At 67.2% G+C, this 113,123-nt stretch carries 100 protein-coding genes, 1 tRNA gene and 1 riboswitch (2 of these 102 running past the window's edge); of the genes, 36 read left to right on the top strand and 65 right to left on the bottom strand.

All coding sequences use genetic code 11. The annotated features are described in order from the left end of the window. Positions 1-291 carry the final stretch of a multidrug transporter subunit MdtD gene (gene mdtD, locus EGM71_RS15575; protein ID WP_188485603.1) on the top strand. Its footprint begins 1,119 nt before the window's first position, so the window shows 291 of its 1,410 coding nt (coding positions 1,120-1,410); the start codon falls outside the window, past its left edge; it ends in the stop codon at positions 289-291. A gap of 481 nt (positions 292-772) precedes the next feature. On the opposite strand, the gene EGM71_RS15580 is transcribed toward mdtD, so the two are convergent. Together EGM71_RS15580 and EGM71_RS15585 are read right to left on the bottom strand one after the other, a co-directional pair. Next, complete coding sequence (locus EGM71_RS15580; RefSeq protein WP_188485604.1) at positions 773-4,300, bottom strand: hybrid sensor histidine kinase/response regulator; 3,528 nt, start codon at positions 4,298-4,300, stop codon at positions 773-775. Positions 4,301-4,396: 96 nt separating this feature from the next. Then, the gene (locus EGM71_RS15585; protein ID WP_188485605.1) at positions 4,397-7,939 is read right to left on the bottom strand and encodes a sensor histidine kinase; all 3,543 of its coding nucleotides are present in this window, start codon (positions 7,937-7,939) and stop codon (positions 4,397-4,399) included. Between the two features lie 164 nt (positions 7,940-8,103). Here EGM71_RS15585 and EGM71_RS15590 point away from each other — a divergent pair, with 164 nt between their 5' ends. Genes EGM71_RS15590 through EGM71_RS15600 form a run of 3 tightly spaced genes read left to right on the top strand, consistent with a single transcriptional unit; the run spans position 8,104 to position 9,893 of the window. Then, positions 8,104-8,748 (top strand): YceI family protein, encoded by a 645-nt coding sequence (locus EGM71_RS15590; RefSeq protein ID WP_188485606.1) that lies wholly within the window; start codon positions 8,104-8,106, stop codon positions 8,746-8,748. Continuing rightward, positions 8,745-9,317, top strand: coding sequence for a cytochrome b (locus tag EGM71_RS15595; RefSeq protein WP_005418388.1), 573 nt, complete (start codon positions 8,745-8,747; stop codon positions 9,315-9,317). Before EGM71_RS15590 ends, EGM71_RS15595 begins: the two co-directional genes overlap by 4 nt. A 3-nt stretch (positions 9,318-9,320) precedes the next feature. Next, the gene (locus tag EGM71_RS15600) at positions 9,321-9,893 is read left to right on the top strand and encodes a YceI family protein (RefSeq protein ID WP_014038147.1); all 573 of its coding nucleotides are present in this window, start codon (positions 9,321-9,323) and stop codon (positions 9,891-9,893) included. A gap of 71 nt (positions 9,894-9,964) precedes the next feature. On the opposite strand, the gene EGM71_RS15605 is transcribed toward EGM71_RS15600, so the two are convergent. Continuing rightward, a complete protein-coding gene (locus EGM71_RS15605) occupies positions 9,965-10,195 on the bottom strand; it encodes a glutaredoxin family protein (RefSeq protein WP_188485607.1) in 231 nt (76 codons plus the stop codon). 100 nt (positions 10,196-10,295) lie between these two features. Here EGM71_RS15605 and EGM71_RS15610 point away from each other — a divergent pair, with 100 nt between their 5' ends. Further along, the gene (locus EGM71_RS15610) at positions 10,296-11,678 is read left to right on the top strand and encodes an L-serine ammonia-lyase (RefSeq protein WP_188485608.1); all 1,383 of its coding nucleotides are present in this window, start codon (positions 10,296-10,298) and stop codon (positions 11,676-11,678) included. A 122-nt stretch (positions 11,679-11,800) separates the two neighbouring features. Further along, complete coding sequence (locus EGM71_RS15615) at positions 11,801-12,796, top strand: alpha/beta fold hydrolase (protein ID WP_188485609.1); 996 nt, start codon at positions 11,801-11,803, stop codon at positions 12,794-12,796. Between the two features lie 58 nt (positions 12,797-12,854). On the opposite strand, the gene EGM71_RS15620 is transcribed toward EGM71_RS15615, so the two are convergent. Genes EGM71_RS15620 through metX form a run of 3 tightly spaced genes read right to left on the bottom strand, consistent with a single transcriptional unit; the run spans position 12,855 to position 16,182 of the window. Next, entirely contained in the window at positions 12,855-13,922 is a 1,068-nt protein-coding gene (locus tag EGM71_RS15620) for a homoserine dehydrogenase (RefSeq protein WP_188485610.1), read from the bottom strand. After that, the gene (locus EGM71_RS15625) at positions 13,919-15,154 is read right to left on the bottom strand and encodes an O-succinylhomoserine (thiol)-lyase (protein WP_188485611.1); all 1,236 of its coding nucleotides are present in this window, start codon (positions 15,152-15,154) and stop codon (positions 13,919-13,921) included. The genes EGM71_RS15620 and EGM71_RS15625 overlap by 4 nt, the downstream gene beginning before the upstream one ends. Beyond that, positions 15,151-16,182 (bottom strand): homoserine O-succinyltransferase MetX, encoded by a 1,032-nt coding sequence (metX, locus tag EGM71_RS15630; protein WP_014038153.1) that lies wholly within the window; start codon positions 16,180-16,182, stop codon positions 15,151-15,153. The genes EGM71_RS15625 and metX overlap by 4 nt, the downstream gene beginning before the upstream one ends. Before the next feature lie 77 nt (positions 16,183-16,259). Continuing rightward, positions 16,260-16,378: riboswitch (SAM riboswitch) on the bottom strand. Positions 16,379-16,526: 148 nt separating this feature from the next. Between metX and EGM71_RS15635 the strand changes: the two genes are divergently transcribed. From EGM71_RS15635 to EGM71_RS15650, 4 genes are all read left to right on the top strand, one after another. Further along, positions 16,527-17,411: a M23 family metallopeptidase gene (locus EGM71_RS15635; RefSeq protein WP_188485612.1), complete on the top strand. Its 885-nt coding sequence runs from the start codon at positions 16,527-16,529 to the stop codon at positions 17,409-17,411. A 66-nt stretch (positions 17,412-17,477) separates the two neighbouring features. Then, a complete protein-coding gene (locus EGM71_RS15640; protein ID WP_188485613.1) occupies positions 17,478-19,082 on the top strand; it encodes a peptide chain release factor 3 in 1,605 nt (534 codons plus the stop codon). A 214-nt stretch (positions 19,083-19,296) separates the two neighbouring features. Further along, positions 19,297-19,935, top strand: coding sequence for a PAQR family membrane homeostasis protein TrhA (trhA, locus tag EGM71_RS15645; RefSeq protein ID WP_005410682.1), 639 nt, complete (start codon positions 19,297-19,299; stop codon positions 19,933-19,935). A gap of 83 nt (positions 19,936-20,018) precedes the next feature. Next, entirely contained in the window at positions 20,019-21,992 is a 1,974-nt protein-coding gene (locus EGM71_RS15650) for an AsmA family protein (RefSeq protein ID WP_188485614.1), read from the top strand. 487 nt (positions 21,993-22,479) lie between these two features. On the opposite strand, the gene EGM71_RS15655 is transcribed toward EGM71_RS15650, so the two are convergent. From EGM71_RS15655 to mtgA, 3 genes are all read right to left on the bottom strand, one after another. Next, positions 22,480-22,911 carry a CBS domain-containing protein gene (locus EGM71_RS15655; protein ID WP_012511858.1) on the bottom strand — a complete coding sequence of 144 codons (432 nt, stop codon included), beginning with the start codon at positions 22,909-22,911 and terminating at the stop codon, positions 22,480-22,482. Beyond that, positions 22,871-23,890 carry a glycosyltransferase family 2 protein gene (locus EGM71_RS15660; protein WP_188485615.1) on the bottom strand — a complete coding sequence of 340 codons (1,020 nt, stop codon included), beginning with the start codon at positions 23,888-23,890 and terminating at the stop codon, positions 22,871-22,873. Before EGM71_RS15660 ends, EGM71_RS15655 begins: the two co-directional genes overlap by 41 nt. Positions 23,891-23,953: 63 nt before the next feature. Continuing rightward, a complete protein-coding gene (gene mtgA / locus EGM71_RS15665) occupies positions 23,954-24,703 on the bottom strand; it encodes a monofunctional biosynthetic peptidoglycan transglycosylase (RefSeq protein WP_188485616.1) in 750 nt (249 codons plus the stop codon). A 77-nt stretch (positions 24,704-24,780) separates the two neighbouring features. Here mtgA and EGM71_RS15670 point away from each other — a divergent pair, with 77 nt between their 5' ends. The 3 genes from EGM71_RS15670 to EGM71_RS15680 all read left to right on the top strand — a co-directional run bounded on the left by EGM71_RS15670 (position 24,781) and on the right by EGM71_RS15680 (position 29,899). Further along, positions 24,781-25,674: an Hsp33 family molecular chaperone HslO gene (locus tag EGM71_RS15670; protein ID WP_100440374.1), complete on the top strand. Its 894-nt coding sequence runs from the start codon at positions 24,781-24,783 to the stop codon at positions 25,672-25,674. A gap of 116 nt (positions 25,675-25,790) precedes the next feature. Then, complete coding sequence (locus tag EGM71_RS15675; RefSeq protein ID WP_014038162.1) at positions 25,791-26,639, top strand: hypothetical protein; 849 nt, start codon at positions 25,791-25,793, stop codon at positions 26,637-26,639. A 383-nt stretch (positions 26,640-27,022) separates the two neighbouring features. Then, positions 27,023-29,899, top strand: coding sequence for a TonB-dependent receptor plug domain-containing protein (locus tag EGM71_RS15680; protein ID WP_188485617.1), 2,877 nt, complete (start codon positions 27,023-27,025; stop codon positions 29,897-29,899). 142 nt (positions 29,900-30,041) lie between these two features. Here the strand turns inward: EGM71_RS15680 and EGM71_RS15685 are convergent, their stop codons facing one another. Beyond that, positions 30,042-30,644 carry a TetR/AcrR family transcriptional regulator gene (locus EGM71_RS15685; protein ID WP_005418411.1) on the bottom strand — a complete coding sequence of 201 codons (603 nt, stop codon included), beginning with the start codon at positions 30,642-30,644 and terminating at the stop codon, positions 30,042-30,044. Positions 30,645-30,797: 153 nt separating this feature from the next. On the opposite strand from EGM71_RS15685, the gene EGM71_RS15690 reads away from it, so the two are divergent. The 3 genes from EGM71_RS15690 to EGM71_RS15700 all read left to right on the top strand — a co-directional run bounded on the left by EGM71_RS15690 (position 30,798) and on the right by EGM71_RS15700 (position 34,732). Next, positions 30,798-31,715: an alpha/beta fold hydrolase gene (locus tag EGM71_RS15690; protein ID WP_133935352.1), complete on the top strand. Its 918-nt coding sequence runs from the start codon at positions 30,798-30,800 to the stop codon at positions 31,713-31,715. After that, the gene (locus tag EGM71_RS15695) at positions 31,712-34,189 is read left to right on the top strand and encodes an acyl-CoA dehydrogenase (protein WP_188485618.1); all 2,478 of its coding nucleotides are present in this window, start codon (positions 31,712-31,714) and stop codon (positions 34,187-34,189) included. The genes EGM71_RS15690 and EGM71_RS15695 overlap by 4 nt, the downstream gene beginning before the upstream one ends. A gap of 75 nt (positions 34,190-34,264) precedes the next feature. Further along, the gene (locus tag EGM71_RS15700; protein WP_188485619.1) at positions 34,265-34,732 is read left to right on the top strand and encodes a hotdog fold domain-containing protein; all 468 of its coding nucleotides are present in this window, start codon (positions 34,265-34,267) and stop codon (positions 34,730-34,732) included. A gap of 502 nt (positions 34,733-35,234) precedes the next feature. Here EGM71_RS15700 and EGM71_RS15705 read toward each other — a convergent pair. Beyond that, the gene (locus EGM71_RS15705; RefSeq protein WP_188485620.1) at positions 35,235-35,585 is read right to left on the bottom strand and encodes a DUF1304 domain-containing protein; all 351 of its coding nucleotides are present in this window, start codon (positions 35,583-35,585) and stop codon (positions 35,235-35,237) included. Positions 35,586-35,662: 77 nt separating this feature from the next. After that, positions 35,663-36,991, bottom strand: a complete 1,329-nt coding sequence (locus tag EGM71_RS15710) for an NTP/NDP exchange transporter (protein ID WP_188485621.1) — start codon at positions 36,989-36,991, stop codon at positions 35,663-35,665. 285 nt (positions 36,992-37,276) lie between these two features. On the opposite strand from EGM71_RS15710, the gene EGM71_RS15715 reads away from it, so the two are divergent. Then, the gene (locus tag EGM71_RS15715; RefSeq protein WP_188485622.1) at positions 37,277-38,674 is read left to right on the top strand and encodes a serine hydrolase domain-containing protein; all 1,398 of its coding nucleotides are present in this window, start codon (positions 37,277-37,279) and stop codon (positions 38,672-38,674) included. A 146-nt stretch (positions 38,675-38,820) separates the two neighbouring features. Here EGM71_RS15715 and EGM71_RS15720 read toward each other — a convergent pair whose 3' ends face one another. Next, positions 38,821-39,579, bottom strand: a complete 759-nt coding sequence (locus EGM71_RS15720) for an SDR family NAD(P)-dependent oxidoreductase (RefSeq protein WP_188485623.1) — start codon at positions 39,577-39,579, stop codon at positions 38,821-38,823. A 114-nt stretch (positions 39,580-39,693) separates the two neighbouring features. On the opposite strand from EGM71_RS15720, the gene EGM71_RS15725 reads away from it, so the two are divergent. Beyond that, positions 39,694-40,587 (top strand): LysR family transcriptional regulator, encoded by an 894-nt coding sequence (locus tag EGM71_RS15725; protein WP_188485624.1) that lies wholly within the window; start codon positions 39,694-39,696, stop codon positions 40,585-40,587. Positions 40,588-40,712: 125 nt separating this feature from the next. Here EGM71_RS15725 and EGM71_RS15730 read toward each other — a convergent pair whose 3' ends face one another. Continuing rightward, positions 40,713-41,243 carry a histone gene (locus EGM71_RS15730; protein WP_100440366.1) on the bottom strand — a complete coding sequence of 177 codons (531 nt, stop codon included), beginning with the start codon at positions 41,241-41,243 and terminating at the stop codon, positions 40,713-40,715. 111 nt (positions 41,244-41,354) lie between these two features. Here EGM71_RS15730 and EGM71_RS15735 point away from each other — a divergent pair, with 111 nt between their 5' ends. Next, the gene (locus EGM71_RS15735; RefSeq protein ID WP_188485625.1) at positions 41,355-41,726 is read left to right on the top strand and encodes a hypothetical protein; all 372 of its coding nucleotides are present in this window, start codon (positions 41,355-41,357) and stop codon (positions 41,724-41,726) included. Positions 41,727-42,018: 292 nt separating this feature from the next. Here the strand turns inward: EGM71_RS15735 and gcvH are convergent, their stop codons facing one another. The 7 genes from gcvH to nudE form a co-directional block, all read right to left on the bottom strand. Continuing rightward, entirely contained in the window at positions 42,019-42,414 is a 396-nt protein-coding gene (gene gcvH / locus EGM71_RS15740; RefSeq protein WP_188485626.1) for a glycine cleavage system protein GcvH, read from the bottom strand. 93 nt (positions 42,415-42,507) lie between these two features. Continuing rightward, the gene (gene gcvT, locus EGM71_RS15745; RefSeq protein ID WP_188485627.1) at positions 42,508-43,620 is read right to left on the bottom strand and encodes a glycine cleavage system aminomethyltransferase GcvT; all 1,113 of its coding nucleotides are present in this window, start codon (positions 43,618-43,620) and stop codon (positions 42,508-42,510) included. Between the two features lie 163 nt (positions 43,621-43,783). Next, entirely contained in the window at positions 43,784-44,086 is a 303-nt protein-coding gene (locus EGM71_RS15750; protein WP_135967638.1) for a DUF962 domain-containing protein, read from the bottom strand. 108 nt (positions 44,087-44,194) lie between these two features. Then, positions 44,195-44,524 carry a YnfA family protein gene (locus EGM71_RS15755; protein ID WP_135967639.1) on the bottom strand — a complete coding sequence of 110 codons (330 nt, stop codon included), beginning with the start codon at positions 44,522-44,524 and terminating at the stop codon, positions 44,195-44,197. Then, positions 44,521-45,360: a nucleoside triphosphate pyrophosphohydrolase gene (mazG, locus tag EGM71_RS15760; protein ID WP_188485628.1), complete on the bottom strand. Its 840-nt coding sequence runs from the start codon at positions 45,358-45,360 to the stop codon at positions 44,521-44,523. Before mazG ends, EGM71_RS15755 begins: the two co-directional genes overlap by 4 nt. A 13-nt stretch (positions 45,361-45,373) precedes the next feature. After that, positions 45,374-46,177 (bottom strand): 3'(2'),5'-bisphosphate nucleotidase CysQ, encoded by an 804-nt coding sequence (gene cysQ, locus EGM71_RS15765; RefSeq protein ID WP_100440360.1) that lies wholly within the window; start codon positions 46,175-46,177, stop codon positions 45,374-45,376. Continuing rightward, positions 46,174-46,737 carry an ADP compounds hydrolase NudE gene (nudE, locus tag EGM71_RS15770; protein WP_053506078.1) on the bottom strand — a complete coding sequence of 188 codons (564 nt, stop codon included), beginning with the start codon at positions 46,735-46,737 and terminating at the stop codon, positions 46,174-46,176. The genes cysQ and nudE overlap by 4 nt, the downstream gene beginning before the upstream one ends. Positions 46,738-46,814: 77 nt before the next feature. On the opposite strand from nudE, the gene bioA reads away from it, so the two are divergent. Together bioA and EGM71_RS15780 are read left to right on the top strand one after the other, a co-directional pair. Further along, complete coding sequence (gene bioA / locus EGM71_RS15775; protein ID WP_223224484.1) at positions 46,815-48,206, top strand: adenosylmethionine--8-amino-7-oxononanoate transaminase; 1,392 nt, start codon at positions 46,815-46,817, stop codon at positions 48,204-48,206. Continuing rightward, positions 48,197-48,934: a 16S rRNA (uracil(1498)-N(3))-methyltransferase gene (locus EGM71_RS15780; RefSeq protein ID WP_188485630.1), complete on the top strand. Its 738-nt coding sequence runs from the start codon at positions 48,197-48,199 to the stop codon at positions 48,932-48,934. The genes bioA and EGM71_RS15780 overlap by 10 nt, the downstream gene beginning before the upstream one ends. Before the next feature lie 102 nt (positions 48,935-49,036). Here EGM71_RS15780 and EGM71_RS15785 read toward each other — a convergent pair whose 3' ends face one another. From EGM71_RS15785 to pilG, 7 genes are all read right to left on the bottom strand, one after another. Beyond that, positions 49,037-49,501 (bottom strand): chemotaxis protein CheW, encoded by a 465-nt coding sequence (locus EGM71_RS15785; protein ID WP_014648089.1) that lies wholly within the window; start codon positions 49,499-49,501, stop codon positions 49,037-49,039. Next, positions 49,498-50,835, bottom strand: a complete 1,338-nt coding sequence (locus tag EGM71_RS15790) for a chemotaxis protein CheB (RefSeq protein ID WP_188485631.1) — start codon at positions 50,833-50,835, stop codon at positions 49,498-49,500. The genes EGM71_RS15785 and EGM71_RS15790 overlap by 4 nt, the downstream gene beginning before the upstream one ends. Next, a complete protein-coding gene (locus tag EGM71_RS15795; protein WP_188485632.1) occupies positions 50,822-57,547 on the bottom strand; it encodes an Hpt domain-containing protein in 6,726 nt (2,241 codons plus the stop codon). The genes EGM71_RS15790 and EGM71_RS15795 overlap by 14 nt, the downstream gene beginning before the upstream one ends. 100 nt (positions 57,548-57,647) lie before the next feature. Further along, on the bottom strand, positions 57,648-59,684 hold the full coding sequence (locus EGM71_RS15800; RefSeq protein WP_014038185.1) for a methyl-accepting chemotaxis protein: 2,037 nt from the start codon (positions 59,682-59,684) through the stop codon (positions 57,648-57,650). 41 nt (positions 59,685-59,725) lie between these two features. After that, on the bottom strand, positions 59,726-60,256 hold the full coding sequence (locus EGM71_RS15805) for a chemotaxis protein CheW (protein ID WP_188485633.1): 531 nt from the start codon (positions 60,254-60,256) through the stop codon (positions 59,726-59,728). Then, the gene (locus tag EGM71_RS15810; RefSeq protein ID WP_005410717.1) at positions 60,256-60,618 is read right to left on the bottom strand and encodes a response regulator; all 363 of its coding nucleotides are present in this window, start codon (positions 60,616-60,618) and stop codon (positions 60,256-60,258) included. Before EGM71_RS15810 ends, EGM71_RS15805 begins: the two co-directional genes overlap by 1 nt. 18 nt (positions 60,619-60,636) lie before the next feature. Next, on the bottom strand, positions 60,637-61,038 hold the full coding sequence (pilG, locus tag EGM71_RS15815) for a twitching motility response regulator PilG (protein ID WP_005418455.1): 402 nt from the start codon (positions 61,036-61,038) through the stop codon (positions 60,637-60,639). Positions 61,039-61,278: 240 nt separating this feature from the next. Between pilG and gshB the strand changes: the two genes are divergently transcribed. Together gshB and EGM71_RS15825 are read left to right on the top strand one after the other, a co-directional pair. Further along, positions 61,279-62,226: a glutathione synthase gene (gene gshB, locus EGM71_RS15820; RefSeq protein ID WP_188485634.1), complete on the top strand. Its 948-nt coding sequence runs from the start codon at positions 61,279-61,281 to the stop codon at positions 62,224-62,226. Then, positions 62,226-63,110, top strand: coding sequence for an energy transducer TonB (locus tag EGM71_RS15825; protein WP_188485635.1), 885 nt, complete (start codon positions 62,226-62,228; stop codon positions 63,108-63,110). Before gshB ends, EGM71_RS15825 begins: the two co-directional genes overlap by 1 nt. Before the next feature lie 516 nt (positions 63,111-63,626). On the opposite strand, the gene tsaB is transcribed toward EGM71_RS15825, so the two are convergent. The 7 genes from tsaB to EGM71_RS15860 all read right to left on the bottom strand — a co-directional run bounded on the left by tsaB (position 63,627) and on the right by EGM71_RS15860 (position 74,894). Beyond that, the gene (gene tsaB / locus EGM71_RS15830) at positions 63,627-64,340 is read right to left on the bottom strand and encodes a tRNA (adenosine(37)-N6)-threonylcarbamoyltransferase complex dimerization subunit type 1 TsaB (protein ID WP_188485636.1); all 714 of its coding nucleotides are present in this window, start codon (positions 64,338-64,340) and stop codon (positions 63,627-63,629) included. 9 nt (positions 64,341-64,349) lie between these two features. Next, on the bottom strand, positions 64,350-66,398 hold the full coding sequence (locus EGM71_RS15835) for an ATP-dependent DNA helicase (protein WP_188485637.1): 2,049 nt from the start codon (positions 66,396-66,398) through the stop codon (positions 64,350-64,352). Positions 66,399-66,956: 558 nt separating this feature from the next. Next, complete coding sequence (locus tag EGM71_RS15840) at positions 66,957-67,493, bottom strand: hypothetical protein (RefSeq protein WP_188485638.1); 537 nt, start codon at positions 67,491-67,493, stop codon at positions 66,957-66,959. Continuing rightward, positions 67,490-69,919 (bottom strand): penicillin-binding protein 1B, encoded by a 2,430-nt coding sequence (gene mrcB / locus EGM71_RS15845; protein WP_188485639.1) that lies wholly within the window; start codon positions 69,917-69,919, stop codon positions 67,490-67,492. The genes EGM71_RS15840 and mrcB overlap by 4 nt, the downstream gene beginning before the upstream one ends. 76 nt (positions 69,920-69,995) lie before the next feature. Next, positions 69,996-70,949: a glycosyltransferase family 2 protein gene (locus tag EGM71_RS15850; RefSeq protein WP_049442969.1), complete on the bottom strand. Its 954-nt coding sequence runs from the start codon at positions 70,947-70,949 to the stop codon at positions 69,996-69,998. Between the two features lie 186 nt (positions 70,950-71,135). After that, positions 71,136-72,707 (bottom strand): hypothetical protein, encoded by a 1,572-nt coding sequence (locus tag EGM71_RS15855; RefSeq protein WP_188485640.1) that lies wholly within the window; start codon positions 72,705-72,707, stop codon positions 71,136-71,138. Positions 72,708-72,737: 30 nt separating this feature from the next. Further along, positions 72,738-74,894 (bottom strand): bifunctional (p)ppGpp synthetase/guanosine-3',5'-bis(diphosphate) 3'-pyrophosphohydrolase, encoded by a 2,157-nt coding sequence (locus EGM71_RS15860; RefSeq protein ID WP_188485641.1) that lies wholly within the window; start codon positions 74,892-74,894, stop codon positions 72,738-72,740. A gap of 130 nt (positions 74,895-75,024) precedes the next feature. On the opposite strand from EGM71_RS15860, the gene EGM71_RS15865 reads away from it, so the two are divergent. After that, on the top strand, positions 75,025-75,549 hold the full coding sequence (locus tag EGM71_RS15865) for a hypothetical protein (RefSeq protein WP_188485642.1): 525 nt from the start codon (positions 75,025-75,027) through the stop codon (positions 75,547-75,549). A 75-nt stretch (positions 75,550-75,624) separates the two neighbouring features. Here the strand turns inward: EGM71_RS15865 and hrpA are convergent, their stop codons facing one another. Continuing rightward, positions 75,625-79,707, bottom strand: coding sequence for an ATP-dependent RNA helicase HrpA (gene hrpA / locus EGM71_RS15870; protein WP_188485643.1), 4,083 nt, complete (start codon positions 79,705-79,707; stop codon positions 75,625-75,627). An 86-nt stretch (positions 79,708-79,793) separates the two neighbouring features. Between hrpA and EGM71_RS15875 the strand changes: the two genes are divergently transcribed. The 6 genes from EGM71_RS15875 to EGM71_RS15900 all read left to right on the top strand — a co-directional run bounded on the left by EGM71_RS15875 (position 79,794) and on the right by EGM71_RS15900 (position 86,657). Next, on the top strand, positions 79,794-80,342 hold the full coding sequence (locus tag EGM71_RS15875; RefSeq protein ID WP_006439098.1) for a Dps family protein: 549 nt from the start codon (positions 79,794-79,796) through the stop codon (positions 80,340-80,342). 513 nt (positions 80,343-80,855) lie between these two features. After that, positions 80,856-82,661, top strand: a complete 1,806-nt coding sequence (gene recQ / locus EGM71_RS15880; protein ID WP_188485644.1) for a DNA helicase RecQ — start codon at positions 80,856-80,858, stop codon at positions 82,659-82,661. Between the two features lie 94 nt (positions 82,662-82,755). After that, a complete protein-coding gene (locus EGM71_RS15885; RefSeq protein ID WP_188485645.1) occupies positions 82,756-83,139 on the top strand; it encodes a CopL family metal-binding regulatory protein in 384 nt (127 codons plus the stop codon). Positions 83,140-83,214: 75 nt separating this feature from the next. After that, positions 83,215-85,041, top strand: coding sequence for a copper resistance system multicopper oxidase (locus EGM71_RS15890; protein WP_188485646.1), 1,827 nt, complete (start codon positions 83,215-83,217; stop codon positions 85,039-85,041). Beyond that, the gene (locus EGM71_RS15895) at positions 85,038-86,063 is read left to right on the top strand and encodes a copper resistance protein B (RefSeq protein ID WP_188485647.1); all 1,026 of its coding nucleotides are present in this window, start codon (positions 85,038-85,040) and stop codon (positions 86,061-86,063) included. The genes EGM71_RS15890 and EGM71_RS15895 overlap by 4 nt, the downstream gene beginning before the upstream one ends. A gap of 81 nt (positions 86,064-86,144) precedes the next feature. After that, positions 86,145-86,657: a GNAT family N-acetyltransferase gene (locus EGM71_RS15900; RefSeq protein WP_188485648.1), complete on the top strand. Its 513-nt coding sequence runs from the start codon at positions 86,145-86,147 to the stop codon at positions 86,655-86,657. A 37-nt stretch (positions 86,658-86,694) separates the two neighbouring features. Here the strand turns inward: EGM71_RS15900 and EGM71_RS15905 are convergent, their stop codons facing one another. After that, entirely contained in the window at positions 86,695-87,003 is a 309-nt protein-coding gene (locus EGM71_RS15905) for a zf-TFIIB domain-containing protein (protein ID WP_014038203.1), read from the bottom strand. Positions 87,004-87,152: 149 nt separating this feature from the next. Between EGM71_RS15905 and EGM71_RS15910 the strand changes: the two genes are divergently transcribed. Both EGM71_RS15910 and EGM71_RS15915 read left to right on the top strand, forming a co-directional pair. Beyond that, positions 87,153-87,920 carry a CPBP family intramembrane glutamic endopeptidase gene (locus tag EGM71_RS15910; RefSeq protein ID WP_188485649.1) on the top strand — a complete coding sequence of 256 codons (768 nt, stop codon included), beginning with the start codon at positions 87,153-87,155 and terminating at the stop codon, positions 87,918-87,920. 94 nt (positions 87,921-88,014) lie between these two features. Beyond that, the gene (locus tag EGM71_RS15915) at positions 88,015-88,440 is read left to right on the top strand and encodes a response regulator (RefSeq protein WP_188485650.1); all 426 of its coding nucleotides are present in this window, start codon (positions 88,015-88,017) and stop codon (positions 88,438-88,440) included. Between the two features lie 37 nt (positions 88,441-88,477). Here the strand turns inward: EGM71_RS15915 and EGM71_RS15920 are convergent, their stop codons facing one another. From EGM71_RS15920 to EGM71_RS15950, 7 genes are all read right to left on the bottom strand, one after another. Further along, a complete protein-coding gene (locus EGM71_RS15920; RefSeq protein WP_188485651.1) occupies positions 88,478-89,416 on the bottom strand; it encodes an alpha/beta hydrolase in 939 nt (312 codons plus the stop codon). A gap of 84 nt (positions 89,417-89,500) precedes the next feature. Then, positions 89,501-90,364: an alpha/beta hydrolase gene (locus EGM71_RS15925; protein WP_188485652.1), complete on the bottom strand. Its 864-nt coding sequence runs from the start codon at positions 90,362-90,364 to the stop codon at positions 89,501-89,503. A gap of 49 nt (positions 90,365-90,413) precedes the next feature. Further along, positions 90,414-90,878: a lysis system i-spanin subunit Rz gene (locus EGM71_RS15930; protein WP_188485653.1), complete on the bottom strand. Its 465-nt coding sequence runs from the start codon at positions 90,876-90,878 to the stop codon at positions 90,414-90,416. A 3-nt stretch (positions 90,879-90,881) separates the two neighbouring features. Continuing rightward, positions 90,882-91,418 (bottom strand): glycoside hydrolase family protein, encoded by a 537-nt coding sequence (locus EGM71_RS15935; RefSeq protein WP_188485654.1) that lies wholly within the window; start codon positions 91,416-91,418, stop codon positions 90,882-90,884. Next, positions 91,415-91,612, bottom strand: a complete 198-nt coding sequence (locus tag EGM71_RS15940) for a hypothetical protein (protein WP_057494733.1) — start codon at positions 91,610-91,612, stop codon at positions 91,415-91,417. Before EGM71_RS15940 ends, EGM71_RS15935 begins: the two co-directional genes overlap by 4 nt. A gap of 125 nt (positions 91,613-91,737) precedes the next feature. Then, the gene (locus tag EGM71_RS15945) at positions 91,738-92,166 is read right to left on the bottom strand and encodes a hypothetical protein (RefSeq protein WP_014038211.1); all 429 of its coding nucleotides are present in this window, start codon (positions 92,164-92,166) and stop codon (positions 91,738-91,740) included. Beyond that, positions 92,156-92,416, bottom strand: a complete 261-nt coding sequence (locus EGM71_RS15950; RefSeq protein WP_049443441.1) for a YdaS family helix-turn-helix protein — start codon at positions 92,414-92,416, stop codon at positions 92,156-92,158. The genes EGM71_RS15945 and EGM71_RS15950 overlap by 11 nt, the downstream gene beginning before the upstream one ends. 85 nt (positions 92,417-92,501) lie before the next feature. Here EGM71_RS15950 and EGM71_RS15955 point away from each other — a divergent pair, with 85 nt between their 5' ends. Next, positions 92,502-93,008 (top strand): hypothetical protein, encoded by a 507-nt coding sequence (locus EGM71_RS15955; RefSeq protein ID WP_014038213.1) that lies wholly within the window; start codon positions 92,502-92,504, stop codon positions 93,006-93,008. An 88-nt stretch (positions 93,009-93,096) separates the two neighbouring features. Next, entirely contained in the window at positions 93,097-93,330 is a 234-nt protein-coding gene (locus EGM71_RS15960; protein WP_032958956.1) for a hypothetical protein, read from the top strand. Positions 93,331-93,640: 310 nt separating this feature from the next. Here EGM71_RS15960 and EGM71_RS15965 read toward each other — a convergent pair. Further along, positions 93,641-93,716 (bottom strand) — tRNA-Lys (locus EGM71_RS15965). 165 nt (positions 93,717-93,881) lie between these two features. Between EGM71_RS15965 and EGM71_RS15970 the strand changes: the two genes are divergently transcribed. Next, positions 93,882-94,838 (top strand): DUF2268 domain-containing putative Zn-dependent protease, encoded by a 957-nt coding sequence (locus EGM71_RS15970; RefSeq protein WP_188485655.1) that lies wholly within the window; start codon positions 93,882-93,884, stop codon positions 94,836-94,838. Between the two features lie 92 nt (positions 94,839-94,930). Here EGM71_RS15970 and queC read toward each other — a convergent pair whose 3' ends face one another. The 18 genes from queC to aspS form a co-directional block, all read right to left on the bottom strand. Then, complete coding sequence (gene queC / locus EGM71_RS15975; RefSeq protein ID WP_014038216.1) at positions 94,931-95,596, bottom strand: 7-cyano-7-deazaguanine synthase QueC; 666 nt, start codon at positions 95,594-95,596, stop codon at positions 94,931-94,933. A 78-nt stretch (positions 95,597-95,674) separates the two neighbouring features. Beyond that, the gene (gene queE / locus EGM71_RS15980; RefSeq protein ID WP_188485656.1) at positions 95,675-96,376 is read right to left on the bottom strand and encodes a 7-carboxy-7-deazaguanine synthase QueE; all 702 of its coding nucleotides are present in this window, start codon (positions 96,374-96,376) and stop codon (positions 95,675-95,677) included. A 206-nt stretch (positions 96,377-96,582) separates the two neighbouring features. Next, a complete protein-coding gene (ybgF, locus tag EGM71_RS15985) occupies positions 96,583-97,401 on the bottom strand; it encodes a tol-pal system protein YbgF (protein WP_188485657.1) in 819 nt (272 codons plus the stop codon). A gap of 3 nt (positions 97,402-97,404) precedes the next feature. After that, the gene (gene pal / locus EGM71_RS15990) at positions 97,405-97,923 is read right to left on the bottom strand and encodes a peptidoglycan-associated lipoprotein Pal (protein ID WP_014038219.1); all 519 of its coding nucleotides are present in this window, start codon (positions 97,921-97,923) and stop codon (positions 97,405-97,407) included. A 64-nt stretch (positions 97,924-97,987) separates the two neighbouring features. Further along, positions 97,988-99,307: a Tol-Pal system beta propeller repeat protein TolB gene (gene tolB, locus EGM71_RS15995; RefSeq protein ID WP_032128528.1), complete on the bottom strand. Its 1,320-nt coding sequence runs from the start codon at positions 99,305-99,307 to the stop codon at positions 97,988-97,990. Between the two features lie 278 nt (positions 99,308-99,585). After that, entirely contained in the window at positions 99,586-100,638 is a 1,053-nt protein-coding gene (gene tolA, locus EGM71_RS16000; protein ID WP_188485658.1) for a cell envelope integrity protein TolA, read from the bottom strand. After that, a complete protein-coding gene (tolR, locus tag EGM71_RS16005; RefSeq protein WP_188485659.1) occupies positions 100,628-101,056 on the bottom strand; it encodes a protein TolR in 429 nt (142 codons plus the stop codon). Before tolR ends, tolA begins: the two co-directional genes overlap by 11 nt. Positions 101,057-101,080: 24 nt before the next feature. Continuing rightward, positions 101,081-101,860, bottom strand: a complete 780-nt coding sequence (gene tolQ / locus EGM71_RS16010) for a protein TolQ (RefSeq protein WP_006438802.1) — start codon at positions 101,858-101,860, stop codon at positions 101,081-101,083. Positions 101,861-101,870: 10 nt separating this feature from the next. Further along, positions 101,871-102,302 carry a tol-pal system-associated acyl-CoA thioesterase gene (gene ybgC / locus EGM71_RS16015; RefSeq protein WP_188485660.1) on the bottom strand — a complete coding sequence of 144 codons (432 nt, stop codon included), beginning with the start codon at positions 102,300-102,302 and terminating at the stop codon, positions 101,871-101,873. Continuing rightward, on the bottom strand, positions 102,292-103,332 hold the full coding sequence (gene ruvB, locus EGM71_RS16020) for a Holliday junction branch migration DNA helicase RuvB (protein WP_075676470.1): 1,041 nt from the start codon (positions 103,330-103,332) through the stop codon (positions 102,292-102,294). Before ruvB ends, ybgC begins: the two co-directional genes overlap by 11 nt. Before the next feature lie 370 nt (positions 103,333-103,702). Then, the gene (locus EGM71_RS16025) at positions 103,703-105,622 is read right to left on the bottom strand and encodes a potassium transporter Kup (RefSeq protein WP_223224485.1); all 1,920 of its coding nucleotides are present in this window, start codon (positions 105,620-105,622) and stop codon (positions 103,703-103,705) included. A 49-nt stretch (positions 105,623-105,671) separates the two neighbouring features. Beyond that, positions 105,672-106,265, bottom strand: coding sequence for a Holliday junction branch migration protein RuvA (gene ruvA, locus EGM71_RS16030; protein WP_006386266.1), 594 nt, complete (start codon positions 106,263-106,265; stop codon positions 105,672-105,674). A 13-nt stretch (positions 106,266-106,278) separates the two neighbouring features. Then, positions 106,279-106,800, bottom strand: coding sequence for a crossover junction endodeoxyribonuclease RuvC (gene ruvC / locus EGM71_RS16035; RefSeq protein ID WP_119006693.1), 522 nt, complete (start codon positions 106,798-106,800; stop codon positions 106,279-106,281). A gap of 105 nt (positions 106,801-106,905) precedes the next feature. Then, on the bottom strand, positions 106,906-107,637 hold the full coding sequence (locus tag EGM71_RS16040; RefSeq protein ID WP_188485661.1) for a YebC/PmpR family DNA-binding transcriptional regulator: 732 nt from the start codon (positions 107,635-107,637) through the stop codon (positions 106,906-106,908). Positions 107,638-107,798: 161 nt separating this feature from the next. Then, positions 107,799-108,431: an esterase/lipase family protein gene (locus tag EGM71_RS16045; RefSeq protein WP_188485662.1), complete on the bottom strand. Its 633-nt coding sequence runs from the start codon at positions 108,429-108,431 to the stop codon at positions 107,799-107,801. Positions 108,432-108,506: 75 nt separating this feature from the next. Next, positions 108,507-109,028: a GNAT family N-acetyltransferase gene (locus EGM71_RS16050; protein ID WP_188485663.1), complete on the bottom strand. Its 522-nt coding sequence runs from the start codon at positions 109,026-109,028 to the stop codon at positions 108,507-108,509. A gap of 31 nt (positions 109,029-109,059) precedes the next feature. Continuing rightward, on the bottom strand, positions 109,060-109,389 hold the full coding sequence (locus EGM71_RS16055) for a DNA primase (RefSeq protein WP_188485664.1): 330 nt from the start codon (positions 109,387-109,389) through the stop codon (positions 109,060-109,062). 16 nt (positions 109,390-109,405) lie between these two features. Further along, positions 109,406-111,157, bottom strand: a complete 1,752-nt coding sequence (gene aspS / locus EGM71_RS16060) for an aspartate--tRNA ligase (RefSeq protein WP_188485665.1) — start codon at positions 111,155-111,157, stop codon at positions 109,406-109,408. 158 nt (positions 111,158-111,315) lie between these two features. Between aspS and EGM71_RS16065 the strand changes: the two genes are divergently transcribed. Beyond that, on the top strand, positions 111,316-112,062 hold the full coding sequence (locus tag EGM71_RS16065; RefSeq protein WP_119006696.1) for a DUF3011 domain-containing protein: 747 nt from the start codon (positions 111,316-111,318) through the stop codon (positions 112,060-112,062). A gap of 145 nt (positions 112,063-112,207) precedes the next feature. Here EGM71_RS16065 and EGM71_RS16070 read toward each other — a convergent pair whose 3' ends face one another. Together EGM71_RS16070 and EGM71_RS16075 are read right to left on the bottom strand one after the other, a co-directional pair. After that, positions 112,208-112,849: a hypothetical protein gene (locus tag EGM71_RS16070; protein ID WP_135967251.1), complete on the bottom strand. Its 642-nt coding sequence runs from the start codon at positions 112,847-112,849 to the stop codon at positions 112,208-112,210. 59 nt (positions 112,850-112,908) lie between these two features. Beyond that, positions 112,909-113,123: the 3' end of an ArnT family glycosyltransferase gene (locus EGM71_RS16075; RefSeq protein ID WP_188485666.1), read on the bottom strand. It continues 1,342 nt past the right edge of the window; 215 of the gene's 1,557 nt are visible here — the last part of the coding sequence; the start codon falls outside the window, past its right edge — the gene reads right to left on this strand; its stop codon occupies positions 112,909-112,911.

Consider the following 113,123-nt stretch of genomic DNA (forward strand, 5'->3'; position numbering starts at 1 on the left):
CAGTTCACCGTGATGAACACCGTGACCCTGCGCGATCTGGACCGCGAATTCGCCAGTTCCGGCAACAGCCTGCTGTCGATGGTGATGATGCTGGCCGCCGGTTTCGGCGCCGCGGCCGCCGGCAGCCTGCTGGCCGCGTTCGGCACCCACCTGGACAGCACCGACGCCACCGCGGCGTTGCATGCCACGTTCCTGTGCGTGGGTGCGATCACGCTGACCTCGACGATGATCTTCTGGCAGCTGCCCGACACCAAGCCCGAACCGCGGCAGGTCGAGCACGTTGCGGAATGAGGGGTTCGGCAGGGCCTGCGGCCCTGCACCCGCAGAGGCCGAAGCCGAAGCAACAGCAACAGCAACAGCGAGCATTCCGTGGGTTGGCGAGGCGGTGTCGCAGCGCGGGGACGCCGCAAGTACGTCCCTGTAGGCTTGGCAGCCGCATCCATGCGGCTGACACCCCGCACTGCGACACCACCCCACCTCTGACAGATGGTCGCTGCTGTTGGTGGGTGTCGACCTTGGTCGACACATCTGTCAGATATCGAAATACATCTGGGGTCAGATCCGACAGATCGCGGAAAACTGTCGAAGGCGGGGTGGGTCCGGTTGCGGGAGTGTCCGCGGCATGGATGCCGCGGCCAAGCCCCCATGGATGGGTTTACGGCGTCTCCCGCAACCGGATCCACCCCGCCATCCCACAGGAAGCCAGCTTTTGCTTCGGCTGTTGCTGTTGCTCCGGCTTGCAGCAGGTGCAGGGCCGCAGGCCCTGCCGAACCTACCTTCCCATCACCCTGGCAATCGCTTCCACCAGCAGCTCGCCGGTCACCGGCTTGCGCAGGAAACCGCCGATGCCGGCCGCTTCCACCTGCTGCTGCAGGTCCGGATCGGTGCGTGCGGTCACCGCCAGCAACGGCAGCATGTAGCCCTGGTTGCGCAGGTGCTGGGCCAGTTCGAAGCCGCTCAGGCCCGGCAGGTCCAGATCCAGCAGGCCAACGTCGAAATCGCCGGCACTGATCTCGCGCAGCGCCGCCAGCGCGTGGCCCGCATGCACCACCTCGTGGCCGCGTGCGCTCAACAGCCCCCGCACCACATCGGCCACGGTGGCATCGTCCTCGACCAGAAGCACCCGCAGCGGTGGCATGTTCGCGGCTTCATCGCGATGCCCCTCGGCGGACGCCTCGGCATCGCTGTCCACAACCAGCGGCAACGGCAGGGTCACGCCGAAACAGGTACCCCGGCCCAGCTGGCTCTCCACCTGGATCCGCCCCTGCATCGCATGCGCCAACTCGCGGCAGATCGCCAGGCCGAGGCCACTGCCACCGTACTGCGCTGCCGTACGTGCACCATCGGCCTGCTCGAAGCGGCGGAACAGGCGCTGCTGTTGTTCCTGGCTGATGCCCGGGCCGGTATCGCGCACTTCGAAGTGCAGCGCGCGCAGTTCGCCATCGCAGCGCGCGTGCAGCGTGATGGTGCCGCGGCTGGTGAACTTCACTGCGTTCGACAGCAGGTTGAGCAGGATCTGCCGCACGCGCATGGCATCACCGGTCGCCTGCAGACCCGCTGGCAGCTGGTTGTCGAGGGTGAAGCGCAGGCCCTTCTGTGCGGCCAGCGGGCCCATCAGCGCCGCCAGATCCTGCAACAGGCCATTCAACGCAAACGCCTGCGACTGCAGTTCCAGGCGCCCGGACTCGATCCGCGCCAGGTCCAGCGCATCGTTGACCAGGTGCAGCAGATGCTCGCCTGCATGCCGGATCGACTGCGTGTAGCCGCGTTGCTGCGGGTCCAGCGGCGAGGCCAGCAGCAGCTCGCTCATGCCCAGAACGCCGGTCATCGGCGTGCGGATCTCATGGCCAAGGTTGGCCAGGAAGCGGGTCTTGGCCGCCGACGCCTGCTCGGCCAGTTCCTGCTTGTGCAGCGCCAGCTGGTAGGCGTGGCGCCGCTGCAGGCGGCGCCGGTACAGCCAGGCGAACCAGCTGGTCAGCAGCAATCCGACCGATGCCAGCACCAGCAGGCCGGACAGGCTGCGCCACCACGGCGGCTGCACGCGGAACTCCAGGCTCTGCACACGCGACCAGACATGGTCGGCCGAACGTGCCTGCACCTCCAGCCGGTAGCTGCCCGGCGCCAGGCGCGAGAACAGGCGCTCACCGGCTGGGCCGACTTCGACCCAATCCGGGTCGTAGCCGGCCAGGCGGTAACGGTACGTATTGGATGCCGAGTCGGCGAAGGACAGCAATCGCGCCACGATGCGCAGGTCGCGGTCGCCATCGGCGATCTGCAGCGGCGCATCGTGGGTCATGTCCAGCACCTGCTCGTTGCGGCGCACTTCCACCCGCTCGATCACCAGCGGGGCGCGACGTACCGAAGGACGCACCAGCTCCGGGTCGAACACCACCGCGCCCGCCGCCGTTCCGGCCACCAGGTGGCCGTCGGCCGCCGCAATCAAGGTGTGCTCGCGGAATTCCTGGCTCGGCAGGCCATCGTGCACGCCATACAGGCGCACGCTCTGCCCATCGGCACTGACACGTACCAGGCCGCGTGCGCTGGTCGCCCAGGCCACACCCTGTGCATCCACCACCAGGCCGGAGGCGGAGATCGCCGGATAGCCCTGCTCGGCACCAACCACCGCCTGCCGTTCCAGGCGCCCCTGGCTCCAGCGGTAACGCGACAGGCGACCGTCCTCGGACAACCAGACCTGGCCGTCGCGGCCCACATGCAACGCATGGATCGCGGTTGCCGGCGCACCCGGCACCGGCTGGAAGCGCTCGCTTTCCGGCAGCCACTGCAGCAGGCCACGACTACTGGCCAGCCAGATGTGGTCCTGCGGACCGCATTCCACATCGAGGTTGAGCTGGCCCTGCTGCAGTCCGCGCTGGCCATTGTCCAGCTGGCGCCGCAGGTGTCCGTCGAGGTCGCGTTGCTGCAGGCCTGCGGGCAGCATCAACCAGAGGCTGTCGCCGTCGCAGGTCATCATCGCTTCGACGACCCCTTCCATCGCCGCATCGGCACCGGCATCACGGCCCCAACGACGCAGTTCGCGCCGTTGCGGGTCGTAGCGCACCAGCGCATCGGTCGATCCAATCCAGACCTGGCCACGCCGGTCCTCACGCACCGAGGTCAGCCAGTGCATGCCGTTGACCCAGGTGCGGTGCTGCTCGATCCTGCCTGTCTTCGGATCGAAGCGGTCCAGCGCGCCGTGGCTGCCCACGGTCCAGACGCCGCCATTGCTGGAGGGGCTGGTACCCAGCACGAGCGCATTGCGCAGCGAGCTGGGGTCGTCCTCAAGCCGCGACAGCACCGAGAACTGCCACCAGCGTGGCAGCAGGTGCCACAGCCCGGCATTGGTGCTGGCCAGCCAGATGCCGCCTTCGCGGTCCTCATAGGCACCGGTCCAGTTCGGCCGCACCGGACCGCGCGCGATCGCGCTGTACAGCGGCACGGTCTGGAACTGGCCGTCGACCGCGCGCCCCAGCCCGGTCCGCGTATCCAGCCAATGCCCGCCCTGCTCGTCGCGCAGCATCATGCCCAGCACCTGTTCACCTGGCGGCAGCTTCCACGGCGGCGCCTCGAAGCGGCCATCCGGGCGGCGCACGGTGGCCCCGGCCATCGTGCTGATCCACAGGCTGCCATCCGGTTCGGCGGTCAACCCGTTGATCAGCAGGCTGGGGATGATGTCCGTACCGACACGTTCGAAGTCGGTCCCGGTCCAGCGCGCCACGCCATGCTTGGTGCCAATCCACAGGCTGCCATCGGCCAGCGTGGCCAGGTAGGGCACCGACGACGAAGGCAGGCTGCGCGGATTGTTCGGCTCGGGCAGGAAGCGCTGCAGGCGGTCCTGGCTGTCCAGGCGGTACAGGCCGCCTTCGTGGGTACCGAACCAGATCGAGCCATCCGGCGTGCTGGCCAGGCTCCAGACCGTGTTGGTGCCCATCAACGGCTGGCTGCTGCGGTCGTAGAAGTGCAGCTGGCGGCGGTCGGCCGACATGCGCACCAGGCCGGCGTTCTCGGTGCCTATCCACAACTGGTTGCGGGCATCGACCAGCACCGTCCATATGCGGTTGTCACGCAGCCCATCCTCGGAACGCCACACGCGGTAGGTGCGCCCGTCATAGCGGGCCAGGCCATCGTTGGTGGCGATCCACAGGTAACCGTACCGATCCTCGGCCATGCGGTTGACGGTATTGGATGGCAAGCCATCGAACACCGTCACCTGCCGCGGACTCGGGGGTACTGGCTGTGCCGCAGCGGGCAACGCGCAGCACAGGAGGACCAGCAGCAGCATCGCCGCCCGCAGATACACCACCGATTGCCTCCTCACGCTGGTCCTGATGATTCCCGCGCTGCGGGCGTCGGCATGGTAAACCGAAAGTCGCGCCGTTCACGCCCGGCGCCGGCGCAGTCACGCAGGCGCCTGTCGTTTCGCACGTGCCAGAGCGATGGCGGCCACCAGCAGGTCACCGGTCACCGGCTTGCGCAGGAAGCCATCGAAGCCCGCGGCCAGCACCTGGGTTTCGGCATAGGCATCGGAACGGGCGGTCACCGCCACCAGTGGCAGTTCATAGCCCATGGTGCGCAGCTGGCGGGCGATGGCTGTACCGTCCAGCGCGGGCAGATCGAGATCGAGCAGGCCCACGTCGAAACCGTCGGTGGCGATCTCCGACAACGCACCCAGTCCATGCAGCACGTGTACCACCTCATGCCCGCGCACGCGCAGCAGGCCGGCGATGACTTCGGCCACCGTGGCATCGTCCTCGACCAGCAGGATGCGCAGCGGCGGCAGTGCGGGCTGGGCCACCGGCTCGCCTGCCGCGCTGGCGGCCTGGCGCGTCCAGGGCAGCGGCAGGCGCACGCGGAACCGCGCGCCCTTGCCCGGCTGGCTGTCCACTTCGATGCATCCGCCCATCGCCATCGCCAGCTCCTGGCAGATCGCCAGCCCCAGCCCGCTGCCACCGTAGCGCGACGCGGTGCGCGGGCCGTCGGCCTGTTCAAAACGATGGAACAGGCGCTGCTGCTGCTCGGCATTGATGCCCGGGCCACTGTCATGCACTTCGAAACACAGCCCACCCTTTTCTTCCAGGCGCACGGCCAGGCCGACGTGGCCACGCTCGGTGAACTTGATGGCGTTGCCGAGCAGGTTCAGCAGGATCTGGCGTACACGCATCTCGTCGCCGCTGACGCTGACCGGCCCGGGCGGATCTTCGCCGCGCTGGAACTCCAGCTGGCGCTGCTGCGCCATCGGCTGCATCAGGCCCTGCACCTGGTCGAGCAGCTCCCCCAGATCGAACGGACGCAGGTCCAGCTCAAGCCGCCCGGCTTCGATGCGGGCCAGGTCCAGCGCATCGTTGACCAGCCGCAGCAGGTGGCTACCGGCCTGCTGGATCGACCCCGCGTAGCCGCGCTGCACCGGATCCAGCGGGGTCGCCAGCAGCAGCTCGCTCATGCCCAGCACGCCAGTCATCGGCGTGCGCACTTCGTGGCCAAGCGTGGCCAGGAAGCGGCTCTTGGCCTGCGAGGCCTGCTCGGCCAGCTGCTGCTTGTGCACCGTCAGCTGCCATTGCTGGCGACGGCGCAGCCGCGCGCGGATCGACCAGACCAGGATCACCAGCAGCAGCGATCCCAGCAGGATGTAGCCGAAGATCGCCATGCCGCTCCGCCACCACGGTGGCAGCACCTTCACCTGCAGCTGCTGCGAGGGTGTCCACGCACCCCGCGCGGTCGCCGCCTGCACCTCGATGACATAGCTGCCGGTCGGCAGCCGCGACAGGGTGCGCTGGCCATCGCCGCCCTGCTCCACCCAGTCCTGGTCGTAGCCCTGCACGCGGAAGCGGTAACGGTTGCCCTGCGGGCTGGCATAGGACAGCAGCCGCGCATCGATCTGCAGATCGCGGTCATCCGGTCCCAGCAACAGGGTGCCGGTGAGCGGCAAGGGCTGCCAACCGCGTGCATCGTCGCGGCGCACCCGCACTTCAGCGATCACCAGCGATGAAGTCGGCAGCACGGTGTCGTCTGCATTCACGTCAAAGGCGACCAACCCGGTCTGGGTGACGGCCAGCACACGGCCATCGGCGTTGACCGCCGGTGGCCGGCCGGTGAACTCCGCATCGGACAGGCCATCGCGCTCGTTGAACTGCTGCAGGCGCCGCGTCTTCGGGTCCCACCGCAGCAGGCCGCGCGGCGTCGTGGCCCACAGCTGGCCGTTGTCGGCCAGCGCCAACCCGCCCATGGTGACCGGCGGCACACCCGCGCTGCCGTCGATGCGCTGGATCAGGCGCAGGCTCATGCCATCCCACTGGTAGCGCTCGAAGGCGCCTTGGCGCGCCAGCCACAACTGCTGCGGATCGATCCACACCAGGTCGTAGATCGGGCCGCGCGAAACGCCCGGTACTGCCTCGAAGCGTCCAGCCTGCTCGCGCCAGATGCCCATGTCGCCCATCACCCAGGGCCGGCCATGGGCGTCGAAGCGGATCTGCTCGATCGGCGCATCGGCGGTCCCGCGGAAATGCTCCAGCGGATAGCTGTGCAGCAGCCGACCCTCTGCATTGCGCTGCTGCAGGTCCAGGCCCATCACCGACACCCACACCGTGCCGTCGGGCGCCTGCCGCATCAGGTCGATGCGCTGGCGCAGGTCGGCACTGCCATCGATCCGAAGATCGCGCAATGCGCCGGTGACCGGATCGTAGATGGTGATGCGGCCGCCGCGTCCCAGCCACAGGCGTCCATCCGGGCGCGGCAGCACCGACCACACCACGCCGTTGCCGAGTTGCCGGTCGCTGGCCAGCAGACGCAAGGTGCCCTGCGCATCGAGCTGGTACACCCCTCGGGCCGAGCCGACGTAGTAGTTCTTCCCGTCGCTGGCCGCACTCAACAGGTACTGGCTGTCCAGTGGCTTGCCGTCGAGCTGGTTCCAGATCGAGAAGCGCCGCCAGTCCGGTGGTAGATAGGCCAGGCCCTGGGTCAGCAGCGCCACCCACAATCCGCCCTCGTGGTCCTGCAGCAGATCAAGCACACCACTGTGCGCGGTCAGGAAGCCGCTGCCGCGGTCGCCCTCCAGCCGGCGCAGTGTCGCCGCATCCCCTCGCAGCAGGCCGTCAGAGGTGCCCGCCCAGTAGCCCCCCTGGCGATCGGCCAGGACCAGGGCCGAGCGCAGCTGGGCACTGTCGGCCCATCGAGGGCGACTGACCCGGTCCTGCCCATCGATGCGGTACAGGCCATCGTTCTGGCTGCCTACCCAGATCGAACCCTCCGCATCACGGCTCAACCGGAGCACGCTCAGCGTGCCCAGTTCCCGCGCGGCCACCGGCTCGAACCCGCTGCCGTTCCAACGTGCCACACCGGCTTCGGTACCCACCCACAGGCGGCCCCGCGCATCAACCAGGCTGGTGAAGATGCTGTTGCTGGGCAGGCCATCCGGGTGCGCCGGGTCATGGGTGTAGAGGCGCACGCTGCCGTCTTCGCCAAGACGGCAGACGCCGTGGTTGTTGGTACCGATCCACAGGGCGTCGTCGACATAGGCCAGTGCCCAGAACTGCCCCTGACAGGTGGAATTGACCGTATCGAAGGTCTGGAAGCGCTCGCGGTCGGCATCCAGGCGGGCAACGCCCTTGCCGTTGATGCCCACCCAGACCCGGTCCAGCGGATCGATCAGCAGGGTCTCGATCTCGTTGCCAGGCAGCGAGCCCGGCTGTTCCGGATCGTGCTCCCAGACCCGCAGGCTGTTGCCGTCATAGCGGGCGAGCCCACCATCGGTAGCGGCCCAGATGTGGCCCTGGCGATCCTCTGCCAGCGCCACCACCATGCGTGACGGCAAGCCTTCGGCGGCACCGAAGCGGCGCAGGCGCGGTGTTTCTGCCATGTCCAGGGTCGCAGCCGCCGTGGCCATCGCCATCAGCAGCAGTCCCATACCTGCGATGCCACGGCACCACAGGCGCCAGCCGCTCGTCATCCTGAACCCCCTGTCCTGGGCCGATTGTCACACAGGGCCGGGTTCATGGCTGCAACAGCCTGTTTCCAGCGATGGCGCCACCACGAACTGTTGCAGCCATGCACGCAACGTTGGCAGGGGGCTGTGCGTATGATCGCAGCGTCCCCTTCCGGAGCCCGCCATCGATGCGTCCCTGCCTGGCCCTGCTGCCGATGCTGCTCGCCACCGCCCCCGTCTGGGCGGACGCTGACACCTATCGCCTCGACCCGGTACACACGCGGGTGCTGTTCTCGATCGACCACGCAGGTTACTCGCAGGCCATGGGCACGGTGTCCGGCAGCGAGGGCCGCGTTCGGTTCGATCCCGACAACTGGCGCGACGCCACCCTGGAGGTGGATATCCCGGTGTCGCGACTGGACCTGGGCGACGCCAAGTGGAACCAGGCCACGCTGGCCCGCAGCCTGCTCGACGGCGAGCGTTACCCGACCGCGCGCTTCGTCTCCAGCCGGGTGGAGGCGATCGATGCCAGGCACGCGCATGTGATCGGCACGCTGACCCTGCGCGGGGTCAGCCAGGAAGTCACCCTGGATGTGACCTTCAACGCGCTCAAGCGTTACCCGCTTCCTCCATTCCGACGTACCGCCGGGTTTTCCGCCAGCACCACGCTGAGCCGGCGCGCGTTCGGCATCACCGCCTGGCCGGGCGTCATCGGTGATGCGGTACAGGTGCGGATCGAGGCTGAAGCCACGCTCGACCGCAGCGACGCCCCGGGAACTCCCGCTCCCGTTCCACACTCCGACCACACGACGGCCCCCAAGGACCCTTCATGACCGCCAAGAACACCCCCGCCGCCTGGGGGAGTGTCAGCCAGATCCTGCACTGGTTGATCGCACTGCTGATCCTCGCCCTGGGCGTGGTCGGCCTGACCATGGGCGAACTGCCCAAGACGCCCAAGTATTTCTGGGTCTACACCGCGCACAAGTCGATCGGCATCACCGTGCTGGCGCTGGTGCTGTTCCGCCTGGGTTGGCGCCTGTATGCCGGTGCGCCGAAACCGGTGCCGGGCGTGCCCAGCTGGCAGGAACGGATCGCCAGCGCCACCCACGTGCTGCTGTACGTGCTGATGTTCGCCATCCCGCTGTCGGGCTGGCTGTACGATTCGGCCAGTGGCCTGCGCCCGTTCCGCTGGTTCGGCCTGGTCGACGTGCCCAAACTGAGCGGCCCCGACCCGCAGGTCGTCGCGGTGTCCCATGCCCTCCACGAATACGGCTTCTGGCTGTTGATCGCGGTGGTGCTGGCCCATGCCGGCGCTGCCTTCTACCACCACCTGTTCCAGCGCGATGCAACGCTGTCCCGCATGTTGCCGCGCGGCTGGCTCGCCTCCCCTCAGAAGGACTGACCGATGAACCTGAAACTGACCACTCCGGCCGCCGTGGCCGCCGCCCTGGCCGGCATGCTGGCCACCGCCCCGGCGCTCGCCGCGGACTATGCGCAGGCCCCGGGTGCCGGCTCGATCCTGGTGTTCGCCACCAAGTACGACGGCGAAGTGTTCACCGGCAGCTTCCCGGGCTTCGCCACCAAGCTCAGTTTCGACCCGGCCAACCCGGCCGCCGGTTCGCTGGATGTGGTGATTCCGCTGGCAGGCGCCAAGAGCGGCAACAGCGACCGTGACTCGACCCTGCAGGGCGCCGACTTCTTCAATGTCGGCAAGTTCGCTACTGCGCGTTACACCGCCAAGGGCTTCCGCGCCGTGGGCAACGACCAGTTCGCCGCCGATGGCACCCTGGAACTGCGCGGCGTCAGCAAGCCGGTTACCCTGACCTTCACCTGGAAGCCGGGCACCCAGCCGGTGCTGACCGGCAAGGCGACGGTCAAGCGCCTGGACTTCGGCGTCGGTGGCGGTGACTGGGCCGATACCAAGACCATTCCGGACGACACCGCGATCAGCACGATCGTGAAGTTCGACGCGAAGTAAGACGCTTCCGGTAGTGCCGGCCGCTGGCCGGCATCACCGGGCATGGCGGGGTTGCCGGCCAACGGCCGGCACTACCGATCGACGGCCAGCCAGGCCTGAACCGTGGCCGCATCAAACGGCCAATCCAGCTCACGGCCGTCGGCTTCGTCACGCAGCACCGGCACCCGCGCGCCATAGCGGGCTTCCAGCGCCGGCTGGTCATCCAGGAACACCGATTCGAACTCCGGCGCCCGCGCCCTGGCCAGCTCGGCCAGGGCCATGTCGCACAGGTGGCAATCGTCGCGCTGGAACAGAGTCAACACCGGATGGGTCCCCTTGGCGGAAATGCTGCGCCGCAGCCATGGAAGTGCAGCGTGAACCGCTAGAATAGCGGTCTCTTCCGGTACCCGCAGTACGGCAACCATGGCTGTCAGCACGTTCGACGTTTTCAAGATCGGCATTGGCCCGAGCTCCTCGCACACCGTCGGGCCGATGAAGGCCGCCGAGCGATTCATCCATCGCTGGCTGCTCGATCCGGGCCGCCTGCACGAGGTCGCGCGCATCCGCGCCGATGTCTACGGCTCGCTGGCGCTGACCGGCCGCGGCCATGGCACCGACAAGGCGATCCTGCTGGGCCTGGAAGGCCAGCGGCCGAACCTGATCGACCCGGACATCATCCCGGCCACCCTGGAGCGCATCCGCAGCAGCAAGCGCATCCAGCTGATGGGCCAGCACGAGATCGCCTTCGACGAGAAGCGCGACCTCGGCATGAACAAGCGCCAGAAGCTGCCCTACCACACCAACGGCATGCGCTTCACCGCGTACAACGCCGACGACGAAGTGATCGCCACCCGCGATTACTACTCGGTCGGTGGCGGCTTCGTGGTCAACCAGGACGACGCGGCCGATGACCGCATCGTGCCCGATGAAACCCCGCTGCCCTACCCGTTCAAGAGCGGCGACGAGCTGCTGGCACAGACCGCACGCAGCGGCATGAGCATTGCCCAGCTGATGTTCGAGAACGAAAAGTGCTGGCGCAGCGAAGACGAGATCCGCGCCCAGCTGCGCGAGATCTGGAGCGCGATGCAGTCGTGCGTCACCCGCGGCATCCGCGAGGAGGGCGTGCTGCCGGGTGGCCTGAAGGTGGGCCGCCGTGCACCGGCGCTGTACCGCGAGCTGTCGTCGAAGCCGGAAGCAGCGATGCGCGATCCGCTGACCACGCTGGACTGGGTCAACCTGTACGCGCTGGCAGTGAACGAAGAGAACGCCGCCGGTGGTCGTGTGGTGACCGCGCCGACCAACGGTGCAGCCGGCGTGCTGCCGGCGGTGCTGCACTACTTCGACCGTTTCTGCCCCGGCGCCAACGAACAGCGCGTATTCGACTTCCTGCTGACCTCGGCAGCAATCGGCATCCTGTACAAGGAAAACGCCTCGATCTCCGGCGCCGAAGTGGGTTGCCAGGGCGAAGTGGGCGTGGCCTGCTCGATGGCGGCCGGTGGCCTGGTCGCGGCGCTGGGCGGCAACCCCAGCCAGATCGAGAACGCCGCGGAAATCGGCATGGAACACAACCTCGGCCTGACCTGTGACCCGATCGGTGGCCTGGTGCAGATCCCCTGCATCGAACGCAATGCAATGGGCGCAGTGAAGGCGATCAATGCCTCGCGCATGGCGATGCGTGGCGACGGCAAGCACAAGGTGTCGCTGGACAAGGTGATCAAGACCATGCGCGATACCGGTCGCGACATGCAGGACAAGTACAAGGAAACCAGCCGCGGTGGCCTGGCGGTGAACGTCATCGAGTGCTGATGGCCGCAGCCAGGCATGGCCTGGCTCTACCCTGCAGCCGGGCATGAGCCCGGCTCAACATCGGACGACACCGTCACTGCGTTCCGGTTAGGCTCGAGGCTCCCCTGCCCCGGATTGGCCCCATGCGCGTGATCGCTGCTGCCCTGCTTGCCTGCCTGCCGCTGCCTGCCCTGGCCGCCCCCACCTACGGGCCGCGACTGGAGGGTTTCGACTACGGCTATCCGGTGAAGACCTTCGCGCTGGAGTCGCAGCGGCAGCCACTGGAAATGGCCTATCTGGATGTCCTGCCCAAACGCCGCGCCATCGGCGTGGTAGTGCTGCTGCACGGCAAGAATTTCTGCGCAGCCACCTGGCAGCAGACCATCGCGCCGCTGCTGAACGCCGGTTACCGGGTGATCGCCCCGGACCAGGTGGGCTTCTGCAAATCCAGCAAGCCCGAACGTTACCAGTATTCGTTCGCGCAGCTGGCCGCCAACACCCATGACCTGCTGCAACAGCTGCAACTGGGCGATGTACCGGTGCACCTGGTCGGTCATTCGATGGGCGGCATGCTGGCGGTGCGCTACGCGCTGATGTACCCGCAGGACCTGCGCAGCCTGTCGCTGGTCAACCCGATCGGGCTGGAAGACTGGAAGGCGTTGGGCGTGCCGTGGCGCAGCGTGGACGCGTGGTACGCCGGCGAAATGAACATCAGCTATGACAGCATCCGCCGCTACCAGCTGGAGGTGTACTACGACGGCAAATGGAAGCCGGCGTACGAACCCTGGGCGCGGATGCAGTCGGGCATGTACGAAGGGTCCGGCAAGCAGGCCGTTGCATGGAGCCAGGCGCTGGCCTCGGACATGGTGTTCAACCAGCCGGTGGTCTACGAACTGAAGAACCTGCAGGTGCCGACTACGTTGTTCATCGGCCAGAAGGACCGCACCGCGATCGGCCGCGACCTGGCGCCGCCAGCGGTGAAGGCAACGCTGGGCAACTATCCGGTGCTCGGCAAGTCGGCGGCCGCGACGATTCCCGGCGCGACGCTGGTCGAGTTCGCCGAACTGGGCCATTCGCCACAGGTGCAGGACCCGAAGCAGTTCAACAACGCGTTGTTGAAGGCGTTGAAGTCCCGCTGACCAGCAGGCGTGCTCCTGTCGAGCCGAGCATGGGCTTGGCTCGACAGGAACGCTGCGATCAGCCGACGATCCGCAGCACGTCATCCAGCAACGCGGCGGCGGTGACTTCCGCGCCCGCGCCCGGGCCCTGGATCAACAAGGGCTGGCGGTGATAGCGATCACTGTGAATGGCCACGCGGTTGTCGGTACCCGCACCCTGCGCCAACGGGTGATCGGCCGGCAGCTCGCGCAGGCCGACCTGCGCACCCTCGCCGTCAACACGGCCAACGAAACGCAGCACACGGCCATTGTCATGCGCCTGCCGCCAGCGCGCCTGCAGCGGCGCGTCCAGCTGCTCGAGTGCAGCCACTGCATCCTCCAGCGGCAACGCTGCCAGCGCCTCAGGCACCAGTGAATCCACCTGCACCTGCGAAGCATCCAGCGCCAGCCCGCTGCTGCGGGCCAGGATCAGCAGCTTGCGACGCACGTCCTCGCCGGACAGGTCCAGTCGCGGATCCGGCTCGGTGTAACCGGCCGCCAACGCTTCGCGCACTGCGGCCGAGAACGGCGACCGCCCGTCATAGCGATGGAACAGCCATGCCAGCGAACCGGACAGCACGCCCTCGATGGCGTGGATGTGATCCCCCCCTGCCACCAGCGCGCGCAGGCTGCTCAACAGCGGCAGGCCGGCACCGACGGTGGCGCTGTCGCCATAGCGCGCACCACTGTCGGCGCAGCTCTCGGCAATGGCCGTGGCGCGCGCCAGCTGCGCACCACGGCCCAGCTTGTTGGCAGTCACCACGTGCACGCCGCGCGCCAGCCACTGCACGTGACGCGCAGCCACATCCTCGCTGGCGGTGGCATCGACCACCACATCGCCGCGCTCAAGGCCTTCGGTGCTGGCCCACGGCGGCGAATGCTGGCCATCACGCGGTGCACGCCGCGCCAGCTCCAGCGGCAACGCCAGATCACGATCGATCGCCAGTGCAGTGCGCGAGTTGGCCAGCCATTGCACGCTGGGCAGTTCCAGCCCACGTGCCTGCAACGCCTGGTAGCGCTGCACGAAGGCCGTACCCACCGTACCTGTACCGAGCAACGCCAGGCGCCCCGCGCCCAGCACGGGAATCTCAGCGGCGAGCGCGCTCATGCATCCACCACCTGTTTGCGACGCGCGGCCGCATCGATCACAGCTTCGGCGCGCTGCAGCGCGGCGCCGAGATCGGCCAGCAGGTCACGCTCGGCCTCGATGCCGACCGACAGGCGCAGCAGCCCTTCGCTGATGCCCGCGGCGGCACGTGCTTCGGCGGTCATCGCCGCATGGGTCATGGTGGCCGGATGCGCGATCAGGCTCTCGACGCCGCCCAGCGATTCGGCCAGGGTGAAACAGCGCAGGCCGTCCACGAAGGCGCGCACCGCCGCATGCGGATCATCACCGGCGCAGTGCGCCAGTTCGAACGACAGCATCGCACCGAAGCCGTTCTGCTGGCGTGCGGCGATGGCATGCCCGGGGTGATCGGCCAGGCCCGGGTAGTAGACCGTACCGACCGCCGGATGCTGGTCCAGCAGGGCAACGATCGACGCGGTGTTTTCCTGGTGCACGCGCAGGCGCGCGTCCAGCGTGCGCAGGCCGCGCAGGGTCAGGAACGCATCGAACGGCGAACCGGTCAGGCCCAGCGCATTGCCCCACCACACCAGCTGCTCGTGCAGTGCCGGATCACGCGCGACCACCGCGCCACCCACCACATCACTGTGGCCATTGATGTACTTGGTCGTGGAATGCAGCACCAGGTCCGCACCAAACGACAGCGGCTGCTGCAGCGCCGGCGACAGGAACGTGTTGTCGACCACCACGAGTGCACCGGCCTTGTGCGCGGCCTCGATGACGAAACGCAGGTCGGTGATGCGCAGCAGCGGGTTGGACGGGGTTTCCACCAGCACCAGCTTCGGCTGGGTGGCCAGCGCCTGTGCCAGCGCGCGCGGATCGGTCAGGTCGGCGGTCACCAGTTCGAAGTGGCCCTTCTTCGCCAGCGCATTGAACAGGCGCCAGCTGCCACCGTACGCGTCGTGCGGTACCACCAGGGTATCGCCCGGCTGCAGCAGCGCGTTCAGCACCAGGTTGATCGCGCCCATGCCGGTCGCAGTGATGACGCCACCGGCGCCGCCCTCCAGTTCCGCCAGCGCCTCGCCAAGCAGGTCGCGGGTCGGGTTGCCACTACGCGTGTAGTCGTACTGGCGCTTGTTGCCGAAGCCTTCAAAGCTGAAGTTCGACGACAGCACGATCGGTGGCGTGACCGCACCATGCGCGGTGTCCCGATCGATGCCCGCACGGACGGCGGCAGTGGTGCGACTACAGGACGGCTCGTTTGCGTGCAGGCTCATGCGGACTCTCCAGAAGTGCGGAAGGCGGTGGCGAGGATCGCGTCGATGCGATCGGTTTCTTTGAGGAAGGCGTCGTGGCCGTAGGGCGAGCGCAGAACGCGCAGGCTGCCGCGCGGGCCCAGCCCTTCGACCAGGCCGACCAGGTCGGCCAGCGGCACCAGGCGGTCGCCCTCCACGGCCACCACCACGGTCGGTGGCAGGATCGCGGTGGGGTCGACGCGGTGCAGGTCGATCGATTCGGACAGGCGCAGGTACGCGGTCACCGGCGTGCGCGCGACGTACTGCGCACCGGCCGCATCGAGATAGTCTTCGGCCGCCACGCGTACGCGGCCATTGATGACTTCCGGCGCAGCATCGAAGCGCTCGCCGAATTCTTCCGGGGTACGGTAGCTGAGCATGGCGAACTGCCGGGCCAGGGCCAGGCCGTGGTCTTCGCCACACTGCAGCTGGCCCAGCGCGACCGCGCGGCGCTGCAATGCGCGCCAGGCGGCGGCATACGGATGTGGGCGATGCGCACCGCTGGCCAGCACCAGCTGGCGCACGCGGGCACGATGCCGGATCGCGAACTGCTGGCCGACCAGCGCACCATACGAATAGCCGACGAAGGCCTTCAGCGCGCGGATACCGAGATGGTCCAGCAGCAGCGCCAAGGCATCGGCCTGGTCGGCGGTATCGATCGGCACATCCAGTGCACCGTCGGCACCGATGAAATCGAAGGCCAGCACGCGCAGCTGCTGCGGATCCAGCGCGCGGCCGCTGCCCACCAGGTCTTCGGCCCAGCCCTTCTCGCTGAACTGCGCGTTGGACGCCACGTGGCGATGGGCGGAAATGCCGCCGGCCAGCACCACCACCGGTGCGTTGGCCGGGCCGACCCACTCATAGCGCAGGCGCACCGGGCTGGGGCCGGCGTGGCGCATCGACAGCACCGCGGCGAACTCACCGCGCTCGGCATGCACGCGGTCTTCAACCGGCACGCTGACGGGGACAAAGGGTTCGGGGCGAAGCGCGGTACTGGCGGCGAAGCTCATGGCGGGATCCGGTTGGGGAATCGGCCATCGAGCCTTCGCGGGGCCCGCGTTCGAGATGCACGTGTGGTGCATGGTTCGAACCATCTTTCGGTGGACGCCACGGTCCCCGCAGGATTTGGCACCTACGCAGGCACTTGCGCGCCTGCGGGCTGCCCCGGCTTCAAAGGGCCTGTCCCTCTGCCGGTCTCGATGGTGGAGCCACGATGCCAGCCCTTTCCGGCACTGTCAATCCCTTCATGCGGATAAAGCGATGAATATTTTCAGATCCACTCTGCGAGGGCGGTCCCGGTCGCCCCGTTCAGGATCGGGTACAGTCCCGGCGGTCCTTTTCGCTGGAAACGCCGATGCCGCGCCTGCCCCTGTCCTGCCTGCTGTTGCCTCTGCTGGCGAGCGCAACCGCACACGCGGACGACTGGCGCCAAGGCTGGGGGCTGGTCCCCCCGCCTCCCCCGGCGACCCACGCAGGCAGCGCCGGGGGCGCTGCCCCCATGGCCCAACTGCGCCTGCAGCCGGTCGGCACGCAATGGCAGGCCCGGATCGACAATGGGCTGGCAGGACCGCTGCAGATCCAGCTGCGCGCCGCGCCTGGACACCCGGTCGAAGGCCTCCCGGTCGAATCGCTGATCCAGGGCGACAGCAGCCTGGTGGTCGGCCACCTGCCCGCCCCGACCGATGGCCGCACGCTGGATCTTCGCCTGCAGTCGGTGCCGGGCAACCCGGCCGCACAGGCCGAGGATGTCGCCTATCGCCTGCCGTTCGATGCGGCCCGCCTGCGTGTGGACCAGGCGCCGCAGGGACGATTCAGCCATGACGACGAGGAGAACCGCGACGCGGTCGACTTCGCACTGCCGGAGGGCACCCTGGTGCTGGCCGCGCGCGAGGGTACGGTGATGCAGATCCAGGATGGCTTCCGTGGCAACGGCCAGGACCGCGAACGCGATGGTGGCCGCGCCAATTTCATCCGCGTGCTGCACAGCGACGGCAGCATGGCCCTGTACGGTCACCTGCAGGCCGGCGGCATGCGCGTGCGCCGTGGCCAGGCAGTGGGCGCCGGGCAGCCGATCGGCCTGTCCGGCAACAGCGGCTACAGCAGTGCACCGCACCTGCACTTCGTGGTGCAGGTCAACCGCGGCATGGGCCTGCGCTCGGTGCCGGTGCGCATCTTTGCCGAGCAGGGCCAGCTGCAGTTCGCCCGCCAGGGCGAGGCCGACGGCGGTACCGGGCGCTGACCGGCCCCGGCCGGTATAATCGGGCGCTTATCTCTTTGAAAAGCGCCCCGGGCGGGCGCCACTGCCATGTCCGAAGTCGCCAACGAAGCGTCGCGTCGCCGCACCTTCGCCATCATTTCCCACCCTGACGCCGGCAAGACCACGCTGACCGAAAAGCTGCTGCTGTTCGGAGGCGCGATCCAGATGGCCGGTTCGGTCAAGGGCCGCAAGGCTGCCCGCCACGCCACCTCCGACTGGATGGCGCTGGAAAAGGAGCGCGGCATCTCCGTCACCTCCTCGGTGATGCAGTTCCCATATGAAGGCAAGATCGTCAACCTGCTCGACACCCCCGGCCACGCCGACTTCGGCGAGGACACCTACCGCGTGCTGACCGCGGTGGACTCGGCGCTGATGGTGATCGACGTGGCCAAGGGCGTGGAAGAGCGCACCATCAAGCTGATGGAAGTGTGCCGCCTGCGCGACACCCCGATCATGACCTTCATCAACAAGCTCGACCGCGAGGGCAAGGACCCGATCGAGCTGCTGGATGAAGTGGAAACCGTGCTCGGCATCCAGTGCGCGCCGGTAACCTGGCCGATCGGCATGGGCCAGCGCCTGAAGGGCGTGGTCCACCTGCTGACCGGCGAAGTGCACCTGTACGAGCCGGGCCGCAACTTCACCCGCCAGGACTCGACCATCTTCCCGTCCATCGATGCGCCCGGCCTGGCCGAGAAGATCGGTGCACAGATGCTGGCCGACCTGCGCGACGAACTGGAACTGGTGCAGGGCGCCAGCCATCCGTTCGACCTGGACGCCTACCGCGCCGGCAAGCAGACCCCGGTGTTCTTCGGCTCGGGTGTGAACAACTTCGGCGTGCAGCCGCTGCTGGACTTCTTCGTCGAGCACGCGCCGTCGCCGCAGGCGCGCACTACCACTGGCCGCGTGATCGCTCCGGAAGAAAACAAGCTGACCGGCTTCGTGTTCAAGATCCAGGCCAACATGGACCCGCAGCACCGCGACCGCGTGGCGTTCATGCGGGTCTGCTCGGGCCGCTTCAGCGCCGGCATGAAGACCTTCCACGTGCGTACCGGCAAGGACATGAAGCTGGCCAACGCGCTGACCTTCATGGCCAGCGACCGTGAGATCGCCGCCGAGGCCTGGCCGGGCGATGTGATCGGCATCCACAACCACGGCACCATCTCCATCGGCGACACCTTCACCGAAGGCGAAGCGGTGACCTTCACCGGCATCCCCAACTTCGCCCCGGAACTGTTCCGCCGCGCGCGCCTGCGCGATCCGCTCAAGCTCAAGCAGTTGCAGAAGGGCCTGGCCCAGCTGTCCGAGGAAGGTGCCACCCAGTTCTTCCGCCCGCTGACCAGCAACGACCTGATCCTGGGTGCGGTCGGTGTGCTGCAGTTCGACGTGGCCGCCTACCGCCTGAAGGACGAGTACGGCGTGGAAGCCACCTTCGAGCCGGTCAGCGTGACCACTGCGCGCTGGGTCCACTGCAGCAATGAGAAGAAGCTGGAAGAGTTCCGCGAGAAGAACGCGCTGAATCTGGCCCTGGATGCGGCTGGACACCTGGTCTACCTCGCACCGACCCGGGTCAACCTGCAGTTGGCGCAGGAACGCTCGCCGGACGTGCGCTTCTCGGCCACCCGCGAAGCGGCGCACACCGTTTCGGTGGGCTGATGCCACGGGGTCGGATCCCTTTCCACACGGAAAGGGCTCTGACCCCAGCCGTCGCGGGCGGTTCATCCACGCATGGCGTCGATCGACAGATCACGGGATCAGCGGCGCAACGCAGGGATTCACCCACCATACGGTGACAGGCGTGCATGCATCGCCCATCGCGGCGATGATAGGGGGGGTGCGGGTCCCCCTCCCCGCGAACAATGCCTACGCCATGTCCACGACGTCCATTGCTTCGATCCGTGAAGAAATCGCCAGCGCCTTGACCCATGGATTGGGCGCGGTATTCGCCCTGGCCGCCAGCGCGGTGTTGATCACCCTGGCGGCGATCTACGGCGACGGCTGGCAGCTGGCCAGCGCGATCGTATTCGGTATCGCGCTGCTGCTGCTGTACACCGCCTCCACCCTTTACCACGCCATCCAGCATCCGGTCGCCAAGGGCCGGTTGAAGGTGTTCGACCACTGCGCGATCTATGTGCTGATCGCGGGCACCTATACCCCGTTCACCCTGATCGGCCTGCGCGGTCCGTGGGGCTGGGGCCTGTTCACCGCGATCTGGGCGCTTGCGCTGGGCGGCGTGGTGTTCAAGCTGTTCTACACCGGCCGCTTCAAGGTGCTCTCAACGGTGATCTACATCGCCATGGGCTGGCTGGTGGTCGTGGCGATCAAGCCGATGTGGGCCTCGATCGATGGCGGCACCCTCACCTGGCTGTTCGCCGGCGGCCTGTCGTACACGCTGGGCACCTACTTCTACCACCGTGAATCGATCCCGTACTCGCACGCGATCTGGCACCTGTTCGTGATCGGCGGCAGCGTCTGCCACTTCGTCGCGGTCACCATGCAGGTGCTGTAAACGCCCGCTCGCAGGCGGCGTGTGCACACCATGCACATGGACGCTTCGCGCCCTGTCCACGAAGAGGGGGCAACCATGGCAGCGTGAATGCTGCCGCCTCCCCTGCTGCAACGCGCACGCCCCGCTGGCGCCTCCGCCGCCCCGGCCCTCGAGGCCGGCGCTGGCTGACGCTGCTGGTCTTCGTGCTGGCGGCGGTCCTGGTCCTGATCGCACTGTGGGACTGGAACTGGTTCAAGGGCCCGGTCGAACGCGCCGTGCAGGCCCGCACCGGCCGTGCACTGCACATCGGCCACCTGGATGTCGACCTCGGCCGCACCAGTACGATCCGCGCCGATGCGATCACCTTCGCCAATGCCGGCTGGGCGAAGCAGCCGGACATGGCCAGCGCCGACCGCGTCGAGATCGACGTGCGGGTCTGGCCCCTCCTGCGCGGCAGCGTGCAGCTGCCCGAAGTGCGCCTGACCCGGCCGGACGTGTTGCTGGAAACCGCTCCGCGCCAGGGCGACCCGGGCAACTGGGATTTCCTCGGTGACAGCGCCGGTGGGACCCGCCTGCAGCTCAAACGGCTGCGCATCGACGACGGTCGCCTGCAGTTCCTGGATACGCTCGGCCGCACCGACATCCGCGTGGACGTGCGCAGCGGCCAGCCGAAGCAGGCCGACGCTGCGCCACCGTTGCTGGTACAGGGCAAGGGACACTGGCAGGGCAATCCGTTCACCCTGCGCGGCGGCACTGAATCGCCGCTGGAGCTGACCGACAGCGACCACCCGTTCCGCATCCACCTCGACGGCCGCGCCGGCGCCACCCACGCCGAAGCCAGCGGCACACTGACCAACCCCTTCCAGCTGCGCGTGTTCGACCTGCAGTTCGCGCTCAGCGGCCAGGATCTGGCCGATCTCTACCCATTGCTCGGCATCGCCATTCCGCCGTCGCCGCCCTATGCGCTGAACGGCCGCCTCAAGCGTGACCACAACCTCTGGCGCTACGAACAGTTCACCGGCAAGGTCGGCGACAGCGACCTTGGTGGCAACCTGCAGTTCGAAGTGGGCGGCGCGCGCCCGCGACTGACCGCCACGCTGGAATCCAAGCGCCTGGACTTCGATGACCTGGCCGGCTTCGTCGGTGCGCCACCGAAGACCGGCGGCGGCGAAACTGCCAATCCGCAGCAGAAGGCCGAGGCCGCACGGGTGGCAGTCCGTGCGCGCGTGCTGCCCGACACGCCCTACAACCTCGGCAAGCTGCGTGCGATGGATGCCGACGTGCGCTGGAAGGCCCATCGCATCAACGCCCCGTCATTGCCATTGGACGACATGGATGCACACCTGCTGCTGGATGACGGCGTGTTGCGGCTGGACCCGCTGAACTTCGGCGTCGCTGGCGGCGATATCCGCAGCACCATCCGCATGGACGCACGCCAGCCGCAGATCAGCACCGCGCTGAAGGCCAGCGTGCGCGGCGTGCAGCTCGGCCAGTTGTTCCCCGACGCCAGGCTGGCCGAACAGGCCAAGGGTGGCATCGGCGGCGAGGTGGACCTGAGTGGCCGCGGCAATTCGATCGCCGCGATGCTCGGCAGCAGCAGCGGCAAGGTCGGCCTGGCAATGGGTCGTGGCCATGTCGGCAATCTGGTGATGGAGCTGGCCGGCCTGGACATCACCGAGTCGCTGAAATTCCTGGTGACAGGCGACAAGCAGATTCCCCTGCGCTGCGCCTTCGCCGACTTCGGCGTGCGCGATGGCCTGATGACCAGCCAGGCATTGGCGGTGGATACCACCGACACGATCATCATCGGCGAAGGCACGGTCAGCCTGCGCGACGAGACCCTGGACCTGCTGCTGAAACCGCGCCCGAAGGACAAGAGCATCCTGGTACTGCGCTCGCCATTGCACATCGCCGGCACCTTCAAGGACCCGTCATTCCGCCCGGACTTCAAGGCGCTGGGCATCCGCGGCGCGGTGGCCCTGGCACTGGGCAGCATCGCCCCGCCGGCGGCATTGCTGGCGACCATCGAACTGGGGCCGGGCAAGGATGCCGACTGCGGCGGGCAGTATGCGAAGTAGGAGCGGGTGTTCGCGGCGCCTCGTTTTTCCGCGCGTAGAGCCGGAGCAAGGCGACAGGCAGGACACGCCGTAAATACGTCCCTGTAGGCTCGGTCGGCGCATCCATGCGCCTCACGGTCCTGCCTGCCGCCTTGCTCCGGCTCCGGACAGTTTCCAGCGCGCGGAACGAGAGCGGAAATTCAAAGTTAAAAGAAAAAGCAAAGTCAAAAGCGGTTGCCAACCAAGGTTGGCAGCTACCAAAAGCAGATCGCCTGCGACAAAGCTCACCGCGCTCGCGGCAATGTATCCAGAGGCTGAGGGCATGGGCGTGCAGGACTGTTGGCGCCATGGATGGCGCCATCGAGCCTACAGGGATGTACTTGCGGCGTGTCCTGCACGCCCATGCCCTCAGCCTACCGACGTATCAGGAAGGCGCTGCTTTGCCTTTGGCTTTGGCTTTGAGCTTCAAAAAGTGGGCCGGCGGGCCGCAGGCCCGCCAGCGACAGACTCATCCCGCGACGATATACTGCTGCAGCTGGTCCAGCTCGCGCCGCTGCGCATCGATCACCGACTTCACCAGGTCGCCGATGGAGATCACCCCCAGCACCTGCGCCCCCTCCACCACCGGCAGATGGCGGATGCGGTAATCGGTCACCAGCTGCAGGCAATGCTCCACCTGCTCGCCGGGCGACACCGTCACCACCTGCGCTGTCATGATCTCCGCCACCGCGGTATCGCGCGACGAACGATCCCGCAGCACGATCTTGCGCGCGTAATCACGCTCGGACAGGATGCCGACCAGCCGCGGCCCGTCCATCACCAGTACCGCACCAATGCCCTTTTCCGCCATCAACCGGATCGCATCGATCACCGCCGCATCCGGCGCGACCGCATGTACTTCAGGAGACTTGCCGTCCAACAGTTGCCGTACCGTCGTCATCTGCCTGCCCTCCGAGGGTGGGTTGCAGGGCCGAGTCTGCCACGGCGGATGCTAGCCAGGCGTCAACCAGATACAACGGCCGCTGCTTGGACTCCTCGTACAGCCGCCCCAGATACTCGCCGATCAGGCCAAGTGCGATCAGCTGCACGCCGCCCAGGAACAGGATCACCGCCATCATCGTTGGCCAGCCCGCCACCCGGTCGCCATACAGCGCAGCCTTTACGATTACCCACAGGCCGAACACGAAGGCGACCGCCGCAGTTGCCAGCCCCAGGTAAGTCGCCGCCCGCAGCGGTACGGTGGAGAAGCCGGTGATGCCCTCCAGCGCGAAATTCCACAGCCGCCACAGGCTGAATTTGCTGGCGCCGGCCACGCGCGCATGGCGGTGATAGGGCACGGCGACCCGCTTGAATCCCACCCAGCTGAAAAGCCCCTTCATGAAGCGGTGGCGCTCGCGCATCCCGCGCAGGGCGCTCAGCGCGCGCGGTGACAGCAGGCGGAAATCTCCGGTATCAGCCGGAATCGGTGTCCGCGACAGGCGGCCCATCACCCGATAGAACACCGCTGCCGTGGCGCGCTTGATCCAGGCCTCGCCATCGCGGGCCATGCGCGTGCCGTAGACGTTGTCATGGCCCTCGCGCCAGCGCGCGACGAACTGCGGCACCAGCTCCGGCGGGTCCTGGCCGTCGGCATCGAGGATCATCGCCGCGCCTTCGTGCACCAGATCCAGGCCTGCGGTCAGCGCCGCTTCCTTGCCGAAGTTGCGCGACAGCTTCAGCGCCGATACGCGTGCATCGGCCTGGGCCAGCCCGGCGATCACTTCCCAGGTGCGGTCATGGCTGCCGTCGTCCACATAGAGGATGTGACCGTCGATGTCGGGCATGCCATCGAGCACCGCGCACAGCCGCGGGTGCAGCAGCGGCAGTGCCAGGGCCTCGTTATAGGCGGCGATGACAAAAGTGAGCCGTTCGCGGGTCATGCCCGGATTGTACGTTGCCGGCGCACGCACGGCCTGTCGCCTGCCGATCAGACCGCGCCGGCCTCAGTCCTCCGACAGATAGGACGCGCCGCCCAGCTGGCGCGCCTGGCGCTGGATCCACGCGGCCCGTCGCTGCACATAGGGGCCCGGTGCCGCCGCGTTGTAGCGTCGCGGTGCCGGCAGCACCGCGGCCAGGCGCGCGCTCTCGGCCGGGCTCAGCCGGGCCGCGTCCTTGCCCCAGTATTTCTGCGCTGCCGCCTGCGCGCCGTACACACCATCACCGAACTCGGCGATGTTGGCGTACATCTCCAGGATCCGCTCCTTGGGCCACAGCGCCTCGATCAGCACCGTGTACCAGACCTCCAGGCCCTTGCGGATCCAGCTGCGGCCCTGCCACAGGAACAGGTTCTTGGCCACCTGCTGGCTGATCGTGCTGGCGCCGCGCAGGCGCCCGCCCCTGGCGTTGTGGTCGCGGGCCTTTTCGATGGCCTGCAGGTCAAAGCCGTTGTGGTCAGGGAAGCGCTGGTCCTCGGCCGCCACCAGCGAGATCGGCAGGCTCGGGGCCATCTGGTCGAGGTCACGCCACTGGTAATGCAGCCGATAGGACCAGTCGGCCTCGCCCAGCGCCTCGCCATAGCGCCACAGCATCACCGTGGACACCGGCGGGTCGATGAACCGCAGCACCAGCACCTGCAGACAGCTGAAGGCAGCCAGCAGCACCGGCAGCCACAGCAGCCGCTTCCAGCGCCAGCGTCGCCGGCGCGGCGCGTCCACCGCCGCCTCTACCTTGTGCTGCTCTCCCGCTGCCCCCATTACTGGTGCATCCTTCTTCTGTCTGGTTGTCGGCGCATTATCCGGCAACCGCCCCCGTTTACGCGCGATGTGAGCCGATGACCGCCAACTCCGATTCCCTGATCCGTTTCCTGCTCCCCGACGCCGGCGTGCGTGGCGTGCATGTGCACCTGCAGGCCACCTGGCAGGAAATCCTGTCCCACGCCGCGTATCCGGACGCCGCCGCCGAGCTGCTCGGCGAGGCCTGTGTCGCCTCGGCACTGTTCACCGGCCACACCAAGATCGACGGCCGCCTGTCAGTGCAGCTGCGCAGCAGCACTGCCCTGCGTACCCTGTTCGCCGAATGCACTGCCGGCGGCACCCTGCGCGGCATCGCCCAGCTCAGCGAAGGCGCCGATGCGCCGCGTGACCTGTCCAGCCTCGGCGACGATGCCATCCTCGCCATCACCATCGAGAACCCCGGCCTGGACCCGCGCGAGCCGCAGCGTTACCAGAGCCTGGTCGCGCTGACTGCGCCGGAACTGGACGAGGCCTTCGAGGACTACTTCCGCCAGTCGGAGCAGCTGCCGACCCGCCTGCTGCTGGCGGCCGACCGCAACGGTGCCGCCGGCCTGCTGCTGCAGAAGCTGCCCGGCGACGAAGGCGACGAGGACGGCTGGGCCCGCGCCAGCGCCCTGTTCGAGACCCTGGGCAAGGCCGAACTGCTGGCGACCCCGGCCGAGCAGCTGCTGCACCGCCTGTTCCACGAGGAGCGACCGGAACTGCTGGGTGGCAAGCCGCTGTCCTTCGCCTGCTCCTGTTCGCGCGAGCGGGTGGCCGGCATGCTGCAGTCGCTGGGGGAAGAGGAGGCCCGTGCAGCCGCGGAGGACACCGGCGCCGTCGAGGTACGTTGCGAATTCTGCGGGCGCGAGTATCACTTTCCATTGACGGAGTTCGGCATACTGTTCCACGGCGCCCAGGGGGCTGTACCGGCGCCTGAACGACTTCAGTAAACGGCAGTCTTGTACCTGGGGAGGATCAAGGCTTGTTAAGAATTCATAAACACCCTAGGATCAAGTTCCCGTCCCCACGGGAACTTCCGTTGTCCGTCCCTGTCTGAACTGGTCCGATGCGTACCTACCTGCGTCTACCGCTGGCCCTGCTGATTGCCCTTGGCGCGATCACGGGCGTGCATGCGCAGAGCAAGGACACCCGCACCGTGCTGCCGGTGTGGAACAAGGGCAGCGGCAAGGTCGAGGCGCTGCTGTACCTGGAGCCGACCGGCGAACAGGCGGCCGGCGCCCGCTGGCATTTCGGACGCAATTCGCTGGATGCGGCCTTTGGCCTGTCCTCCGGCGATTCGCTGGGCCTGCTCTGCAACAGCAGCAGCGGTACCAGCATCAGCGGCCTGGCCAGCCATTGCATGCTGGCCAGCCTGGGCGACGAGGATGATCTGAACAGCCGTCGTTTCAGCGGTACCGCTGCGCTGAACCGCGGCAACAGCCGCCTGGGCATCACCGCCGGCACCGGCCGTGAAACCCTGCCCGCCTGGTTGTCGGGCCCGAACAAGACGCCCTCGCTGCGCGCCGAGCAGAACGATCTGACCGTGTTCGCGCAGAAGAATATCGGTCGTGAAGGCTTCGTCTCCATTGCCGGTACCTACGCCAAGGCGCGCCTGGTTCCGCTGGCCGACGCCTCGCCGGCCATCGTCGACCGCTGGGACAGCAAGAGCCTGAGCATCGGCGCCGGTTACGGCAACTTCACCGGCAGCATCATCGGCCGCGTGGTCGACGTCCCGGGCAAGCCCGGCAAGTGGGAAGGCCTGGGCATCGGCCTGACCTGGCGTACCCCGTGGTCCGGCCAGCTCACCGTCGGCGCCGAGAATGTGATCAGCCGCGGCAAGAATCCGTTCTCCCCGCGCAATGAAAGCAACGACGACGGCACCGTGCCGTATGTGCGTTACGAACAGGATCTCTGATCCCGGTAAACAGGCTCAGCAACGATATTCCCAAAGGCGCCGAAAGGCGCCTTTTGCATATGCATGCCTGCCGCGCACGTGCGTAATCGGTATCGCCGAAGCGTGATGAAACAGGGCGCCTCGACATAGTGAGATACATATCAATCGAAACTTTTTTCATCATTCTGCGTTAACAAACGAGGCAGAACGACATGACCATGCCAGCAACCTGTTGATTGGCATGAAAAAAGCATGTTTTTACTAAAATCACAGACTTCATTAACACAGCTTTAATTCTTGGCGAACGCCCGTTACTATCGGGTCAGCCTCGCGATTTGGGAGCGCTTTTTCGCTCCCCCGCCGGGCATTAACCCCAGCCAAGATTTCTTGGAGAGAGAGAGCCAATGAAACTCAAGTCCAGCCAGCTGCGTGACGCAGTTGTGATCGCGCTTGTCGCCGGTGCCACCACCGCGACGGCCCACGCCCAGGAAGCCACCAACCTCGACCGTATCGAGGTCACCGGTTCGCGCATCCGTCAGGTCGATACCGAAACCGCCCAGCCCGTTCTGAGCATCAGCCGCGCTGCGATCGAGAAGAGCGGCTTCAAGACGGTTGCCGACGTCCTGCAGAACATCGCAGCCGCGGGCAGCCCGGCCATCAGCCGTTCCGAGCCGCTGTCCTCCGGTGAAGCCGTCGGTGGCTTCTACATCGACCTGCGCAACCTCGGTGCCGAGCGCACCCTGGTGCTGGTTGACGGCAAGCGCCTCGGCGCCAGCGTCAGCGGCCTGCAGGACGTGTCGCAGATTCCGTCGGCCATCGTCGAGCGCATCGACGTGCTGAAGGACGGCGCCTCGTCGATCTACGGCTCCGACGCGATCGCCGGCGTGATCAACATCATCACCCGCAAGAACTTCCAGGGCCTGGAAGCCAACGCCTACATCGGCCAGTACGGCGAAGGCGACGGCCAGAAGACCAGCTACGACTTCGTGGCCGGCTTCACCGGTGACCGTGGTTCGATCACCATCGGCGCCGAATACGCCGAAGAAAAGGAAGTGTGGGCCAAGGACCGCTGGTTCAGCCGTTATCCGCGCACCACCTTCCACCCGGCCCAGAACTGGAGCCCGGTCAGCCAGTGGGGCACCATCATCGATCCGGATACCGATGACTGGCTGGTGCTGAACCGCGGTGGCGACTACCGCGACGTCAACCAGTACCACGATCAGGACTTCGACGGCATCACCGGTGACACCAGCAACTCCAACACGCAGATGCACCTGCTGACGCCGACCAAGCGTCGCTCGGTGTTCGCCAACGTCCAGTACGACCTGACCGACAACATCCGCTTCGTCTCCGACCTGCTGTACACCCGTCGTGAGTCGCAGGCCCAGGTCGCAGGCTATCCGTTGCAGTCCGCGTCGTATGAGCGCCTGGGTGCCAAGTGGGATGCCGACAGCTACTACAACCCCTTCGGCAAGGACATGGGCTTCATGCGCCGTGGCTGGGAAGTGCCGCGCCTGTCGACCAACAAGCTGACCACCTTCCGCTTCACCGGCGCCCTGCAGGGCAGCTTCCAGTTCAATGACAAGTACTTCGACTGGGAAGCCGGCTACATCTACCAGAACTCTGAGAACCAGCAGAGCCAGACCGGCAACTACAACGTGCTGGCGGTCAATGCGGCCACCGGTCCGTCGTTCTTCAACCCGGCCACCGGCCGCGTCGAGTGCGGCACGGCAGCAGGCCTGGTCGATGGCTCCAACCCGATCTATGGCCCGGGCGCCGGCGGCTGCCTGCCGTGGAACCCGGCCATTCCGTACGGCCGTACCGGTGACGGTGGCCTGACCGGCAACCCGGATCTGCAGCAGTTCCTGTTCCCGACCACCAAGAACACCGGTGAAGTCACCACCAAGACCTACTACGCGAACATCGCCGGCAGCCTGTTCACCCTGCCCGCCGGCGACCTGGGCTTCGCGCTGGGTTACGAGTACCGCGAAGACAAGGGTTCGTACAATCCGGACGCCCTGTCGCAGACCGGCTACTCGACCGACCTGGCCGCCGGCCCGACCGGTGGCGGCTACAACGTCAACGAAGTCTATCTGGAGCTGAATGTTCCGATCCTGGCCGACCTGCCGGGTGCCAAGGAACTGAGCTTCAACGCCGCCACGCGTTACTCGAAGTACAACACCTTCGGCAACACCACCAACAACAAGTTCGGCCTGAAGTGGAAGCCGATCGACCAGCTGCTGGTGCGTGCGACCTACGCCGAAGGCTTCCGTGCGCCGACCATCGACAATCTGTACGGTGGCAGCTCGCAGACCTTCGCGTACTTCACCGATCCGTGCGATACCTCGTTCGGCTCAACTGATCAGCCGGGCGTCGCCGCCCGTTGTGCCGCGGCCATCGGCCCGACCTCCGGCACCTTCCGCCAGCTGCGCCAGGGCTACGTGCCGGCCAGCGGTCCGGATGAGCAGACGCCGGATCCGTTCAACGCCGTCTCCAACCCCGACCTGACCCCGGAAAAGTCCAAGTCCAAGACCGTTGGCCTGGTGTGGAGCCCGACCTTCGCCCAGGGCCTGAACATGAGCCTGGACTGGTGGAACATCAAGATCACCAACACCATCGTTGTTGACAGCCCGGATGACCAGCTGAACGACTGCTACGTGCTCGGCATCGCCGAGCGCTGCAACTCGTTCACCCGTGATCCGAACCGTCACAACGTGACCAACCTGACCTACGCTCCGCGTAATGCCGGTTACCAGGAAACCGAAGGCTTCGACTTCGACGTGGCGTACCGCTTCGAGACCGACAGCTGGGGTACCTTCAACGCCAACCTGCAGAACAGCTACGTCACCAAGAACGTGCTGAAGACCACCAATGCGCAGCAGGTGCCGGTGTCGATCCTCAACGGCTTCGGCAGCAACTTCCGCCTGCGTTCGAACCTGGTGCTTGGCTGGGAGCGTGGCGACTGGGGCGTGACCTGGGGCACCCGTTACTTCTCCAGCGTCAAGGAGCGTTGCTACTACAGTGACGAGTGCAGCCTGCCGGACTTCGGTTCGCCGGATCCGGTGCGCGACCAGCCGATGAACAAGCGTGGTTCGACCATGTTCCACGACGTCCAGGTCTCCTGGAACGCACCGTGGAATGCGACCATCGCCGTCGGTGCGCGTAACGTGTTCGACCACTACGGTCCGCAGATGTACTCGGCACCGAACTCGCAGTTCTCCTACTACGGTGGCTACGACATCGGTCGCTTCATGTACATGCAGTACAAGCAGAAGTTCTGATCGGCAATCTGATCAGCTGATGCAGCAACGGCCCCGCAAGGGGCCGTTGTTCTTTGTACGCCCTGGAAGGAGACTGGCCGGCGCGCAACAAAAAAAAGCCGCGGTGTCGCCGCGGCCTTCCTTCGACATCATTCCCGGGCGCTCATCCGTTCGGAATCAGCGTCTCGATCAGATGCTCGACGTACGCTTCGAAATCCTCGCGTGCCTGCTTGGGCTGCTGCAGCTGCAGCGACAACTGCAGGAAGCCGACGTAGGCGGCATAGGCCAGGCGCGCACGATGGCGTGCATCGGTCGAGCTGAGGCCGGCCTGGCGGAACGAGGCGACCAGATAATCGAGGCGGCGCTGCGAGACGCGGTCGATCACCGGCCGCACCATCGGATGATCCAGTGCCTTCAGCAGCTCGCTGTAGATGATGTGCGGCTGCACTTCATGCGCCACCATCTGGAACAGCTGGCGCAGGCGCACGCGCGGATCCGGTACGTCTTCCAGGCTGCCGAACACCTGCTCCTGTTCGAACAGTTCCCAGCGTTCCAGCGCCGCCTGCAGCAATGCATCGCGCGAAGGGAAATGCCAGTAGAAACTGCCCTTGGTAACGCCGAGTCGCCGTGCCAGCGGCTCCACCGCGACGGCGCCGACACCTTGTTCAGCAATCAGATCGAGGGCCGCCTGGGCCCAGTCTTCGGCACTCAGGCGGCTGTTGCGGCCGGCGCGCGGTTCGCCGGCGGAAGCGTCAGGTTGATTCATGGGCTGATTTAACCATACGCCGGGGTTCGTTGCAGTACGCGGTTGCGGTCGAAACCGTCGCAGGCCCCACGGAAGGGTCCATTCAGGCGACTTCCGCAGCGCACCATACCGTACAGTATTGACTTCCCCCCGAAGCAATCCATACTAGCAAGTATGGTTACGTCCCCAACTCCCGCTGCGTTCCATGACCTGCGCCTGGACGCCGCCCATGGCGCCCGCCTGGCGGCGACCGCCAGCGACCATGGCCGGCGCGGCCGGGTGCTGTTCGCACATGGCTTCGGCCAGACCCGCCACGCCTGGAATGCCACCGCCCGCGCACTGAATGCGGCTGGCCTGCAGACGCTGGCCTATGACGCCCGCGGCCATGGCGATTCCGACTGGAATGCCGCCGACCTGCCCTATCACGGCGAGCAGTTCGCCGACGACCTGATCGTGCTGGCCGGTGAACAGCCGCGCCCGCCGGTTCTGGTTGCCGCTTCGATGGGCGGCCTGTTCGGCCTGCTGGCCGAGTCGCGCTGGCCGGGCCTGTTCTCGGCGATGGTGCTGGTGGACATCACCCCGCGCTGGGATACCGCTGGTGTCGAGCGCATCCTCGCCTTCATGACCGCCCATCCCGACGGCTTCGCCTCGCTGACCCAGGCCGCCGACGTGATCTCGGCGTACATGCCGCACCGTCCACGCAAATCCGAGCAGTCGCTGCGTGCGCTGCTGCGCGAGGACGGCCACGGCCGCTGGCGCTGGCACTGGGATCCGCGCCTGGTGGCCGAACTGGCCCGCGACAGCGAACAGCACCAGGACGCACTGGCCGAAGCCGCGCGCCAGGTGAAGTGCCCGCTGCTGCTGGTCAGCGGCGGCCGCAGCGACCTGGTCACGCCGCAGACCGTGGCCGAATTCCTGGCGTTGGCGCCGCATGCGCGCCATGTACAGCTGCCGCAGGCCACCCATATGGTCGCCGGCGATGACAACGACGCCTTTACCGCTACTGTGTTGGACTATCTGGACGTGTTGCCCGCAGCGGACGCTGCGGCTTCGTCCGCCACAAACGAGCACGTCACCGGAGCACGCTCATGAGCATCGTTCTTCCCTTCCTCGCCCTGCTGCTGGCAGGCGCCTTCGTCGCCTACCACCGCATGCGGCTGGTTACCTGGACGCTGATCAGCGTGGCCCTGCTGGCCGCCTGCTGGTTCATTCCCTACGTCAACCAGACCGCCACGATCGTCGCGGCCGCCGTGCTTGCCGTCATCGCCGTGCCGCTGCTGCTGCCGTTCATCCGCAAGCCGCTGCTGACCGGCCCGATGATGAAGGTGTTCCGCAAGGTGCTGCCGCCGCTGTCGCAGACCGAGCGCATCGCGCTGGAAACCGGTTCGGTCGGTTTCGAGGGCGAACTGTTCACCGGTGATCCGGACTGGAACATCCTGCTCAACTACCCCAAGCCGCAGCTGACCGCTGAAGAACAGGCCTTCCTCGATGGCCCGGTGGAAGAGCTGTGCACCATGGTCAACGACTGGGAAATCACCCATGTCCACGCTGACCTGCCGCCGGAACTGTGGGCCTTCATCAAGAAGAACAAGTTCTTCGGCATGATCATCCCGAAGGAATATGGCGGCCTGGGCTTCTCCGCGCTGGCCCACCACAAGGTGATCCAGAAGCTGGCCTCGGTGTCCTCGGTGGTCAGCTCCACCGTCGGCGTGCCCAACTCGCTGGGCCCGGGTGAACTGCTGGTGCATTACGGCACCCAGGAACAGAAGGACCAGTACCTGCCGCGCCTGGCCGATGGCCGCGAAGTGCCCTGCTTCGGCCTGACCGGTCCGTTCGCCGGCTCCGACGCCACCTCGATTCCCGACTACGGCATCGTCTGCAAGGGCGAGTGGAACGGCGAGCAGGTGCTCGGCGTCAAGCTGACCTTCGACAAGCGCTACATCACCCTGGCCCCGGTCGCTTCGCTGATCGGCCTGGCCTTCCGCATGTACGACCCGGATGGCCTGATCGGCGATACCCGCGACATCGGCATCACCCTGGGCCTGCTCCCGCGCGACACCGCCGGCGTTGAAATCGGCCGTCGCCACTTCCCGCTGAACTCGACCTTCCAGAACGGTCCGATCCGCGGCAAGGACGTGTTCATCCCGCTGACCCAGCTGATCGGTGGCGCAGCCATGGCCGGCAAGGGCTGGAACATGCTCAACGAGTGCCTGGCCGTGGGTCGCTCGATCACCCTGCCGTCCACCGCCAGCGGCGGTGCCAAGGCCGGTGCCGCGGTGACCGGCGCCTATGCGCGCATCCGCAAGCAGTTCGGCCTGTCGGTCGGCCGCTTCGAGGGCGTGGAAGAAGCGCTGGCCCGCATCGGCGGCAAGGCCTACAAGATCAGCGCACTGTCGCAGGCCACCGCCGCCGCGGTCGATCGTGGTGACGTGCCGTCGGTGCCGTCGGCGATTGCCAAGTACCACTGCACCAACATGAGCCGCGAAGTGATCTCGGACATGATGGACGTGATCGGCGGCAAGGGCATCATCCTGGGGCCGCGCAACTTCGCCGGCCGCAGCTGGCAGGCCGCGCCGATCGCGATCACCGTGGAAGGCGCCAACATCATGACCCGCAGCCTACTGATCTTCGGCCAGGGTGCGATCCTCTGCCACCCGTGGGTGCTGAAGGAAATGAAGGCTGCGCAGGATCCGGACACCCGTGCCGGCCTGCAGGACTTCGACCGCAGCCTGTTCGGCCACATCCGCTATGGCATCTCCAATGCCGTGCGTTCGTTCTGGTTCGGCCTGACCGGCGCACGCTTCGGTGCCGCCCCGGGCGACGCCTATACCCGCCGCTACTTCCGCAAGCTGGACCGTTATTCGGCCAACCTGGCGCTGATGGCCGACATCTCGATGATGACCCTCGGCGGCAAGCTGAAGTTCAAGGAATCGCTGTCCGGCCGCCTGGGCGATGTGCTGAGCCACGTCTACATGACCAGCGCCATGCTCAAGCGTTACCACGACGAAGGCGCACCGCAGGCCGACCAGCCGCTGCTGGCCTGGGCCTTCCATGACAGCGTGCACAAGATCGAAGAGTCGCTGTCGGCGGCCCTGCGCAACTTCCCGATCCGTCCGATCGGCTGGCTGATGTGGGCGCTGATCTTCCCGCTGGGCCGTCGTGCCGAGGCTCCGGGCGACCGCCTGAGCCGCCGCGTCGCCGCCCTGCTGATGGCGCCGAACGAAGCCCGCGACCGCCTGGCCAGTGGCGTGTTCCTGACCCCGTGCGAGAACAACCCGGGTGGCCGCATCAACAGCTACCTGAGCAAGGCGATCATGGCCGAGCCGGTGGAGCGCAAGTTCCTGAAGGCGCTGAAGAGCAAGGGCATCGAGGCGCTGGACTTCAAGGCCCAGCTGGACGAGGCCGTGGCCGAAGGCGTGATCACCCAGGACGAGCGCAGCCTGCTGGAAGAACTGCGCACGCTGACCCTGGACACCATCACCGTGGACGACTTCGACACCCACGAGCTGCGTGCGGCCAGCTACTACGACCGCCAGCACAAGGATCCGCATTCGCAGGCGGCCTGATCGCCCGCGACACGCGTTGCCTCGACGGCGGGCCTTGGCCCGCCGTCGCTTTATCCGCCGACCGGAATACCTCTCATGTCCACGCCCCTGCTCTCGCTCTACCACCGCCTGCAGCGCTGGCCCGCCGGCAACTGGCTGTTCTCGCGCGCGGTGTGCTTCAAGGCCCCCTACTTCGCCAGCATCGCGCCACGCATCACCCGCCTGGAACACGGTCGCTGCGAAGGCACGCTGGCCGACCGCCGCAGGGTGCGCAACCACATCGGCACGGTGCACGCGATCGCGATGTGCAACCTGGCCGAACTGACCGCTGGGTTGATGGTCGACGCGTCGCTGCCAAAGGGCATGCGTTGGATCCCGAAGGGGATGCAGGTGCAGTACCTGGCCAAGGCACGCGGCACGCTGCAGGCGGTGGCGCTGCCGGCACAGCCGATTGTCGTCGCGGCCGAGGGCTATGCGCTGCCAGTGATGGTGAGCGTGCGCGACCGCGCGGGGACGGAAGTGTTCAGCGCGGTCATCGACATGTGGATGTCGCCGGCGAAGTGAGGTTCCCGCGAACGGCGCAGCCCCTCGTGGGTGGACGGCGAAAGCGGTTTGTCGGTTGGGCCGGAGGGGTGGGTCCATGCGGGGACGCCGCAAGTACGTCCCTGTAGGCTTAGCCGCGCCATCCATGGCGCGGATACCCCGCCCGGCCCCACCCCTCCGGCCTCGGACGGATCTCTGCGGCGTCCCCCACGGAAGAGAAAAAGAAGAGCAAAAGCAGAAGCAAAAGCGGCCCATCGGCCGCTTTTTTCATGCGCGCAGAACCCACGAGCGCAGCGACCCGCTGTTGCTGTTGATCTTCTTTTTCTTCTCCGTGGGCTGGCCGCCCACGGAAACTGTCAGGGGCCGGGCGGGTTGGGTTCGCGGGGGTGTCCGCGGCATGGATGCCGCGGCCAAGCCTACAGGGACGTACTTGCGGCGTCCCCCGCGAACCCAACCCGCCCGGCCAACCCCATGACAAGCTCTACGCGGCCACCCCACGAGGGGCTGCGCCGTTGGCTGGAAACTACGTCAGCGCGCGAAACACCAACGCCAGGATCGCAGGCACCGCCTGGATCATGAAAATGCGGCGGCTCACGCTGTAGGCGCCATAGCACCCGGCCACCACTACGCAGGCCAGCGAGAACGTCACCAGCACCGGCTGATCGATCACCAGCCCCACCACGATGCCCGCCGCCAGGAAGCCGTTGTAGAGGCCCTGGTTGGCCGCCAGCACGCGGGTGACCTCCGCCTTCTGCGGCGTGTTACGGAAGGTCTTCAGGCCCAGTGGGCGAGTCCACAGGAACATCTCCAGCACCAGGAAATAAACGTGCAGCAGTGAGACCAGCAAGGTCAGGGCGAGTGAGATCCAGTACATGCGCGGTTCCTTGGACAGGGAAGAAGAATCGGGTCAGATGCCTTTCCCCCGTGGGAAAGGCATCTGACCCCGGAAAATCAGCGGTCGCGCGGCAGCTTCTTTTCTTCGCGCAGCACGCCGAACGCAGCCAGGGTCATGAAGCCGGCCACCAGCACGCCACCGATGAACACCACGTGCGAACCGAACAGGGTCAGCGCCTTGTGGATCCAGGTGAAACCCAGGTCCGCGCCGCGGTACACGACGGTGTCGATCGCTGCACCGGCCTTGTAGCGCCACTGCCGGTCCACGCGGGTGTAGATCGTCTCGCGCGCCGGCTTGGCCAGTGCGAACTCGCTGGCGCGGGTCATCACCTGCACCACTGCGACCATCAACGGCATCGGCGAGGCCGCCAGCACCGAGAAGCCGATCAGGATCGCGAAACCGGGAATCAGCAGTGCCGGCGCGATGCCATGGCGCGACAGCAGCCAGCGGGTCAGGCCCACCTGCATCAGCAGCGCCAGCGCGTTCACCGCCAGGTCGATGCGCGAGAAGAACGCGGTACTGGCCGCCGGGTCGGTGAAGGCCGCGCGCACGATGCTGGCCTGCTGGTTGTACAGCAGCGTGCCGACGCCCACGCCGAACACCACCATCACCGCCAGCCAGCGCAGCAGCGGCTCGCGCACGATCAATTTCAGGCCGTCCAGCACGCTGCCGCCCATCGGCTGCTCGCCGGACACCAGTTGCTGCTCGCGTTCACGCAGCACCGCCCAGTGCCGCAGCCGCCAGATGCACAACAGGCACACGATCAGGAATCCCGCCGAGACCAGCATGAGGTTGGCGATGCCCACGCGCTGCACCAGCGCACTGGTGATCAACGGGCCGAGGAACGCGCCAACGGTACCGGCCGCACCGATGTAGCCGTAGTAGGCACGCGCCTGCGCGTTGGAGAACACATCGGCCATGAAGCTCCAGAACACCGCCACCGCAAACAGGTTGAACACCATGACCCAGAGGAAGAAGGCCATGCCCCGCCCTGGCACCTGACTGTCGAACAGTGCGTAGAACCCCAGCAGGGTGACGATGAAGAAGCCGTACACCACGGGAAGGAACACGCGGCGTGGGAAGCGGCTGACCAGCCAGCCGTACACCGGCTGCAGCACCAGCATGATCACGAACACGCAGGAGAACAGGAACTGCAGGACGAAGTCCTTCAACGCGACGCCGTGGCTGGCGAACCAGGCGATCAGCACGGGCGGGAACACCGTTTCCAGGTCTGCCGAGGCGGCCATGGCCTCACGCACCGGGCGCAGCACGTAGTAGCCGCTGAGCAGGCAGAAGAAGTACAGGAACGACCACCACAGCGCCGGCGACTCGCGCAGTGCCGCCGTCAGGCCCTGCAGCGGCCCCTTCCCCCGTACCGCACTCACGCGGTGTCCCTCGCCTGAAGACGGCGGTTGGACAGCGGCATGGCAGGCTCCGGGGCGGTGAAGCGCGTACGTTAGCCAATGCACCGCAACATCGCCAGCACGACGCGCCCTCCCGCCTGGGGATGGGCGCTGTGGCCGGGCCTGGATGACACGTTCCGACACACGCTTTCGGGGCGTCAAAATTCCAACTTTTTCAACGAGATGCGCATTCATCTTCGCTTTGTTTGTGCACAAGGGAAAAGCGGCGCTAGAATCGCCATCAGCAGTCGCGCACGGGTCCAACCGATGAAAAAGAACAGCCTGCGTCGTCCGATCCGTTCGGCGGCCACCGGTTTGCTGGGCATGTTGATGCCCGTTGCCTTGTCCACCACCGCGCAGACCCCGCCGGCATTGCCGCCGATGCCGGCCAACATCGAATCGGCCGCCACCGCCGTTGCCCACACCCAGCCGGCCGCCTACCGCACCGGCCTGGTGCCGCAGGTGCAGGCGCCGGCCGCCGGTTTCAACGTCGCCAACATCGAGTCGATGGCGCAGCAGCTCACCTATGGCGAGCGCGTGCCCGGCATGGCAGTGACGATCGTGCAGGGTGGCCGCATCCTCAGCGCGCGCGGCTATGGCGTTACCGACGTCAACAATCCGCTGCCGGTCGATGCGCACACCGTGTTCCGCCTGGCCTCGCTGTCCAAGGCCTTCGCCGGCACCATGGCCGGCCTGCTGGTCAACGACGGCACGCTGCGCTGGGACAGCAAAGTCACCGACTATGTGCCGGGCTTCCGTCTGAACTCGCCGGAAGCCACCGATCGCCTGACCGTGGCCGACGTGCTCAGCCATCGCGTCGGCCTGCCGTACAACGCCTACGACCGCGACATCGAAGGCAACGCCGAGTACTACTCGCTGACCCAGAAGCTGGCCAACACCAGCCTGAAGTGCCTGCCGGGCGACTGCTACGCCTATCAGAACGTGGCCTTCAGCCTGATCGGCGACGTCGTCTATGCAGCCTCCGGCAGCTTCTACGAGCAGTCGGTCGAGCGCCGCATCTTCAAGCCACTGGGCATGAACGATGCCAGCCTCGGCCTGGCCGGCATCCAGGCCAGCTCGCGCTGGGCACGTCCGCACGTGCGCAGCCGCAACGGCTGGGTTTCGCTGACGCCGAAGCCGACCTACTACCGCGTTGCTCCGGCGGCCGGCGTCAACGCCAGCGCCAGCGACATGGCGCAGTGGCTGCTGGCCCACACCGGCCATCGCCCCGACGTGCTGCCGGCACCGCTGCTGGCCACCCTGCATTCGAGCCTGATCAACACCCCCGGCGAGATGCGTTCGGGCTGGCGCCGCGAGCGCCTGCATTCGGCCGGCTACGCATTGGGCTGGCGTACCTTCGACTACGCCGGCCACGACGTGGTGTTCCATGCCGGTGCCGTGCAGGGCTATCGCGGCCTGGTCGCGCTGGTGCCGGAACGCGATCTCGGCATCGCCATCCTCTGGAATGGCGAAAGCGGCCTGCCCAGCGGCCTGCTGCCGACCGTGCTCGACTCCGCGCTCGGCCTGCCGGCGCAGCGCTGGCTGGACGTGGACACCGACTTCGGCAGCGACAACCTGATGGCCGAGGGCGCCAGCCCGGCGCAGCAGGACAAGCGCAAGGGCAAGGGCGCCTCGGGCAATCGCGCAGTGGCTTCGCCGCGCTGATCAGCCGGGCTCGACAGTGAGCATGAAGGGCGGCCTGCGGGCCGCCTTTTTTGTTGGCCGTTGTAGCGTCGAGCCCTGCTCGACTGTTCGTGCAAAGCGGTCGAGCATGGCTCGACGCTACAGATGCAAAGAGCAGTTCCGCGGCGCTAGTGCGCGAAGTAGTGCATGCCGCCATCCACCGGAATCACCGCACCGGTGATGTAGCCGGCCAGCGGCGAGGCGAGGAACGCCACCAGCGGCGCCACTTCCTCCGGCTCACCGAAGCGTCCGATCGGGATGTTGCTGGCGATGAACGCGCGTCGGCTTTCCTCGGTGGGATGCAGGCGGTCCAGGATCTGCGCGCTGTTGATGCGCCCCGGTGCAATCGCATTCACCGTAATGCCCTGCCCAGCCACCTCTGACGACAGCCCCTTGCTCCACAGATGAAGCGCCGCCTTCGCCGCGGTGGCGGCATTCACTGCACGCGGTTCCATCGAACCACTGAAATTGATCACCCGCCCCCATGCCTGCGCCTGCATGCCGGGCAACAGCGCCTGGGTCAGCCGTCGCGCAGCGGAGAAGTTCAGGGCGATCGCTTCGTCCCAGACATCATCATCGGCATCCACCGTGGTCGGCCGGGAGCCTCCTGCGGCATTGACCAGGATGTCGACCCGCTGCAATGCCTCCCGGGATGCCTCGGCGATGGACCGGATGTCACCGGCGACGGTGACATCGCCAGCCACGATCACCGGTGCTGCGCCGCCTTCGGCTTCGATCCGTGCTGCCAGCGCCTGCAGGGGGGCGCGCTGCCGCGACGTGATGGCAACGCGCACGCCCTGGGCCACCAGCTGCCTGGCGACGGCAGCACCGATGCCACTGGCCGCGCCCGTCACCAACGCGGTACGGCCTGCAAGATTCAAGTCCATGGTGTTCTCCTGTCAGCGTGGCCGGCGAATCCGGCCCCTGCACGACATGCTGTTTGATCACCCCTGATTGATAAACTCCGCGCAGGTTTCAGCATTCAACACCCGGGGTGTCAGATGAACCTGCTGGAAAGCATGCAGGTCTACGTGCTGATCGTGGACAAGGGCAGCCTCAGTGCAGCGGCGGCGGCGATGGATATCTCCGCGACGATGGCCGGCAAGCATCTGCGTGCATTGGAAGCACGGCTGGGCATGCAGTTGTTGAGCCGTACCACCCGGCGCCAGCACATGACACCGTTCGGCGAGGACTACTACACCCGCTGCCGGGAGATCCTGCGCCTGGTGGAGGAAACCGACGCGCAGGCGCAGCACCAGCAGCTGGCACCGGCGGGCACGCTGCGCATCAGTGCACCGGTGATCTTCGGTACGCATGCGCTGGTACCGGCACTGGCCGAGTACATGGGGCGCTATCCGGATGTCCGGGTCGAAGCCACGCTGACCGATCGTGTGGTCGACCTTGCAGAAGAGGGCTTCGAAGCGGCGCTTCGGATCGGCACGCTGGCCGACAGCAGCGTGCTGGTGGCGCGAGCACTGGCCCCCTATCGCCTGATGATGTGCGCCTCACCGGCGTATCTGGCCAGGCACGGCACGCCACGCAGCGTGCAGGCACTTGCCGGCCATCAATGCCTGTCGTTCGAACCGCGCGCACTTGCGCAGTGGCTGCAGGCCGATGCTGGCGAGCTCGACCACGTGCCCGACGGCCGGCTGCAGATCAACAATGGCGAAGCGCTGCGTTCGGCGGCGCTGCATGGCCTGGGTATCGTGCTGCAGTCGGCGCTGCTGCTGGCGGCCGATGTCGAGGCTGGGCGACTGGTGCAGCTGCTCCCAGGGCACGGCCACGCCGGTCGGCCGATGCACGTGGTCTATGCGCACGACCGTTACCACTCCACCCGCCTGCGCAGCTTCCTCGATTTCCTGGTGGAGCGTTTTCCACCGGCACCGCACGGCTAGCGTCGACCGTCAGAAAAGTAGTCGGGCACGGCTCGGCTCGGCTCTACAAACGGCCCCATAAAAAAACCCCCTCCCCGCTGGGCAGCCAGGGAAGGGGGTTTCAGGATGCGGCTATCGGGAAGTACTTAGATCAGCGGCGCCGGGGTTGCCGGCAGAGCGACCGGAGCGGCCTTCTTCTTGCGGGCGGCCGGCTTGCGCTTGGCAACCTTCTTCGCTGCCTTCTTCGGGGCAGCCTTCTTGGTGGCCTTCTTCGCGGTCTTCTTTACTGCCTTCTTGGCGGTCTTCTTGACGGCCTTCTTGGCAGTCGCCTTCTTTGCGACCTTCTTGGCGACCTTCTTGGCCGGCTTGCGGGCCGTAGCCTTCTTGGCAGTCTTCTTGGTGGCCTTCTTGGCTACCTTCTTGACGGCCTTCTTCGCGGTCTTCTTGACGGCCTTCTTGGCAGTGGACTTCTTGGCTACCTTCTTCGCCGCCTTCTTCACTGCCTTCTTCGCAGTGGTCTTCTTGGCGACCTTCTTCGCAGCCTTCTTCACTGCCTTCTTGGCGGTCGCCTTCTTCGCGACCTTCTTCACTGCCTTCTTGGCAGCGGCCTTCTTCGCGACCTTCTTCACCGCTTTCTTGGCGGCGGGCTTCTTCTTCGCAGCTTTCTTGGTTGCCATGGGATGGCTCCTCGTCAGTGATAGGGAGTTGAAACGCCCAGTTGGATCAAACCCGCGGATGCTGCGTGCGGGGACCGCCGGCGCGTCAGGCGCGCCGTTACGGATGCGGCAATGCCCGCCTCGATCGGCGGAGCGGGCATCGGAACGGGAGTTGCCTTGCATTTCTCCGGGGGAAGCGGGGCCATGTCCACCGTCATCAGGGTCGCGGTGGTCTTGAAGGGGCTGCTTCGCATCGGACGATTGATTCTGCGCACTCGGTTGGGCAGGCAAGGTCTGCTGAGGCGAAACCTAATCACGGTTTTTTTTACTGTCAACAACCCCCGCGAAAAATTTTCACATCCGCGCCTTCCCGGGCGCCGTCGGCGCCACCACTCTGCACGGCCTGCAACGACGGTAGAAACGGCGCGCGCGCACGTTGCCTGCATCGATGCCGATGCAGGCGTTGATCAAAAAACACTTGAAATAAGCACTCCGCGCAGATAGGCGCAGGTTGGGCACAACAGCGCGCGCGCATCGTCGATGGTCACCGGCACCGCCGCCAACGCCAGCACAACGGCGCCGCAACGGGGGGCGAAAAGTTTTCACATTCGAACGCTTCGGCGCGGGGCTGAAACGCGGATTTGCGCAAAACTGCGCACGCCCATCGGCACCGTTCGTCTGTCGGCTGATGCCACGCCGAGGGTGCGCAGCGAACCCCGCGTCATGAGTCCGACGCGGTCGCCAAAACAAAAACGGCCACCCGAAGGTGGCCGTTTCAGAATCCGGAAACGATGACTCAGTGGTCTTCGTTCTCCAGGGCCTCGGCGTACGCGTCCGGGTCCAGCAGCTCGTTGACCTCTTCGGCGTTGGTCAGTTCGACCACGAACATCCAGCCTTCGCCGTAGGCATCTTCGTTGATGGTTTCCGGCTTGTCGGACAGGGCCGAGTTGACCTCGACGATCTTGCCGCTGATCGGGCTGTAGACGTCCGAGGCGGCCTTCACCGACTCGACGACGGCGATCTGTTCGCCGGCCTTGGCGTCGGCGCCGACTTCCGGCAGTTCGACGTAGACCAGGTCACCCAGCAGGCCCTGGGCATGGTCGGAAATACCGACGGTGACGCGGCCATTGCCTTCGACACGGGCCCACTCATGGGACTTGAGGAACTTGAGGTCGCCGGGGATCTCGCTCATGGGACTGCTCCAGAGATATGCAGGGGTGGAAAAAACGGGGCTAGTGTAACCAACCGGCCGCCACTGCTGTCAGTGACGACCGGCACGTTCGGATCAGGCGTCGGCGAGCACGCCGGGCTGGGCCTGGCCTTCGCGCACGAACGGGAACTTGACCACGCGCACCGGCACCTGCCGGCCGCGGATGTCGACGGTGACCTCGCCGAGTTCACCAGCCGGCACGCGGGCGAAGGCGATGCCCTTGGCCAGGGTCGGCGAGAAGGTGCCGGACAGGATCTCGCCCTGGCCGCCGGCGGTGGTGACCGCCTGGCCGTGGCGCAGCACGCCCTTCTCGTCCATCACCAGGCCGATCATCTGGCGCGCGGTGCCGGCGCTCTTCTGCGCTTCCAGCACGTCGCGGCCGATGAAGTCGCGGCCTTCATCCAGCGACACGGTCCAGGCCAGCGCCGCTTCATACGGGCTGATCTCTTCGTCCATGTCCTGGCCGTACAGGTTCATGCCGGCTTCCAGGCGCAGGGTGTCACGCGCACCGAGGCCGGCCGGCTTCACGCCTGCCGCCAGCAGGCGGTTCCAGAAGGCGACCACGGCATCCTGCGGCAGCAGGATCTCGAAACCGTCTTCACCGGTGTAGCCGGTGCGCGCGACGAACAGCTCGACGCCATCATCGGACTGCACCTGCAGGGCGGCGAAGCGACCCAGCTTGGTCAACGCTGCACGGTCGGCTTCGCGGGCCAGGCCGATCACGATGTCACGCGCCTGCGGGCCCTGCACGGCGAGGATGGCCAGGTCCGGGCGCTGCTCGACGGAAACGCCGAACGGCGCGGCCTGCTCGCGCAGCCACGCCAGGTCCTTCTCGCGGGTGGAGGCGTTGACCACCATGCGGAAGAAGTCGTCGCCCAGGTAGTAGACGATCAGGTCGTCGATGACGCCGCCGCGCGGGTTCAGCATGCACGAGTACAGTGCCTTGCCGGTCACCTTCAGCTTGTCGACCGAGTTGGCCAGCAGGCGGCGCAGGAACGGCTTGACCTGGTCACCGCGCAGGTCGACCACCGTCATGTGGCTAACGTCGAACACACCGGACTCGCGGCGCACCAGGTGGTGTTCGTCCAGCTGCGAGCCGTAGTGGATGGGCATGTCCCAACCCCCGAAATCGACCATCTTGGCGCCAAGGGCGCGGTGGGTATCGTTGAGCAGCGTCTTCTGGGTCATGACCGGGTCCGGCAGCAGAGGAAACAAGAATCCCCATTATCCCAGATCGGTCGCCCGCAGGCGTGCCGCAGCGCAGCGGTTCGTGGAAGCGGAAGCGCAACCCGCCCTGCCCTTTCCTTTGCACGCCCGGCGATGGCCGCGGCGCCCCGCAGCCACCTTCCTGCTACAGGCGCACCCGCCCACGCAGGATGTCGAGGAACATCACCCAGTCGCCCATGAACGAGTACAGCGGATGCCGGAACGTCGCCGGGCGGTTCTTCTCGAAGAAGAAATGGCCGACCCAGGCGAACCCATAGCCGCAGAACAGAGCGCCAAGCAGGAGCAGTGGCTGGCCGCGCAGCAGGGCAGTGGCGACCAGCAGCAGCACTCCGCAGCTGCCAATGAAGTGCAGCCGCCGCGACACCGGGTGGCGGTGCTCGCTGAGGTAGAACGGGTAGAACTCGCGGAAGCTGGCAAAGCGGGACATGTGCGTGCTCCGGGGGCCGTGGTCACTGCCATCATGCGCCTTCCGCGGAGGCGCCGCTGCGCGCTTGCCGGGCGTGGCCCGGCGGCCGTTGTGGAGCCTGGCTCGACGTTACACCGGGGGCGTGCGTGGACCGAACATGATCACTGCCATGCCGGCCAGGCACAGTGCTGCGCCCAGCAGGTCCCAGCGGCTGGGACGGATGCCGTCGACCAGCCACAACCAGAACAGCGCGGTGCCGATGTAGACGCCACCGTAGGCGGCATAGACCCGTCCACTGGCGGTGGGGTGCAGGGTCAGCAGCCAGGCGAACAGGGCCAGGCTGGCCGCCGCCGGCAGCAGCAGCCAGACGCTGCCCCCCTTGCGCAGCCACAGCCATGGCAGGTAGCAGCCGACGATCTCGGCCAGCGCGGTCAGCAGGAACAGGCCGAGCGTCTTCACGCTTTCTCCGCCGCCTTGGCGTGCTGCCACAGCGCCTCCTGCGCATCCAGGTCCAGTGCGGCCAACGCCTCACCCTGCGCCTCAGCCTGCACTTCCATCGCGCGGAAGCGGCGTTCGAACTTGTGGTTGGCCCCGCGCAGTGCGGCGCCCAGATCGATATCGGCATGCCGCGCCAGGTTCGCGCAGACGAACAGCAGGTCGCCCAGCTCTTCCTGCAGGCGCGCCTTGTTGCCGGCGATATCTCCGCGCTCGAATTCCTCGCGCAGCTCCTGCAGCTCCTCGGCCGCCTTGTCCAGCACCGGCAGCGGGCCCGGCCAGTCGAAACCGACCTTGGCCGCGCGCGACTGCAGCTTCACGGCGCGCTGCCATTCCGGCAGGCCGCGCGAGATACCGGCCAGTGCGGAGGTGTCCTGCTCGCCCTTGGCAGCACGCTCGGCGCGCTTGATCGCCTCCCAGTTGCGCATCACCCCGTCGGCATCGTCGACGCTGACATCGGCGAACACGTGCGGGTGACGGCGCTGCATCTTGTCGCTGATCGCACGGGCGACCTCGGCGAAGGCAAACGCGCCCTGCTCCTCGGCCATGCGTGCGTGGAACACCACCTGCAGCAGCAGATCGCCGAGCTCGTCGCAGAGATCGTCCAGATCACCGCGGTCGATCGCATCGGCGACCTCGTAGGCTTCCTCGATGGTGTACGGGGCAATGGTCGAGAAGTCCTGTTCCAGGTCCCATGGACAGCCACCCTGCGGGTCTCGCAGGCGCGCCATGATCGCCAGCAGGCGTTCCAGTTCATGGCTGGCATCACTGCCGGTGGTAGGGATGTCGTGCGCGCTCATGCGGCCTCCAGGATCAGTCGGACAACCAGTCGCGCCACGGCAGGCTGGTATCACCAAGGGCAATGAAATCGCCGTTCAACAGGGTCTCGCGGCGGTTGTAGCGGAACGGCTTGCCGGTCGCCGCCGACAGCACTGCGCCACCAGCAGCGTGCAGCACGCACTGGCCGGCGGCGGTATCCCATTCGGAGGTCGGGCCGAGCCGCGGGTAGACATCCAGGCCGCCTTCGGCGATCCGGCAGAATTTCAGCGACGAGCCCTGCGCGATGGTCTCGATGCGGCCCATGCGCGCCAGCAGTGCCTCGGTTTCCGGCGAGCGGTGCGAACGGCTGGCAGCGACGCGCAGCGGGGCGGTGGCCGGCGTCCGGGTACGCAGCACGGTATCGTGCAGGCCCTGCCGCCGATAGGCCAGCTCGCCACGCATGGCATGCCAGACGATGCCGGTGACCGGCGCCAGCACCACGCCGAAGGCCGGCGCGCCCTGGTAGATCAAGGCAATGTTGACGCTGAATTCGCCGTTGCGCTTGACGAACTCGCGGGTGCCATCGAGCGGATCCACCAGCCAGTAAGCGCCCCAGTGACGGCGCTGCTCCCAGCCCACCTGCGCCGATTCCTCGGACAGGATCGGCAGGTCCGGGGTCAGCTGGCGCAGGCCCAGCTCAATGACCTGGTTGGCCGCAAGGTCGGCCGCGGTGACCGGGCTGTTGTCGTCCTTGATCTGGACCTCGAAGCCATCGGCATACACCTGCATGATGGCCTGGCCGGCTTCCTGGGCGATGGCGATGGCGGTCTCGCGCAGGTCCGTCGTCAGCTTGATCATCGCGTTCCCTGCAGCCACTGGCGGGCAATGAACAGCGCCGCCAGCGAGCGTCCCTCGGAGAAATCCTCGCGCAGCATCAGCTGGTCCAGATCAGCCAGCTTCCACGGCACCACTTCCAGTTCTTCCGGCTCGTCGCCGGCCAGCTTTTCCGGATACAGGTCGCGCGCCACCACCAACCACGACTGGTGGCTCATGTAGGTCGGGGCCAGGGTCATCGCGCGCAGCACGTCGACCCGGCGCGCACCATAACCGGCCTCTTCCTTCAGTTCGCGGTCGGCGGCCTGCTCGGGGGTCTCGCCGGCGTCGATCCGCCCCTTCACCAGCCCCAGCTCGTAACGGTGCATGCCGGCGGCGTATTCACGTACCAGCAGCACGGTTTCGTCGTCGAGCATCGGCACCACCACCACCGCACCGTGCCCACGGCTGACCAGGCGTTCGAAACGGCGGCGTTCACCGTTGGAGAACTCCAGGTCCAGATGCTGGCGCTGGAAGGGGCCGTTTTCCTCATCGGTGATCCGATGGATGATCGGCAAGCGACGGCCGGCACGGTCATCGTTCATGCGGTATCTCCGCGGCGCCCGGCGCCTGCGCCGGGGCCGATAGAATGTGCAGGCAGCAACATGTTCATGAGCCCGAAATGCTAGCAGACCCAACCCCCTCCCCGCTGGCCCACCACTGGCGGCAACGCGACCTGCAGGTGCTGTGGCACCCGTGCACGCAGATGCGTGAGCATCCGGACACCCTGCCGCTGGTGCCGATTGCCCGTGGCGAAGGCGCGTGGCTGATCGACCACGACGGCAACCGCTACCTGGATGCGGTCAGCAGCTGGTGGACCAATCTGTTCGGCCACGCCGAACCGCGCATCGGTGGCGCTATCGCTGCCCAGGCCGGGCAGCTGGAACAGGTGATGCTCGCCGGCTTCGGCCACGAGCCGGCGATCACCCTCGCCGAACGCCTGCTGGCACTGGCGCCACGCCAGCCCGGCCGTGCACCGCTGGCCAAGGTGTTCTACGCCGACAACGGTTCCGCCGGCGTGGAAGTGGCGCTGAAGATGGCCTTCCAGTACTTCCAGAACCGCGGAGAGCCCCGCCGCACGCGCTTCATCGCGCTTGAGAACGGCTACCACGGCGAAACCCTGGGGGCGCTGGCGCTGGGTGACATTCCGCTGTATCGCCGCGTCTATGCGCCGCTGCTGGCCGAAGGCCTGTTCGCACCGTCGCCCGATACCTACCTGGCCGAACCGGGCCAGAGCGCGGCCGATCGCGCGCGGCAGGCGGCCGATGGCCTGGCCACGCTGTTCGACCGGCACCCGGGCGAGATCTGCGCGGTGATCCTGGAACCGCGCCTGCAGTGTGCCGGCGGCATGCGCATGCATGACCCGGTCTACCTGCAGCGCGTGCGCGAACTGTGCGATGCCCATGGCGCGTTCATGATCGCCGACGAGATCGCCACCGGCTTCGGCCGCACCGGCACCCTGTTCGCCTGCGAGCAGGCCGGAGTGATGCCGGACCTGATGTGCCTGTCCAAGGGACTGACCGGCGGCTTCCTGCCGCTGGCCGCGGTACTGGCCACGCAGGCACTGTACGACGCCTTCCTCGACGACTCGCGCGAGCGCGCCTTCCTGCATTCGCACAGCTACACCGGCAACCCGCTGGCCTGCGCGGCAGCGCTGGCGACCCTGGACATTTTCCGCGACGACGATGTGATCGCGCGCAACCGGGGGATCGCCTCGGTGATGGGGACGCTGGCAGCACCCTTTGCCGACCATCCGCACGTGGCCGACGTGCGCCAGGCCGGCATGGTGGTGGCCTTCGAGCTGTCGCGCGACGGCAACAAGCGCACGCCATTCGACCCGGGCCTGCGACTGGGCCTGCACGCCTACAAGGCCGCACTCAAGCGCGGCGTGGTGCTGCGCCCGCTGGGCGACGTGCTGTACTGGATGCCACCCTACTGCGTGGACGACGAACAACTGGACCTGCTGGCACATACCACGCTGGCGGCCATCGACGAGGCGATTGCATGCGCGTGACCCGCTGCCCCATCGACCTGGCGCTGCACAGCGGCCAGACCCTGACCCTGCCGGAAGAAACCGCCAACCACCTGGTGCGGGTGATGCGCCTGCGCGAGGGGGACACCTGCGTGCTGTTCAACGGCGACGGCTACGACTACAGCGCGACGCTGACCGTGGCCGGCAAGCGCGAGGTCCAGGTCCGCATTGACGCGGTGGAGGCCGTCGGCAACGAATCGCCGCTGGCGATCACCCTGCTGCAGGGCATCGCCCGCGGCGAGAAGATGGACCTGATCCTGCAGAAGGCCACCGAGCTGGGTGTGGCAGCGATCATTCCGGTCAACGCTGAGCGCACCGAGGTAAAGCTGGATGCGGCACGGGCCGAGAAGCGGGTGGCGCACTGGAACAACGTGGTGACGTCGGCCTGCGGCCAGTCCGGGCGTGCGCGCATTCCGCAGGTGGGATCTCCGCTGTCGCTGGCGCAGGCTGTGGCGACACTGCCGGCGCAGACGCTGCGGCTGACCCTGGACCCGCAGGGCGCGCATCGCCTGTCGACGCTGGACGCCGCCCCGGCGGGCGGCATCGTGATCGCGATTGGCCCGGAAGGCGGCTGGTCACCGCGCGACCGCGACCAACTGGCAGCGGCGGGGTTCCAGGGACTGCAGCTGGGCCCGCGGATCCTGCGCACGGAAACGGCCGGGCTGGCCGCGATCGCGGCATTGCAGGCGCGGTTGGGCGATCTTGGTTAAGGCTGGTTCGTGGTAGTGCCGGCCGCTGGCCGGCATCCACGGGATCATGAGGTTGCCGGCCAGCGGCCGGCACTACCGGAAACCCGACCGGCGGATTGCCGATCAGGCCGCCAGCGAATCCAGCGCTGCTTCCAGCGCGTCGAGGTTCGGCAGCAGCGCGCTCTGCTCACCCAGCAGCACGCGCATGTGCACGATCTGCGGCAGGGTTTCTTCGGAGGCGTCGGCCAGCAGGCCATCGCGTGGCACCGAGATCAGCTGCGGGAAGTTCTGCGTCAGCAGCGCGTAGTACGGGCGCTGCGCGTTGCCGCTGAGGGACTTCAGCACCACCACCTTGTTGTGGCCGGCCACCGTCTCCTCGCCCAGCCCCGAAAGGCGTGCGAACGACACCAGCGGCACCTGCCAGCCGTGCCAGCCGATTTCGCCAACCAGCCAGCGCGGCGCATCGGAGACCGGCTGCACCGGCACGCGCGACATCATTTCGGCCACGGTGGCATTGGGCAGCAGTACGCGCTCGTTGCCGGCCTGGATCAGGACGCCGCGGATTTCGTCATTGCTGGCGTAGCTCATGGTGCCTCTCCGTTGTCGTCCTGCTCACCCCAGCGCGCGGCAATTGCCTGCGCCAGTTCCTGCGGTTCACCGGCCACCATGCCGGCAGCAACCACGGCGGTGGCCGCCGCCGGGTCATAGCAGCCCTCGCCCACCTGCCCGGCCACCCATGCACCGGCGGCCGCCAGGTCCAGCGCCGGGCCGACGTGGGCCAGGTCGGCACCGCTGAGCAGCACCAGCGCGGTGTGTTCGGCCGGTAGTGAAGCGAGCGAAATGCCATTGGCATCGCTGTGGAAATGCAGGCCATCGCTGGCCGCGCGCACGCCGATATCATCGGCCAGCACGTGGACCTCGCCCGGCGCGGCGCGCTGGCCGGCCTCGGCCAGCTGCACCGGCAACGGCGAAACACGGGACATCTGCTTGACCAGGTTGCCGTAGCGGCCACCATCCAGGCGCATGTGCACCAGGACCGGCACGCTCATCGACGCGGGCAGTGCGCCGAGCAGGCGACGCAACGCATCCGGGCCACCGATGCCGGCCAGCACCAGCAGCGATGCGGCGCGCGCACCGGCCGGGGCGGCGGCATCCAGATCGACCAGGCTCAAATGATCGGTATCGAACGAGGGCTGCGGCGCGACGACCGGCGCCACCGCTTCTGCCGATGCCGGCGCTTCGATCGATTCCTCGACCAGCGACCAGGCGGTGTGATCGAAGGAGATCGGCGGTGCCGCAGGCGCCGCCGGTTCGACCCGCGCTTGCGGCGGCGAAGGCGGATCCAGTGGTTCGGGCACGACCGGCTGTAGTGCCGCCAGGGCCTGCTCCAGCGCGATCGGTTCGTGCAGGTGTGCCGGCGGCGAGTACAGGCCGTCGGCCGGAACATCATCGGCCCAGCTCAGCGCCTGCTCCAGGTGCGGCTGCAGGGCTTCTTCCTGCGGCACCGGCGCGGGTGCCGGATGGCCGGGCTCCAGCTGCAGGCTGGGCTCTTCTTCGGCGCCCGGCGGCAACACCTGCTGGTGGCCGTGCAGCTTGGCGGCCAGATGGCGCCCCCAACGCTGCACCTCCCAGCCGTCGCGGCGCGCGGCCAGCTCAGCCTCATCGAACACCAGGGTCAGCCCCGGTGCCGAGAGCACGGCTTCCAACCGTTCCAGTGCGTCCTCGATGGCGGCTTCCAGCGCGATCACCACGAACTGCGGATCCGCGGCCTGCAGGACCTGTGGCTCCAGGCCATTCGGATCATCTTCCAGGACCAGCTGCACATCTGCATGCGACAGCGCCTCGCGCAGGCGTTCACGCGCCGCACCGGGGCGGGCCAGCAGGGCGACGGCCGGGGCCGGATGGGTTTCACTCACGGACACGGGCGATCCCCAGCAGGTCGTACACGTTACGCATCAGGTCCAGTTCCTGGTACGGCTTGCCCAGATAACGCTGGACACCGATCTCGAAGGCGCGCTGGCGGTGCTTGTCACCGCTGCGCGAGGTGATCATCACGATCGGCACATCCTTGTAGCGCGGGTCGGCACGCATCGCGGTGGCCAGCTCGTAGCCGTCCATGCGCGGCATCTCGATATCCAGCAGCATCAGGTCCGGTACGCGCTCTTCCAGCCGCTCCAGTGCTTCCACGCCATCGCGGGCGACACTGACTTCGAAGTTGTGGCGTTCGAGGATGCGGCCGGTCACCTTGCGCATGGTCAGCGAGTCATCGACCACCATCACCAGCGGCACCTGGCGTTCATCGCGCGGCGCATTGGCCAGCACCGGTGCCGTCGGATTGGCCAGGAAGCGGCGCACCAGCGGTGCGACGTCCAGGATCACCACCACGCGGCCATCGCCGGTGATGGTGGCGCCGTAGATGCCCGGTACCGATGCGATCTGCAGGCCGACCGGCTTGACCACGATTTCGCGATTGCCCAGCACTTGGTCGATCGCCACGGCAGCGCGCAGGTCACCGGCGCGGACCAGCAGCAGCGGCACCTGGTCCTGGCCATCGGCACGCGCCGGGGCCTGCCCGACCAGGCTGCCGAGGTCATACAGCGGATAGTCTTCGCCGCTGTAGCGGTAGCTGCTGTCGGCGGCCTCGAAGCGTTCGCGCGACAGGCGGCCGATACCACTGACCGAGGCCACCGGCACGGCGAAGGTGGTTTCGCCGATCTGCACGAACACCGCCTGGGTGACGGCCAGCGTCTGCGGCAGGCGCAGGGTGAAGCGCACGCCCTGGCCACGCACCGACTGGATGTCGACCGAGCCGCCGAGCTGGCGCACTTCGTTGCGCACCACGTCCATGCCCACGCCGCGACCGGCCAGCTGGCTGACCTGGTCGGCGGTGGAGAAACCGGAGGCGAAGATCAGGTTGTCCAGTTCCTGCTCGTTCGGCTGTGCATCGGCGGCCAACAGGCCACGGTCGATGGCGCGGCGGCGGATCGCTTCGCGGTCCAGGCCGGCACCGTCATCGGCCACTTCCAGCACGATTTCCGAGCCTTCACGGTGCAGGCGGATGGCAACTTCGCCCTCTTCCGGCTTGCCGGCCGCACGACGCTGTTCCGGCGCTTCCAGGCCGTGGGCCACGGAGTTGCGCAGCATGTGTTCGAGCGGCGCGACCATGCGATCGAGAACGTTGCGGTCCAGTTCGCCGTGGGTGCCTTCCAGGGTCAGGTGGACCTGCTTGCCGGTATCCATGCCGGACTGGCGGACCACGCGACGCAGGCGCGGCACCAGGCCATCGAACGGCACCATGCGCGCGCGCATCAGGCCGTCCTGCAGCTCGGAGCTGACGCGCGACTGCTGTTGCAGCAGCGAATCGTACTGGCGCGACAGATCGTCGAGCACGCCCTGCAGGCCCCCGAGATCGGCCGCCGACTCGTTCAGCGCGCGGCTGAGCTGCTGCAGCGTGGAGAAGCGGTCCAGTTCCAGCGGATCGAACTTCTGGTCGGCATGGTCCTGCTCGCGCTGGTAGCGGGCGACGATCTGCGCTTCGGTTTCCAGGTCGAGGCGGCGCAGCTGGTCGCGCAGTCGCGCATTGGTGCGCTCCAGTTCGCCCATCGCGCCACGGAAGGCGCCGAGCTGCTGTTCCAGGCGCGAGCGGTAGATCGCCACTTCACCGGCATGGTTGACCAAGCGGTCGAGCAGATCCGCACGCACGCGCACCTGTTCCTGCTGCGGACGTGCCAGCGGATCCTCATCGACCACGCCTTCAGCCGGCAGCGGTGCCGACAACGGCGCATCGAGCAGTGCCGGTGCCGGGCTGGCGACCGGTGCCGAAGCGGCTTCTGCCACGCTCGCCACGTTGGCTGCGGCTGCGGCAGCGGCGATATCGGTGGTGGTACGCACTTCGAATGCGTCGACCAGATCCTGCGCCGGTTCCACCACGCGGTGGTCACCGGTGCGGGTCAGCAGCTGGTGCAGGCGATCGAATCCGCGTTCCAGCAACTGCACATCGCGGCGCTCGATCTCGGTGCGACCGGCGGCAACGGCTTCCAGCAACGATTCGATGCTGTGGCCGAGATCGCCGATGGCGTTGATGCCGGCCATGCGTGCGCCACCCTTCAGGGTATGCAGGTCACGCTGCAGGCCGGCCAGCACCTCGCGGTCCTGCGGTGCATCGCGCAGCTCGCTGATCAGGCCATCGCAGTGGTCGAGCAGGTCCTTGCCTTCCTCGACGAAGATGTCGACCAGTTCGCGATCGTAGACGCTGAAGTCGAGCGTATCGGCGCTGTCTTCCGGCACCGGGATGGCATGGACGTCAGGTGCCACGGTTACAGGCACGTCGGCTTCAGGCGCGCCAACTGCCACGGCATCCGACACGGTAACCGCATCGAGGTCGGCAGCTTCGGCGTGGACGTCCACCTGGCCCGGCGCGTCTTCCAGTTCGAAGAAGCGCACCGGCTCGGCGGTGGCCGGCACAGCGGCCTCCGCGACCTCCTCATTCACCGTCGCCGGGGACGGCTGATCGGCGCTCTCTCCTTCACCGATCGCCGCCTCCCCGCCGACGTCCGCATCCTCGGCAAAGGCTTCCGCCTCGCCCGGCGCGAGTTCGCTGGCCTGCAGGCCGAGCACGGGCCATTGCCCGTCGTCGGCCAGGGGCTGCTCTTCGTCGATCACGTGCAGGCCGGCCTCGAGCGCGGCTTCCAGCGAGACCGGTTCTGCAAACCCCGGCGCAGCCATTTCATCCTGCAGGCTCGACAGCTCGCTGTCGAGCGGCAGTGCAGCAGGCGTCTCGAATGCCTCAGCATCCGCGACGTGCGCGTGATCGAACGAGGACGCATTCATGTCAGATGCGACGGCTTCGACAGCGACAGGAATCTCTTCGGCGTCGCGGTCGTCGACCGGCAGCGCACTGGCATCCAGGTACGGCGACAGATCGTCCACGACGGTCAAACCGGCGTCGTCGGACAACAGCAGCACGCTTTCGGCCTCCGCCTCGACATCGTCTACCGCAACGCCCGGAACATCGTCGGCCACCTGGATCGATTCGACCGCCGGTAGCGACGCCTCCTCCTCACCCGGTACGGACGGCCATCCGGCATCGAAATAGCGCGAAAGATCGTCGCTGGCGGTCAGCTCACCGACCTCCAGACCGGCCTCGATCGCCACATCGGCGAACGGAGCTTCCGCAGTATCTGCATGTGCCTCCGCTTCCTGCTCCGGTGTGACAAACGAATGCGGCACCGCATCGGATTCAAGCGCGACGGCCGTCGATGCGTCCGCGTCCAGTTCCGCCGCCGGTTCGTCATCCAGCGCCAGGTCGTCTTCGTCGTCTTCCAGGCCCACCATCGGCCAGCGCGCCTCCGGCAGCTCGCCGGCCAGCGCCTGCAGGCGCTGTGCCAGTACCTGCTGCGGCGCGATGCGCGGCTGTTCGGCCTGCAGCGCTTCCATGGTGGCGGTGATCGCCTGCGCGGTCGCATCCAGCGCGGCCACGCCTTCATCACCCGGCACCACCTCGGCGGCCAGTGCACGCTTGATGTAGGACTCGGCGCCGCCGGTCACAGCCGTGATCTCGGGCACTTCGGTCATCGCGAAGGCGCCGTTCATGGTGTGCACGGCGCGCAGCAGTGCATCGCTGACCGGCCGCGGTGCCTGCTGCGCCGAACGCAGCCAATCCTGCAGAGTGGCCTGGTGGACTTCCACCTCGGCCTCGAGAATCTCGCGCAGCACGCTGTCGATGTTGGCCGGCGTGCCAGCAGCTTCGGCCTCCTCGGCGGTATCGGCCAGCGCCGAAGCGCCCGCCTCCGCGTCGAGAATGCGGCTGATCTCGTCTTCGCCTTCGGATTCGGCCACCGGTGCAACCGGTGCAGCGGCCCCCGGCAGGGGTACGTAGTAGGTCTCCTCGCCTGCACCGACACGATCGGCGATGGCCTGCATGGCCTGCAGGTCGACGCTGATGCGCTGGCCATGGCGCAGCGCCGCGTTCAGCTGCGGCAGCGCCGCATGCGCGTTGTCGACCATCGCCAGCACGGCGGGGGATGCGGCGCGGCTGCCATCCAGCACGCGGTTGAGCATGCCTTCGATCTTCCACGCGAACTCACCCAGGGTGCGTGCGCCGACCAGGCGACCACTGCCCTTGAGGGTATGGAAGATGCGGCGGATCGGGCGCAGCCGGTCCATGTTGTCCGGCTGCATGCGCCACGCCGGCAGCAGCGTGCCGAGATTGGCCAGCTCGTCGTCGAACTCTTCCAGGAACACCTCGCGGATGTCCTCGTCGATGTTCTCGGCATCGTCGTCGAAACCGGCGTCGAAGCCCGCATTGGTGTCGGTGTCGGCGTCGGTCCCGGCCACGGCCGCAAGCACCGCCTCTGGTGCTGCCGCAGCGGCCATTGCCTGCGGATTGAAGCCGGCAGCGGCTGCACTCAGCTCGGCGAAGAACTGGGCGTCGGCCTCGCTGAAATCGATCGGCGCGATGGTGTCGATATCGATCACCGACACGGCCGGAGCGGACGTTTCAGCCGCCGGGCCCGCCGCATCGATCAACGGCGGCGTGATCGACGGTACCGGCAGGTCATCCGGTGCCTCATCCACCTCGGCCAGCACTGCGGGCGATGCATCGGCCAGCGGCGGAACGACGGCATCGACGATTTCCAGCGACGGATGCAACGCGGCATCATCATCCAGCGACAGCGTTTCCATCGCATGCAGCGACAGCACGTCGTCAGCGTTGTCCAGTGCGTCGGCGTCGAAGCGGAACACCACGTCGTCGGCCTCGGCAGCCGCATCCTGTTCGGCCGCCACCGGATCGAACACCGGCGCAGCATCGAAAGCGGTCGCGGAGGAATCCACCGCGTCCGTCATCTCATTGATCGCGGGCGCTGCGGTCTCCTCAGGCACCTGCGGCACCTCGGACAGCGACCACTGCGATGCACTGGAGCGATCACCCTCGGCCAGCTCGAAGCTGACCGGATCGAAACTGGCGAAGGTCGGGCTGCGCTCGTCATCGGCAGGCGCGACAGGGTCGGCCTCCGGATGGAACGGCGCCAGCTCCCACTGCGGGACATCCGGCGCCGGTGCGCTGGACGCCGCGAAGACCAGCGATGCCTCCGCATCATCGTGCGTCGGCAACGGCGAAGCATCGTTATCAGCCGTGCTGGCGGCCACGGCTGCGACAGTGCCCAGTGCGCCGAACATCAGGCGGTTGTCGGACACCATCGGCGCCGGCGTGGCCGGCGGCGGATCGAAGGTGAAGTCCGGCAGCGGCACCGGCACGTCGCCGGCAGCGGGCGCCGCAGGCTGCACCGGAACCTCGATGCGCTCCGGCTGCAGCGGTTCGGCCTGCAACGCAACCGGCTCGCGTTCGACCGGCAGCAGTGCCGGCGCTTCCGGCGCGACGGCATTGCGCTCGGGCAGCGGCCAGTAGCGCAGTGCCTCGAGGCTGCTGCGGGTGATTTCGAGGATGTCTTCGCGGCCCGGGCGGCGGTCGCGCAGGGCTTCCAGGTAGTACTCCAGGCTGGCCATGGCATCGGCCAGGGTGTCCAGCTGGCGGCCGCTGGGCACGCGCTGGCGGCCGATCAGTTCGGCCTCGATGTACTGCTGCACGCCACGCAGGTAATCGGCGGCGGTGCCCAGGTCGAGCATGCGCAGTGCGCCGGACACATCGCCCAGCAGGCGCGGCACATCCTGCAGCTCGGCATGGTTCCAGCTGGTTTCGATGAAGGCGACGAAATGCTCGCGGGCGGCGGCGAAGTTGGCGATGGCTTCATGCGCCAGCACCTCCACCGTGCGCCGGTTCTCGACCGCGCTCGGGTCGTCCTCGCCACTGCCGCCGGCGCCCAGATGGGCAACCTGGTCGTCCAGCGAGGCATCGACGTACAGCAGTGCACCGGCAATATCCAGCAGCAGGTTCTCGTCGATCTGCTGGCGGCCCTCGACCACGCCACGCAGCGCGTCGCGCTGCTGCACGACCACGCCGCGGGCCACGCCCAGGCCCATCATGCCCAGCGTATCGGCCACGGCGCCAAGCTCGTTGGCCTGGGTCTGCAGCTGTTCCGGCGCACCACCGGTGCGCAGGTGCAGGTCAAGCGCATCCTTGATGCGCAGCAGTTCTTCCTTCACTGCGCTGCCGACCGTGTCGAGCAGCTCGCGGTTGCGTCCGCTCAGGCTGCCACGGGCATGGTCCAGCTCGGCCTCGGTGGCGGTGACGCTGTCCGGCGCAAAGGCCAGCAGCACACTGTCAGTGACGCCTTCTTCGCCGCGCGACGCACGGATCTCGTTGAGCAGCGGCATCAGCACGATCGGAATGTCGCGATGGCCGTTCTGCAGGCGTTCCAGGTAGTCGGGCAGCAGCACGCTGCCACGCATCAGGGTCGCGCAGGCTTCATCACGGTCGGCCACGCGGCCGGCACCGATGGCGTTGGCCAGCTGCTCCAGCTCTTCGGCCACCATCGCCGGGGCATACAGCTCGACCATGCGCAGGGTGCCCTGCACCTGGTGCAGGTAGCCGGCGCAGATGCGCATGCGGCTGGCATCGGTCGGGTCTTCCGCGTAGTACTCGACCTCATTGCGCACCTGGCGCAGGGTCTCGTCCAGCTCGGGCTTGACCCAGCCCAGCGCTGCGTGGCTCATCGCATCGCGCAGACTGCTCATGGACGCGCTCCGTTCGCCGCCGCGCGGTGGCCGCGCGAGTTCTGGCGTGGGGAATGGAAATGCTTCATCGACTGGTTCCTTGCTCGCCGCCCTGCCCGCGTCACGCCGGCAGCTTGAAGTCGGCGACCGAACGGCGCAGGTCCGCCGCCAGCTGCGCGAGGTGGCCGATCGACTCTGCGGTCTGCCCGGCACCCTGCGAGGTCTGGCCGGTGATCTGCCGGATCACGCCCATGGTGCGGGTGATGTCCGAAGCGGCGGCCGACTGCTGCTGGGCAGCGATGGAGATGTTCTTGATGAGGGTATTCAGTGCGTTGGACACGCGCTCGATCTCGGTCAGCGCGGTACCGGCGTCCTCCGCCAGGCGTGCACCGGACACCACTTCGGCAGTGGTCTGCTCCATCGAGGTGACCGCTTCGTTGGTGTCGGCCTGAATGGCCTGGACCAGGTTTTCGATGCGTCGGGTCGCACCCGAGGTACGTTCTGCCAGGCGCTGCACTTCGTCGGCCACGACCGCGAAACCGCGGCCCGCTTCACCGGCCGACGCTGCCTGCACCGCCGCGTTCAACGCCAGGATGTTGGTCTGCTCGGAGATGTCGTTGATCAGTTCCACGATCGAGCCGATTTCCTGCGACGACTCGCCCAGGCGCTTGATGCGCTTGGAGGTTTCCTGGATCTGGTCACGGATCTGGTCCATGCCCTGGATGGTCTCGCGCACCACGCCGGCACCCTCGGCGGCGATCACCACCGAGCGCTGTGCCACGTCGGCCGACTCGGCCGAGTTGCGCGACACCTGCTCGATGCTCGCCGCGATTTCGCCGATGCGGTCCGAGGCCGAGGTGATCTGGTTGGCCTGGTGGCCCGCCGCCTCTGCCAGCTGCATGGCGGTGGCCTGCGTTTCCTGGGTGGACATCGCGACCTTGGCCGAGGTGTCATTGATGGTGGTCACCAGATGGCGCAGCTCGTCGACCGCGTAGTTGATCGCGTCGGCGATCGCACCGGTCATGTCCTCGGTCACCGAGGCCTTCACCGTCAGGTCGCCCTCACCGAGCGAGGAGATTTCGTCCAGCAGCCGCATGATCGCCTGCTGGTTGCGGCTGTTGAATTCCACCTGGGTCTGGTAACGCAGTTCCTGCTCGCGCGAGCGGCTGCGCACGTTGGTGGAGACGAAGCCGATGATCGCGATCAGCGACAGCGCACCGGACACCACGCCGATCCAGAAGTTCGGGAACAGGCGGGTGTCAGACACCGAGCCGAACGAGGAGAACGCGTCGAACAACTTGCGGCTGTCATCCAGCATGTGGGCCGAACCCTGGCCCAGCGCGGTGGCGGCGGACTGCGCCGCGAACAGCTGGCGCGAGCTGGCCAGGATCGCGTCGGCGTCCTGCTTCATCGCTTCCCACTTCTGCTGCGACTGCTCCAGCGCGGCCACGGCAGCGGCACCGCGCACGGCGGTGATGCCCAGTTCCTCGTTGCCGTTGCGCAGGCCGTCGAGCACCTGCGAGAACACGGTGATGTCACGCGCCAGCGCATCACCGGAGGTCGCTGCGGCGCTGCCACCGGCACGCATTTCGGTCACGCGGCGGGCCATCGAACCGGCCACCACGACCTGCTGCAGTGCACTGTACACCTGCGACGACGGTGCACCGGAGGCCGACATCGCGCGCACCAGCTCGTTCAGCTGGGCCTGCAGGCCCGGCACCGCGCCGGTGAAGTTGTTGGCATTGCCGGCCAGCGCCAGCACGGCCGGCTCACTGGCCACCAGCTGCCCGGCCTGCTTGCCCAGCGGCGCCCAGGTCTCGCCCAGGGTAGCGATGGCACCGGACACGCCCGGCTCCTTGCCATAGCGGCCCTGCAGCGTCGACACGTTCTGCTCGATCGCGTTGCGGGTGGCCTTGAAGGCGGTGAAGGCCTGGGCGTTGCCGCCGACCGCGTCACGTCCCTGGTTGGCCAGCTGCTGCGACAGCACCTGCAGGTCGGCGGCCTTGGAGCCGGCATCGGCAAGGCGGCTGCCCTGCCAGGTGGCGACACCGGTGTTGACGCCGAACAGGATCATCGATGCCAGCAGCAGGAACAGCCAGAGGTTGCTGCCGCCCAGCCGCAGCTTGCCGGTCTTGGTGGCGTCCGAAGCAGTACTCATCGTTCAACCTCGATCTTCAATGCAGGGGGCGATGCCCGGCCTCAGGCCGCGGCTTGCCGGAATTCAGGAGTGCGCGACAGCAGCGAGAGCGAGAACACGCCCCAGTCATGGCCGTCGGCATGGAAGGCACGGTCGACGAAATGGCCGTAGCGGCCTTCGGCCAACGTGCCCGCTTCGATCTGCTGGTCCAGCTCGAAGCTGCGCTGGCCGAACAGTTCATCGATGGTCAGTGCGACGTCGCCGCCGGCCTGGCGCATGATCAGCACGCGCTGGCCTTCCTGCTGCACGGTGCGCGCGCCTTCCAGGAAGTACTTCAGGTCGACCACCGGGAACAGGTTGCCGCGCAGGTTGCCCACGCCCAGCAGCCAGGGCTGCGCGCAGGGCACCGGGGTCACCGGCGGCATCGGCACGATTTCCACCACTTCGCGGAAATCGGACACCAGCCGGCGCTGGCCGACGCGGAAACCCACGCCACGCCACAGGTCCTGGGCAAACTGCCGCCCGGGCAGCTGCACCGCATGGGCCAGGCTGCGCCGTTCGTAGGCTTCAAGGATGTCGAAGGGCGAGCGCATCAGGCCACCAGCTCGTTGATCCGCGCGATCAGTTCATCCTCGCGCGGTGGCTTGACGATGTAATCGGCTGCGCCCTGGCGCAGGCCCCAGGCCTTGTCGGTTTCCATCGCCTTGGTGCTGACGATGATCACCGGGATGTGCTTGATCGCCGCATCACGGGCCATTGCACGGGTGGCCTGGAAACCGCTCATGCCGGGCAGGACCACGTCCATCAGCACCAGCTGCGGCACCTGGTCGCGGACCAGCTGCAGGCCATCCTCGGCGTTGTCCGCTTCCAGCACCTCGTGGCCGGCACGGCGCAGCCACTGGGTGAACACCGCGCGGTCGGTCGGTGAATCCTCGATCAGGACGATACGAGCCATTGTGCCTTTCCCCCCTGGTCAGGCGTTGACGTATGTGCGGATGGCACCCAGCAGTTCTTCGCGCGTGAAAGGCTTGGTCAGGTACTGCTCCGAGCCGACGATGCGCCCCCGCGCCTTGTCGAACAGGCCATCCTTGGATGACAGCATGATCACCGGGGTCGCCTTGAACAGCTGGTTGCCCTTGATCAGCGCGCAGGTCTGGTAGCCATCCAGGCGCGGCATCATGATGTCGACGAAGATGATCTGCGGCTGCTGGTCTGCGATCTTGGCAAGCGCTTCAAAGCCGTCGGTGGCGGTGACCACCTCGCAGCCTTCGCGCTTGAGCAGCGTTTCCGCAGTCCTGCGGATGGTCTTCGAATCATCGATGACCATCACCCGGAGTCCTGCGAGTTCCCCGCCCGCAGTCGTGTTTTCAGTCATTGCCTATCCCCAAGCGCACGGCCCAATCTCTGGCGGGAGCCGCTGCGAAAGCGTATCTATATCGCACTTTCTGCGCCCGCTTCAAGGCCGGCCCACCGCGCAGGGGGTGGCGCCCGGCTGAACGTGACCGGGTTCGCAATGACTGCGCTGCCGGCAGGCGGACGCTGCGTTGCAGTACGGCAGGGAGGCGCGCGGCCAGCGTTGCCGCTACCATCAACGCCTTGCCTGACAGGTGCGCCCATGCCGTTGAACGTCATCGTGGTGATGGACCCCATCGCCCACATCAAGATCGCCAAGGACACCACCTTCGCCATGCTGCTGGAAGCCCAGCGCCGCGGCCATGCCCTGCACTACGTGCGGCCGGGCGGACTGGCCCTGGAAGGTGGCGTGGCGGTGGCCCAGACCGCGCCGCTGCAGGTGCGCGACGACCCGGCCGGCTGGTATGAGCTGGGCGCGTTCAGCCGTACCGAGTTCGGACCCGGCCAGATCGTGCTGATGCGCAAGGACCCGCCGGTCGACGCCGAGTACCTCTACGACACCCAGGTACTGGACGTGGCCGCCGCCGCCGGTGCCTGCGTGGTCAACAACCCGCAGGGCCTGCGCGACTACAACGAGAAGCTGGCTGCCCTGCTGTTCCCCCAGTGCTGCCCGCCGACTCTGGTCAGCCGCGATGCCAAGGCGCTGAAGGCCTTTGCCCTGGAACACGGCCAGGCCGTGCTGAAGCCGCTGGACGGCATGGGTGGCCGCTCGATCTTCCGCAGCGGCCAGGGCGATCCGAACCTGAACGTGATCCTGGAAACCCTGACCGACGGCGGGCGCAAGCTGGCGCTGGCCCAGAAGTTCATTCCCGACATCACGGCCGGCGACAAGCGCATCCTGCTGGTCGACGGCGAACCGGTCGATTACTGCCTGGCGCGCATTCCGCAGGGCGACGAATTCCGCGGCAACCTCGCGGCCGGCGGCCGCGGCGAAGGCCGCCCGCTGAGCGAGCGTGACCGCTGGATCGCCGGCCAGGTTGGCCCGGAGATGAAGCGCCGCGGCATGCGTTTCGTCGGCCTGGACGTGATCGGCGATTACCTGACCGAGGTCAACGTGACCAGCCCGACCTGTGTGCGCGAACTGGACGCGCAGTACGGCCTGAACATCGCTGGCACCCTGTTCGACGCGCTCGAGGCCGGCCTGCGCTGATGGCGGCCGCACCTGCCGTCCTGCCGCCGCCGCCGCGCGAAGCGCAACGGCTGGGGGCGACCATCGCGCTGTCGGTGCTGGTCCACGCCCTGCTGATCCTGGGCGTGGGCTTCGCCGTGAAGGGTGATGCACCGCTGGTGCCGACGCTGGAAGTGATCTTCAGCCAGACCCGCACCGCACTGACGCCGAAGCAGGCCGATTTCCTTGCCGCCGCCAGCCAGGAAGGTGGTGGCGAGCACGACCGTGCGCAGCGCCCGCGCGACAACCAGGCCGGCATCGTGCCGCAGGCGCAGGCGGGGCTGAGCCCGGTGCCACAACAGCAGCAGTCGGCCGCGCCGGTTCCGCCGCCGCAGGCACGGGTGGTCAGCAGCCGCAACGGAGAAGACACCGTCGCGCAGGCGCAGTCCCGGCCGACGCCGGAACAGCCGGAGCCGGATGCACCGCTGACCGCGCGTGAGCAGCGCGATGTGGAGATGGCGCGACTGGCGGCTGAAGTGCATCTGCGCTCGGCGCAGTACGCCAAGCGCCCGAACCGCAAGTTCGTGTCGGCCAGCACGCGTGAATATGCCTATGCCAATTACCTGCGTGCCTGGGTCGACCGTGCCGAGCGCGTAGGCAACCTGAATTACCCGGACGAGGCCCGGCAGCGCCGGCTCGGCGGCCAGGTGGTGATCAGCGTGGGCGTGCGCCGCGATGGCAGCGTGGAGAGCAGCCGGATCCTGCGAACCAGCGGAACGCCATTGCTGGATGAGGCGGCGCTGCGGGTGGTGAAGCTGGCACAGCCGTTCCCGCCGTTGCCGAAGACCGAGGACGAGATCGACATCCTGCAGGTCACCCGCACCTGGGTGTTCCTGCCGGGCGGCACCCTGCACGACGACCGGTAGGTTTTCTTCCCGGGCCTGCGCCCCGGGGCCCGCTGCAAGCCCAAGCAACTGCAACAGCAGGATCAAGAGCTGCGGTTGGGCTTTGGGTTTGGCGGGGCGGTGTGGGCTTGCAGGACACGCCGCCCCACCTCTGGCAGATCGCGGCGCATCATTGCTGTTGGTAGGTGTCGACCTTGGTCGACACACATCCACGCCACGCGTGGATGCGAGCGAAGCGACCCGCTTTTGACTTTGACTTTTCTTTTTTTGATTTTCCGTGGCGGACGCACACGGAAACTGTCAGAAGTCGGGCGGGGTGGGTTCGCGGGGGTGTCCGCGGCATGGATGCCGCAGCCAAGCCCCCATGGGTGAGGGCGCTTTGCTTGCGAAGCACGGCTTCGCAAGCGCCCGAACGCACAGCCGCCAGCGGCTGGGCCGGACCGCGGAGCGGGGTTCACGGCGCCCCCCGCGAACCCACCCCGCCCGGCCAAGCGAGGCGTTTGATTTACGCGATCAACCAACCCCGCCACGAGGGGCTCAGCCGTTGGCCTTCGCCTTCGCCTCGCGCGCGGCCTGCTGCTCGACCAGGGTCAGTGCCACGTTGTCGCGAAGATAGGCCGGCTCCACCTTCTCCGGCGCAATGGCTTCGCCTCGTGCGAAGGCCGGCACCGCCAGGGTCAGCAGATCCGACGCGCGCGGTAGTGCAGTGGCATCGAATCCGCGCAGGCCAGCACCGAGCTGCGCCACCAGTGCGCCCTCGGCCGCACCGAAACCGGTGCCGACACCGTAGGCCGACAATCCTTCCGGCAACGCCACCACCGCCGGCGCGCACACGCGTTCGGCATCACGCGCGACCGGCAGCCCGTCCACACGCTCGAAGCGAGCGACATACAGCTCCCCCATCCGCGCATCGATCGCCGACAGGATCTGCGTTTCCGCGGCCGGTGCCCGCAGCGCCAGTACCTGCAGCGTCGAGACCGGCAGCAGCGGGCGGTCCAGCGCCAGCGCGATGCCCTGGGCGATGGCAATTGCCAGGCGCACACCCGTGAATGCACCCGGGCCGCGACTGAGCGCGATGCCATCGAGCTGGCGGCGGCTGATGCCGGCTTCGGCCAGCAGCGCCTCGGCCCATGGCAGGCTCAGTTCGGCATGCCGGCGCGGGGCGATCTCGAAACGTTCCAGCACCTGCCCATCCACATGCAGGGCAACGGAACAGGCTTCGGTGGCGGTTTCAAAGGCGAGCAGTTTCATCGGATCAGGTCAGAACAGGGGGAACGTGGCGCCGGGTGCCGGTTGCGGGCCCGCCGCAACAGCGGACGGAGCAGCGGCATCATCGGCCACGGGTGCCCATTGTGGCGTAAAGAAGGCCTGCACATCGGCCAGGCTGCGGGTGCGCCGGAACGGCGGTAGCGACTCAAGGAAGATCCGGCCATAGCCCCGGTTGAGCAGGCGAGGGTCGCACAGGACCAGCACGCCCCGGTCGCTTTCGCTGCGGATCAGGCGGCCGACGCCCTGCTTCAGTGCGATCACTGCCTGCGGCAGCTGTTCGTCGCGGAACGGATTGCCGCCCTGGCTGCGGATCGCCTCCAGCCGTGCCTCGTACACCGGATCGTCAGGTGCGGCGAACGGCAGCTTGTCGATCATCACCACGCTCAGCGCTTCGCCGACCACGTCCACGCCTTCGCGGAAACTGGCCGAGCCCAGCAGCACGCCATTGCCTGATTCACGGAAACGCTGCAGCAGCGTCGCGCGTGGCGCCTCGCCCTGCACGAACAACGGCCACGGCCCGTCGCGCAGCGCCTCGGCGGCCTCGCGCAATGCGCGATGCGAGGCGAACAACAGGAACGCCCTGCCCTGCGAGGCCTGCAACACCGGCCGCAGGGTCTGGATCAGCGCGGTGCCGAATCCGCGCGCTGCCGGATCGGGCAGGCCTTCGGGCAGGTAGCACAATGCCTGCTCGGGCCAATTGAACGGACTCGGCTGGACCAGCGTGTGCGGATCATCCAGGCCCAGGCGGGTGGCGATGTGGTCGAAGCCACCGCCCACGGTCAGCGTCGCCGAGGTGAAGATCCATGCCGCGCGACTGCGCTCGCGATGCTCGCGCAGCGGGCCGGACACATCCATCGGCGTGCGCTGGCAGCGGAAACCACGCGGTGTGAGCTCGTACCAGAGCACATCGGCGGCACTGGCGTGGTCCGCCGGATCGGTATCGAAATCGAGCGCGGGCTCATCATCGCCCAGCCAGCGCTGCAGCCGCGATACCGCTTCGCGCGCCCGCGCATGGCAGGCATCCAGACCCGCCGCCGCTTCGCGCAACGGTTGCAGTGCCTGCTCCAACGTCACCAGGCCGGCCATCACCGTATCGAAACCGTCGCGGACCTGTGGCATGGCCAGCGCACGCCACTGCGTACCACGCGGCGGCAGCCCCTCCATCGCCGAACGCAACGCCAGCAACGCCTGTTGCAACTGGTCGACCGGCTCCTGCAGGGCCGACTGCGCGCCCCCCACGCCGCGTGCCTCGGCCAGGCAGTCGCGACCCAGTTCCTGCCATGGGCGCATGCCGAAACCTTCGCCGAAGAACTGCGCAGCCAACTCTGGCAGCTGGTGTGCCTCGTCGATGACAAAGGCCTGCGCCCCCGGCAGCAACTCTCCGAAACCATCCTGTTTCAGTGCCAGATCGGCCAGCAGCAGGTGATGGTTGACCACCACCACATCGGCAGCCTGTGCACGCTGCCGTGCGCGCACCACGAAGCAGTCGTCCCAGAACGGGCAGTCGGTGCCCAGGCAGTTGTCGACGGTGGAGGTGACCATCGGCAGCAGCGGCGAGTCATCGGCCAGGCCTTCCAGTTCGGCGATGTCACCGAACTCCGAACGACCGGACCAGGCCAGGATGCGTTGGAACTGCGCAGCCTGCTCCGGGCTGGAAAAACGCGGCTCGCCCCGCGCCTGCTGCAGTCGGTAGCGGCACAGGTAGTTCGCGCGTCCCTTCAGCAGCGCGCTGCGCAGGCCGACGCCCAGCGCCTGGCGCACGCGCGGCAGATCGCGGTGGTAGAGCTGGTCCTGCAGCGCGCGGGTACCGGTGGAGATGATGGTGCGCAATCCGGACAGCAACACCGGCACCAGATAGGCAAAGGTCTTGCCGGTGCCGGTACCCGCCTCGGCCAGCAGCAGGTCCCGCTGCTGCAGCGCATCGGCGATGGCTTCGGTCAGGTGCAGCTGTGCCGGACGCGGGACAAAGGCATCCAGATGCGAGGCTAGCGCGCCGCCGTCGCTGAGGGCTTCGCGGCTGGCATGGACAAGGTCGGACATCAGAGGGAAAGGATACCCGGCCGGGCGCTGCCCGGCACCCGTTTCAAGCCGGAGCAACAGCAACAGCAACAGCGGTGTTCATGGCTCTGGGTTGCTACGTGCTGGGCGGGGCGGGAGGGACAGGCAGGACACGCCGTAAACCCATCCATGGGGGCTCGATGGCGCCATCCATGGCGCCAACGGTCCTGCCTGCCCCTCCCGCCCCACCCTCGACAGTTTCCCAGTGACGGATGCACGCACGGCGTAGCGTCGAGCTTGCTCAACTGCCATTTCAGAAGCGGTTGGTGGAACGGGGAAGGAAAAGGAAAGTGGCAAGTGCGCGCAGCGCGCGACCCGCTTTGATCTTCTTTTTCTTTTCCGTGGCTGGACGCACACGGAAACTGTCAGAGGTCGGGCGGGGTGGGTTCGCGGGGGTGTCCGCGGCATGGATGCCGCGGCCAAGCCCCCAGGGACGGGTTCACGGCGTCCCCCGCGAACCCACCCCGCCCGGCCAAGCGCGGCTTTTGCTCCACGCGGCCAAACAGGCAGCCACGAGGGGCTGCGCCGTTGGCTGAAAACTCAGTACCGCTTGATCCCCGGCACAGTGCAGCCTTCAATCTGCGCATGCGCCGACACCGCGTTCTCCTTCTCGCCCCGCGCCAGACGCGACTGCTCGATCGTCGCCCAGTGCCGGCGGCACAGCGGCCCGGTCTTCGAGCCCAGATCCACGGCCTTGCGCGCGAACGTCTCCGCCTGTGCCCACTGCCCCTGCAGCAACGCCAGTTCGGCACGTTCCTGCAGCACCGCCGGATCACCCGCCACGATCTCCAGTGCGTGGTCCAGGCTGCTGGCGGCACCCGCCAGGTCGTTCGCCTGGCGCTGCGCCAGCGCGGCCACCCGCAGGTCTTCCACCTGCGAATCACGCAGCGGCTGCACCGACAATTCCTTGTCGTCCGGACCCGCTGCAGCATCCACCGCAGCCAGGCGCTGCGCCGGCGTGGTGGTGTCGACCGGCTTGACCACCGGCGGCGCGCTGCTCACGCAGGCGGCCAGGGCCAGGCTGAGGCCGGTCAGGGCCAGGGGCTGCAGCAGGGTTCGCATGTTCATCGGCATCATCGGCTCGGGGGAGGAGTGGCGGCGGCAGGTTCGGCAGGTGCTTCCGGTTTGCGGTCCAGGCCGAACCAGCTGCGCCAGCCACCGCCCTCGCCTTCAGCACCGCCCTGCCCGTCCGGCGACACCGCCGGCGCGCACGGTGCATAGGCCGGCGCATAGCCCACCACGAACGGGAAACGACGCGCGCCGGGGCAGCCTTCATCGGTGCTGTTGAGGCCGGTGGGCGCCACCGACTGCCAATCCAGGCCCTTGTTGCTGACCCGAAGCGGCGCGCTCGGCAGGCGCTGGAAGATGCCCGACCAGACCCGCATCGCGCCGGTGGCGCCATACAGACCGGCCTGCTCGTTCTGATCGTTGCCGATCCAGATCACCGCCAGATGATCACCGGTGTAGCCGGCATACCAGCTGTCACGGCCATCGTTGGTGGTGCCGGTCTTGCCGGCGGGCTGCAGGCGGCCGAGGCCATCGGCATTGAGCCGCTGCGCGGTACCGCTGGCGACCACCTGCTGCAGGCCGACACTGATCAGGTTGGCGGCAATCGAATCGCCTTCCTGCGCCGGTGCCGGGGTCTTGTCGTATCGCTTGAGCAGCTTGCCCTGCGGATCGAGCACGCCACGCACCGCGTGCAGCGGCTGGATCTCGCCGCCGGACGCAAGGAACTGGTACAGCTGCGCCATCGCGTACGGACTCTGGTCGGTCGAGCCGAGGATCACCGCCGGGTTGGCCTCGGCCTTGATGCCGGCCAGCACGTGGATCAGCTGGGTCACGCGCTCGGGGCCGACCTGCATGCCCACGCGCACCGTGGCCTGGTTGTAGGAATGCGCCAGTGCGTCGATCAGGCGCACCGTGCCGTGGCTGCGGTTGTCCGCATTGCCGGGGGTCCAGTTGCGGCCGCGGCCGAGCTGCACCGTCACCGGCGAATCATCAACCCAGCTGGCCAGCGAGTAGCGGTCCGGCTGCGCCAGGGCCAGCAGGTACACGAACGGCTTGAGCAGCGAACCCACCGGACGCTGCGCCTCGATCGCACGATTGAAGCCGACCTCGGACACCTCACGACTGCCAATCACAGCCAGCACGTCACCGTTGTGCACATCGGTCAGCACCATGCCGGCCTGCAGTTCAGGGCGGCGCTGGCTTTCCAGCGACTTGATGGTGCGGGTCACCGCGCCTTCGGCATAGGCCTGCGCGGACGGCGACATACCGGTCATCACGCTCAGGCCCGCACCCTGCAGCGCCGATTCCGGATAGTCATGGCCGAGCTGGCGGCGGACCAGGTCAACGTAGGCGGGGAAACGGTTGGCTGCCACCAGGCCGGGCGTCTTGGGCACGCCCAGCGGCGCCTTCAACGCACGCTGGTACTCGGCATCGTCGATCAGCGTGGCCTCGTGCAGCTTGCCCAGCACGAAGTTGCGGCGATCCAGCGCGCGCTCCGGGTTGCGCCGCGGGTCGTAGAAAGACGGCCCTTTGACCAGGCCGATCAGCAGCGCGATCTGCTCGGTCTCCAGCGACTGCAGGTCCCGCCCGAACCAGAACTCGGCGCCAGAGGACATGCCATGGATCGCCTGGCTGCCGCGCTGGCCCAGGTACACCTGGTTGAGATAGGCCTCGAAAATGGTGCGCTTGTCGTAGCGCGCTTCCATGATCAGCGCGTACAGCACTTCATTGAACTTGCGGGTGACCGTCTGTTCCTTGCCGATGCCGAGCAGGCCACTGCGGGCCAACTGCTGGGTCAGCGTCGAGGCGCCCTGGCGGCTCTGGCCACCGGAACGGATCGTCACCCACACCGCGCGCGCGATGCCGGACAGGTCGATGCCGTGGTGGCGGTTGAAGTCCTTGTCTTCCACTGCCTGCAGGCCGGTCACCAGCAGATCCGGCGCCTCGTCCATGCGGATCAGGCGGCGTTCTTCCTGCTTCTGGCCGTACAGGGTAGCGATGCGCGCCGGATCCAGCCGCGCGGCCTTCAGCGCCTTGCGGTTGTCGGCGTCGCGCAGCGAGGCCACGCCACCATCGGCCAGCGACAGTTCCACCCGGCGCGGGGCAACCCGGCCATCGACGTCGTTGTAGCCGCGGCTGGAGATCACGAAGCGACCGCCGTTCACCGCATAGGTGGCCGGCTCCTTGCCCTGCCCGTCATCGCGGTAGGCAGAGGCGGCCAGTTCGGTCTTCAGCGTGGACGCATCCATCGCCTTGCCGGGGGTCAGCACCAGCGGGCGCGCGTACACGCGCGTCGGGATCTGCCAGCGCAGCTCGCCGAAACGCTGGGTCACCTGCTGGTTCAGGTACAGCGTATAGGGAATGAGGAAACCCAATCCCAACGCGACCGCAGCCATGCTCCAGGTGATCAGCCGGCGCCGCCACAGCGGACCGCGGTCCTGCTGGTCGTCGTCGTCGAAATCGTCGATGTCGTCGGAATCGTAGCGTCGGGGCACGGGAGAAGCATGGCAGGGGCGTCAGCGGAGTCTACCCCAGCCCATTTCCCCAAGGCAGGTTCACCAAACTGCCTGTTCAGTGATTTACCGGAGGCAGGGGCCCGGCCTTGCCCCGAAGCCCATCCCACAGCCCTCTCAACATGAACCGCAACCGAATCCAGCGAGGGGCGAGGAACACGCCGTTGCCTACCAGCTTCAGCAGCAGGCGCGGCACATCCTGGGCAATCCACACCCGTGGCGTATAGGCACGCGCGTAGAGCAGAACGCGATTGCGCATGATGAAGTAAAGGCGGAAGGGCTTGTGCACGATCACGCCATCCGGCTTCGTACGTGATGGCAGCAGCTCCTCGCCGATGCTATGGGTCATCTGCGCGTCGCAGATGCCATACAGGGAATAACCATGGCGCTTGGCCCTGAAACACCAGTCCATGTCCAGGTTGTCAATGAACAGGGATTCGTCCATTGCACCGATATCCTGCAATGCCGACATCGGCACCAGCGAACCGGAGGTAATGAGGAAATCGCAGGAGATGCGCTGGCCCGCTCCCCCCCGCAACTTGTGGTTGAACGGGAAGCCAAAGCGAACGAACGGGGCAAGCATGCCACTGCGCGAATCGCGGAACTGCGGGCCGACAGCGGCCACGCGCTCTGCGCGGGCCAATTCGATCAGTGCAGTCCCCAGGACATCCACCATCCCTGGCGCCAGCACACTGTCCTGATCCATCAGCAGCACATAGGCAAAGCCGAGCGCCTGTGCCCGCTCATAGGCCCGGTTCAAGGCACTCCCGAGGCCAACGTTGTGCGCCGAGGCAACTACGCTGATTCCGCCCTTTCCGGCCAGCAGTTCGTCGACATCAACACCCGTGCTGCCATTGTCGAACACCACAAGATGCCCCACCTGCTGCAGCACACTGTCAACCACCCGCCGCAACAGGTCCGGCTCGGGCCCATAGGTGACGATGACAGCGCAGACAAGGGAGGCATCGAAGGCGGACCCCGGACCGGGTCCCTGCGGAATCACTGGATTCATGACGTCATGTCGCTGGCTGCGGAACGCAGGCTGTGTGAAAAACGATGAAAACGACCGAAGGCCATCTCCCGCCAAACCTGCAGCAATAACATTGACAGCAAGACTGACAACTCACTGCACCGCTTGAGCGTGATGCAGCGGCTGGACTATACCCGACCAGTACGACCTGCACGAATCCTGTCGATATCAGTGTGGTCGCAGCTCACCACCGGCGCGGCGCAGGCGGTCTTCGAATGCCGGCAGTTCGGCCAGGTCGGGTTGCAGCAAGCGCGCCTGTTCGGCGGCGTGCGCAGCGAAGGCCAGGTCGCCATTGCCCAGCCGTTCGCTGCCGATCGCCAGCCAGCGCTGGGCCAACCGCAGCCGCGCCGAAGGCAGCCCGGCCGCAGTCGGTGACAGGGTCTGCCAGGCCTGCAGGCAGGCGCCTGCCGCCTGTACACGATTCTGACGCAGATTGTCGTCGAAGCAGCGGCGGCTGGCGGGCAGCAGGCGCGCGGCGGCGGCCTTCACCCGCGCGTCGCGAGGGGCCAGTGACTGTGCTTCGCGCAGCGCGTCGAATGCGCTGTGTCCCGGTGGGCTGATCCATTGCCCTGCACGCTCGGCACGCTCGATCTTCCGCAGATGGTCGCGCAGCTGGCGTTCGCGCTGCGCCGTGCTGATCGCCGGCTGCTGCAGTGCCCGTTGTGCCTGCTGCGCGCGCTGCAGGCGCTGCGCCAATTGCTGTCGGATTGCCTGCGAAGCCCCCAGCTCCGCCGCCAGGGCCGCATCGCGTTGCGCCGCATCGAACTGGAAGTCGTCGGCGGATTTCTGGCTGCGCGCGACCACCGCCTGCAGTGCCTGCTCACGCCCGCGCTGCGCACTCGGATCATCGGCGGCCACTGCCAGCACCGCCAGGAAGCCCTTGGCCGCTGCTTCCAGCTGCTGCCTCTGCAACGCACGCTGCGCCTGTCGCAAGTGCTGGTCGACCGCCCGCGCCAGGGCTTCCTCGCTGGCCGGCAGATCGGCATGGCCAGCATCGAACTGACGGGCACGACGCAGGATCGCGGCCGCCTCGGCCAGCTCCCCGCGTCCCGCCAGCGTGCGCGCCTGCAGCAGCAGGTCGCTCAGCGCATCCTCGCGCCCTTCCAGCGCCGGCAGATTGTCCGGCTGCAGGGCCAGGATGCGCTGGAACAAGGGCAGCGCACTGCTGTCGCCGTCATCCAGGCGTCCAGCAGCGAACGCGTTGCGTGCCTGTGCCAACAGCGCACCAATGCCCGCTCCGGCACTGCGTCGCGCCTGCAACTGGCGGGCGACCGCATCCGCTTCACCCTGCGGCACCTGCAGCTCACGGGCCAATGCCAGGGCCTGCGTGCTGCCATCCAGGTCATCAGCCTGCAATCGATCACGCGCCTGTTGCAGCGCTGCCGCGCCGGTATTGGCCAGGCCCTGGCGTGCCTGCGGGCGATCACCGTCCAGTGCCAGCACTGCCTGGTAACGCTCACGCGCACCACTGCCATCGGCATCGCTCAGGCGACCGGCGGCCAATGCACGATCCCCCTCGGCCAGCAGTTGTTCGATCTGCGGCTCGTCCCAGAACCAGTCTGCCAACGGCTTGCGCAGCAGGACCAGCAGCACGAACACGGCCAGCGCTGCGAGCAGCGCCCAGCGCCAGATCCGGCGCGCATGGCGCGCCTGCAGCCACCACCAACGCCCCTCTCGACGGACGCGGTCCAGCGCAGGATGTTCAGCGCCATGCGGGCGATGCGGGGGCTCGCGTTCCATGCGTGCAGGGTAGCCGGGGCAGCGTGAAGCTCAGCCGAGGCGACGCGCCTCGCTCACGCCCGGCAGCGCATCAAGCTTGCCCAGCAGGGTCGACAGCTGCCCGTAGTCACTCACCTTCAGCCGCAGCCGCAGATGGGCACGGCCACTGTTGCGCACGTTGTCACTGTGGATGTCGAGCACGTAGGCGTCTTCCTGGGCGATCAGGTTGGTGATGTCCTTCAGCAGCCAGCGGCGGTCAACGGCAGTCACCACCACGTCCACTTCGTAGCCACCGCCGGCCTGGCCCCACTCCACCGGCAGGATGCGCTGCGGGCTGGTGGCTACCAGCCGGGCCAGCGCAGCACAGTCTGCACGATGCACGGTGACACCACGGCTACGGGTCAGGTAGCCGACGATCGGCTCGCCGGCCACCGGCTGGCAGCAGCGTGCCAGCTGCACCAGCAGGTTGCCCACGCCCTGCACGGTGAACTTGGACTTGCCCAGGTTCTCGCGGCGCGCGGTCGGCCGCGGCAGGGTCGGCGCGGGTGCGGGCTGGCTGGCGGCACGCTCCGCCTCCAGCAGGGCGCGGCTGACCTGGTTCGGGCCGGTATCGCCCAGCGCCACCTGGATGTACAGGTCATCGACGCTGTCGGCATGGAACTTCTTCGCGGCAACGGCCAGGTCCGAGTGCTGCAGGCCCAGTCGCTTCAGCTCGCGCTCGAGCAGCTCGCGACCGGCCTGCACGTTGCGCGCGCGGTCCAGCTTGTGGAACCAGCTGCGTACCTTCTCGCGCGAGCGGTTGCTGGCCAGGAAGCCGTTGGCCGGCATCAGCCAGTCGCGGCGCGGGTCGGCCTCCTTGCCGGTCAGGATCTCGACGCGGTCGCCGCTGCGCAGGCGATAGGTCAGCGGCACGATACGGCCGTTGACCTTGGCGCCGCGGCAACGGTGCCCGACCATGGTGTGCACCTGATAAGCGAAATCGAGCGGCGTAGCGCCCTGCGGCAGGTCCAGCACCTCGTCCTTCGGGCTCAGCGCGTAGACCCGGTCCTCGGTCAGCTCGGCATCAAGCGCCCCGGCCAGTTCATTGCCCTGGCCGTCCTGCGCCTGCTCCAGCAGCTGGCGCATCCAGGTGATCTTGCGATCGAAGGATTTCTCCGCGCCCTTGCCGCCTTCCTTGTACTTCCAGTGCGCGGCCACACCCAGTTCGGCCTGCGAGTGCATTTCGTGGGTACGGATCTGCACTTCGATGGTGCGCCCTTCCGGGCCGACCACTGCGGTATGCAGCGAGCGATAGTCATTGGCCTTGGGCCGGGCGATGTAATCGTCGAACTCGCTCGGCACCGGTGCCCACAACGCATGCACCACGCCCAGCGCCGCATAGCAGGCGGCGACGTCGTCGACCATCACGCGCACCGCACGGATGTCATACAGCTGGTCGAAGGCCAGCCGCTTCTTCTGCATCTTCCGCCAGATGCTGTAGATGTGCTTCGGGCGGCCACTGACCTCGGCCTTGATGCCCTGGGCGACCAGCTCGCGCGACAACACCCTCTTGACGTTCTCGACGTAACGCTCGCGGGCGATGCGGGTTTCGTCCACCTCGCGGGCGATGCGGCGGTAGGTTTCCGGTTCAAGGTGGCGGAACGCCAGGTCCTCCAGCTCCCATTTCAGCTGCCAGATGCCCAGGCGGTTGGCCAGGGGCGCGTGGATGTCGCGGGTCAGCTGGGCCAGCGCGCGGCGCTGCTCCTCGTCCAGCTTGTCGGCCGCACGCATCCGCGCCAGCTGGCGTGCCAGCAGGATCGGCACCACGCGCAGGTCGCGGATGATCGCCAGCAGCAGCCGGCGCAGGCCTTCACTGTTGCGTCCAGCCTCACGGCCGGCATGCAGCGCCCACACCGGGTCGGCCGCATCCTGGCCATCGAGCAGACCGATCACCGCCGCCTTGTGGTTGCCCAGCGGCAGCGGGTCCAGGCTGGCGCGCAGGCCCGGCAGGTCGAACAGCAATGCTGCCACCACCGCCCCCTCGTCTGCCGAGAGCATCGCCAGCGCATCGAGGGTATCGCCCAGCACCGACCAGGTGGCACGCATCTGGTGGTCGCAGTCAGGCGCTTCCCAATGCTCGCGCAGGGCCTGGCGCAGCGGAGCAGGCAGCACCGCTGCCGAGGGACGGTTCAACAAGGCATCCAGGCCAGGGACGGAAGCGCGGTTCACAGCATCGAGCAGGCAAGACAGAGGCCCCTACACTAGCGCCGGCGCCGTTCAGGGACAATCACCGCGGCCACCATCACCCGGCATGAAGACATGCCGCTACACTCGCCAACACACTCAGGAGAGACCCGCCATGCCTTCGATTGCCCTGCGCGTCCGTCCACGGCTACTGGCCTGTGCCGCCGTGCTGCTGTCCCTGTCCGCGCCTGCGCTGGCCCAGCGCGTGGTGGAGGGCGACCTGCAGCAGCAGATGTCGCCCACCGAGTTCAGGGCCGCCGGCCTGGACAAGCTCAGCGCCGGTGAACTGGCCACGCTCAACCGCTGGCTGCAGGGCAAGGTCGAGGCGGCCACCACCCAGGCCGTCGCCGCAGCGCGCGAAGAAGGCCGCCAGGAAGTGATCAAGAAGAACCGCGGCTTCCTGGACTTCGGCAGCAGCGAACCGATCGAAAGCACCCTGCAGGGCGAATTCCGTGGCTTCAGCCAGGGCCGCCGCTACGTGCTGCAGAACGGCCAGGAGTGGGAGCAGATAGATGCCACGCATTATTCCGGTGGCCGCAAGGAAGCCCCGAACGTCAGCATGCGCCCGGGCGTGATGGGGGCCTGGTACATGAAGGTGGACGGGGTGAACGTGCAGCCGAAGGTTCGCCGCACCAAGTAACGCCCGGGCATTCCGACCGCGCCGGATCCATGCCCGGCGGCCATGGTCGCCCGATGGGGCGACCATGGCCCGCGGTCACGCCTGGCGCAATGCGGTCACCCGCTGCGCCAGCTTCTTCGCTGAGATGCCGGTACGTGCGCCCAACTCCTGCGCGAACAGCGATACCCGCAGTTCTTCCAGATCCCAGCGCAGGGCCTGCCACTGCGGCCGCTCGCGCAGCCCCTGCTGCTCACCCACCTCCAGCGCCTCCAGGAACGGATGCAGTTCCAGCATGCGCGCCTGGTCGCGCGGCGGATCACGCTTGGCACGCTCGGTGCGCAGGATCATCGCCTTCAGGTAGCGCGGGTACTGCGCCAGCGCATCGGCAGGCGTATCACGCAGGAACCCGGGGTGGATCAAGCCGACCAGCTGCGCTTCCATATCGTCCAGGTTGCCGCGCGCCCAGCCCATCAACGGCGCCTCCAGCATCGGCTTCAGTTCCGCCACCAGCGCCAGGATGCTTTCGGCCAGCTTCAGTCGCGACATCGCCTCACCGAACAGGGCCTTGGCGGCATGCTCGCGGCGCTGCTCGAAGGCCGCCGCATCGCGGATGTCTTCCAGGCCCTCGGCCAGCACTGCGTTCATCGCCGCATCGACCAGGTCACCGCGCAGGCGCTCCTGCGACTCAATCGCGGCATACAGCAGGCCGGTCTTGGCCCCAACCGGCAACTGCTTGCGTGCCTGCTTCACCTTCTCGGCCAGGGCGATTTCCAGCAGGCGGCGTACGCCCAGCGGATGGGCCTCCTGCGCCTGCTGCCGATCGGCGAAGATGCGCAGCGCAACGCTGTCGCCCTCGTCCAGCAACGCCGGATAGGCCGGTACACCGGCCTCACCAGGCACCTGCAGCGGAACCGGTGTGGCCGGGAACGTGCGCAGGCCATCGGCCGCCATCTCGCGGCCGGCACGTGCAGCGAAGGCATCGCCGGCACGGCCGCCGAACTTCGCGCGCAACGCATCGAGGTCGCGCGAGGTCGCCAGCACCTTGCCCTGTTCGTCGCGCAGGCGCAGATTCATGTGCAGGTGCGGCTCGATCGAACCGGGTTCGAAATCGAGCGCGGTCACCGTGGCGCCGGTGGCGCGTGACAGGAAGCGCGCCAGTTCCCCGGTGATGGCATCGGCGCTGGGCTGCGGGAACGCCTCGTAGAACGCGCGGCCGAAGTCCGGCGCCGGCACGTAGTTGCGACGCATCGCCTTGGGCAGGCTGCGAATCAGTGCCGAGGCCTTGTCGGCAACGAAGCCCGGTGCCAGCCATCCCAGTTGCACCGGGTCCAGCGCATTGAGCAGGTGCAGCGGCACGTCCAGGGTCACGCCGTCATCGTCGGCCCCCGGCTCGAAGCGGTAATGCAGCGGCAGCCGCGCCTGGCCCAGCGCCAGGTACTTCGGATAGCGCTCCTGTTCGCTGCCCTCGCCCGGCAACAGGTCGACCAGCGACCAGTGCAGGGTCTTGCGCTGTTCCGGTGCCAGCCCCTTCCACCAGGTATCCAGACCCGCGGCAGAATGGATCTGCGCCGGCACCCGGTCCAGGTACCAGCGCGCCTGCCAGTCCTCGTCGGCCACGATGCCGGCGCGGCGCAGCTTGGCTTCTTCCTCGCGGGCGATCTCCAGCACTTTCTGGTTGTCGGCCACGAAACTGGCGCGGGTGTTGATCTCGCCGGTCACCAGCGCCTGGCGCACGAAGATGTCATGCGCTTCGCCCGGTTCGATGCGGCCGTAGTGCACCGGCTTTTTCGGTGCCAGCACCAGGCCGAACAGGCTGATCTGCTCGGAGGCCAGCACCTGGCCCTGCGCGCGCGACCAGTGCGGGTCGAAGTGCTTGCGCAGCAGCAGGTGCGGCAACTCGGCGATGACCCAGTCCGGCTCGATCGCGGCCAGGGTCATGCCCCACACCTTCTGCGTATCCAGCAGATTGGCCACCAGCAGCCACGGCGGCGGCCGCTTGGACAGCGCCGAACCCGGGAACGGCAGGAAACGGCGCTGGCGTGGCGCCTGGAAATCGCCCTTCTCGGTGCGATGACCGATCTGCATCGGCAGGCCTGCCACCAGCGCGCGGTGCAGGGTCTGGTAGGCAGCGGCACGCACGCGCTCGCTGAAACCGCCGCCCACCGGCGCCTGTTCCTTCTGTGCACGCACGGCCACTGGCGCCGGCGCCGCTTCGGCCTTGCCTTCGCGGGCCAGGCGCGCGGCACGGTGCAGCTGGCCACGGGTGGCTTTCACTGCGGCGGCATCATCACGCGCCGGGGCCGGTGCACTGCTGCCGGCCAGCAGCGGCGCCATCGAGGCATCACTGGCTTCTTCCTTCCAGCCCAGTTCCTCGCACAGCAGGCGCAGCTGGCGGTGCAGCTCGCGCCACTCGCGCATGCGAAGGAAGCCGAGGAAATGACGGCCGCACCAGTCGCGCAGCTTGGACTGGGTCAGGTCTTCATGGGCCTGCCGATAGGCATCCCACAGGCGCAGCACGCCGACGAACTCGGAACGTCCATCGGCGAACTGCGCATGCGCGCTGTCGGCCGCGCCGCGGGCTTCAGGCGGGCGTTCGCGCGGGTCCTGGATGCCCAGGAACGAGGCGATCACCAGCATCGGCCGCAGGCAGCCGGCGGCCTGCGCGGCGACCAGCATGCGCGCCAGCTTCACGTCCACCGGCAGGCGTGCCATCTGCTTGCCGATGGTGGTCATGCGCCGCTCGGCGTCGATCGCGCCCAGCTCGGTCAGTTGCTGCCAGCCATCGGCCACCGCGCGCTCGTCCGGCGCTTCCAGGAACGGAAACTCTTCGATGCGGCCCAGGCCCAGCTGCAGCATGCGCAGGATCACCCCAGCCAGGCTGGAGCGGCGGATTTCCGGATCGGTGAATTCCGGCCGCGCCTGGAAATCGGCCTCGGCGTACAAGCGGTAACAGATGCCCTCGGCGATACGTCCGCAGCGGCCCTTGCGCTGGTTGGCGCTGGCCTGCGAGATCGGCTCGATGTGCAGGCGGTCCAGCTTGTTGCGCGGACTGTAGCGCTTGACGCGGGCAAAGCCCGGATCGACCACGTAACGGATGCGCGGCACCGTCAGCGAGGTTTCCGCCACGTTGGTGGCCAGCACGATGCGCCGGTTCGGGCCAGGGTTGAACACGCGGTCCTGGTCCTGGTTGGACAGGCGCGCGTACAGCGGCAGTACCTCGGTATTACGGTACTTGCGGCGCTCCAGCGACTGGTGCGCATCGCGGATCTCGCGTTCGCCCGGCAGGAAGATCAGCACGTCGCCGCGCGCATCCAGGCGGGTGATCTCGTCGATGGCCGACACGATGGCGTCGTTGACGGTGCGTTCGCCCTGGTCTTCGCCCTCGCCTTCCAGCGCGCGATAGCGCACTTCCACCGGGTAGGTGCGGCCTTCAACGCTGATCACCGGCGCATTGTCGAAATGCTGGGCGAAGCGTTCGGTGTCGATGGTGGCCGAGGTGACGATCAGCTTCAGGTCCGGGCGCTTGCGCAGCAGCTGCTTCAGGTAGCCCAGCAGGAAGTCGATATTGAGGCTGCGTTCGTGCGCCTCGTCGACGATGATCGTGTCGTAGTTCGACAACCAACGGTCACTGGCGATCTCCGCCAGCAGGATGCCGTCGGTCATGAACTTGATGCGGCTGTCTTCGCTGACCTTGTCGTTGAAGCGCACCTGGTAGCCGACCAGCTGGCCCAGTTCGCTCTGCAGTTCCTGCGCCACGCGGCTGGCCACCGCACGTGCGGCAATCCGTCGCGGCTGGGTGCAGCCGATCATGCCGGCCTGGCCACGGCCCGCGGCCAGGCACAGTTTCGGCAGCTGGGTGGTCTTGCCCGAGCCGGTTTCACCAGCGATCACCACGACCTGGTGGTCGCGGATCAGCCCGATGATGGCATCGGCTTCACGCGCAATCGGCAGCTGCGGGTCCAGAGTAATGGACGGCTGCTGCTGCGCCCGTGTCATCCGGCGCTGCACCGACGCCTGCAAGGCCTGCTCGAAGGTGGCGGCCAGTGCCGCATCCTGTGGCTTGGCCTGGCAACGCGAGAGCATCCCCAGCAAACGGCCCCGGTCGCGGCTCATGGCGCCGTCGATGGCGACGCGCTGTTGGCGCAGGCGGGGCGATGGATTTTTATCGATAGAGTTCATCAATCGGTTCGTTCAAAACTTTGAAAGCGACCAGTCATCACGACCGGTTTATTGTGAAGGCCAACGATTCCACAAGGAGGAACCCCATGGCGAAGACCAAGAGCACGACCAAGGCCAAGACCGGCAAGCAGAAGCTTGCAGCGGCGGCACCGTCGGCGCCGAACATCGATATCGGGATCACCCAGGGCGACCGCAAGAAGATCGCCGACGGTCTGTCGCGCTTCCAGGCCGATGCGTTCACGCTCTACCTGAAGACGCACAACTTCCACTGGAACGTGACCGGGTCGATGTTCAACTCGCTGCACACCATGTTCGAGACGCAGTACACCGAGCAGTGGGCGGCACTGGACGATGTGGCCGAGCGCATCCGCGCGCTGGGCTTCAATGCCCCGGGCTCCTACCGGGAATTCGCTGCGCTGACCTCGATCGCCGAGGAACCGGGCCTGACCGACAGTGCGGACTGGCGTGAAATGGTACGCCAGTTGGTGGTCGCCAACGAAGCGGTCTGCCGTACGGCGCGTGAAGTACTGGACGTTGCGGCCAAGGGTGACGACGCCCCGACCGAGGATCTTATGACCCAGCGCCTGCAGACGCACGAGAAGTACGCCTGGATGCTGCGTTCCCTGCTCCAGTAAGAGTTGGGGGGCTTCGGCAGGGCTGCGCCCTGCACCTGCCGAAGCCTTCAAGCCAGAGCAACGTCAACGTCAAAAGCTTGTTTCCTGAGGGTTGGCGGGGTGGGTCCGGTTGCGGGGGACGCCGTAAATACGTCCATGTAGGCTCGGTCGCGCCATCCATGGCGCTCACGCCCCCGCAACCGGACCCACCCCGCCTTCGACAGATTTCCGCGAACTGCCGGCAAAGCTTGGGGTCAGAGCCGTTTTCCTTCGGAAAACGGCTCTGACCCCATTTTGTTTGTCGATATCTGACAGATTTCATCCACGCATGGCGTGGATCTACTGGCCACCGGGCCAAGTCTGGGGGGAGAGCCCCCTGAGTCAGGGGGCGGCCGCGAAGCGGCGGGGGTCTGGGAGCTGGTAAGTGGGGCCCGCGTTTCGCGCAGCGAAGCGTGGGAGCGGAAGCGCGCATGCGATGGCGCGTTCCCAGGGCGCAGCCCTGCCGAGACACCCCCGCCGGGGTAAACTAGCCGGATGGCTTCCCGTCCCGCGCACGACCTGCTCCAACGCGTCTTTGGTTACGACGATTTCCGTGGTCCCCAGCAGGACATCGTGGAGCATGTGGCTGCCGGTCACGATGCCCTGGTGCTGATGCCCACCGGCGGCGGCAAGTCGCTGTGCTACCAGGTCCCGGCCCTGCTGCGTGACGGTTGCGGCATCGTCATCTCGCCGCTGATCGCGCTGATGCAGGACCAGGTCGAAGCCCTGCGCCAGCTCGGCGTGCGTGCCGAGTACCTGAATTCAACCCTTGATGCCGAGACTGCCGGCCGCGTCGAGCGCGAACTGCTCGCCGGCGAGCTGGACATGCTCTATGTCGCCCCGGAGCGACTGCTGACCGGTCGTTTCCTGTCGCTGCTGTCGCGCAGCCAGATCGCCCTGTTCGCCATCGACGAAGCGCACTGCGTGTCGCAGTGGGGCCATGATTTCCGCCCCGAGTACCGCCAGCTGACCGTGTTGCACGAGCGTTGGCCGCAGATCCCGCGGATCGCGCTGACCGCCACCGCTGATCCGCCGACCCAGCGCGAGATCGCCGAGCGCCTGGACCTGCAGGAAGCGCGACATTTCGTCAGCTCCTTCGACCGCCCCAACATCCGCTACACCGTGGTGCAGAAGGACAACGCGCGCAAGCAGCTGACCGATTTCCTGCGCAGCCACCGTGGCGAGGCCGGCATCGTCTACTGCATGTCACGGCGCAAGGTCGAGGAGACCGCTGAATTCCTCTGCGGCCAGGGCTTCAACACCCTGCCCTACCACGCCGGCCTGCCGCCGGACGTGCGCGCCAACAACCAGCGCCGCTTCCTGCGCGAAGACGGCATCGTGATGTGCGCCACCATCGCCTTCGGCATGGGCATCGACAAGCCGGACGTGCGCTTCGTCGCGCATACCGACCTGCCCAAGTCGATGGAAGGCTACTACCAGGAAACCGGCCGCGCCGGGCGCGATGGCGAGGCCGCCGAGGCATGGCTGTGCTACGGCCTGGGTGATGTGGTGCTGCTGAAGCAGATGATCGAGCAGTCCGAGGCCGGCGAAGAGCGCAAGCAGCTGGAGCGGGCCAAGCTCGACCATCTGCTGGGCTACTGCGAATCCATGCAATGCCGCCGCCAGGTGCTGCTGGCCGGCTTCGGCGAGACCTACCCCAAGCCCTGCGGCAACTGCGACAACTGCCTGACGCCGCCGGCCTCGTGGGACGCGACCATTCCGGCACAGAAGGCGCTGAGCTGCGTCTACCGCAGCGGCCAGCGCTTCGGCGTCGGCCACCTGATCGACATCCTGCGCGGCAGCGAGAACGAGAAGGTAAGGCAGCAGGGCCACGACAAGCTCAGCACCTATGCCATCGGTCGCGATCTGGATGCGCGCACCTGGCGCAGCGTGTTCCGCCAGCTGGTCGCCGCCAGCCTGCTGGAAGTGGACAGCGAGGGCCACGGCGGCCTTCGCCTGACCGACGCCAGCCGCGACGTGCTGACCGGTCGACGCCAGATCAGCATGCGCCGCGACCCGGCCAGCAGCACCAGCGGACGCGAGCGCAGTGCGCAGCGCACCGGGCTGTCGGTGCTGCCGCAGGACCTGGCCCTGTTCAACGCGCTGCGCGGCCTGCGCGCCGAACTGGCCCGCGAACAGAACGTACCGGCGTTCGTGATCTTCCACGACAGCACCCTGCGCAACATCGCCGAGCAGCGCCCGACGAGCCTGGATGAACTGGCCCGGGTCGGCGGCATCGGCGGCACCAAGCTGAGCCGCTATGGCCCGCGCCTGGTCGAGATCGTGCGCGAAGAAGGCTAGCAGCGGGCTCGGCTCTACATTGGTGCAGGTCCAACCTTGAACCAGCCATTCAGCTGGAAGTGCATCGGCGCCCGCTTGCGGCTAGATTAGCGCCATGTCCCTGGCCTCGACCCTGCTCCGCGTCGTGCTCATGCTCAGCCTGTTGCTCAACGGGCTGAACGCGGCCATGGCCAGTGGTCACGAAGACATGGGCCGGATGGCGCACGCCGTGGCCGCCGCTGTTGATGGCGGCGCCCCCGACTGCCACCACCACGCCGGCATGCAGGCCGACCCGGCCCCGCAGGCCAAGTCCCCGGCCCACGACGCCCACTGCCAGATCAAGGACTGCGTACGCAGCTGCGCCCAGCACCCGCTGCTGGTGGTGCAGCCGTTGCCGTTCATGGCCGGACCGGCGCTGTCGCTGGCCCCGCAGCCGATGCCGGCCACCGGTCGGCCGGCGCCGCCGCTGCCGCCGATCTCTCGCCCTCCCATCGGCTGATTCCACACGCACCGTGCGCGCTGCGCACCGTAGCCGGCCGCCTGCCGGCGTCTTCACGTGTCTGGAGTCACCACCATGAATACCCGCATTCCCCCCGGTCCGGGCGCTGTGCCCATGCCGTCGCGCCGCCTGTTCGTGCAGGGCCTGGCCGCCGGCGGCGTGGTTGCCGGCATTTCTGCTGTCGGCGTGCCGCAGCGCGCGCTCGCCGCCGCTACTGCCGTCCCCCGCCTGGCCGGCGCCCCCGCCGTGCTCAGCGACACCCGCATCGAACTGGCCATCGGCGAATCGCTGGCCAACTTCACCGGCCGCACCCGCCCCGCGATCACTGTCAATGGATCGCTGCCGGCACCAATCCTGCGCTGGCGCGAAGGCCAGACCGTGGACCTGTTCGTGCGCAATACGCTGGAACGCCATCCGACCTCGATCCACTGGCACGGCATCCTGCTGCCGGCCAACATGGACGGCGTGCCCGGCCTGAGCTTCAACGGCATCGGCCCCGGCGAGACCTACCACTACCACTTCGAGCTGAAGCAGTCGGGCACCTACTGGTACCACAGCCACTCGATGTTCCAAGAGCAGGCCGGCCTGTACGGCGCGCTGATCATCGACCCGGCCGAGCCGGCGCCGTACCGGCACGACCGCGAGCACGTGATCATGCTGTCCGACTGGACCGACATGGACCCGGGCGCGCTGTTCCGCCGCATGAAGAAGCTGGCGGCGTATGACAACTACTACATGCGCACGCTGCCGGACTTCCTGCGCGATGTGAAGCGCGATGGCTGGTCGGCAGCGCTGTCCGACCGCGGCATGTGGGGACGGATGCGGATGACGCCGACCGACCTGTCCGACGTCAACGCCAACACCTATACCTACCTGATGAACGGCACTGCCCCGGCCGGCAACTGGACCGGCCTGTTCCGCAGTGGCGAAAAGGTGCTGCTGCGCTTCATCAACGGTGGGTCGATGACCTACTTCGACGTGCGCATCCCCGGCTTGAAGATGACCGTGGTCGCCGCCGATGGCCAGTACATCCATCCGGTCAGCATCGATGAATTCCGCATCGCTCCGGCCGAGACCTACGATGTGCTGGTGGAACCGAGCGGCCAGGATGCCTACACCATCTTCTGCCAGGACATGGGCCGCACCGGCTACGCTGCCGGCACGCTGGCGGTACGCCACGGCCTGCAGGCGCCGATTCCCGAGCGCGACCCGCGCGTGCTGCTGACCATGGCCGACATGGGCCACGGCATGCCGGGGCACGACATGGGCGGTGGTGGTCACGGCGGCCACGACATGGCCGCGATGAAGGGCATGGAAGGCGGCTGCGGTGCCAGCATGGGCCACGGCGCTCCCGCCGGCGGCGACGCCGCCAGCAAGGCGCCGAAGCACCCGGCCAGCGAGCGCAACAACCCACTGGTGGACATGCAGAGCTCGGCCACCGAACCAAAGCTGGACGACCCCGGCATCGGCCTGCGCGACAACGGCCGCCAGGTGCTGACCTATGGCGCGATGCGCAGCCTGTTCGAGGACCCCGATGGCCGCGAGCCGGGCCGCGAGATCGAGCTGCACCTGACCGGGCACATGGAGAAGTTCTCCTGGTCGTTCGATGGCATCCCGTTCGCCAGCGCCGAACCGCTGCGGCTGAACTACGGCGAGCGCATGCGCATCGTGCTGGTCAACGACACCATGATGCAGCACCCGATCCACCTGCATGGCGTGTGGAGCGATCTGGAAAACGCGCAGGGCGAGTTCCAGCTGCGCAAGCACACCATCGACATGCCGCCAGGCACCCGCCGCAGCTACCGCGTGCGCGCCGATGCGCTCGGCCGCTGGGCCTACCACTGCCATCTGCTGTACCACATGGAAGCGGGCATGATGCGCGAAGTGAGGATCGAAGAATGAGCCGCTCACTGCTTTCCCCGAGCCTGCTGGCCCTGGGCCTGGCCGCCGCATTGCCGGTGTTCGCGCAGTCGCACGCCGGCCATGACATGGCGGCGATGGCCCCGCCGGCGAAGACCGCCAAGGCACCGGTCGAACAGGTCGATCATTCGAAGATGGATCATTCGAAGATGGATTCGAGCGCGATGGACCACTCAGCCATGGATCACTCGAAGATGGACCAGGGCGCAACGCAACCGGCGGCGATGGACCACGCCACGATGGACCACTCCAAGATGGATCATGCGGCAATGGGCCACGGCACGCCCGCGCCCACCGAACCGCGCGAGCCGATCCCGGTTCCCACCGATGCCGACCGCGCTGCCGCATTCCCGCCGATCGCGCATGGTGCGATGGAGCATGCACCGGAGATCAACAGCCTGCTGCTGATCGACCGCCTCGAACACTGGGACGGCAAGAGCAGCAACGGCCAGGCCTGGGAGGCCACCGGCTGGATCGGTGGCAACATCAACCGCCTGTGGCTGCGCACCGATGGCGAACGCAGCCGCGGCCGGACTGAGTCATCGTCACTGGAAGCGCTGTATGGCCGAAGTGTGTCGCCGTGGTGGGACGTGCTGGTCGGCGTGCGCCAGGACTTCCGGCCGGCCGACTCGCGCGCGTGGGCGGCCATCGGCATCCAGGGCCTTGCACCGTACAAGTTCGAGAGCTCGGCCACGCTGTACATGGGTTCCGGCGGCCAGGTTCTGGCCAAGGCCGAGGTCGAGTACGACGTGCTGCTGACCAACCGCCTGATCCTGCAACCGCTGCTGGAAGCCACCGTCGCGGCCAAGGATGAACCGGAGTACGGCATTGGCCGCGGGCTGAACAAGGTCGAAGCCGGGCTGCGCCTGCGATATGAGTTCAGCCGCCGCTTTGCGCCGTACATCGGCATCAGCCACGAACGCACGTTTGGCGACACCGCCGATTATGCCGGTGACCACGCGCGCGACACCCGCTGGGTCGCCGGCGTGCGCATGTGGTTCTGAGCAGCGGTTCGTGAGCAATGGCCAGCCCCGGCAGCCGCCGGGGCCGGCTACACTGCGCCACGTTCCATTGCAGGCACCGCCATGTCGTTGCAGATCCGCCGCGCCACCCTTGCCGATGTCGATGCCCTGTCGGCCATCGCGATTGCCACCTACAACGAAACCTGGGGCGATTCCTATCCGCCGCAGGAGCTGCACGATTTCCTGCAGGCGCACTACAGCAGCGAACCGCAGCGCACCGAACTGTCCGACCCACGCAGCGCGGTCTGGCTGCTGATGGACGGTGACGCCGTGGCCGGCTATCTGGCCGCCGGTGCCAACACCCTGCCGCATGCCGATGCATGCGAGGGAGACATCGAACTGAAGCGGTTCTACATCCTGGCCGCACACCAGAACGGCGGCCACGGCGCACGCATGATGGACGCATTCATGGCATGGCTGGACCAGCCGCAGCGCCGCACCCTGTGGGTGGGCGTCTGGGAAGAGAACTTCGGCGCGCAGCGCTTCTACGCACGCTATGGCTGCAGCAAGGTCGGCGAGTACGACTTCATCGTTGGTGACACGCACGACCGCGAGTTCATCCTTCGGCGGCCCTGATCATGCGCCTAAGTCGAGCCACGCTCGACTCTACAACCTAGAAATCGAACAGCTCCGACAGGAAGCTGTCCTTCTTCTTTTTCTTGTAACCGTGGCCACGGTTGTCCTCGTAGCGCTGGCCGAGGTGGCGGGTATCACGATGCATCACCGGTGGCGGCGCGGATGCTGGCTGAGCCTGCACGGGCGCTGGCGGCGGCACGGCCGCACCGGCGCCGGCGCGTTCGATGATCTTGTCCAGCTCGCCGCGATCCAGCCACACGCCGCGGCACCCCGGGCAGTAGTCAATCTCGATGCCGTGACGTTCGGCCATCTGCAGGGTCTGGGTCTTGCACACGGGGCACAGCATCGGCATTGCTCCTGTCGGTCTGGCAACGACTGTACCCGCACGGTGATGACTGTGCGGCAACGCATGACCGATGGCACAAGGACTTCCGGCGCGTGCCCTCTTCCCTGCCACCCCGCAGACTGAAACCCTGTCCCGCAGGAAGTGCGTGCATGACTGTGCTGTCCCGCCTGCCCACTGCGGCGCGCCTGGTACTGGTGCTGTCCGGCGTCGCCCTGGGCCTGAACCTGCGCGATATCGCCGCGGGCATCGGCACACCGATTCCGGCGCTCCCCATCCCCTACGGCGGCAGCCTGCTCGACAACGCACTGGCGGTGCTGCTCGCGGTGCTGCTGGCCCTGCTGCTGCGCCCCCGTGGAACGGGCCTGTTGGCCAGCCTCGGACTGCGCGGAAACGGCTGGGGCGGACCGTTGTGGGTGCTGCTGGCCAGCCTGCCCTGCTGGCTGGGCCTGGCGCTGCTTGGCACGCCGAACAGGGCGCTGACCGCACTGGACGCCACGATGCTGGCGGTGCTGTTCCCACTGGCCGAGGAACTGCTGTTCCGCGGCCTTGGCTTCGTGCTGCTGGTGAAGATCGTGCGCGGCCCCTGGCCGTGGCTCGCATTGCCGCAGGCGCTGCTGTTCGGCATGGTGCACTGGCTCGGCTTCGGCGGGTTTGATGGTGGCGGCACCGCACTGTTCGTCGGTGCGGTGATCGCACTGGGTGGCTTCATCTTCGCCTGGCTCGACCACCTCGACGGCAACACGCTGTGGTGCGGCCTGATCCTGCACGTTTCGATGAACCTGGCCTGGAATGTGTTCAGCCTCGACGACGCCGTCGCGCTGGGCTGGCAGGCCACCAGCCTGCGCATCGGCACCGCCCTGCTGGCGGTCGCGGCCCTGGCCTGGCAGGCGCGTCGCCGGCGCCAGACGCACCTGTAACGCCCACTTAGCTTGCCGTGCACGCCGGGCTCACTACCGGCTTGCGCATACTTGCGCGCCTTTTGCTCCCCCTGTTGTCCGGAGTTGCCGCGTCATGTTGCTGTCCAAGCGCTTTGTGGAACCGCGTGTCCTGCTGATCGAGGACGCCGAGGAAACCCAGGAACTCAGTCGCCTCGCCCTGGAAAGCCAGGCCTGCCAGGTCACCGCTGTCAGCAGCGCCGAGGCGGCGCTGGGCCTGCTCAACGCCGGCGAGCCATTCGACCTGCTGTTCACCGATGTCTGCCTGGGCGGCATCAGCGGCATCGAAACCGCCAACCGCGTGCGCGAGCACCTGCCGCAGCTGCCGATCCTGGTGACCTCCGGCCTGGACCAGCACCGCGTGCTGCCGCAGCTGCGCGCCGGCATCCACTTCCTGCCCAAGCCGTACAGCATGAGCGAGTTGCTCGATGCCATCCGCCTGTGCTTCCGCCATGCAGCGGATGCCACGTTGATGCCGCCGCCGCAGGCCAGCGCGGCCTGAGGCAATCATCCACGCATGGCGTGGATTGAACCTGCGATCAACCGCTGCTGTACGGCCCTGTACCCGGGAACACCTTCAGCAACGCGCGGGTGATCATGTCCGGGTAGACCGTGAAGTGGTCCTCGTCGTCGATCACCATGTTCTCCACCTTCAACGAATGCCCGCTGGCGCGCAGCTGCTCGGCGAACTCGGCGTTGTGGCGCAGCATGTCGTTGCGGGTGAAATAGCGCGGCTCCGGCTTCACCGTTTCGAAGCTGCCGATCGACAGCACCACCGTGGTCGGCTGCGTGGGCGCCTTGGCCTCGGCCTGCATGCGCGGCACCCGATGGTTGTCGAACCACAGCGACGGGCTGGACAGGATGTAGGCACGGAACATGTCCGGTCGCGTGGTCAGCACGTAGGCACCGAACAGGCCGCCATAGGAATGACCGGCATAGGCACGCCGCGCCGGATCGGTGCGGTAGCGCGCATCGATCATCGGCAGCACGCGCTCAGCGAGGAAATCGCGGTAATGCGCGGCGCCGCCGTAGCTGACATCATCGCTGTAGTCACGCGGATCGGTACGCGCCGGATCGCTGGGCGTGTAATCCCGCGAGCGGCTCTGCTTGGACGTCAGGCCTTCCTGCGGCGGCAGCCCGACCAGGATGAAATCCTCGATGTTGACGCCCTTCTGCCCGACCATGTTGCGCACGCTGCGCACCAGCGGGAAGCTGTACAGCGCATCGGTCACGTACAGCACCGGATAGTGCTTTTCCGGATGTGCGGCGTAGTCGGCCGGCAACGCCACCCAGATCGGGTAATCGCGGCCGACCGGATCGTGCACGCGCAGCGCCTCGGTATCCGGCAGCACCACGCCCGGCGCGGCGGTGGCCGCGCTTTCCTTCGCTTCATTCTGGGTTGCTGGTGGCGCCACCGACATCGCACAACCACTCACGGCCAGGCAGGCCGCCACACTCCATCCACGCACACGCTGCATCCACACTCTCCCGTTGCGGGCGACGCACCCGGGTGGCGTCGCTACCGCATCCTCACACGTCGCGCGGCGCCGCGCCACGCGCGGTCAGGGCGAGGCCGGCGGCGGCGCCGGGAACAGGGTGCGCAGCGCCTGCAATGCGGCCGGGTGGTAGATCGTCGCGTGGGTTTCCTCCGGCAGCGGCAGGTACTTCACCAGCGGCGACGGCGAAGCCTGCTGCAGCAACTCGGCCAGTCGTGCAGTGGATGCGGCCAGCTCCGGCTGCCCGCTGCTGGCCAGGAACACGTGCGGCTGCGCGCGCGTTACCGCCGGCAGCTGCTTGGCCGCCCCGGCCAGCATCGCGCCGTGGTTCCACCACAGGCTGGGGTCCAGCGCGATGTAGCTGTTGAACAACTTCGGTTCCTGCAGCAGCGTCTCGACCACGAACAGGCCGGCCAGCGATTCACCGATCAGCGCGCGCTCGTCGGTGGTCGGGTAGCGCTGGCGCACCTGCGGCATCAGTTCATCGCGCAGGAAGCGGCGGTAGGCCGCCGATCCACCAATGCGTGGCGCGATCTTCTGGTCCTGCGGATCGCTGCTCGGGCCGGTCATGTCGCGACGGCGCTCGGTGTTCTCGATACCGACCAGCAGGAACGGGCGCATGCTGCCGTTGCCGCTCAGCACCTGCACCAGCCCTGCCACGTGCAGGAAATCCTCACCGATGCCACCGTCGGGCATGTAGATCACCGGCAGCGGCGCCTTCGGGTCCAGGCCCCAGGGCTGCGGGCGGTAGACATTGATGCGGCGGGTTTCGCCCAGCGCCTTCGACTCAATGGTGAAGGTCTCGCCGATCACCAACGGTGCCGCCGCAGTGACCGGGTCCGGCGACGTCGCCTGCACGACGGGAACAGCGGCAGCACCTGGCCCCGCGGTGGCCAGCAGGATCAAGACGGACAAGACAGCGACGCGCATGCGAACTTCCATTTTCGAGAGGACGGCCAGCATAACTGCGCCGGCGCCCTCAACGGCGATCCAGTTCGATCACGGCCTGGCAGGCACGGAGCTGGTCGTCGGCATCGCGTCCGATTCGAACAAGCGCTGCCGCAACCTCTGCTCGTAACTGGGCGCCCGCATCACGTTCGCCGGTGCGGGCGGCGGCTTCGGACAGACGGCCAGTGTGGCACGCGGCGAGGTCGTCGCGCAGGCGGAGAGTGCCAGCGCGCAGGGCAGCCACCACATCAGCATCCACCTCGGCCGCGCGCTCACGATCTCGTTCATGTTGTTCCCCCAGTGAGGCCATCGCCTCGCTCCGTTCTTCCTGATCCCGGCGCAACCGCCGCTCGGACTGCACCGCTCCGGCCTGTTGCTCCACTTCGGCGCGCGCCATCGCGAGGTCGCCGCGATCACCGCGCCAGCGCCAGCCGGTCATGAACATCAGCAGCGACCACAACACCAGCGACGCCATCACCACCACCATGCGCGGCATGGGTCACTGCTCCGCCAGGCAACGTGCATGGCGCTGTTGCTGGCGCTCCCACACCCCCCAGCACACGGTGTTGGGGCGACCATCGACACGGGTCGAACAGTCGTAGCCCCCTGCCCGCTTCCACAGCAGCAAGGCGTCACAGGCCTGGCGGTATTCACCCTGCAGCAGATGCCGGCGCATTGATGACGCGCGCCAGTTGCCGATGCCGTACTGGTAGAGGAAATCGACATAGACGTCGTACTCGCCCTGGCTGAGCGCCACGCCGGGCAGCGACGCGCGGAACTGTCCCTCTTCCCTGGCCAGATGGGCCTGTACGGCATGCAGCGCGCGCACCGGCGTGGTGCGGTCGCCCATCCTCACCGGCGTGCCATCCTCGCGGACGGTCGAGCCGAAGCCATAGGTTGGACGGTCATTGCGCGTGGGCACCACCGCGGCGTCGGTGTATCCCTCGCGGTCGACGATGGCGATCAGGCCCGCAGCACTGAGCGCAAGCGCGGCGACCAGGCTGCGTACCGGCAATGTGCTGCTGGGCCGGCTCATTCGCGCTCCCGGCGGCGCCATTCGCGCAGCCAGCGCCAGCCAAGATAGGCAATCTGCGCAGCCAGGTAGACGATGGTCAGCACCACCACCAGGCGGTCCAGGGTGATGCCGGCTGCAAGCGCACCGGCGACGGTAACCGGCGGCGCCGACTTGATGGCCGCCGCGCCGGCCGTACTGATGATTTCTTCTTTCATGATGGGTCCTGGAGGGAATGCAGGCCGCGTCGCATCGACGTGGCCCGAAGAGATGCCCGCCCCGCTGCCGGCTCGGCACGAGGGTTGTTCCGGTCGGGAGGCGGGCGAAAGATCGGATCCGCCGCTCATGCGGCCTGGGCGATACCCTCCATCCAGCCGCGCACGCGCTGGAAGCCAAGTTCGACCAGGTTGAGGTAATGCCGGTTGGATACCGGTCGCTGCCCGCTGTTGGCCAGCAGCAGATTCGCCGTTTCGAATCGTTCGACCTTGCGTCGGCCACGGCCGCAGTAGTAGCCGCGCAGCGCACAGGCCATCGCCACGTTGTCACGCGCGACCGCCGTGATGATGTCTTCGATCTGCTGCGCCAACTGATCGGTTTCCAGAGGCTTGTAGCCCTGGGCCCGCCCCGGCATGTCACCACGATGCTCGATCAGCACCGCCAGCAGGTTGCGCGACTGGAAGCCGAGGTATTCGCAGTCGCGATGCAGCGCATATTCGCCGCCCCAGTGCTCCAGGCGGCTGCGGACATACTCACCGAACGTATCAAGCTGCATGGGGGGCTTCTCCTTTGAGGGACGACGGGGCCGGACCGAACACATCCGGGCGCAGGGTTTCGCGGCGCACGGCGCCTGCAGTGGCCAGCTCGATGCGCCGGCACAGTCGCGCGCCGGGCAGCTTGTGGCCGCGGGCGATCATGTAGAGGGTCCGCAGCGCGCAACCGGTCTGGTGGGCCAGGCGGCGCATGACGGGGCAGCTGGGGGTGCCGTAGCCCCCTTGGGAGATGGCGTAGTCGATGAGGTTCATGGCCCACACATTACCGTCAAGGTAATGGGTAGTCAATACCGTTTTGGTCATTTGCTGGATTGGTAATGCAGCGCACCATCTACAGATGGACGCCAGTACCGCTCGCACCCTCAACATGCGCCTACGCGTGGCCGCCGCCGGCGGCCCGGCCGAATGGGCCCGCCTGTTCGGTGGCACCCGCTGGGCGCAGCCCCAGGTCAGCCAGTGGATTTCCGAGAGCAATCCGAAGAGCATCGGCCATCGTCTTGCGCGCGATCTTGAATCAGTGATGCAGCTTCCGCATGGAACGCTGGATCGCGTCGATCAGGACGGAGACGTGTCGCTTCAGTCTCAATCTACGGGACTGGATTTCGCGAAAATGAGCGCTGCGGTCAAGGTGCTTTCGCACTACCTGGAGCTGGTCGGCGATCCACCGGAATGGATCTACGATCCCGTGCTGCTGGAGACCGCATTCATGGTCGTGGACGAGTTCGGTCAGCCCTCTGCGCCGGACAATGTGCTCGACCTGACGAAGCTTCTGGCAAGACGGATCAGGGAGGCAAAGGATGACTCACACGCGACTCGAGGAGCTCGCACAGCGGTTGGCCGCTAGGACCCAGGAACTGCGCGGCGAGCGCAACCCGGCGCCGGCATTGCGGGTGGTGGCGGGAGACGCACATGGGGTCCGCGGGGAGAGGCGCATGGACGCGATCATGCGCGAGTGGCATTGCCGCATGATCCGCAACGTACGCCGGCGCTGGGGCGAGCCCATGCAGCATGTGATCGACCAGGCATGTTGCGGTGTGGTCAACATCGAGCAGCTTGCCGACGACGCACTGATCCAGTTGCACAAGGACATGGAGCGCGCGGAGGAGTGCATTCGCGAGGGCATTTCCTTCCACGACGCCGGGCTGTTGCGCGCGCATTACGGCTGACAGCGGCCCTGACCGGCCGGCAACGGCCGGCTTAGGTCACGCACTCATTACCAAAAGTTACCTAAACATTACCATTTAGGCGCAGAAATTGACGCAGACGGCATGGCGCCAACAGTGATGGGAGCGCGTGCAAAGCGCCCCTTTCCCGCGACTGCCGACCTGATGCCGCACGCTGCCAGCGGGTCAGTACCCGGGAGCCTATGGCACCTGCAGCACCGTGTCGTTGCTGCGGCACTTCCGCGCATTGCAGACGTGCTTTCGAGGGGGCAATAAAAAAGGCGCCCCATGGGCGCCTTGATCATCACTGCAATGGTGGGCCGTGAAGGATTCGAACCTTCGACCAAAAGATTAAAAGTCTTCTGCTCTACCGACTGAGCTAACGGCCCGCTGCATTGCCCCGGCCTTTCGGCGGGGTCCGCATTCTACCCTACTTTGCCGGGCCACGCGAAACTCCGGCGTGTCGCGGCTGCCGGCCAGCGGCCGGTACTACCCCGCTTAAACCTTCCGGGCCTTCCTCGCATCCCATCCATGTTCACCACCCGGAGCCACGGATGCGCCTCACTTGCTGTCTGATCGCCATCCTGCTGTTGCCCTGCACAGCATTGGCCTCCCAATCACAGGTCGTCACCGACGACATCGCCCGCTTCTGGGCCACCTATGATGCGGTGCGCGCCGAGCCTGATGCCGAACGCCGGGTGGCGCTGGTCCAGCAACGCTACATCGATCCCGGCAGCCCCGGGCTGCATGCGCTGATGCAGGTCCGCCACTACACCGCCCGCGAATACGCCGAGGCCATGCAGTCATGGCCTCGTTTCTGGACCTCGGTACGACCCTTGACTGCGAACGCTCAGCAGGCCAGCGCCACGCTGGAGCGGGACCTGGACGCGTTCCGCGCGCTCTACCCTGCACTGCGCCCGGCCACCATCACCTACGCGATTGGCGTGCTGCGTACCGGCGGCACCACGCTGGGCGACAAGGTGTTGATTGGCGCGGAGATGGCGCTGGGCGATGAGCGCGTGGACGTAAGCGAGCTGCCCAAGCCGATGCGCGGCCGCCTGCGGATCTTCTACGACAGCCGCCCCGGTGCGAACAACGCGCAGAACAACCTGCACGAGTACGTGCATACCCAGCAGCGCGAGACCACCGGCAGTCTGGCCCAGTACGCAGTGCGCGAAGGCGTGGCCGAATACGTGGCAGAGCGCATCAGCGGGCGCCGTCCAGCACTGCCGCTGTACACCTATGGGCCCGCGCACGAAGGGGAAATCCGCACGCGGTTCCTTGCGGAGATGCACGGAGACAACCTGGACAACTGGCTGTACAACAGCGCCCGCAATCCGTTCGGGGTGAGTGATCTAGGCTACTACGCGGGCTACCGCATCGCACAGGAGTACATGCGCCGGCAGGCCGACGAGAAGGCCGGCATCGCGCGGATGATCGAGCTGGACTATGCCGATCCGAAGGCCGTGCGCGACTTCATCGAGGCATCGGGATGGTTGCAGGCCCGGTAGGTCAAGGAGTGCGAACCAACGGTTCGCCCCCACCGGGTGGGGGCGGTTCGCACCTACGGTGAAGCCGGCCAGCGGCCGGCTCTACCGCAAGGTCAGGCGTACAGCGTCGGGTCGGCGACGCCGGCCTCGGCAAAGCCCTGCGCGCGCAGGCGGCAGGCATCGCAATGACCGCAGGCGGCGCCGTTGGCGTCGGCGTTGTAGCAGGACACGGTCAGGCCGAAGTCCACGCCCAGCCGCACGCCTTCGCTGACGATCTGGCCCTTGCTGAGGAACTGCAGCGGTGCGTGCACCTTGATGCCCGCACCCTCCACGCCCGACTTGGTGGCCAGGTTGGCCAGCGCCTGGAACGCGGCCACGAACTCGGGGCGGCAGTCCGGGTAGCCGGAATAGTCCACGGCGTTGACGCCGCAGAAGATGTCGTTGGCGCCGAGCACTTCGGCCCAGCCCAGGGCCAGCGACAGCATGATGGTGTTGCGTGCCGGCACGTAGGTGACCGGGATGCCGGCACCACCGGCTTCGGGCACGTCGATGTCGTCGGTCAGCGCCGAACCGCCGATGCTGCGCAGGTCCACGTCCACGGTCTTGTGTGCGACCACGCCCTGGGCCTTGGCCACGCGGGCGGCGGCATCCAGTTCGGAGGTATGGCGCTGGCCATAGCGCACGCTCAGGGCATGCACGGCGAAGCCCTGTTCCTGGGCCATGGCGATGACGGCGGCTGAATCCATGCCGCCGGAGAGAAGCACGACTGCCTTCTTCATGGGAAAAACATCCGGTTGGGAGGGGAAAGCCAGCACGCTGTCCCGCGCCGGAGCTACATCAGGGAACGTTGCGCCGGCTCATCGGCCCGGCTCGTCGTTCCACAGGATTTTATGCAACTGCATCTGGAAGCGCACTGGCAGCCGGTCTTCGACGATCCAGTCGGCCAGCTGCCGCGCGGTGATCTCACCCTTGCTGGGCGAGAAGAACACCGTGCAGCGCTTCACCAGTTCATGCTCGGCGACCATGGCCTTGGCCCAGTCGTAGTCCTCGCGGTTGCAGATGACGAACTTGACCTGGTCGCGTGCGGTCAGCAGCGGCAGGTTTTCCAGGCGATTGCGGGCGGCTTCGGCCGAGCCCGGCGTCTTGATGTCGACCACGCGCGACACGCGCGGGTCCACCGCGCTGACGTCCAGCGCACCGGAGGTTTCCAGCGAGACGTCCATGCCGGCATCGCACAGCTTTTCCAACAGCACCAGGCAGCGCTTCTGCGCCAGCGGCTCGCCACCGGTCACGCAGACGTGGCGCACGCCCTGGGCCAGCACCTCGGCCACGATGTCGTCGATGTCCCACCAGGTGCCGCCGTGGAAGGCATAGGCGGTATCGCAGTACTGGCAGCGCAGCGGGCAGCCGGTCAGGCGCACGAACACGGTCGGCCAGCCGGCGGTATCGGCTTCGCCCTGCAGCGAGGTGAAGATCTCGGTGATCTTCAGGCGCGGCAGGGGCGACTGCACGATCTCACTGGGCGTGGCGGCGGCGCTGGACGGGGTAACGGCGGTCATGGCAGGTACTTCTTGGTGGGACACGTGGCGGGGGAGCTACCGTGGCCGGTAACGAAAGCAGCCGAGCATGGCTCGGCGCTACAAGAACTGCCGAGTGGGCATGGCCCGGCGCTGCCGGACCCAGGCAGGTTTGCCGATCCGGAAACGAAAGCAGCCGAGCGTGGGCTCGGCTCTACAGGACCCCTATTGTACGCCGGGTCAGCGGATCAGCGGATCTGCTTGCCGAGGCGGATGGACTGCAGACGGTCCTGCGCGGTGCGTGCGGCGTCCGAGCCGGGGTACTGCGCCACGACGGCCTCCAGCGTCTGCTGGGCCTGGTCGACCTTGCCCTCGCCATACTGCGAGAGGCCGACCTTGAGCAGGCCGCCAGCGGCCTTGTCATGGGTCGGATAGCGCGAAAGCAGTTCACGGAACTGGGTCTCGGCCATCGGGAAATTGCGGGTGGCGTAGTAGCTCTCGCCCAGCCAGTACAGCGCATTTGGCGCATACACGCCGTTCGGGTACAGCTGCAGGAAGCTCAGGAAGAGCTGCGCCGAATCGTCGTACTTGCCAGCCTTCAGCGAATCGAAAGCGACGTTGTAGGAGGTGCGCTCGTCGCCGGTGGCGGCAAGGCTGCCGGCATCACCGTGGACGGAAGGCGGCCGCTCGGAAGTGGCCGCCGTCGCGGGTTTTGCCGGGGCCGGTGCGGCCTTCGGCGCGCTCGCCGGAACGGGCGGCAGGGCCGGGGCGGCATTGCCCCCTTCCAGCCGGTTCAGGCGGCTGTCCAGATCCAGATACTGGTCCTGGGCGGACTGCTTGAGCTGGGCGTTGTCGTGCTGCAACTGCTCGATCGAGGCCTGCAGGCTGGTGACCTGCTGCCGCAGCTGATTGATCTGGTTCAACAGGTCCTGGTTGGCACTGTTGTTGTACATCTGCTGCTCGAGCGCGCCGACACGGTCAGCCAGGCTCTGTCGCTGTGCATGCGCCGGTGCGGCAGCCACGAGGGCTGCCGCAACGACCAGCATCAGTTTGATGCCAATGCGCATGGATTACTGCGCGGTGTAGACGATTTCGACGCGACGGTTCTGCGACCAGCAGGACTCGTTCGACTCGGTGCAGACCGGACGCTCTTCACCGTAGGACACGACGGTCAGCTGCGAAGCCGAGCCACCGTTGGCCTGCAGGGCCGAGTTGACGCCGTTGCCACGACGCTCACCCAGGGCCTGGTTGTACGCGCGCGAACCGCGCTCGTCGGTGTGGCCCTGCAGGGTGATGCGCGAGGACGGACGGTCACGCAGGTACTTGGCGTGGCAAGCCATGATGGCCTGGAATTCCGGCTTCACGTCTTCCTTGTCCAGGTCGAAGTAGACAACGCGCTGGCGCAGGCAAGCGTCGGTATCCAGGTCGCCCGGGCCGTACAGACCCGAGGTCGACGGACCGGTCGGGGTGGTGGTCGAGGTGCCGGTGTCGACCGGAGCCGGCACTTCTTCCTTGACCTTCTTCGAGCAACCGGCCAGGACGGCCACAGACAGCAGGGAAACAAGCAGAACGCGGGTGGACTTGTTCATGGCGATACCTTTGTGGCTCCTAGGCCGATGAGGGGTTCAAGACAGCGAAAATATTAACACTCTTTTAGCGCTGGGTACGGTATGGGGACCATGCCGGTTCGCGCACATCTCCGTCAGCCAGAACCAACCGCTGGCGCACGCGCGCATCGGCGGAAACGGCGTACAGCACACCACGGCCACCCTCGCGGGCGGCGTACAACACCATGCTTGCGTTGGGCGCAAAGCTCGGAGATTCATCCAGCGAACCCGGGGACAGCGTGCTCCAGCGGGGCGAACCCAGCGAGCTGTCCATCATCGCGATCTTGTAGCTGTTGCCCGAACCCTGGGCGACGGCGATCTTCTTGCCATCGTAGGACACCGAGGGCTTGGCATTGTAGTTGCCCTGGAAGGTCACGCGCTCGGCACTGCCGCCGCCCGCACCCACCTTGTAGACCTGCGGACGGCCGCCGCGGTCGGAGGTGAAGTACACCGCGCTGCCGTCCGGCGCCCAAGTCGGCTCGGTATCGATGGCGAAGTGGTTCGTCAGCTGGGTCAGCTGCTTGCTGCCCAGGTCCATCACGTAGATTTCCGGGTTGCCCGAACGCGACAGGGTCAGGGCCAGCTTGCGGCCGTCCGGCGAGAACGCCGGGGCGCTGTTGATGCCGCGGAAGCTGGTGACCAGCTCGCGTGCGCCGGTGCCGATGTTCTGGATGTAGATCGCCGAATTGCCACGCTCGAAGCTGACGTAGGCCAGCTTGCTGCCATCCGGGCTCCACGACGGCGACAGCAGCGGCTCGGCCGAACGCACGATGGTCTGCGGGTTGTAGCCGTCGGAGTCGGCCACCATCAGCGCATAGCGCATGGCGTCTCCCTTGCCGCTGGCGGTCACGTAGGCGATACGGGTCCAGAAGGCGCCGCGCACACCGGTGATCTTTTCGTAGATGGCGTCGGCCATCTGGTGGGCAACGTCGCGCATGGCGTTGCCACGGGCAGTCATCGCCAGGCCCAGCAGGCGCTCGCCCTTGGGCACGTCAAACAGCTCGTACTCGACGCGGTAGGCACCGGCACCGGCATCGAGCACGCGGCCGACCACGATGTAGTTCTGCTTCAGCGCGCGCCAGGTGGCGAACTGGATATCGCCGCCACGCACGGGCTTTTCGACGATCTGTGCTTCCGGCAGCGTGCGGAACTGGCCCGAACGCTCCAGGTCGGCGCGGACCACGCCGGCGACGTCGGTCTGCGGTGCAGCCGCCGAACCCTGGTAGGGCATCGGCACGATGGTGATCGGCAGGGCGGAGGCATTGCCGCCGATGATGTCGATATCCAGCCCCTTCTGCTGCGCGACGGCAGCAAAGGGCAGCAACAGGGCCGCAAACACGGCAAGCCAGCGAGGCATCTTTTTCATGGAGCGCTCAGTAGGGGGAAACCGGAACGAGGGATAGCAAAGCGGAAGTGAACCGCTTCGCAATCATGAACCAAGGGTACGTGAATTCCGGGTCAGTTCCAGCCCGTCTTCTCACGCACCGTTAACGTCGTGGCTAACATCGCACCGTCTGCCCCGGTCACGCCGCCCTGCAGGACGGTGTTCGACAGCAGCCCACAGCCTGCCCGGTCGAAACCGAGCACACCAGAGGCAAGAGCGACATTCGTAGGCACGGGCGGCCTGAGGGCCGCCCTGCCCGTTCAATCCTGCGCGGTGAAGGTCAGGTTGAGCGTGCGGTTGAACACCGACTCGAAGCCCCGGTAGGGCAACGGCTGGGCGTTGAGCACAGCGGCCTCGATCGAGCGCTTGCCGGCCTCGTCATAGGGGCAATTTGCACCGACCTTGGCCTGCAGCACCTGTCCACCCGGGATCTGGGTGATGGTCACCTGGCACCTCTGACCCAGCGGCACGCTGTCCGGGCGGGTCCAGGTATCACGCACCTTGGCCTGGATCGCCGCAGCGTACTTGGCAGTCAGATCGTCGCTGTTGCCACCCCCACCGGCGGCCGGCCGCGAGGCACCACTGGCACCGGCAGCCGCACTGCCGGCGGCATTGCGCGCGGCGGCGACCTCGCGCAGCTTCCGCTCGGCCAGCTTGGCTTCCTTCTCTGCCTGCTCGCGGCGGGCACGGATCTCGGCGATCTTCTTCTGCTTCTCGGCCTCAGCCTTGTCAGCCGCCACGCGCTCCTGGTCGGCCTGCTTCTTCTTCTCGTCCGCTTCCTGCTGCTTGGCCAGGCGCAGCTTCTGCTCCGCTTCTTCCTGGCGCTTGCGTTCGGTCAGGTCGATCTGCTCCTGGCGGCGCTTGGCTTCCTGTTCCTGCTTGGCCTTCTCCTGCGAGATGGCCAGCGCACTCACCGCTTCCTGGTCCTTGGTATCCGGCTGCGCGACACGCTCCTGCGCCTGTTGCTGCTGCGGCGTGGGGGCGTCCTGCGGGCGCGGTTCGGGAATCGGCTGCGGCGGCGGAATGGTGTCTTCAGGGACCGGGATCGGCTCGGCGACCGGCGGCGGCAGGTCCTCCAGCTTCTCCGACTGGCGCAGGGCCTGCCGTGCAGCGGAGGCCTCGGACGCGGACAGCGCTAGGCTGGCCTCGACCGACGGGTCGCCAGCAGCGGCATCGGTGTTGCGCTCGGGCGACCACAGCCAGGCGCCGATGAAGACCAGCGCAACCAGCAGGTGCACCAGCAACGCCAGCGCCAGGGGCAGGCCCCAGCCGGGTTCGCGCTGATGCGGAGGTGGCAGGGCGTCAGCGTGCATCGGTGGCCAGGCCTACCTTGTCTACCTTGGCGCGCTTGATCACATCCATCGCGGCGATGACCTTCTCATAGGCCACGGCGCGGTCGGCGGCGACGATCACGCGCACGCCCTTGTCCTGGGCGGCGATGCCGGCCAGGCGGCCTTCCAGTTCCTCGGGCGACACGGCGGTCGGGTCCTTGGCGTCGGGCAGCTTCAGGCTGAGCTGGCCGTCCTGGCGCACCGAGACGATCACCGGGTCCTGCTTGCTCTCCAGCGCCTTGGCGTTGGACTGCGGCAGGTCGACGTCGAAGCTCAGCGTGAGCAGCGGTGCGGTGACCATGAAGATGATCAGCAGCACCAGCATGACGTCGATGTAGGGAACGACGTTGATTTCCGATTTCAGCTTGCGGCGCTTGCGGCGACCGATGGCAGCGGACATGGCTTGGACTCCCGGGTCAGGCGCTTACTCGTCGCCAGCGCTCTGGCGCTGCAGGATGGAGCTGAACTCTTCGGCGAAGGTCTCGAACCGCACCGACATGCGCTCCACGCGCGTGGTGAAGCGGTTGTAGGCCCACACCGCCGGAATCGCTACGAACAGGCCGATGGCGGTGGCGAACAGTGCCTCGGAGATGCCCGGCGCAACGGCGGCGATACCCGCCTGCGCACCGCTGCTGATCATGTCGTGCATGGTCACCATGATGCCGAACACGGTACCGACCAGGCCCACGTACGGGGCGGTCGAGCCGATGTTGGCCAGCAGTTCCAGGTTGCGCTCGAGCTGGTCCACTTCGCGGGTGTAGGTGGTGCGCATGGCGCGCTGGGCGCCTTCCAGCTGCGCACGGCCATCCAGGCGACGCTTGTCGCGCAGGCGGGTGTACTCGCGGAAACCTGCTTCGAAGATGGCTTCCAGGCCGCCGACATTGCGGCTGCGGTCGGTGGCCGAGCTGTACAGCTTGCCCAGGTCGGCGCCGGACCAGAAGCGGTTCTCGAACTCGTCGGCTTCACGGGTGGCCTGCTTGAACACGCGGGCCTTGCGGAAAATGATCACCCAGCTGACGAACGAGCCGACCAGCAACAGCAGCACGATGATCTTCACCGGCAGGCTGGCCTTGGCCATCAGTTCGAGGTAGTTGATGCCGCCGCCGGTGGTGGCCTGGGCAAGGGTCTGTGTCGCGGCGTTGCTGACGTCGGCCGGCAGTGCCTCGGTGACCGTGGCCTGCAGGGCCAGGAGCGTTGCGATCATCCGTTGTTCCTCAGTGTTCGGATTCGGGGTGGAGGTGGGGTTGCAGCATGGCAAGGACGGCATCGTCCATGCCACGCGGGCGGAAACTGGCCGCTTCCAGTGCGGCGATGCGGACCTGCGCCGACAGCAGCAGCTCGCCGTCGCGCAGGATCTGCTGGTCGAAGACCATGCTGGCCTTCTTCAGCTGGACCAGACGGGCGCTCACCTGCAGGGTGTCATCCAGCCGTGCCGGCCTGATGAAATCCATCTGCATCGAGCGCACCGCGAAGATCATCCCGTGCTCGGCGCGCATGCGCTCCTGGCCATAGCCCAGCGCACGCATCCATTCGGTCCGGGCCCGTTCCATGAAGGCCACGTAGCGGGCGTGGTAGACCACGCCACCTGCGTCGGTATCTTCCCAGTAAATGCGTGTCGGCCAACTGAATCGGGGCTCAACCGACATCGGGAACCTCCGCGAACAGGTCCTGCGGCGGGTTCTTCGGCTTCAGGCCCATGTGCCGGTAGGCCTTGTGGGTGGCCATGCGGCCGCGCGCGGTGCGCACCAGGAAGCCCTGCTGGATCAGGTACGGCTCGACCACGTCTTCCAGTGTGCCGCGCTCTTCGGACAGCGCCGCGGCCAGCGATTCGATGCCGACCGGGCCACCATCGAAGTAGTCGACCATGGTCTTGAGCAGCCGCCGGTCGAGCTCGTCGAAGCCTTCCGGATCTACCTTGAGCATTTTCATCGCGGCCTGTGCCACGGCCTCGTCGATGTGGCCGCCCGCCTTCACCTGCGCATAGTCGCGCACGCGGCGCAGCAGGCGGTTGGCGATACGCGGGGTGCCGCGCGCGCGGCGCGCGATCTCGCCGGCGCCATCGGCGGTGCAGTCGATGGCCAGGATGGCCGCCGAACGGCGGACGATGCGGGTGAGCTCTTCAACGCTGTAGAACTCCAGGCGCTGGACGATGCCGAAGCGGTCGCGCAGCGGCGCGGTCAGCAGGCCGGCGCGGGTGGTGGCGCCGATCAGGGTGAACGGCGGCAGGTCGATCTTGATCGAACGGGCCGCGGGGCCCTCGCCGATCATGATGTCGATCTGGAAGTCTTCCATCGCCGGGTACAGCACTTCCTCGACCACCGGCGACAGGCGATGGATTTCGTCGATGAACAGCACATCGTGCGGCTGCAGGTTGGTCAGCAGCGCGGCGAGGTCACCGGCCTTTTCGATCACCGGGCCGGAGGTCACCCGCAGCGCCACGCCCAGTTCGTTGGCGATGACGTGGCTGAGCGTGGTCTTGCCCAGGCCCGGCGGCCCGAAGATCAGCACGTGGTCGAGCGCGTCGCCACGGGCCTTGGCCGCTTCGATGTAGATCTCCAGCTGCTCGCGCACCGGGGCCTGGCCGAGATAGTCGGCCAGGCGCTTGGGGCGGATGCTGGCGTCGGCGGCGTCATCCTCGCGGGTGGCGCCGGCGCCGATGATGCGGTCGTCGGTCATGTGCTGATTATGCGGCAAAAGCGCGGGTTTCGGCCGGGCTGCGCCCGGCACCCGCAGAGGCAACGTCAACGTCAACGTCAAATGCGAATCCACTGGGGATGGCGGGGTGGGTCCGGTTGAGGGGGACGCCGTAAACCCATCCCTGGGGGCTTGGTCGCGGCATCCATGCCGCTCACACCCCCTCAACCGGACCCACCCCGCCTTCGACAGATCTGCGCAATCTGCCGGAATGGCATGGCCTGCTCTTGGTGGGTGTCGACCTTGGTCGACACGGTAGATCCACACCGTGCGTGGATGGCACTGGATGGAACGAACCGAACTCGGGGTCAGAGCCCTTTTCCCGCGGAAAAGGGATCCGACCCCGCGCGCGTCAGATCTCCACCTGCGCGCCCAGTTCCACGAGGCGGTTGCCCGGAATACGGAAGAAGCCCGTGGCCGGGGCGGCGTTGCGATGCATCAGCGCGAACAGCTTGTCGCGCCAGATCGGCATGCCGCGGTTGGCGGTGGCGACGATGGTCTCGCGGCTGGCGAAGAAGGTAGTGTCCATCGGGTCGAAATAGATGCCACCGTGGTCGCACGAGCGCATCAGCGCCAGTGGTACGTCCGGGGTCTCCATGAAGCCGAAGCGCACGTAGACGCGATAGAACTCGTCGCCCACCGATTCGATCTTCAGCCGCTGCCCTTCCATCGCATACGGAATCGGCAGGGTCTCCACGTGCAGGAACACGTTGCGCTCGTGCAGCACCTTGTTGTGCTTGAGGTTGTGCATCAGCGCATGCGGGGCCACGGTCGGGTCGGCGGTGAGGAATACCGCGGTGCCCGGCACGCGTACCGGCGGCGCCAGCATCAGCCCAGGCAGGAAGGTATCCAGGCGGATGCCGTCCTTGCGGATCTCATCGCGCAGCAGCTCGCGGCCACGGCGCCAGGTGCGCATCATGGTGAACAGGAAGATGCCCAGCACCACCGGGAACCAGGCGCCCTGCAGCAGCTTGGCGCCGTTGGCGATGACGAAGCCGAGGTCGATGATGAAGAACACCACGCACAGCGGCAGGATCCACTTGCGCGCCTTCGGCCACAGCGAGCGCGCCACCAGGGCCAACAGCAGGGTGTCGATCAGCATCGTCGCCGACACCGAGATGCCGTAGGCGACCGCCAGGTTGGACGAGCTGCGGAAGGCCAGCACCAGGCCGATCACCATCACCGCGATACCCCAGTTGATGCCCGGGATGTAGATCTGGCCAATGGTGTCGTGCGAGGTGTGCTTGATGCGCATGCGCGGGATGTAGCCCAGCTGCATGGCCTGGCGCGAAACAGAGAACGCACCGGTGATGACCGATTGCGAGGCAATCACCGCCGCCATGGTGGCCAGGATGATCATCGGGTATAGCGCCCACGACGGCACCGCCTCGAAGAACGGATTCTTCAGTGCCTCCGGGTGGTTGAGCACCAGCGCGCCCTGCCCCAGGTAGTTCAGCACCAGGCACGGCAGCACGAAGAAGTACCAGGCGTGGCGGATCGGCTTGGCACCGAAGTGACCCATGTCGGCGTACAGCGCCTCACCGCCGGTCACTGCCAGCACCACCGCGCCCAGGATGAAGATGCTGTGCCAGCCATGCTCCATGAAGAAGCGGATCGCCCACCACGGGTTGAACGCCTTCAGCACTTCCGGTGCATCGACGATGTTGTAGATGCCGATCGCCGCCAGCGAGATGAACCAGATCGAGGTGATCGGCCCGAACAGCTTGCCGATCTTCGCGGTGCCGAAGCGCTGTACCGCGAACACCGCCAGCAGTACCACCACGGTGATCGGTACGATGAAGGCGTGCAGTCCCGGCGCGGCAACCTCCAGGCCTTCCACCGCACCCAGCACCGATATCGCCGGGGTGATCACGCCATCGCCGAAGAACAGCGAGGCACCGAAAATGCCGAGGATGCCGACCACGTAGGCCGAGCGCGACCCGTTGCGCAGCGTGCGCTGGGTCAGCGCCATCAGCGCCATGATGCCGCCTTCGCCATCGTTGTCAGCACGCATGATGATGGTCACGTACTTCAGGGTGACCACGATGTTCAGCGCCCAGAACGCCAGCGACAGCACGCCCAGCACGGTGTCGTGGTCGCTGTTGAGCCCATAGTGCGGCGAGAACGCCTCTTTCAGGGTGTACAGCGGGCTGGTACCGATATCGCCGAACACCACGCCGATCGCACCGATGATCAGCGCCAGGCCTCCGGCTGGAGGGGCGTGACCATGGCCGCCGGGAGCGGCTGCGTGCGGGGTTTGACTACTGGACATGGGACTCCTGGCGAAGCTCAGGCGATTCGTTGGGGGAAAGGGACGCGGCTCAGCGCAGCGCCGACTGCAGCGCCTTGCGGATCACGGTGGCTACTTCGTCGCCTTCATTGAAGGCTTCGCGGGCCATGCGCGCGGCTTCGGCCGGCTTGTAGCCCAGCTGCTGCAGGGCCACGGTGGCATCGGACAGCGGATCGGCCGGGGCCGGGCCACTGCCGGTGGGCAGCGCGCCGCCGGCACCGAACTGGGCGGCGCGGTCACGCAGCTCCAGCACCATGCGCTCGGCGGTCTTCTTGCCAATGCCCGGAATGCGGGTCAGCGCGGTGATGTCACCAGCCTGGACCATGCGCGCGAACTCCTCGACGGTGACGCCGGACAGCACGGCCAGCGCGATCTTCGCGCCGATGCCACTGACCTTCTGCACGTCGCGGAACAGGCGTCGCTCACCCTCGCGCAGGAAGCCGTACAGCGAAACGCTGTCTTCCTTCTGCGAGTAATGGGTATACAGGGTGACCTCGCGGCCGAGCTCGGGCAGGTCATAGAAGGTGCTCATCGGCGCCTCCAGTTCGTAGCCCACTCCGTTCACGTCCACCACCAGCCACGGCGGCGCCTTGTAGGCGACGATGCCGCGCAGTCGACCGATCATTGCGTGCAGCTCCTCATTTGCGGCCCCACGCCTGGCGGGCGCTGAGCCCCAGGCGGTTGGCCGTTGCCCTTACGTGGGCATGGGTGATCGCCACCGCCAACGCGTCGGCCGCGTCGGCCTGCAGCTTGGTTTTCAGGTTGAGCATGAGCCCGACCATGTGTTGAACCTGTTGCTTTTCGGCGCCACCACGGCCGACCACGGCCAGCTTGATCTCGCTGGCGGCGTATTCGTGCACCGGCAGGTCGCGCAGCACCACGGCCGAGATCGCCGCGCCCCGGGCCTGGCCCAGCTTCAGTGCCGAATCGGGATTGCGGGCCATGAACACCTTTTCGATGGCCACTTCGTGCGGCTCGTACTCGCGGCACAGGTCAGCCAGGCCCAGCACCAGCAGCTTCATGCGCTGCGGGAAGTCGTCGGCACCCAGCAGCACCAGCGGCTGGTGGTGCACGTGGCTGACGCGGCCGGTGGCGTCGACATCGATGATGCCGACCCCGGTCCGCTGCGAACCGGGGTCGATGCCGAGGATGCGGGTCATGCTGCGCTCCTGGCGGGGCGGAACGGGATGCGCTGGCAGGCGTATGGGCTCATGACTGTCCGCGGTGACCGTTCAACGGCCCGCGCCCAGGCCGTCGAAGACGGCTCAGGCGTAGGCGTCGGCGCCGAGTTCGGCGTTGGAATACACGTCCTGCACGTCGTCCAGGTCTTCGAGCATGTCCAGCAGCTTCTTGACCTGCAGGGCGACGTCGCCCTCGACCTTGATGTCGTTGTCCGCGCGGAAGGTGATCTCGGCGTGATCGGCGACATGGCCGGCGGCGGTCATTGCGTCCTTGACCGCGTTGAACGCGTCAGGGCTGGTGACCACGTCGATCGCGCCGTCTTCCGGGTAGACCACGATGTCGTCGGCGCCGGCCTCGATGGCGACCTCGGTGATCGCTTCTTCATCGGCACCGGCGGCGAAATGCAGCACGCCCAGGCGCTTGAACATGAAGGCGACCGAGCCTTCGGTGCCCATGTTGCCGCCGCACTTGCTGAACGCGTGGCGCACATCGGCCACGGTACGCACGCGGTTGTCGGTCAGGCAGTCGACGATCACGGCCACGCCACCGGGCGCGTAGCCCTCATAGCGGATTTCCTCGTAATCGACGCCTTCCAGTTCACCGGTAGCCTTCTTGATGGCGCGCTCGATCACGTCCTTGGACATGTTCACGGCCAGGCCCTTGTCCATGGCCACGCGCAGGCGCGGGTTGTTGTTGGGGTCGCCTCCACCGCCGCGCGCGGCAACGCCGATCTCGCGGATGATCTTGGTGAAAATCTTGCCGCGCTTCGCGTCGGACGCGTTCTTGCGGGCTTCGATGGAGGGGCCTCTACCCATGGGTGCTACCGTCTGGCTGCTTCAGGATCAAGGCGCGGATTCTACCTGATCGGGGGCGGCAACCGTGTCTAGGGCGGCGGGATGCCGCAGGGCATGGCCGGCGAAGAGCGTGCGAACCAACGATTCGCACCCACCAGGGCGGGCCGGCCACACGCACCAACCTATGCGGCGGCGGCGTCGCGGGTATGGTCGAACTGGCCGTGGCGCAGGAAATGGGCCGTCTGCCGCGCGGCATCGGGCGACACCACCAGGCCGCTGTGGCTGGTGCGGACCACGCAATGGTCGGCCAGGCCCGGCAGGCGGGTCTCAGCCAGTGCCACGGTGCCGTCGGAGGCATCGTCGATCGCCCCCAGCAGGCTGCCCAGCCCGTGCGGCACCGAACCGGCGATCAGCCCGACTTCGGCATTGCCCTGCCAGTCCGGCAGGCCATCAAGCAACAGTTCGCTGCTGCGGCCCAGCGCCAGGCCCCAGCCGTGCTCGGACAACGAACGCGCGGTGCCGCTGCCGCGCAGCGGCGAGCCCAGGCAGACCACGCGTTGCACCGGCAGCTGCGGATTGCGGCGCAGCGCTTCCAGCGCCAGCAGTCCGCCCAGGCTGTGGCCGACCAGCGACAGCGGTCCGGCATCGGCCAGACGCTCCAACAGCTGCGGCACGGCCACGTCGGGGCCACCGAACACTGAGGAATAGCCGAACGCGTGCACCTGGAAACCACGCGCGCGCAGGCGCCAGGCCAGTGGCCCGACCCAGGCACGGGCATTCCAGATGCCATGCAGCAGCAATACGGGGGGAGTCATGCAAACAGCCTGGCGATCAGCGGGGCAGGAACGTGAGGTGATTGAACACGCGCGCGCAGCAAGCGGCGGTGAACGTCAGGCCGCGCGCGGTGCGCGGCGCAGAATGAATTCGAGGTCCTGGGTGTCACCGACCGGGAACAGGTACTCGCCGGCCTTCTCGAAACCGTAGCGGGCATAGAAGCGTTGCGCGCCGAAGTTCTCCGACCACACACCCAGCCACAGCGTGCGCGGACCTTCGTGCTCCAGCCAGGCCAGCGCGGTTTCCAGCAGGCGGCTGCCCCAGCCGCAGCTCTGCTGCGTCTTGATCAGGTACAGGCGCTTGAGTTCGCCGTCACCGGGTTTCACATCCGGGTGCGGCAGACCGCAGGGGCCGGCGGCGGCATGGCCGACCGCCTCCCCATCCAGTTCCAGCAGCCACACCGCGTAATCGGGGTGGGCCAGGATCACGCGCTGGCGCTCGACCGTGTAGGCCTCCTCGAGGAAGGCCTGCAGGTCCTGCGGCGGATACAGATGGCCGAAGGTTTCGGTGAACGTACGGGCGGCCAGCGCCGACAGGGTCGGCGCGTCTTCCACGGTGGCGCGGCGGATCGAATACATGCAGGAAGTTGACGTCAGGGCGAAGCGCGGGTCAAGCCTTTTCAGACGATTCCGCTTCTTCTTCCTCGTCCCCTTCCTCGTATTCTTCTTCGTCCTCGTCCTCTTCTTCCTCGCCTTCCTCGCCTTCCTCGTCCTCGTCGTACTCTTCCTCTTCGTCGTCCTCGTAATCCTCGACGCCGAAGTCTTCACCGTCCCAACGGCCTTCGCCGTCAGCGACGAAGGTCAGGGCCATCGCCGCCGGGTTGGTACCGACGCGGACCAGCCAACCACCGAACACGCGTGCACGCTCGGTGACCAGGTTGGCCTCGGAGCCTTCATTGCCCAGCTTTTCCCACTCCAGCGAAAACGCAAACTCGGTCATTGCCTGGATCTCCTGATCAGTTGGTCTTGGGGCGAACCTGGATGTGCACTTCGGCCAGCTGCGCGTCGACGATCGGCGACGGCGCGTCGGTCATCAGATCCTGTGCACCGGTGGTCTTCGGGAACGGGATGACGTCGCGGATCGACTCGGTGCCGGCCATCAGCGCGGCGATGCGGTCGATGCCGAAGGCAATGCCACCGTGCGGCGGCGCGCCGTAGTTCAGCGCGTCGAGCAGGAAGCCGAACTTGGCGCGGGCTTCTTCGGCACCGATGCCGAGCAGCTCGAACACTGCGCTCTGCATGTCCGGACGGTGGATACGGATCGAACCACCGCCGATTTCATTGCCGTTGAGCACCATGTCGTAGCCGCGCGAGACGGCGGTACGGGCATTGGCGCGCAGGTCGGCGATGTCGTCCACGGCCGGTGCGGTGAAGGGGTGATGCAGGGCGACGTAGCGCTGTTCTTCCTCGTCCCACTCGAACATCGGGAAGTCGGTGACCCACAGCGGCGCCCAGCCGTCGGCGACCAGGCCGAAGTCCTTGCCGGCCTTCAGGCGCAGCGCGCCCATGAAGTCGGAGACCTTGTTGTAGCCACCGGCGCCGAAGAACACGATGTCGCCGTTGCCGGCGCCGACGTGGGCCACCAGCGCAGCGAAGGATTCCTCGCTGAAGAACTTCTGGATCGGCGAGCTGACTTCGCCGTTGTCGGCAATCTTGATGTAGGCCAGGCCCTTGGCACCGTACTTGGCGGCATGCGCGGCGTACTCGTCGATCTGCTTGCGGCTCAGCGACGCTCCGCCCGGGATGCGCAGCGCGGCGACGCGGCCTTCGGCATCATTGGCCGGACCGGTGAACACCGGGAACTCGCTGTCCTTGACCAGCTCAGCCACGTCGACCAGCTCCAGCGCAATGCGCAGGTCCGGCTTGTCCGAACCGTAGCGACGCATCGCCTCGGCCCAGGTCATGCGCGGGAAGCTGGCATCCAGCTGCACGTCCACCACTTCCTTGAAGATGGCGCGGATCATGTCTTCGACGAAGTCCTGCACGTCGCGCTCGCGGACGAAGGCGAATTCCATGTCCAGCTGGGTGAATTCCAGCTGGCGGTCGGCACGCAGGGCCTCGTCGCGGAAGCAGCGCGCGATCTGGTAGTAACGGTCGAAGCCGGCCACCATCAGGATCTGCTTGAACAGCTGCGGGCTCTGCGGCAGGGCGTAGAACTCGCCCGGGTGCATGCGCGCCGGCACCAGGAAGTCGCGGGCGCCTTCCGGGGTGGCCTTGGTCAGGATCGGGGTCTCGATGTCCTGGAAGCCCTTCTCGTCCAGGTGGCGGCGCAGGGCCTGCACCAGCTTGATGCGGGTGCGCTGCATGCGCTGCATTTCCGGGCGGCGCAGGTCCAGGTAACGGTACTTCAGGCGGGTTTCTTCGCCCGGGTTCTCGTGGGCGTGGAACGGCAGCGGCGCGGCCTTGTTCAGCACGGTGATGGCGGTGGCGATCACTTCCACCTTGCCGGTGCGCATCTTGTCGTTCACCGCATGGCGGGCGCGAACGACGCCCTCCACCTGCAGCACGTCCTCATAGCCCAGCGAAGCGGCCACGGCGAACACTTCGGCGTTGTCGACCTCCACGGTCACCTGCACGATGCCTTCATGATCCCGGAGATCGATGAAGCAGACGCCGCCCTGGTTACGGGCCACGTCGGTCCAGCCGGCGAGGGTGACAGTCTGGCCAATCAGGGTCTCGTCGACCAGGCCGCAGAAGTGGGTACGCATGGGGGGAAGCTCCGCTGGAGAACGCCGGCACCGGATGGGGGCCGGAAAGCCTCGTATTCTGCGGCCGAGGCCCCGGCCGGGGCAAATCCGGCCAGTCACACCGGCTTGATCGCCCCCTTCCCTATAGTCAGGCACCTGCCACCGTATGGGATGCCGCCATGAAACCGCTGTCCCTGGCCAGCCTGGCCGTGACCCTGAGCCTGGGCACCATCGCCACGCTCGCCCTGCCCTCCGCCCCGGCCGCCGCGCAGGACGGGGTGATCCGCTGCGAGAGCCAGAACAACCGCGAACGGGTCTGCAACACCGGCTGGCGCAATGCGCAGCTGGTGCGCCAGCTGTCCGGCAGCGCCTGCGACGAAGGCCGCACCTGGGGCAGCCGCAATGGCAGCATCTGGGTCACCAATGGCTGCCGTGCCGAATTCGTCGAGGCCCGTGGTGGCTGGGGCGGTGGCAATGGTGGTGGCTGGGGTGGCAACAACGGCCGGCCTGGCGAAACCATCCGCTGCGAGAGCCAGAACAACCGCGAGCGCAGCTGCCCGGTCGGCTGGCGCAATGCGCGGCTGGTCCGCCAGCTGTCCGGCAGCCCCTGCAACGAAGGCCGCACCTGGGGCGTGCGCAATGGCGCGATCTGGGTCAGTGGCGGCTGCCGCGCCGAATTCGCCGAGGCCCGCGGCTGGGGCGGTGGTGGCGGTGGTGGTTGGGGCGGCGGCAACAGCAACTACTCGATCACCTGCAGCAGCAACAACAACCGCACGCAGAACTGCGACTGGGATGAGCGCCAGGGCCGGCCGGTGCTGCAGCAGCAGCTGTCCGGCAGCGCCTGCCAGGAGGGCCGCAGCTGGGGCTATGCACGCGGCCAGGTGTGGGTGAGCAACGGCTGCCGGGCACGCTTCGGCGCGCGCTGAGTGCTGGTTTGAGCATGAGGTCGGATCCCTGGCCGACGGCCGGGGCTCTGACCCCGGTCAGGTATCCCGCATCCACGCATGGCGTGGCTCTACTGGGGATCTTTCCGGGGTCGGATCCCTGCTCGGGAGGGATCCGACCCCGGGATCAGGGTGCTGGCGCCTTCTCGTCGCCCCACGGTGCGGGGGGCAGGTCGACCGGCTTGCTCAGGTCGAACTTCACGCGGAAACGGCGGCCCTCCGGGCGCGTCAGCTCGTAGACGAAGGTCTGGTCCGGGTCGATCTCCATCGCCCAGGTGTTGTGCGTGGAGGCCAGCATGTCGGCACGACGGAACATCGCCACCGAATCGGCGTCGGCCGGGAACTGCTGGCGCTCGGCGGTGCCCGGCGGCGTGCTGTCGCCACCGTAGAGGGTGATCGCATCCGCGCTGCCATCCTGGTGGCGATGATCGTGCTTCAGGCGCAGGCCGTTTTCGGTGCGGGTCAGCACCCAGGTGCGCGAGTGGTCATCCCCCACATGGAAGGGAATCCGCAGTTCATGGGCAGGATCGGCACAGCCGCGCACATGCATGACCAGGCGCTGGCCGGCGAACGGGTCCTTGCCGGTCGGTGCTGGCGTGTCCTCCACCACCCGGCCCTCATAGGCCTGGCCGCAATGCGCGGCGATGGCGGCCATGAAGGCATCGGCCGGTGCGGTCGCCAGATCATGGGCGACCGTATCGGAACGCTGCGAACAGGCAGCGAGGCTGAGCAGGAGGGCGGAAGCGGCAACAACGGCAGGCAGTCTCATGCCCCAACCCTAACCACCCGGGCCGGTGCACGCAAACCACGCGGACCGGCCACGTCACCTCAGCGGTGCAGCCAGACCTCGCAACCGCCCACGTCCTGCCTCTGGCCACCGGCGGCATAGCGGCGGGTGATCTCGGCCAGCCATTGCACGCGCTCGGGGCTGCTGCCCAGCTGGTTGGGGCAGTTGACCAGTGCGGCCAGCGGCAATCCACCCAGTGCCGCGTCATCTGCAGCCAGCGATGCGAGTACGTCGTCCGATGCCCAGTCCGGAATCA

The organism is Stenotrophomonas maltophilia, assembly GCF_006970445.1.
Classification (GTDB): domain Bacteria; phylum Pseudomonadota; class Gammaproteobacteria; order Xanthomonadales; family Xanthomonadaceae; genus Stenotrophomonas; species Stenotrophomonas maltophilia_AU.

What these genes read in the sequence shown, in the direction of transcription:
- EGM71_RS15585 (WP_188485605.1), bottom strand. Translation starts at nt 7,939, where the DNA reads ATGACGAGCGGCTGGCGCCTGTGGTGCCGTGGCATCGCAGGTATGGGA.
- EGM71_RS15590 (WP_188485606.1), top strand. Translation starts at nt 8,104, where the DNA reads ATGCGTCCCTGCCTGGCCCTGCTGCCGATGCTGCTCGCCACCGCCCCC.
- EGM71_RS15595 (WP_005418388.1), top strand. Translation starts at nt 8,745, where the DNA reads ATGACCGCCAAGAACACCCCCGCCGCCTGGGGGAGTGTCAGCCAGATC.
- EGM71_RS15600 (WP_014038147.1), top strand. Translation starts at nt 9,321, where the DNA reads ATGAACCTGAAACTGACCACTCCGGCCGCCGTGGCCGCCGCCCTGGCC.
- EGM71_RS15610 (WP_188485608.1), top strand. Translation starts at nt 10,296, where the DNA reads ATGGCTGTCAGCACGTTCGACGTTTTCAAGATCGGCATTGGCCCGAGC.
- EGM71_RS15615 (WP_188485609.1), top strand. Translation starts at nt 11,801, where the DNA reads ATGCGCGTGATCGCTGCTGCCCTGCTTGCCTGCCTGCCGCTGCCTGCC.
- EGM71_RS15620 (WP_188485610.1), bottom strand. Translation starts at nt 13,922, where the DNA reads ATGAGCGCGCTCGCCGCTGAGATTCCCGTGCTGGGCGCGGGGCGCCTG.
- EGM71_RS15625 (WP_188485611.1), bottom strand. Translation starts at nt 15,154, where the DNA reads ATGAGCCTGCACGCAAACGAGCCGTCCTGTAGTCGCACCACTGCCGCC.
- metX (WP_014038153.1), bottom strand. Translation starts at nt 16,182, where the DNA reads ATGAGCTTCGCCGCCAGTACCGCGCTTCGCCCCGAACCCTTTGTCCCC.
- EGM71_RS15635 (WP_188485612.1), top strand. Translation starts at nt 16,527, where the DNA reads ATGCCGCGCCTGCCCCTGTCCTGCCTGCTGTTGCCTCTGCTGGCGAGC.
- EGM71_RS15640 (WP_188485613.1), top strand. Translation starts at nt 17,478, where the DNA reads ATGTCCGAAGTCGCCAACGAAGCGTCGCGTCGCCGCACCTTCGCCATC.
- trhA (WP_005410682.1), top strand. Translation starts at nt 19,297, where the DNA reads ATGTCCACGACGTCCATTGCTTCGATCCGTGAAGAAATCGCCAGCGCC.
- EGM71_RS15655 (WP_012511858.1), bottom strand. Translation starts at nt 22,911, where the DNA reads ATGACGACGGTACGGCAACTGTTGGACGGCAAGTCTCCTGAAGTACAT.
- EGM71_RS15660 (WP_188485615.1), bottom strand. Translation starts at nt 23,890, where the DNA reads ATGACCCGCGAACGGCTCACTTTTGTCATCGCCGCCTATAACGAGGCC.
- mtgA (WP_188485616.1), bottom strand. Translation starts at nt 24,703, where the DNA reads ATGGGGGCAGCGGGAGAGCAGCACAAGGTAGAGGCGGCGGTGGACGCG.
- EGM71_RS15670 (WP_100440374.1), top strand. Translation starts at nt 24,781, where the DNA reads ATGACCGCCAACTCCGATTCCCTGATCCGTTTCCTGCTCCCCGACGCC.
- EGM71_RS15675 (WP_014038162.1), top strand. Translation starts at nt 25,791, where the DNA reads ATGCGTACCTACCTGCGTCTACCGCTGGCCCTGCTGATTGCCCTTGGC.
- EGM71_RS15680 (WP_188485617.1), top strand. Translation starts at nt 27,023, where the DNA reads ATGAAACTCAAGTCCAGCCAGCTGCGTGACGCAGTTGTGATCGCGCTT.
- EGM71_RS15685 (WP_005418411.1), bottom strand. Translation starts at nt 30,644, where the DNA reads ATGAATCAACCTGACGCTTCCGCCGGCGAACCGCGCGCCGGCCGCAAC.
- EGM71_RS15690 (WP_133935352.1), top strand. Translation starts at nt 30,798, where the DNA reads ATGGTTACGTCCCCAACTCCCGCTGCGTTCCATGACCTGCGCCTGGAC.
- EGM71_RS15695 (WP_188485618.1), top strand. Translation starts at nt 31,712, where the DNA reads ATGAGCATCGTTCTTCCCTTCCTCGCCCTGCTGCTGGCAGGCGCCTTC.
- EGM71_RS15700 (WP_188485619.1), top strand. Translation starts at nt 34,265, where the DNA reads ATGTCCACGCCCCTGCTCTCGCTCTACCACCGCCTGCAGCGCTGGCCC.
- EGM71_RS15705 (WP_188485620.1), bottom strand. Translation starts at nt 35,585, where the DNA reads ATGTACTGGATCTCACTCGCCCTGACCTTGCTGGTCTCACTGCTGCAC.
- EGM71_RS15715 (WP_188485622.1), top strand. Translation starts at nt 37,277, where the DNA reads ATGAAAAAGAACAGCCTGCGTCGTCCGATCCGTTCGGCGGCCACCGGT.
- EGM71_RS15720 (WP_188485623.1), bottom strand. Translation starts at nt 39,579, where the DNA reads ATGGACTTGAATCTTGCAGGCCGTACCGCGTTGGTGACGGGCGCGGCC.
- EGM71_RS15725 (WP_188485624.1), top strand. Translation starts at nt 39,694, where the DNA reads ATGAACCTGCTGGAAAGCATGCAGGTCTACGTGCTGATCGTGGACAAG.
- EGM71_RS15730 (WP_100440366.1), bottom strand. Translation starts at nt 41,243, where the DNA reads ATGGCAACCAAGAAAGCTGCGAAGAAGAAGCCCGCCGCCAAGAAAGCG.
- EGM71_RS15735 (WP_188485625.1), top strand. Translation starts at nt 41,355, where the DNA reads ATGCCCGCCTCGATCGGCGGAGCGGGCATCGGAACGGGAGTTGCCTTG.
- gcvH (WP_188485626.1), bottom strand. Translation starts at nt 42,414, where the DNA reads ATGAGCGAGATCCCCGGCGACCTCAAGTTCCTCAAGTCCCATGAGTGG.
- gcvT (WP_188485627.1), bottom strand. Translation starts at nt 43,620, where the DNA reads ATGACCCAGAAGACGCTGCTCAACGATACCCACCGCGCCCTTGGCGCC.
- EGM71_RS15750 (WP_135967638.1), bottom strand. Translation starts at nt 44,086, where the DNA reads ATGTCCCGCTTTGCCAGCTTCCGCGAGTTCTACCCGTTCTACCTCAGC.
- mazG (WP_188485628.1), bottom strand. Translation starts at nt 45,360, where the DNA reads ATGAGCGCGCACGACATCCCTACCACCGGCAGTGATGCCAGCCATGAA.
- cysQ (WP_100440360.1), bottom strand. Translation starts at nt 46,177, where the DNA reads ATGATCAAGCTGACGACGGACCTGCGCGAGACCGCCATCGCCATCGCC.
- nudE (WP_053506078.1), bottom strand. Translation starts at nt 46,737, where the DNA reads ATGAACGATGACCGTGCCGGCCGTCGCTTGCCGATCATCCATCGGATC.
- bioA (WP_223224484.1), top strand. Translation starts at nt 46,815, where the DNA reads ATGCTAGCAGACCCAACCCCCTCCCCGCTGGCCCACCACTGGCGGCAA.
- EGM71_RS15780 (WP_188485630.1), top strand. Translation starts at nt 48,197, where the DNA reads ATGCGCGTGACCCGCTGCCCCATCGACCTGGCGCTGCACAGCGGCCAG.
- EGM71_RS15785 (WP_014648089.1), bottom strand. Translation starts at nt 49,501, where the DNA reads ATGAGCTACGCCAGCAATGACGAAATCCGCGGCGTCCTGATCCAGGCC.
- EGM71_RS15795 (WP_188485632.1), bottom strand. Translation starts at nt 57,547, where the DNA reads ATGAGCAGTCTGCGCGATGCGATGAGCCACGCAGCGCTGGGCTGGGTC.
- EGM71_RS15800 (WP_014038185.1), bottom strand. Translation starts at nt 59,684, where the DNA reads ATGAGTACTGCTTCGGACGCCACCAAGACCGGCAAGCTGCGGCTGGGC.
- EGM71_RS15805 (WP_188485633.1), bottom strand. Translation starts at nt 60,256, where the DNA reads ATGCGCTCGCCCTTCGACATCCTTGAAGCCTACGAACGGCGCAGCCTG.
- EGM71_RS15810 (WP_005410717.1), bottom strand. Translation starts at nt 60,618, where the DNA reads ATGGCTCGTATCGTCCTGATCGAGGATTCACCGACCGACCGCGCGGTG.
- pilG (WP_005418455.1), bottom strand. Translation starts at nt 61,038, where the DNA reads ATGACTGAAAACACGACTGCGGGCGGGGAACTCGCAGGACTCCGGGTG.
- gshB (WP_188485634.1), top strand. Translation starts at nt 61,279, where the DNA reads ATGCCGTTGAACGTCATCGTGGTGATGGACCCCATCGCCCACATCAAG.
- EGM71_RS15825 (WP_188485635.1), top strand. Translation starts at nt 62,226, where the DNA reads ATGGCGGCCGCACCTGCCGTCCTGCCGCCGCCGCCGCGCGAAGCGCAA.
- tsaB (WP_188485636.1), bottom strand. Translation starts at nt 64,340, where the DNA reads ATGAAACTGCTCGCCTTTGAAACCGCCACCGAAGCCTGTTCCGTTGCC.
- EGM71_RS15835 (WP_188485637.1), bottom strand. Translation starts at nt 66,398, where the DNA reads ATGTCCGACCTTGTCCATGCCAGCCGCGAAGCCCTCAGCGACGGCGGC.
- EGM71_RS15840 (WP_188485638.1), bottom strand. Translation starts at nt 67,493, where the DNA reads ATGATGCCGATGAACATGCGAACCCTGCTGCAGCCCCTGGCCCTGACC.
- EGM71_RS15850 (WP_049442969.1), bottom strand. Translation starts at nt 70,949, where the DNA reads ATGAATCCAGTGATTCCGCAGGGACCCGGTCCGGGGTCCGCCTTCGAT.
- EGM71_RS15855 (WP_188485640.1), bottom strand. Translation starts at nt 72,707, where the DNA reads ATGGAACGCGAGCCCCCGCATCGCCCGCATGGCGCTGAACATCCTGCG.
- EGM71_RS15865 (WP_188485642.1), top strand. Translation starts at nt 75,025, where the DNA reads ATGCCTTCGATTGCCCTGCGCGTCCGTCCACGGCTACTGGCCTGTGCC.
- hrpA (WP_188485643.1), bottom strand. Translation starts at nt 79,707, where the DNA reads ATGAACTCTATCGATAAAAATCCATCGCCCCGCCTGCGCCAACAGCGC.
- EGM71_RS15875 (WP_006439098.1), top strand. Translation starts at nt 79,794, where the DNA reads ATGGCGAAGACCAAGAGCACGACCAAGGCCAAGACCGGCAAGCAGAAG.
- recQ (WP_188485644.1), top strand. Translation starts at nt 80,856, where the DNA reads ATGGCTTCCCGTCCCGCGCACGACCTGCTCCAACGCGTCTTTGGTTAC.
- EGM71_RS15885 (WP_188485645.1), top strand. Translation starts at nt 82,756, where the DNA reads ATGTCCCTGGCCTCGACCCTGCTCCGCGTCGTGCTCATGCTCAGCCTG.
- EGM71_RS15890 (WP_188485646.1), top strand. Translation starts at nt 83,215, where the DNA reads ATGAATACCCGCATTCCCCCCGGTCCGGGCGCTGTGCCCATGCCGTCG.
- EGM71_RS15895 (WP_188485647.1), top strand. Translation starts at nt 85,038, where the DNA reads ATGAGCCGCTCACTGCTTTCCCCGAGCCTGCTGGCCCTGGGCCTGGCC.
- EGM71_RS15900 (WP_188485648.1), top strand. Translation starts at nt 86,145, where the DNA reads ATGTCGTTGCAGATCCGCCGCGCCACCCTTGCCGATGTCGATGCCCTG.
- EGM71_RS15905 (WP_014038203.1), bottom strand. Translation starts at nt 87,003, where the DNA reads ATGCTGTGCCCCGTGTGCAAGACCCAGACCCTGCAGATGGCCGAACGT.
- EGM71_RS15910 (WP_188485649.1), top strand. Translation starts at nt 87,153, where the DNA reads ATGACTGTGCTGTCCCGCCTGCCCACTGCGGCGCGCCTGGTACTGGTG.
- EGM71_RS15915 (WP_188485650.1), top strand. Translation starts at nt 88,015, where the DNA reads ATGTTGCTGTCCAAGCGCTTTGTGGAACCGCGTGTCCTGCTGATCGAG.
- EGM71_RS15920 (WP_188485651.1), bottom strand. Translation starts at nt 89,416, where the DNA reads ATGCAGCGTGTGCGTGGATGGAGTGTGGCGGCCTGCCTGGCCGTGAGT.
- EGM71_RS15925 (WP_188485652.1), bottom strand. Translation starts at nt 90,364, where the DNA reads ATGCGCGTCGCTGTCTTGTCCGTCTTGATCCTGCTGGCCACCGCGGGG.
- EGM71_RS15930 (WP_188485653.1), bottom strand. Translation starts at nt 90,878, where the DNA reads ATGCCGCGCATGGTGGTGGTGATGGCGTCGCTGGTGTTGTGGTCGCTG.
- EGM71_RS15935 (WP_188485654.1), bottom strand. Translation starts at nt 91,418, where the DNA reads ATGAGCCGGCCCAGCAGCACATTGCCGGTACGCAGCCTGGTCGCCGCG.
- EGM71_RS15940 (WP_057494733.1), bottom strand. Translation starts at nt 91,612, where the DNA reads ATGAAAGAAGAAATCATCAGTACGGCCGGCGCGGCGGCCATCAAGTCG.
- EGM71_RS15945 (WP_014038211.1), bottom strand. Translation starts at nt 92,166, where the DNA reads ATGCAGCTTGATACGTTCGGTGAGTATGTCCGCAGCCGCCTGGAGCAC.
- EGM71_RS15950 (WP_049443441.1), bottom strand. Translation starts at nt 92,416, where the DNA reads ATGAACCTCATCGACTACGCCATCTCCCAAGGGGGCTACGGCACCCCC.
- EGM71_RS15955 (WP_014038213.1), top strand. Translation starts at nt 92,502, where the DNA reads ATGGACGCCAGTACCGCTCGCACCCTCAACATGCGCCTACGCGTGGCC.
- EGM71_RS15960 (WP_032958956.1), top strand. Translation starts at nt 93,097, where the DNA reads ATGGACGCGATCATGCGCGAGTGGCATTGCCGCATGATCCGCAACGTA.
- EGM71_RS15970 (WP_188485655.1), top strand. Translation starts at nt 93,882, where the DNA reads ATGCGCCTCACTTGCTGTCTGATCGCCATCCTGCTGTTGCCCTGCACA.
- queC (WP_014038216.1), bottom strand. Translation starts at nt 95,596, where the DNA reads ATGAAGAAGGCAGTCGTGCTTCTCTCCGGCGGCATGGATTCAGCCGCC.
- queE (WP_188485656.1), bottom strand. Translation starts at nt 96,376, where the DNA reads ATGACCGCCGTTACCCCGTCCAGCGCCGCCGCCACGCCCAGTGAGATC.
- ybgF (WP_188485657.1), bottom strand. Translation starts at nt 97,401, where the DNA reads ATGCGCATTGGCATCAAACTGATGCTGGTCGTTGCGGCAGCCCTCGTG.
- pal (WP_014038219.1), bottom strand. Translation starts at nt 97,923, where the DNA reads ATGAACAAGTCCACCCGCGTTCTGCTTGTTTCCCTGCTGTCTGTGGCC.
- tolB (WP_032128528.1), bottom strand. Translation starts at nt 99,307, where the DNA reads ATGAAAAAGATGCCTCGCTGGCTTGCCGTGTTTGCGGCCCTGTTGCTG.
- tolA (WP_188485658.1), bottom strand. Translation starts at nt 100,638, where the DNA reads ATGCACGCTGACGCCCTGCCACCTCCGCATCAGCGCGAACCCGGCTGG.
- tolR (WP_188485659.1), bottom strand. Translation starts at nt 101,056, where the DNA reads ATGTCCGCTGCCATCGGTCGCCGCAAGCGCCGCAAGCTGAAATCGGAA.
- tolQ (WP_006438802.1), bottom strand. Translation starts at nt 101,860, where the DNA reads ATGATCGCAACGCTCCTGGCCCTGCAGGCCACGGTCACCGAGGCACTG.
- ybgC (WP_188485660.1), bottom strand. Translation starts at nt 102,302, where the DNA reads ATGTCGGTTGAGCCCCGATTCAGTTGGCCGACACGCATTTACTGGGAA.
- ruvB (WP_075676470.1), bottom strand. Translation starts at nt 103,332, where the DNA reads ATGACCGACGACCGCATCATCGGCGCCGGCGCCACCCGCGAGGATGAC.
- EGM71_RS16025 (WP_223224485.1), bottom strand. Translation starts at nt 105,622, where the DNA reads ATGTCCAGTAGTCAAACCCCGCACGCAGCCGCTCCCGGCGGCCATGGT.
- ruvA (WP_006386266.1), bottom strand. Translation starts at nt 106,265, where the DNA reads ATGATCGGTCGACTGCGCGGCATCGTCGCCTACAAGGCGCCGCCGTGG.
- ruvC (WP_119006693.1), bottom strand. Translation starts at nt 106,800, where the DNA reads ATGACCCGCATCCTCGGCATCGACCCCGGTTCGCAGCGGACCGGGGTC.
- EGM71_RS16040 (WP_188485661.1), bottom strand. Translation starts at nt 107,637, where the DNA reads ATGGGTAGAGGCCCCTCCATCGAAGCCCGCAAGAACGCGTCCGACGCG.
- EGM71_RS16045 (WP_188485662.1), bottom strand. Translation starts at nt 108,431, where the DNA reads ATGACTCCCCCCGTATTGCTGCTGCATGGCATCTGGAATGCCCGTGCC.
- EGM71_RS16050 (WP_188485663.1), bottom strand. Translation starts at nt 109,028, where the DNA reads ATGTATTCGATCCGCCGCGCCACCGTGGAAGACGCGCCGACCCTGTCG.
- EGM71_RS16055 (WP_188485664.1), bottom strand. Translation starts at nt 109,389, where the DNA reads ATGACCGAGTTTGCGTTTTCGCTGGAGTGGGAAAAGCTGGGCAATGAA.
- aspS (WP_188485665.1), bottom strand. Translation starts at nt 111,157, where the DNA reads ATGCGTACCCACTTCTGCGGCCTGGTCGACGAGACCCTGATTGGCCAG.
- EGM71_RS16065 (WP_119006696.1), top strand. Translation starts at nt 111,316, where the DNA reads ATGAAACCGCTGTCCCTGGCCAGCCTGGCCGTGACCCTGAGCCTGGGC.
- EGM71_RS16070 (WP_135967251.1), bottom strand. Translation starts at nt 112,849, where the DNA reads ATGAGACTGCCTGCCGTTGTTGCCGCTTCCGCCCTCCTGCTCAGCCTC.